A 115,343-nucleotide genomic window follows, 5' to 3' on the forward strand; every position below is an offset into this window, starting at 1 on the left:
CGCTCTTCAAAATAGATTTCAAGCTGGGAGTGGATCTGCCCCCAGTCCTGCCTGTGTCCTGTCCATTTCTTAGTGATATCCATAGTCGCAAGATACAGCATTTTTAAAAGGCTGTCATCCGACGGGAAAACGGTCTTGCTTTTGGTTACTTTCCGCAGCTGACGGTTGAATCCTTCAATCGCATTGGTGGTATAAATCAGGCGCCTTACTGCCTCCGGGTACTTGAAATAAGTGGATAATGTAGCCCAGTTGTCATGCCATGATTTATAAATCTTTGGATACTTGGAATCCCATTTATCTTTGAATAATTCTAATTCATTTAATGCTGTTTCTTCCGTTGGCGCAGCATATACAAGCTTCAGATCAGCCATCAGCTTTTTGATGTCTTTGTAGGAAACAAACTTCGTTGAATTACGGATCTGATGAATAATACACTGCTGGATTTCTGTTTTTGGATAAACAGCTTCAATTGCCTGTGGAAATCCATTTAGTCCATCCACACATGCTATCAGGATATCTTCAACTCCGCGGTTCTTTAGTCCATTCATGATGGAGAGCCAGAACTTGGCGCTTTCGTTTTCTCCAACATACATACCAAGAACGTCCTTTTTTCCGTTCATATCGATGCCAAGAGCAATGTAGACTGCACGTTTTACAATGCGTCCTTCACTTCGGACATGATAGTGGATAGCATCCATAAATACGACGGCGTACACTTCTTCCAATGGACGTTCCTGCCATTCTTTTACGATTGGCAGGATTTTATCTGTAATACGACTGATAGTGCTGTCAGAAATATCAATATCATACAGTTCCCGCATATGAGACTCAATATCACCGGTAGTCATTCCTTTGGCATACATGGAAAGGATTTTTTCTTCCATGTCCTGAGTCACAGCATTCTGATACTTTTTGATCAACTGAGGCTCATACTCACCATTACGATCTCTTGGAATAGCTACATCCATATCTCCATAGCTTGTGTGCATAGTTTTACGGGAATGTCCATTTCGGCTGTTATCCGTTTCTTTGTTTCGATAATCATACTTGGAATAGCCTAATTCTTCATCCAGTTCTTCATCCAAAGCACCTTCCAGAAGAACAGACATCATGTCACGCATGATGCTGTTTACATCGGTGCCGTCTTTGATGCTGATATCATTATTTTTCAGATAATCACGCATCATTTCTCTCATTGCTGCTTTTTGTGGGCTGTCTTGTCTTCTTGCCATAAAAATAACCTCCAAACTGAGTAATTTTATCTTACATCAGTTTGGAGGTTTACACAAACTTTGGGATGCTCCCTGAAATTCACTCCCTGGTACTTCTATCGTAAATTATTTTTGAAAAGAAATAATCTTAAACAAGCACAGCTTTTTTATCCGTTTCAATAATAGCAATTACATCGTCTACACTTGTGCCTGTATATGTGGCAATCTGTTCTGCCGTAAGCCCATTCTTGTGCATATTAAGAATAATTCTAGCTTCGCCCTCAGCAATGCCATCTTCTCTGATCCCCTGACTTAAATTGCACATAATGTTCACATCCCTTCTAAAATTTTCCTCAACAGGAATATTGTATTCATCACCGATGATTGTCAGCTTTTCATTTATCGTCAGTTCTTTGGATAATAATGCCCCTAACAGACGGTGCAGCTCATACATTTCATCGTGTTCCGGAAGCTCTTTTGTAAGACCTAGCATGACGATATTTAACAGGTCGAGATTTCCTTTCCAGTGATAAGTATCTATAATATCATCTTTGGTGAGGTGGATATGGCTCATGCTGTTTTTGTCCATATTCATACATACCCAGATCGAATAGACACGGCGTATGTCATTATAGTTTGAATTTTCAAAATCCCGCCCTTTTTGTGAGGATATCATCCTGCTGACATAAAAGATTGCCCGGTTTAAAATATCATATTCCGTCGGTTCTGATTTCTGTGCTTCCACATTTACGATTATCTGCGATAATTCGCCTTTTATGCCACTTTTTGATGGCATACGGACATAAAAGATAATGTCAAATCGTATCAGTCCCTCGTTGATTTCTGCGTTTTCCCCATTCAGACCGATTAAGCGTTCTCCGCTGTTTTCGGTGACAGTATTGGTAAGTCCCGGCTCAACCGGAACGGTACTAATACAAGGCTCGCCCTCGATCAGCGGAACAATGTCTTTTGGGTTCATTCCCATAAATTCAGGGACTGTTTTTACTAAGATATGTGCCAGTATGTGTTTCTGTCCCAGTAAACGCTTGGCACTGGCATCATATTGGGCATCTTTATCCGTTGATGCTATTGCATTTTTTAATTCTGTGTTCACAGGTTTCCTCCTTTTTGTAGGATATAGTCATCTACAAGGAGTATCTGACCACATCCTCATTATAACTTATTTTTAAGGTTAAAACAACTTGGAAATCTTTCTGTTGCAGGGCAAACGCATATAGGTTTCCTCCTTGATTTTTGAACATACAAGATTTAAAATGAAAAATGTACCTTGAAAACATTAAAAAGTAATAGAAAAGAGGTAATATTATGGATAATCAAAATAAAGTTCTGGAGTATGCTAACAAATTAGAGCATATTCTTCGTCATTATCTTGAATGTGACTATACTGAATTTGGCGTGAAAGCAAATGATAATTTAACTCGCTATGATTGGCAAAGTCCTATAAATTTTGCTTTAGGTTATCGTTATGCTTCGTCAAATAAAGACCCCAAAGTGAAAGCAGATATTGATTATTTTTTAGGTAATGTGCTTGAAGGGCAAAGTATTGGCGATGTAGTGGAAAAATATGAATACTATGGTTATGACTCCCCAGAAGCCGCATTTGAGTATATTGACAAAGCCATTGAAAAGTTAAGAAAAATACTGTTTTCGTAACATTAAAAGTATTTTTGGCGGTTTTATTGTTTTTTGGGTGAATTAGTTTTTGGCAACTTCTTGATACAGTACCCGATACAAGGGGCTGTCCTTTTGTGGTAGGGGCAGGAAGCGCAAGCCAGGGAATGGGGAACGGGAGGCTTGTGCTCATGCCGCCCGTTCCCCGGTTTTTGTATCATCATTTTGGTTCTATGTCAAGAAAAAATGAAAAATTACAATTCATGTTTTTTCTCTTTTTTTATCTGATCCGTATCGTGTTCCACCTGCACGTCCCGTCCGAGATACCGATTAAGATTTTCCTGTTTCCGCTTCAAATCCCGCACCTCTTTTTCACAGCTCTTGTAGGTTGCGGTCAGTTCTTTTTTCCGTGTTTCCAATGCCTGATACTCGGCTCGCAGCTTATTCACATTCAATCCTTTTAGCTTGATGCCTGCCTGTTCAAGCACCCGTCTTGCACCGCCATAGAGGATGATCTGGCTCTCGTATCTGCGGAAATAAGCGTCCGGGTTCTTGGCTTTCTTGTAAGCAATATGATAGGAGCGGTTGTCCTTGTACTGCTCGGCATATTTGATGATTTCCGCAAGGTCTTTCATGCGGTGTTCCAGTTCCACAACGCTCTGTTTGGCAGACTTGCCCGCTTCCGTTTTTACAGTAATCTTATGCTCCAGATCGGAGAGAGAACCAGCTTCATTATAGCTTTGTGCGGCGATTTTCAGATTCTCAATTGCCGCCCACTGTTGCAGTCCGGGACTGTTCTGGAATTTCTCGTCCGAGGTGTCAATGAGCCTGCGGGTGGAGTAGTCCTTTTTCGGGATAACTACTTTTCGTTCCCGCTTCTTTTCAATGAGTTCCCGGATACGTTCCTTTGTGTATTCTTTCCCTAAAGACCTAGTACTGCCACGAACAAAACGCTCCTTGTCCAGAGGTCGGAAAGAGATATATTTCACAGCTTCTTCTCCAAAAGTTTCCCCTTTGATTTCATATCCTTTGGCTCTCATTAAAAGCAGAAATTCTTCATAAGTGGAAGCCGCCTTGATACAGAAATTGATGTCCCGTCTGAGTTGCGTTTTCCAGGTCGAACCATTCTGATCAGACTGCCATTCCTTGTATTTTTTGCCACGTTCACCGCCGGGAATGATGACAGAAAGATTGTGTTCTTTGCACAGCTCATCACTCAGGTGGCGGATGCGGTGGTAGGTCTGTGTGCAGTCATGGTATTTGTTATATTCAATGTTGTCAGCCGCACAAAAGATGATATGGTTGTGTATATGCACCTTATCAATATGCGTGGTGACAACATACGAATATTTTCCCTCTAAAACCTTGTCTGCAAACTCTTTTCCGATGTGGTGCGCTTCCTCATAACCGACTTCGCCCGGAGCAAAAGCCTGTATCAGATGGTAGGCTTTGTTGGGACTGTTTTCCCTGCAATGGTCAAGCGTATATTTAAAGTCAATTGCCGCAGTTTCGGGCGCACACGCATAAGACGAAACATAGATTTGTTCATCGGTTTTGTCCGGGTTACAGATATATTCTATGGCTTTATCAACGGTTGCTTTGATAGCATGGATTTTTGTGTACGCCATACCTCGTTCATCAACTCCTTCACTTCGTCCATATCTTCCTGATAGATATGCCCGGTGCTGTTTATACGCTTCGCAATCTGGTTTAAACTGGAGCTGATACGTCCCAGTTCCGTATTGTAATTTCGCAGGTAACTGTAATCCACATCATAGACATATCCGTACAAAATGAGCTTGCGTAAAAAAGCGGATTTGCTTTTCATGCCGGACAGCTTAAACTTTCTGTCAAGGATATATTGTTCTTCGTCATTGAGATAAAATTGCACCGGATTGGTGCGGTTTCGCTTTGCCATTTCTGCCACTTCCTTTCTGATTTTGGGTACAAAAAAACTGCTGTAAAATGTTCGATTTTTACAACAGTTCGTTTCAAGTTTTATTCAATTTTGAGCGTAACCACCCAAGCAGATTATAGCAAAAGTGGCAGAAAAGGTCAAGGTATTCCGGTGGAAAACCGGAGAAAAATAAAAGAGGGTTAGGGATACTTCCCTATGGAAATTCAACTGCACAGACGATAGGAAAGTGCGGGAAATTTCGCCTGTGTCATGACACAGGCAGTGCTTGCTAAGGTTGTTTTTGGCACTCCAGGAGGGTGTGCCGGATGCTTTGTTATTTTGAAAATATAAGGGAATAAAAATATGTTTACAGATTACTGCTCACTTTCAAATACACTTTATAGTGGGATAGTAAGCTCTGTTTTGAAACCGCCATAATATTCACTGTGATCTATTATAACAGTTCCACTATGACCATCCATAATCTGCTTCACAATCAGCAGTCCTAAACCATGTCGTTGTTCGGTAGTGTTTGTATCACAGACCATATAATGCGGTGTGTGATTGAGCTTTTCTATTTGTTCATCGGAAACTCCGATACCGTTATCTTCAACACAGATGATACATTTGTTATTATATGTGGAAACTGATACATAAATCGCACATCCGTTTTCGTTATGAGTTATGCTGTTCTGAATAAGATTTGAGATTGCCCGTTTTAATAAATCCTTATCTGCGTTAATGTTGCAAACGGTCAGTTTATCATCAGTTTTCCATTTAATTGGAAATCTATCATCAATATCCATATTCATAAAATCTACAACGACTTGACGAACAACGGCAACAGCATTTTCCTCTTTTTTCATAATTGGTTGCATATTATATTCGAGCTTTGAAGCAAGATTAAGGTCGTTAATCAAATTCTTCATTCGCTCACTTTGCTTTACAATTACAGTAGCTTTTTTACGCTCTGTTTCCGAAAGACTTGGGGAATTTCCTAATTGTCCAGCATATCCCATAACCATTGACAGTGGTGTCCGAATATCGTGGGAAACACCCGCTATCCAATTTGCTCTTGCAGTTTCCTTTTTTCTTAACTGCTTTTTTTGCTCCTGCAAAATATCGGAGGTGTGATTGATATTAACGGATATTTCTGAAAGCACACCTGTTTCTGGAATGTGGACATTCTCTCCAATGGATAAACCTTGTATTCCCTTTGTAATCGGCTTAACTGATTTTAAGAGCTTCATATTAGCTATTAAATAAATTGCAAGGATAAGCATGATATTGATAAATAACACATTTAGAACAATTTGCGGAAAATTTGAAAGTAGGCTGTAATCCCAACTTGGTTGTGTATGTTTCCAAAAGCTGTCTTTTGGAAATCCGAGGACGACAACACCGTATTCATTTTCACCTGTGTAGGTTGGATAACCGTCAAGATATCCCACACTCAAATTAGCTATATCGGACAAAGTATAATCATTCGGAATAGTAGAAGGAACATTTTCGGTTTTCCATGTGACTTTCAATGTATTATTATCAACCAAAATCGCCCATGCTCCACAATCTGTCAATTTAGCAGACATATTTTCTGATAAAACATAATTTCCACCTGTGGACGATTGTAACGCTTTTCCTGTTTCTCTGGCTATATTGTAGGGAGACGCATCTTTATCGGGAATGTAGCTTGCCATAAGTACAACAAACGCAATAAAATTTATTAACACTATAAGTATAGAACTTAGCAGCAAAATACCTACAAAACGCCGTATAAGTTTTGGTACGCTTTTCATGTTACTTGTCCTCCACAATCAACTTGTAGCCTAATCCCCTGATTGTTACCAACGAAACAGGCTGTGAGGGATTTAGTTCTATTTTTTCTCTGATACGGCGTATATGCGCCATTAAAGAATTTTCATATCCAAAAGGATTATCGCCCCATGCAGCTTCACATAATGCGTCAATCGTTATAATACGTCCGGCATTTCTGTACAGGGCAGAAAGTAGATCATGCTCCTTTGCTGTCAGAGGAATATGTTCGTTATTTTTTATTACTTCGGCACATGAAAAATCAATCTGACTGTTTTTCAGTTTCACAATAGGGTTTTCACTCTTATAGCTTCTTCTTAAGATTGCCATGATTCGAAACAATAGTTCTTTTGGAAGAAATGGCTTTACTATGTAATCATCAGCACCTAACCCAAACCCCTTAAATTTATCATCATCTTCACCGCGGGCAGTAAGAAACAAAATAGGATAATCACCATATCGTTTTAACTGCTCCATTAAATCAAATCCATTCCCGTCTGGAAGCATAACGTCAAGAATTGCTAATTCTGGACGGAATTTTTGGGATGCTGCTATGGCATCTTTCATACTCTTGGCAGTCGTTATATTATGAAATCCGTATTCATTTAGGATTGATAAGACCATATCTAAAAGTTCTTGCTCATCATCAACGAGTAGTAAATGCTTGTTCAACAAGTAATCATCATTATTCATGGTGAAACCTCCTTTCACATTTACATTATACCATACTAAAAATGAATTTTTGAGTGTCCTGCAAAATGTAAGGTAGATGTAAGGTGGAGAGAATGTTGCCGCAAGGTTGGCGCAGTATCATAAACTCATGAAAGGAGATGTTGCTATGAACTATATTATTACAACAGAACAGTTGACAAAAAAATACAAATCTTTTGTCGCTGTTAATGATGTTTCACTTCATATTCGGAAAGGAAGTATTTACGGCTTTCTTGGTCCGAATGGAGCAGGAAAATCAACCACTATGAAAATGCTTTTAGGACTGACTGCTCCCACGAAAGGAGACTTTACAATTGACGGGAAACAATTTCCAGCTGACCGCATTTCCATTTTGAAAGAAATAGGCTCATTTATTGAGTCACCATCTTTCTATGCAAATCTGACAGGTAAGGAAAACCTCGATATTATCCGTCGCATTTTAGGACTACCCCAAAGTGCAGTTGAAGACGCATTGGAATTGGTTGGTCTTTCAGAGTTTGGTGATCGTCTTGCAAAGAAATATTCACTTGGCATGAAGCAGCGGTTAGGGCTTGCCGGGGCGTTGATTGGTAGACCGCCTATTTTGATTTTGGATGAGCCGACAAATGGACTTGATCCGTCCGGCATACACGAAATCCGAAATTTGATTGAGTCCCTACCTGACCTTTACGATTGTACAGTACTTATTTCTTCTCATATGCTATCTGAAATCGAGCTGATGGCAGATGACATTGGGATACTCAATCATGGGCGGTTGTTATTTGAGGGCAGTTTGGATGAACTACGGCAGTATGCCTTACAATCTGGTTTTGCTACTGATAATTTGGAAGATATGTTTCTGTCTATGATTGAGAAAGACAATACAAGCAGGAAGCAGAGGGCAAAACTATGAGAACACTTGTAATCGAACTTCGGAAAAGCAAAAGGACAGGCGTTATCCCTCTGATGATTGCAGTGGGTATCGCGGGTGCAGCCTATGCTTTTATAAATTTCATTGTCCGAAAGGACACATTATTAAATTTGCCTTTAGCGCCTATGGATGTTCTTCTTACGCAGCTTTACGGCATGATTATGGTCTTAAATATGTTCGGTCTCATAGTCGCAACATGTATTATTTATAACATGGAATTTAAGGGAAGTGCAGTAAAAAAGATGTATATGCTGCCTATGAACGTTCCTACCATGTACCTGTGCAAATTTCTGATTTTAACAGTTCTGTTGTTGATTGCTGTTTGCTTTCAAAATTTGGCACTTGCAAAAATCGGTGTGACAGATTTACCGCAAGGCACGTTTGAAGCCCATACCCTGATATCTTTTGCGGGTTATTCATTTCTTACGTCAATGCCTGTATTGTCCTTTATGCTTTTGGTATCGTCGCGATTTGAAAATATGTGGGTGCCACTTGGAATTGGAGTAGCGGGATTTTTAAGTGGTATGGCATTGGCTTCGTCAAATATTACGCTTTTTATGATACATCCTTTTGTGGTTATGTTAAAACCTGCTGTTGCTATGAGCGCACAGCCAAATATTGCGGTTGTAATTGTATCCTTGATTGAAACAATCCTGTTTCTATGTGCGGGATTGTGGGCAGCTAAAAATCTACGCTATGAATAAGGAGGTGTATAGAAATGAGCTTTTGGGAACTGCTTAAAATTGAATTTATAAAAGTAAAGCGTAGTAAGATCATTCCATTGATTTTTATTGCCCCGCTGCTTGTAGTTGCGTCTGGCGTGGCAAATCTTCATAGTTACTTTACCCCGGAATATACAAACGCATGGGCGGCTATGTTTATTCAAAGTGCATTGGTCTATTCGTATTATCTGCTTCCGTTTAGCATGATTGTCATTTGCGTGATGATTGCAGGACGGGAAACAGGAAATAATGGGATAATGAAGATGCTGGCACTACCTGTTAGCAGATATGCGCTTTCTGCTGCAAAATTTTGTGTGTTGTTATTTTATCTGTTTATGGAAATGGTTGTATTTCTTGCAGTATTTGTTATAGCAGGATTGCTTGCAACCAGTGGCACAGGGATTACAGAAACACTTCCGATTATGTATCTATTGAAATGGTGTTGTGGGCTGTTTTTGACTATGCTTCCGAGCGTAACGACTATGTGGGCGATTACTGTACTTTTCGATAAGCCACTGTTATCCGTTGGATTAAATATGTTCCTTGTTATTCCCGGTGTGTTAGTAGCAAATACTCCGCTTTGGATAGCATATCCTTATTGTTACAGTGGCTATTTGGTTTCTTGTTCTTTGCATGATTTTACGACAATAGGCATAGGCAATGGATTTCAGTTATTTCCATTTTTGCCATGTGCCATTGTGATTTTTGTATTTGCATTTTGGGTAGCAATAACACGCTTTGGAAAAAAGGAAATGAGGTGACAAACTATTATGAATCAAAAGAAATTTCAAAAATTGAGTGTGGTAGCATTGATTATAAGCCTTCTGCCATTGGTAACATTTATCCCTGTTTTGCTCCATATTACATTGACAGATGGTGTACGTTCTGCATGGGTGGGGGTCAATATCTTTTGTATTTTTGTAGGATTGATAATTTCGGTTATTTGTGTCAAAAATCGTGATAGCAGAAATGTAATAAATATTATTTCGACAACCATTAGTAGTTTTTGGGTGTTGCTCATGGGAGGTATTGTTGCCCTTGCCTTGTTTATCGGATTTGTTCAATAGGAATGGTATTATGCTTTCGATAAGAAAATTATTTGCAGCTATATTTATAACTTTAATTGTATTGTCCTGCGTAGCCTGTTCTGGACTTGATATTTTATCGGACAATATCAAAGGAGGCGCAGATAGGTTGGTGGAAGCATTCAGATTAAGATAGGGTAGAGGAGGGGAAGTATGAAGAGATTATTGCTTGTAGATGATGATACAGCTTTTTAAAGATACTATCGTCCTTGTTGCAACGGGATTTTCAAGTGTACGAAGCTACGGGGGTGGAAGAAGCATTGAAAACACTTGATGTTGTCCTGATTCATGCAATTTGTTCCGATTTCAATATGAAGGATGGAACAGGGATTGAATTGCTTGAAAGACTATATCATGAAAAAAATGGAATACCGTTCCTTCTTATGTCGGGTGATGATGATCGCAGACTTGTTGAAACCGTAGAACGGTATGGGGCTACATTTTGTTGTAAAACAGATTTTGAACTCTTGAAAAAAATAAAAAAATTATAATTTTACGATAAAATGATAGTTATATAAATACCAGATTTTTATTTAGAGAAATTAAGGGTATTAACAGTTCTTATTTTAAGTATGATGGGAGGTGATTTCTTTGGGAAGGTGTTGATTTTATCGTTTAAGGATGATGAAGAACATATTATCAATCGCATTTTATCCTGTATGAATAAAGAGGTAGAGATTTTGCATCACGGAAATGTTCAAAGCGGACAACTTTATTTCGATGGACTTTGTGTTGATGAACAGAAGAGAATTGTAGTTCGTGAAAATAATGAGATTGAATTGACCTATACGGAATTTGAAATATTGCTTTTATTGGCACAGAATATGGGTAAAGTATTTAGCAAAGAACAAATATATGATAGTGTTTGGAAAGAACCTTATTTTGGCGATCATAATATTGTCATGAGCCACATCCGTAACTTACGAGGAAAGATAGAGGATAATCCAAGTAAGCCGATTTACATCCAGACAGTATGGGGAGTTGGGTATCGTTTTAACAAAAATTTAAGCAGTGGTCTGTGATGATGATACAGATCACTGCTTATTTTTCGTTTTTGATGCCCAAAAGATATTCACATGATACATGAAAAAATTCTGCCAGAGCAACAACTTCATAATCTGGAACAAAGCGGGTTCCTTGTTCGATGCGAAGCACCGTAAGGTCGCTGAATTCATATCCGGCAAGTTGGAGCTGTTCAGCAAGGGCTTTTTGTGACATATGTTTTTCAGTGCGTAATTCCTTTACACGCTGACCAATCAGATTTTTTGAATTGCTTTCTTTATTCCAGTAAATCTTCATTCAAATACCAACTTTCTAAAGATGAAGTGCTATGTGATTGATTTTACGGAATATTTTTGATAATATACTTCTAAAGATGAGGTATAGAAAAATAAAATTGTTGAAAATGGTTGGGGATTGATAATACTGACTGCAAAATGCAATACTTATTGATAGGGAAAGGTGGATACGAGAATGAACGAAGTATTTGAAACAATAGCAGAGGTATTTGAGGAGCTTCGGAGTGAAGCCGGGGAGCGTGAATATTCTGTTCAGACGAAAGAATCGGAAAAGGCAGATAAGGAGTTAAAAAAGGTAAACCGGGAATACGAGAAGCTATTGACAGAGGTTTCGGCAGAACACCAACAGTTCTTGGAGGACTATATGGATATTGTGGATCATGCTCATTTTGAAGAACAGCAGAGAGCGTATTATCAGGGTATGATTGATGTGATACAGATATTTGATGGATTGGGAATTTTAAAGGAAAGAAGTAAGGTAAAAGAATTGCTTACTTCTATGAAAAGATAAGATAACAGGGTGGAAGGCTATGGAGAGCTGACCGCCCTGTTTTTATCCAGAATAATATAGAAATAATCAAGAAAAAATCGAAATCTTTCTGCTATTCTGTTTCATGGGTTTTATATGTACGAAGATAGGCTTCTACCAGTGCAAGAATGGTGGTTATCTGATCGCTTGTACATTCTGAAAGATAGACCAGCAGTCTTTGGTAATCCAGATTATCAGTTGGAGCTGCCGGATAAAAGAACGGATCAGCAGAGATGTGTAAAGCACGAATGAGCTGACCAAGTTTTTCGAGGCTTGGAACATTACCATGATTTTCGATCTCTTTGATATATCTTGATGAAACACCGGATTTTTCGGATAACTCATCATAAGTCAGCTTCTGGTCTAATCTGGCTTTCTTCAGGCGAAAACCCATGTCTTTATCAATTTTCTTAGATTTAGCCATATCATGCACCTCCGTATATAGTGTATAGTTCACCATTTAAAAAGAAAATGAACTAATAACGCACTATATCAGAGGGGTATAATACACTTGAATAAAATGAGAAACTTTGGATATTGCATATAAAAAAACGCAGTATTCAAAGGTTTTTTCTCATGTTTTTTATCCTTTGAATGTGTTTGGGAGAGCTATGTATTCTGAAACATTGAAAGGATATTTTTGTATCTGGGGAATATCGTCTTGCACATTACGTGGAAGGACAGGTAAATAGGTCGCATTTTAAGTAATGCGGCAAATTCTACAATTGAAAGTGCATTATATACACTCGTAGAATGTGGAGAAAATTTAATATCAGCTATAAACAGCGTCCTGTGGGTATGTGCCCATAAGGGCGTTTTTTATATACAGAAAAATTTTTCTAAAAATTTTTCAATCCACCCGAACATCTTACTGGTTTCATTTGGGAGATACACCGGAAGGGAAAAAGGGCAAAAGTCTTAGCATTCGGAACGGGAGGAGGTGAACTCGTATGGGGCAACCTTCTTCTAAGGATGAAATGACTATCCGGCACCAATTTGACCGGTTATGCCAGATGGCATTAAAAGGCGAAGCTGTAAATTATTACAAACACATGGACTATCGCAGGAAACACGAAGTTACATTCTCTGAACTGTCGGAAAAGGAGTTGAGCAAGTTATTTACTATGGATGAGTATGGAACAGAATATCATCATTTTGAAGTGCATGGCTATGACATTGAAGTAAAAAATACCCTGATTGTTGAAGCTTTGAAGGAACTTACAGAAAGAAAAAGGAATGTCATTTTACTTTCATATTTTATGGAAATGAGCGATGCGGATATTGCAAGAGAAATGAATTTGGTTCGCAGTACCATTCATGAACACAGGACACGCTCACTTGAAATTTTGAAGAAGATCATGGAAGGAATAGCAGATGAAAAAGATGTATAAAAGCAGAAATGAGGAAAATTTGTTGCCTTTCCATATTATAAAGGCAGCATCAGAGGGCGATGTAAGTGCCATCAATGCAGTGTTAAAGCACTATGAGGGATACATAATCAAATTGTCTACCAGAAAGTTATATGACGAAAGTGGACAGGTGCATTACTGCATTGATGAAACTCTGCGTCGCAGATTGGAAACCAAGCTGATTACAAAAATATTGGCGTTTGAAGTTGCATAGCATCCAATCAGAAAATTCCCTTTCTATTTATTGATTGGAAATGATGCAGCGTTGTACCTTGACAACTGAATATTTTTGCATACAGGACGTGAGGATATGCCGAGCCACTAGTATAAATGTTTTTAATTAACTCGACTCAATAAGCATTCCATGATATAATCTTCATATAATTGTATAGGGAGGTCATATTCATGGGCAGAAAAGTAAACACAATAACACTAACAGAGGAGCAGCGTTCGTATCTTGAATTACAAACTCGTGCTAGAACAATACAGGCACAAACCGTGTGTAGAGCAAGAATACTGTTGTTACGTGCTGATGGTGTTTCTATTAATGATATTGCTGATAAAGTAGGCATCAATAGATGCAGTGTAATGTTGTGCTTGAATAAATTCAAAGAGGGCGGTGTCGAAAACGCCTTGTTTGATGCTCCCGGTCGTGGTCGTAATGCTGAAATAACCGATGACGAAAAGACGTGGATTATAAATATCGCATGTCAGAAGCCGGTTAATCTTGGCTATTCAGCAGAAGTATGGACACGTGCCCTTCTCACAAAACATATCAATAAGTTTGCAGAAAATGCAGGTTATACAAGGTTATCAACTATAAGTCAGTCAAAGGTTCGCACAATACTTGAAGAGGCAGATATTAAGCCTAACAAAATAACTTATTACTGTGAAAATCGTGATCCGGATTTTGACCAAAAGATGCACAATGTCCTTCTGGTATATAAACAGCTATCATTACAGTTCGATAAAAAAGGACAACTTCTTCCATTTTGTGAAGATGATCAGGTGGTGCATGTACTCTCTTATGATGAGAAACCTGGAATCCAGGCAATTGCCACCACATCAGAAGATATCCAGTCGGATAATAATCATAAGACCATAAGCCGAGATTATGAGTACAGGCGTCTTGGAACCATTTCACTGCTTGCCGGAATAGATTTGCAAACAGGTGAGGCGATTCCACTCGTTAAAGAGTCCCATAACAGTAAGGACTATATCGAATTTCTTAAAAAACTTGATAACAAGTATCCAAAATCAGATAAGATTCGTCTGGTGTTGGATAACCTTAAAGTTCATTCTTCTGAGGAAACCAGAAAATACCTCGCAACCGTACCAGGAAGATTTGAATTTGTATTTACTCCAAAGCACGGTTCATGGTTGAATCTTGTTGAGGGCTTCTTCAGTAAACTTACTCGCCAGATGCTCAAGGGCATTCGTGTAAAAACTAAGGATGAACTTGTGCAGCGTATATATAAATACTTTGATGAAGTAAATGAAGAATCTGTTATATATCATTGGAAGTACAAACTTGAAGAAATTGATCCAAATGAAGAAGTGGTGGTTGATACGTTGCCAGTCAAAAAGTCGAGTTAATTACTGACAGCTATACTAGGTAGGTTCGCAAAGATGTACCTGCCCTTTTTCGGGTGAACGTGAAGAAGTGTTAAACATTACATTGAAGCAAAGGTATGGAGCGAGAAAAATCTGACAAAATGTGTGGCAGTAACACAGGGCGATGAAGCATATCTGTAATAATGATACTTCCGGATTGTAAAAAGATTTGTAGTCCGGTCAATTTGAATGACGGTGCAAGACCGATGTGGGCAGAGTAATGATCTGCCACCTGTATTGCATTTTTATCTGCCTATGAGAGCCTGCAAGGGGATTGTGGGTTGTCATTGGCAGATAAGATGCGTAGTGAAAGAAAGGACAGAACGATGAAATACAATTATAATGAAAAGAAGCGATTTGTAAGGTATAAAAATGGTGCAAAACTTTACGATGTATGCCAGTCTACTTTTGAAAAATGGGCAAAGGAAGCCGGAGCGGTATGCAAGGTAGGAAAAGCAGTTATCGTTGATTGTGAGGTGCTTGACAGATATTTAGAAACTTTTAGACTTCCAGCAGAATAAGTAGAGAGAAATGTATCTTAAATTTTATGATTGAAATTGATTGTATTACAAAAAGTAGTTGATATATTGTATTACGAAAAGTATAATAGTGGTAGATGAAGAAAGGAGAATACCTATGGCTAAGATGGGACGTCCAAAGTTGGATGTAATCAAAGACAAGATTGTTACGATTAGAATGTCCGACGAAGAATACCAGCGGCTTAGGGATTATTCTGAAAAGCATCAACAGACTATAACGGAAACAATTAAAGAAGGAGTTGACTTATTGTATAAAACTCGTAATTAAGGTACAGTTCTCTTCTTTCTGAAAAGAAAGGAGCAGACGTATGGCAAAATCACGAAAAGACAGTAAGGGGCGAGTGTTGCGAAAGGGGGAGACTGTTCGCAGTAATGGTATGTATCAGTACGCTTACAATGACAAGTTTGGAAAGCGACAGTACATATATGCAAAAGATTTAGTGACACTTCGGCAGAAGGAAGAAGAAATAATAAGAGATAGATTGGATGGAATTGACAGTCACACAGCTAAGAACCAGTGCTTGAATGAGATATTTGACAAGTACATGGATACAAGAAAAGATTTAGCTGCCCGTACCTATGCAGGATATATGTATCAGTATAATGCTTATGTGCGTCCCACTATAGGCAGACGTAAGATAAAGGATATTAAGTATTCGGATATCTTATACTTCTATAAAGTTTTAATGGAAGAACACAATTTGAGCTATGGAACGATTGAACATTTGCAGCGAGAAATACATCCAGCGTTTGAAATGGCGGTAAGGGACTGCATTATAAGAAACAATCCAACTCACAAAGTCTTAGGACAGCTTAAGAAACAGACCGGAGCAAAAAGAGGTGTGAGAAATGCACTTACACCAGAACAGCAGCAAGCATTTTTGCAGTTTATGGACGGTCATCCAATTTATGACCATTGGAAGCCGATATTCACATTTTTCATCGGAACAGGAGTCAGAGTTGGAGAATTAAGCGGTCTTAGATGGAAAGATGTTGATTTTGAAAATGGATATATTACAATAGACCATGCAGTTATTTATTTTGCAGGGAAGTTGAATAAAACCAACAAAAGAATTTATGTTTCCACACCAAAGACAGAAGCGGGCATTCGCAAAATTCCAATGGTAAGTGAAGTGCGAAAAGCACTTGATGAGGTTAAGCAGTACCAGTATGATAATGGTATTTTCTGTAAGTCCGACATTGATGGCTATACAGATTTTATATTCCTAAATTGTTTTGGAACTGTCTATCTGCAACAGGATTTAGACAGATCGTTGAGCAGAATAATTGATGCATACAACGATTGTGAGTTGCATGAAGCAGCTCTTAACAAAAGAGAAGCATTGCTTTTACCACATTTTACCTGTCACAGTCTCAGACACACATTTTGTGCTAGGTTTTGTGAGCATGAAACGAATCTGAAGGTTATTCAGTCAGTTATGGGACACGTTGACATTGGTACAACAATGAACATTTATGCAGAGGTTTCAGAAGCTAGAAAAAAGCAGTCAATGGAAGCTCTTGCAGAGAATTTGAAATTATTTTAGACAGAATGTATGGAAGAGTCCTTTAGGGCGCTTTAGTACATCAAAATAAGGGTTAGTACATCAATTGTACATCAATTTGATAAGAATTATACCTGATAATACGTTGTTAGGAATACTTTCCAGAAAGCAAAAATTCCAATAATACTGCGTAATATAGAATAATACGCAATATGGGATTGCTTATGGAGGAAAAACAGACCATCGTGGCGTGCGGAGCCGGAGCTTCCACAAAACGTGTCTGGACAGAACCAAATCCGGATGGCACACATCGGATCGAAAGATGCGAGAATGTCAAGGATGTCGGGCAGTATATCGAGAGAATTGATGAGATGATTGAGCGGAAGCAGAAACTTTTTGCAGAAGAATAAAAGGGTTTTTCTTCCTGAAATAGTACATCAAATGAGGGTTAGTACATCAAAAGTACATCAAAAAATTGGTCAGTGAACGACCATATAAACGCAAATTGAGACATGGAGAAGCGGTAAGAATGATTATAAATGGTGAATGTGGAGCGTTTTCTATGAAACTGCTTCAATGCTTTCTGGCTGCTGCTATGCGAAAAGAGTGGGTGCAGAAAGTAGAAACGGATACGGAAGCGTAATAGGATGCAACCTGGGTAATGGGAAAACAGAGAAATAGTATCTTATCATTTTTTTATGAAATTGGATGAGATTCTGCCTATATAATATGATTCTACCATTAAGGGGTGTACTTTTTGGGACAAAATAGATACTATAATTCTGAAAGGGGGAAGTATTTATGGACCTTGTGAAAATCGGAAGCTATATTGCAGAAAAAAGAAAAAAACTTGGTATGACTCAAAAACAGCTTGCTGAGAAACTGGGTAAGAGTGATAAGTCAGTTTCCAAATGGGAACGTGGTGTTTGAGTTATAATAGGACCAAGTTAGATGAAACCCAGTAAAATCAAGGGGTTATGCCTAATTTAGTCCTTATTTTTATACCAATTTAGCGGTAGATAAGGAAGCGCTGTTATATCAAAACCGAAAATCCAAGTCAGTATCACAGATGTCCGCAATCAGTCTGAGAGTGAATTTGTGTGCTTAGATTAGGTACAATTTTATATCAAAACATTTAGTGAGGACTAAATTAGCATTTGAGATGGAATATTCCATCAGCTGGTTTGGTCCTCTTTTTATTTGAGAGGAGTGGTCGAATGGGCAAGGTGTTAATTTGGTTCGTAATCATTATTAGTACAGTGGTTCTCTACTGTCTTATGAAAGTTAAGGCAGAGAGTGATGAACTGTATGAGGAATTAATGAAAAAACATTTTTATGGCAGGTCTGATGATATTCCTGCATCTGACAAAACCGAGCACTTGAAAGGGTGTGGGTAATTATATGAAATTTTGCAAAACAATAATGCAGACAATACAGAAAAGGAGTGAAAGGAACATGAATAACAAGTTAGAAGTAATCGGCATTGATCATGGCTGGTCAATGATGAAAACAATCTCTCAGGTATTTGTCACAGGAGTTAAGGAGATTACAACAACTCCGGCACTTTTCGGCGATGTACTTGAGTATGAAGGAAAGTTGACGAAGAAAACAAGGTGTACATTATCTATCAGATCACGGAGATACAGAGTGACTTGGGATTCTCTAAGAAAAAAGCAATGGATTATCTCACAGAATTGGAGAAAATCGGACTGATTGAAAAGAAAAAGAGAGGCTTTGGATTGCCGAACATTATATATGTTAAGAGCTTTATGGCACATCAGAGTAGTCAAAGAAGTAATGAAATGGGAACTTCACAGGAAAAAGATGTGGTACATAGAAGTATCGAAATGGGAACTCCTGAGGTGATGAATAAGCACCTCAGAGGTGCCGAAACAGATACCTCAGAAGTGCCCAAAAACGGACTGCAAGAGGTTCCCAAAACGGTACCGCTATATAATAAGACTTATATGAATTATAATAATCAGAGTAATATCACATCGAATCATATCAAATCAGATGGCGATAGGATTCGATGTGATCAAAAAGAACAGACAATCAATGCTTATGCTGAACTGGTAAAGAAAAATATTGATTTTGATGTTTTACTGCATACATATAGCAGAGAGCAGGATCTGGTAGAAGAAATATATCAGTTGATTCTGGAGACCGTTCAAACTGAAAAGGATATGATACGGATCGCCGGCGAATATTATCCGGCAGGCTTTGTGAAGGGAAAATTACTGAAACTGAATTATTCGCATATCGAGTATGTGCTGGAGTGCATGGATAAAAATACTACGAAAGTCAGAAACATAAAACAATATTTGCTGGCTGCTTTATTTAATGCACCATCAACGATTGGAAGTTATTATAAAGCAGCGGTAAATCACGACATGCCACAGTACGCAAACTGAAGGAGGTACTTATGATTGTTTTAAGAATGGCAGGAAAAATTTTATTGTTACCGGTGTGGTTATTATTAGCCACTGCCCATTTACTGGTAAAGATCGTAGTTGAAATCTACTGCATCGGCAAAGGGATTGTCAATCTCATTCTGGGTTTTATGCTGATTGGAACACTGCTCTGGTACAGACAATGGGAGCGGTTTGCTTTACTTGCAGTTGCCAGTGGTATCTTGCTGTTCTTTCTGTGGATCGGAGTGTTTATGGAAGTTATACTGGAATCAGCACAACACAAAATTGGAAAATGGATTATTAAGTGAGGAAACTATTATGGAAAAAGAATATATTCAGCTACCAGCATTAAAAAGAGATCTGGATCCAGATGTTGTAAAGGTTTTATGGGCGTTTATTCAATTACCTGAGGAATACCAAGCACGCTATCAGGAGCAATATGAATTGTTAAATCAGAGGAAAGAAGAAGCAGACAGGCAATTACAGGAGAATATCGAAAAGATTGATGCAGACGCAATTCATTTATATGAAGAAACCATGCGGAGCATGATTCGTGATATTGTTCAGCAATCCTGTAACTTAGCTTGTTGGGTTCGTTATCATAAATATGATTTGGAAGAATCTCTGGAGGAGATGATAGACCAGCAGCCACATGCTGCAAAATATATTATTGCAATGAATATACTTATGGATGACGCAGAGGGAAGCGAAAGTCCATTTGAGGGAAACAGTTTTATGACATCATAATTAAGGAAATCACAATCAATAGTGGAGCTGTCGGTAAATAACGTTTTTTACATATTTCCCGACAGCCCCATTCTTTTTCTTCTGTCTTTATATGCCAGAAACAGAATCGTCAGAAACGTAACTGTCTCCGCTGCAAGAAGAGAGATCCAGATTCCATTTAATCCGAATAATTTCGCAAGTATAACTGCGCAGATAACAATAGCAACAATTCCTCTCAGGAATGATCCCACAATCGCGATTTTCGGTTCATCTACTGCTGAGAAATATGCCACCAGTACAACATTGATTCCTGCAACTATAAATCCAAGGAAATACAGACGCAGTCCTGTATGTGCATAATTCAATAACTGAACATTGTTTTCACTGTTGAAAATGCTGATTAGCGGGTCAGTTGCTGTCCAGATGATCAATTGGATCAATGCTTCTACTGCAAGACATACGAGCAGGCTCCATTTCAGAAGTTTTTTTACCTGAGTAGGCTGACCTTTTCCGTAGCTTTCACTGATCAGAGGCTGTGCTCCCTGGGCCAGACCGTTGAAGATTGCAAATGCCACGATAGAAAGGTTTGCCACAACTCCATAGGCTGCTACACCTACATTTCCTGCAATTCCCAGGATCAGGAAGTTAAATACAATAGCGATCACACCGGAAGACAGTTCACCGACGAATGCGGAAACTCCTAGCTGACAGCAGGAAATCAGGTGTCTGAATGACGGTTTTTTCCAATGGAATCCTACATGGTTTCTGCTGCTTCTGTAGTGTATGGTACAGACGCTCATTGTTACGATCGGACAGATTGCAGTAGCCAGTCCGGCTCCGGAAAATCCCAGACCGACTGGGAACATGAATATATAATCAAATATAATGTTAAAGATACTTCCACTGATGGAACCGATCATTGCAATAGAAGGCGCCCCATCGTTTCTGGCAAATGCAGTAAATGTATAATTTGACATGAAGAATGGTGTTGCGATCAGAATAATTCTCACATAGTTTCGTCCAAGTCCGATCAGTCCGGCATCTGCACCCAGCAAAGCCAATGCTTTGTCCGGAATAAAAATTCCGATCAGCATAAATGGAACAGCAACCAGTATGCTCCAGGTTACTGACTGTACGAAATAATGTTCTGTATTTTCTCCTTTTGCCCTGCTTATGGCATACCTGGTAGCGGAACCAATCCCGATCATAGCCCCAATCGCATAGATCAGTCCATAAACCGGCAGGATCAAATTGAGAACTGCCAGTCCGTCAGCACCGGAATATACAGATATAAGGAAAGTATCTGCCAGAACATAAACGGAAATCCCGATCATTCCGGCAACACTCTGGGTTACATATTTAGTGAATCTTTTCAGCATAATTCATGTCTCCTTCCGTAAAGACTTGCCTTCTATTATATATCTGTATTTTAAAAAATAGCAATCAAAAACTCCTCTCAGGCGCTATGCATAATAATTTCAACAACATGCTGCTTATAGCAGGTATTGATAAATTTATATCATTCTGATGATATATTATATTTCATTTTTCACGTTAATGATGTAAAATTATCAATGTAAATATCAGGGCATATTCGAATAATCATTTCTAAACTTTTTCAAATATGCTCCGGAAAGGAACTTTTATACTAATGAAAACCAAGATTCAGGATATGACCTCCGGTTCACCGGGACGGTTGATCATTCTTTTTGCAATTCCCCTGATGCTGGGAAATATCTGTCAGCAGCTTTATACAATGGTGGATACCATGATTGTTGGTCAGGTTGCAGGTGTGGAGGCTCTTGCCGCACTGGGTGCTGTTGACTTTCTGATGTGGGTTGTCACAGGAATATCCACAGGACTCACTCAGGGATTTTCTATTCAACTCTCCCAGTATTATGGGGCAAAGGATTTCGAAAATCTGCGTAAATCTCTGGCTCACAGTTACCGGCTGACCGCATTCATCGCAGCCGGAGTATTGATTCTCAGCCAGTCATTTGCTTCGCTGGTATTAACAGGGCTGCATACACCTTCCAATATTATCGGAATGTCTCTGTTATATCTGCGCATCATTTTCTGTGGAATCCCCGCCACAGCAGCCTATAATATGTTTGCTTCTGCTCTAAGGGCTATGGGAAACAGTAAAACACCGCTGACCGCAATGATCATCGCATCTGTGCTGAATGTCTCACTGGACATCCTTTTTGTGGCAGGCTTCGGATGGGGTGTGGCAGGAGCAGCAATCGCAACTGTGATTGCACAGAGCTTCTCCGCTGTTTACTGTTTCCTGATTTTACGCAGAATTGATATCGTTCATCTGACCAGAGCAGATTTTATGCCTGCCTCCGGCATGAATGCCCGCCTGATGAAGCTTGGTATTCCTGTTGTATTTCAGAATATCATCATCGGTGTGGGCGGTCTGGTAGTCCAGTATGTGATCAATGGCTATGGTTTCCTTTTTGTAGCAGGATTTACAGCTACAAACAAGCTTTATGGTCTGCTGGAAATGGCTGCTATTTCCTATGGATATGCCATCGTTACCTATGTGGGTCAGAATCTGGGAGCCGGAAAGATTGACAGGATCAGAAAAGGCGTACGCAGCAGTATGCTGCTTTCCCTGCTTACCTCACTGATCATTTCTGCTGCCATGTTTTTATTTGGAAAAAATATTCTCTCACTTTTCATCTCAGGTGAACCGCAGCAGACACAGCAGGTATTGGCAATTGCTTTTAAATACCTTTCTATTATGGCTGCCATGCTCTGGGTTTTGTACTTCCTGTACGTGTACAGATCTGTACTTCAGGGGATGGGAGATACCTTAATGCCTATGGTAAGTGGTATGGCTGAATTTGTCATGCGTATCAGTGCTGCACTGATCCTTCCCCATTTTATCGGACAGGACGGTATTTTCTTTGCAGAGATTGCAGCATGGAGCGGAGCCACTGTGATCTTATGCATCAGCTATTATGTACGGATGCATAAATATCATTAAAACAAAACAGGGAGCTGTCGGTAAATAACGTTTTTTAGAGCTGACAGCACCAAACAAAAATATCCTGACAGTTACAGAGCTTTCTGGCTCTGCAACTTGTTCAGGATATTTTTATTTTGATAAATACTTTCTGTTTTTGGCCGCAAAAAATCCTTGTTTGGATTTTTTCAGCCGCATTTTTTTCTAGGCAGTTTTTCCTTCAAATTTTCTCAGTTTTTCGTATAAAAACGATGATATTTATTTATATTTCTTCCAATAGCATACAGCATGAATTCTTTATATACCTTATCTGCCGAACGGTAATTAAAACGCCGGAAGTTCTCATTTTCCTTGATATCTCCAAAATGTCCTTCCGTCTGAATGGAACGTGTCTGGCGTTTCAGGATCCCGCGTTCACTCTGGATATTGGCATGCGATCTTTCTTTCAGTTTCTCCCATTGTTCATTGATCTTCATGACTTTGTTCTTTTCGGCATCTTTTTCCGCATCATACTTATACAGACAACGCGCTTTATGTTCACATCCGCTGCAGTCTGCACAACCATATACCTCAAAGGTCTGTGTATATCCATCCTGCTCTTTGCTCTCTATCCTGAGATGCCGCAGTTCACGTCCGTCATGGCAGATATAGAACTGTTCATCTTCAAAGATCCCTGTCCTCATGTTGTAATATTTACTGATATCTTCTGAATAAGCGCGTGTTTTTCGCTTTTCATGATCCTGCAGTTTTATATAACTGGATATTTCATTCCGTTTTAAATAAAGCAGATTTTTTTCACTACAGTACCCGCTGTCCGCAGTTACTTCTTCCAGAATACTCCCGAAAGCATTCTTATGTTTTTCAAGGACCGGGATCAGGGTATTATAATCGGTGCGGTCGCTGCTTACATATCCATGTACGATATAATAATTCTCTACCGCGATCTGAACATTATATGCTGGCTTTAACTGTCCGTTCAGCATGTGATCTTCTTTCATACGCATAAAAGTCGCTTCCAGATCTGTTTTGGAATAACTGTTTCTGTCTTTTCCCATGATCTCAAAGCATTCTTTATATTCCATCAGTCGTTTTCCGCATTGTTCCAGTTCCTCATGCAGCTGTTGAAGTGCAGGTTTTCTTTTTCCTTTTCCGTAAACGAATTCGATTCCCTCGTTGTCTGCGATCATCGTGAGATTGTTCTGGAGTTTCCGTATTTCAAGCGGTGAACAGTTATCGATCTCTATAATACGGTTATTTGAAAGCTTTTTATGTTTTACAAGCTTTCGTTTCCAAAAGTGGGGAGGGTCCCGCTTTTGAGGCGAATGCCCGGCAGTGTATATACACTGCCTGTCCCTGCTATTCTTAGCTCTCAGGCATTAAATACAAAAATAATTCGGTAAGTTCATTCTCTTGCTGAACTAAGTTTTTAAAGTATACGTATGTTTGTGAAATGATAGATATCAAGAAAAAAGGATAAATTAAACTTGGCATAATTGTTTTATTGAAGGAGGGCCATTACAATGGCATTTTCATATATTGATATATTTGCTGGTGCAGGTGGCCTTTCAGAGGGCTTTCAAAGAAATGGCTATATACCAGTAGGTCAATTCATCCTAGCTATGGATACCTGGTTTGAAAAACTGATGGAGAAATAATCTAGGAAAATAGTTTAAAGTTTACATGTTATGATCATGTATGAAGTTGGAACAAAATAAAAGAATTGTGCTATAATATTGTTCAAGAAAAAAACTCATTGACATATTTCAATCTATTTAGGAGGATAAACGATCATGTGTACAGCAGCAACTTATAAAACAAAAGATTTTTACTTTGGACGAACCCTCGATTATGAATTCTCTTATGGTGATCAGATAGTAATTACACCACGTAATTATGCGTTTAATTTTCGCCATGTTGGCGATATGAAAAATCATTATGCAATTATTGGAATGGCTCATGTTGCAGAAGATTATCCTTTGTATTATGATGCTATGAATGAAAAAGGAGTGGCAATGGCAGGACTGAATTTTGTCGGAAATGCTGTTTATGCCGCGATTAAGCCAGATGTGGAAAATATTGCACAGTTTGAATTTATTCCGTGGATTTTAAGTCAGTGTTCTTCTTTAGTTGAAGTTCGCGAGCTTCTTGAACGAATTAATATTGTTAATACTCCTTTCAGCGAGCAATTACCATTAGCACAATTACACTGGATCATTTCTGATGAGAATGAGTCAATTACGGTAGAATCTATGTCAGATGGTTTGCATATTTATGACAATCCAGTAGGAGTGCTTACGAATAATCCGCCATTTCCACAGCAGATGTTTCAACTAAATAATTATATGTATTTATCTCCTAAACAGCTCAGAAATACTTTCTGCGAAAATTTGGCTCTTGATGCATATAGTAGAGGTATGGGAGGATTAGGTCTTCCGGGAGATCTCTCATCTTCCTCTCGCTTTGTACGTGTAGCTTTTACAAAGGTAAATGCAATTTCAGGTGAATCAGAGGAAGAAAGCGTTAGCCAATTCTTCCACATTCTCGGATCTGTGGATCAGCAACGAGGATGTTGCGAAGTAGCGGATGGAAAATATGAAATCACATTGTATACGTCGTGTTGTAATGTTACAAAAGGTATTTATTATTACAATACTTATGAAAACCATCAGATCAGTGCAGTAGATATGCATGTAGAAAATCTGGATAGTGATAAAATGATTTGTTATCCAGTAATTCAAGGAGAACGAATCAACTATCAAAATAAATAATGTTTTGAAATCAGGGATGAGGTAGAAAGGAAAGTTTCATGACAAAAGATGAAGTAAAAAAACTCAGGATGGCTAGTCCGGAATCACTACAGTTTTTAAATAATGCTACAAAATTTTATAATTTAATGATGATGTATCGTTGTGCTATTCGGGAGATACAAACTAAACTTGAGGTTTTGGATGATGAATTTTCAGTTGAGAACAATCGAAATCCTATTTCTTTTATAAAAACAAGAATTAAGCAGCCCAATAGTATTTACGATAAACTGCAGAAGATGGGATATGAATTTACAACAGAAAATATACAGACATATCTCAATGATGTAGCAGGCGTTCGAATAGTTTGTGCGTTTATTGACGATATTTATATGATATCAGATTTGATTACCCAACAGGATGATATTAAAGTTATTGAAATAAAAGATTATATAAAAAATCCAAAATCGAATGGTTATCGAAGCTATCATATGATTGTTGAAATACCAGTATTTTTTGCTAAGGGTAAAACACCTATGCGTGTAGAATTACAGATTCGAACCAATGGTATGGATTTCTGGGCAACATTGGAACATCAACTTCGCTATAAAAAAGGAATTGAAGAAATGCCTGGCTATGATGAGATAAGTGAAGAATTACTTCATTCTGCAAGAGCTATCATTGAAGCAGATAATGAAATGCAGAGAATAAAAGACAAAATTGGTATGTTCCACGAAATTTAGGGAGAAAACTGAGCAAATAGGAAGGTGGAATATATATGAAACAAGATACTTTAGAGGGCAAAGCAAAAACAAAAAATGGGGTAAAACGGCTGTGTTTTTCCATAATCTGCATTCTTCTGGAAGTGATTTTTATTATTACTATCGTAACACGCTTGAATGAATATGCAGAAATCATAAATTTATTTACAAGGATTTTGAGTGGGATCTTGGTTTTGGGATTGTACGCATCAAATAAGACATCCTCTATGAAAATGCCTTGGGTCATCTTAATTCTAATTTTCCCAATTATGGGTGTAGGCCTGTATTTGTTGATTGGTTTGAATGGTGGCACACATAAAATGCGTGAGCGATATGCAGAAATTGATAGCAAATTGTTACCAATGCTTCCGGACAGTCAGGAGTGTTTGAGCAGAATAAAAGAAACAATTCCGAAAGCAGGAAATATAGCAAGTTACATACAAAGAAATTCGCAGTATCCAATCTATCAGAATACGGATATTGTGTATTTTGATGAAGCAGTGAAAGGATTAGAGGCACAGCTTAAGGATTTGGAGAAAGCACAGAAGTTTATCTTTATGGAATATCATGCGATAGAAGACGCTGAAGCATGGCATAAGATTCAAGATGTTCTGGAAGAGCGAGTAAAAGCAGGTGTGGAAGTTAGAGTATTCTACGATGATATGGGTTCTATAGGCTTTATTAACACAGATTTTGTGAAAAAGATGGAGGCAATAGGAATTCATTGCCGTGTATTCAATCCGTTTATGCCAGGTTTAAATCTGTTTTTGAACAATCGTGATCATAGAAAAATAACAGTTATTGATGGAAAAGTCGGATTTACAGGTGGATATAATCTAGCAAACGAATATTTTAATTACACACACCCGTATGGACAGTGGAAAGATACAGGTATTCGTTTAGAAGGAGATGCTGTTCAGTCGCTTACGGTGACATTTTTGGAAATGTGGAATGCAGTAAGTGATAAGGATGCTAATGATTCTGATTTTAGTAAATACCTTTTCCAATATGATTATGCGGCACAGCAAACTGGGTTTGTTCAACCTTATGCAGACAGCCCTATGGATAATGAGCAAGTAGGAGAAGAAGTTTATATCAGTATGATAAATAAAGCTGAAAAATATTGTTGGTTTATGACTCCATATCTAATCATAACAGATGAAATGACGCATGCGTTATGTCTGGCTGCTAAGCGAGGGGTAGACGTAAGAATTATCACACCTGGTATCCCTGATAAAAAATTCATTTATAATATAACTCGTTCTTTTTATCATGGATTAGTTAAACATGGTGTTCGTGTTTATGAGTGGACTCCTGGTTTCTGTCATGCAAAAATGAGTGTGGCAGATGACTGTATGGCAACTTGTGGAACAATTAATCTGGATTATCGAAGTTTATATCACCATTTTGAAAACGGCTGTTTTATGGCAGATTGTCAGGCAGTTGTGGAAATAAAAAATGATCTGATAAGAACGATGGGAGAATGTCGTGATGTGACAGACCAATATCAAACCGGACGAAGTGCATATTTGCGACTGGGACAATTATTTATGAGATTATTTGCTGGATTGCTATAAGAATCTGATGAAACGACCTTTCAAAAAACAGTTGATTTAGAAGTTAACTGTTTTTGAAAGGCCGTTTTTGCTATATCTAACAGTCTGTTGTACAAAGAAGATTTTGCATGGATGAAAAAACAAACCTTGTTGAGGTTAAATTGAGTTTTCCATTGTATTGTATTGCTAATGAATAAGAATAAGAAAAAGAAAAAGAACAGACAATGCTGAATGCTCTGGAAACAAGAATATCTGAGTATAGTATGTAAGTTCGTAACAGAATGAAAGGAGCGATTCAAATGAGCAATTTGGAAAATTATATGAAACAGCAAGCAATTTTTTGTGAACAAAATGATAGCATTAGTAAGAATCTGTATTCAGAGTATGGTGTAAAAAGAGGCTTACGAGATGAAAAAGGCCAAGGTGTGTTGACGGGGCTTACAAATATTTCTGATATAAAAGCTTTTGAATATCGTGATGGAGTAAAGAGTCCATGTGATGGCGAGTTATCTTATCGTGGTTATAATATAAAAGATTTAGTAACAGGAAGTAAAGGAAAAAGGTTTGTCTTTGAAGAAGGAGCATATCTTCTTTTATTCGGAGAATTGCCAACTGATACACAGTTAATGGAATTTCAGGGAGGACTATCTGATTGTATGGAACTACCGACTAACTTTACCAGAGATGTCATTATGAAAGCACCTACATCAGATATTATGGGTTCTATGACTCGAAGTATTCTTACATTGGGCTCTTACGATAAGGAGAAAGAAAGTCTTGAAATTCCGAATGTGCTAAGGCAGAGTATGCAGTTGATCGCGGCATTTCCTATGTTAGCAGTATATGCATACCATGCTTATTGTCATTATGAAAAAAACGAAAGTATGTATATTCATAGACCTGAAAAAGATTTATCTATTGCTGAAAATTTCCTGCGCCTATTAAGACCAGATACAAAATTCACAGAACTGGAAGCAAGAGTACTGGATATAGCATTATTGTTACATATGGAACATGGTGGTGGTAACAATTCTACATTCACTACACGGGTAGTAACATCTTCAGGTTCAGATACTTATTCTGTTATTTCAGCAGCAATGTCATCCTTAAAAGGAAAAAAACATGGCGGTGCAAATCTGATGGTAATGAATATGATGGATGATATTAAAAGTCATGTGAAAGATTATGAAGACGAAGAGGAAATTGCATCATATCTGAGTAAGATTTTGAAGAAAGAGGCGTTTGATCAGAAAGGACTTATTTATGGAATGGGACATGCTGTATATTCTATTTCAGATCCGAGAGAAAGGGTGTTCAAAGGCTTTGTAGAACAACTCGCAAGGGATAAAGGACGTGAGAAAGATATGACCCTTTATAACAATATTGAGAAGATTGCACCTAAGTTGATTGCAAAGCAGCGTCAGATATTCAAAGGAGTAAGTCCTAATATAGATTTCTATAGTGGTTTTGTGTATGACATGTTGAATATTCCAAGAGAATTGTACACGCCATTATTTGCGATAGCAAGAATTGCTGGTTGGAGTGCACATCGCCTGGAAGAATTGATAACTACAGATAAGATCATTCGCCCGGCATATAAGAGTCTAGTCAGCAAAAAAGAATATATAGAAAGAGAGGAACGATAATATGGGAGCAGGAACCAGTGCAGAGGAGTTTTTTTTAAAGAGCATCAATGTTGAAAGTATATTTGAATTTGTCGAAAGAACAGATTATTTGTTCCTTTATAGTATAAAGGAATGTGTTGAAAAATCAGACTGTCATGAAGGAGTATATCTTTCAGAAGTGGCAGAATACATGAAATTATCGATTCCAGAAACATCTAAGATGGTAAAAAGTCTTGAAAATAAAGGATATATTATCTGGAAATTAGATGAAAAAAAAGAAAGAACGTACCTTGTTTTGACGAACAAGGCAATTGAATTAAGTAATTGTCAGAAAGAAAAAATGATAGAAGCTTATGAAAAAATCATATCGAATATACAAGAAGATGACCTGGAAGTTACACGGTGTACATTGAGAAAAATCCGACAGCTTATGGAAGAAATAAAATAGTGATTAATACAACGGAGTAAGAAAAGCTCCTTCATATATTAGAATAAAAATATGACTGTTTCTTTAAAAAGAAGCCTGTCATATTTTTTTATGAAAAATAAATTTTGTTGAGGTTAAATTGAGATTGACTTTGTATTGTATCAGTATGAAATAAAAAGGAATCAGGTAATGTACAATGAAAAAGTATAAAATATGTAAAATCCTTCTTGTTATACTGGCAATTTTTTTATGTATGGCTTTTTATGAATTGCTCGGAATCTGCGTTGCATATAAAAAGCAGCCGGAAGTGTCCAATACAACCAAAAAAGAAACAAAAAATGGGTCATGGAACGAATGCAGTGAAAATACAGAACGGGCAGTAATCATAGAAAAGAATCCAGAAGCGCTTTTACAAAGAGTGCGTTTGATCAAGAATGCAAAAAAGGAAATTATTCTTTCTACTTTTGCATTTCAATCCGATGAAAGTGGAAAATTGATTTTAGGAGCACTGCATGATGCGGCAGACAGAGGTGTACATATTCGTCTGTTAGTAGATGGAATGGAGAGCTGGATTGATATGGAAGGAAATCCGTATTTCTATGGATTATCTTCCCATGAGAATGTTGAAATTAAACTGTATAATAAGGCCAATCCGTTGAAACCATGGAAGATGATGGGTAGAATGCATGATAAATATTTGATTGCAGATGGAAAGAGATATATTCTTGGGGGAAGAAATACATACAATTATTTCCTGGGTGATTTTCCGGGACATAAGAACTATGACAGAGACGTGTTAGTGGTTTGCGATGAACCTGAGAAAGAAAATTCAGTTAACCAGTTGTTAGAGTATTTTGAAACGATATGGGAACAAGAAGACAGTGGTTATTTTCATGACAATAAAAAACTGGCAAATAGAAAATCTGTAAAGAACGCAGTTTTAGAGCTGCAGAACGGCTATCAGAAATATTTTGAAGAGAATAAGGAAAGAATCTGCGATACCGATTACACGGACGAAACTTTTGAGACAGAAAAGATTGCATTAGTGTCAAATCCTATTCGCACAGGTTCCAAAGAACCAGTAGTGTGGTATCAGTTGGGAGAATTGATGAAAAATGCAAAAAATCGTGTGAAGATCCACACGCCATATATTATCTGTAATGATATGATGTATAATACATGGGAGGAGATTGCAGAGAACGTTTCAGATTTTTCTATCATGACAAATTCAGTTGCGAATAATGGGAACCCATTTGGGGCTGCCGATTATGCGAAAAACAGAAACAGAATCTTAAGTACAGGAATTAATATCTGGGAATATGAAGGCGGTTATTCATACCACGGAAAAAGTATTCTGATTGACGATGATCTGTCTGTAATCGGTTCCTTTAATATGGACATGAGAAGTGCATATCTGGATACGGAACAGATGCTTGTAATTCGCAGTAAAGATATTAATAAACAGTTGGAAGAGGGCATGATGGAATATGAAAGAGTGTCCCGCCAGGTATTGGAAGATGGAACCTATCGTGATCCATATCATGTAGAGCCAATCGAATTAACAAAGAAACGTCAGAGAAAAATATTTTTGGTACAGCATCTGCTTGGATGGGCAAGGTATCTGTTTTAATAAGGAGGAAGGAAAACGTGTTTCAAATATTGATTGTAGAAGATGATAAAGAATTAAGCCAGCTATTCCAAAAAGTGCTTGAGAAGAATGGATATCAGGTCAAAAGTGCATCGGATGGAGCACAGGCATTAGAAGTATTGGATAAGGAATATATTGATCTGATCATTTCTGATATTATGATGCCGGTTATGGATGGCTATGAACTGGTGTCAGAACTTCGTTCAGCAGGATATCAGATACCAGTGCTTATGATCACTGCGAAAGGTTCCTTTGATGATATGCGCCAGGGATTTCTTTCGGGAAGTGACGATTATATGGTAAAACCGGTAAATGTGAATGAAATGGTTTTAAGAGTCGGAGCACTGCTTCGCCGTGCACAGATACTGAATGAACACAAAATTGTGATCGGTTCAACAGAGTTTGATTATGATGCAATGACGGTTACAACTGATAAGGAAAGTCTTGTTTTGCCTAAAAAAGAATTCCTGCTTTTATATAAGCTTGCAGCTTCGCCAGGCAGAACATTTACAAAACAACAGTTGATGGATGAAGTATGGGGATACGAGACGGAGGCAGACCCACATACGATAGAGGTACATATAGGAAGAATCAGAGATCGTTTTAAAGATAACCCTGATTTTGAAATCGTAACAATGCGTGGAATTGGATACAAGGTGGTGAAAAAATAATGGAACAAAAGAAAGAAAAAGGATTGCGGATCCGATCCTGTCTGACTGGTGCAATCTGGCTGGCACTTGTATTTTCAACAGTCATATCTGCTTTATTATTTGCTTTTTTGAATCATTTTTTTAATCTGCCGGGCAGCATACCTGTGCTTGGCTGGCTTTTGATTTTCAATACATTGATTGCAGGGCTGATCACTTCCTTTATTAATGCAAAGTTACTGGAACCAATTACCAGACTTAGTAAAGCAATGAAGGAAGTTTCTCGGGGAGATTTTGAACAGCATTTGGAAACGAACAGCCGTATAGCAGAAGTTGGAGAATCTTATCAAAGTTTTAACGTTATGACAAAAGAGCTTCGTGCAACAGAGGTGCTGCAGATGGATTTTGTATCTAATGTTTCTCATGAGTTTAAGACCCCGATTAATGCCATTGAAGGGTATACAATGCTTCTTCAGGGAGAAGAACTGTCTCAGGAGCAAGAGGAATATGTAGAAAAAATCCTGTTTAATACCCAAAGGCTTTCCGGATTGGTTGGAAATATTTTGCTGTTATCCAAGTTAGAGAATCAGAACATACCAATGAAAAAAACAGAATATCGTCTGGATGAACAGATCCGTCAGGCATTTCTTTCCCTGGAGACAAAATGGACAGAAAAAGAAATTGGTTTCCAGGTAGAGATGGAGGAAGTTAAATATACTGGGAATGAAGGACTTTTTATGCATATATGGATAAATCTTTTAGATAATGCGATTAAGTTCAGTCCTGCAAAGGGGACAATTATGATGTTTCTGAAGCAGGAAAAGGATTCTGTAATGTTTACTCTGGAAGATGAAGGACCGGGAATAGAGGATGATGTGAAAACCAGAATATTTGATAAATTTTATCAGGCAGACGGTTCTCACAAAGCAGAAGGAAATGGTCTCGGCCTTGCACTTGTGAAACGGATCGTAGATAGTGCTGGCGGGACAATCAAGGCAGAAAACAGGGAATATGGTGGATGCAGATTTGTTGTAGAGCTTCCAATACAGAAAGATGAGGCCATATAAGTTTAAGAAAAACAGATAGAGGAGGAATTACATGACATTTTATCAGGAATTGCAGTTAAATCAGGCAGGTTCTAAAAATCTGTTGAAAAAGAGTGAAACAGTGAAAGAAAAATCATATCATATACTGGTATATTTGGTAAAGATAGCTGTTACAATGGCATTTTGTTTTTTATTTGTTACTATTTTCAGTATCTTATTTGGAAATGAGAACAGCATTGTAGGTGTAGTAGTTTTATTATGCCTTATGGTATTTCGGAATGCGGATCTGGGGATCCATACCGGACAATCTACGATGCTTTTGGCTTTGTTCTTTGTAATTATGGCTGTATGTCCGCATTTAGCAAATCAGTTTTCACCGGTATTGGGAATGCTGTTAAATATTGCGGCACTGGCTGTGTTGATTCTGTTCGGATGCCATAATCCATTCATGTTTAATCAATCTACATTGGTTCTTGGGTATCTACTGCTATATGGTTATGATGTTACGGGAAAAAGCTATCAGATGCGATTAGTCGGAATGGCTTTAGGTGCAGCACTTACCTGCTTCGTATTTTATCGAAATCATAAAAACAGAACTTATAAAAGAAATCTGAAAGATCTGATACAAGAATTTGATATCACTTCTTCCAGAACAAAATGGCAGATATGTCAGATTTTATGCGTACCGATCGTTCTTTGCATTGCAGAACTTTGTAATATGCCACGTGCAATGTGGGCTGGTATTGCGGCCATGTCCGCGATTTTGCCGTTTATGGAAGATATGCACTACAGAGTCCGTAAAAGGATTGTCGGAAATATTGCAGGTGTTATATGTTTTACAGTATTATATTTTCTGCTTCCTTCGTCAATCTATGCATATATAGGAATTCTTGGTGGAATCGGTGTAGGATTTTCAGCACAATATGGCTGGCAGGCAGTATTTAACACATTTGGTGCTTTAGCCATTGCTGCAGAGACTTATGGACTACAAGGAGCGGTTAGTCTTAGAGTGATTCAAAATGTTTTTGGTGTTGTGTTTGCTTTAGCATTTTGTGTTATATTTTATTGGTTTATGTCTAAAAAAAAGGAAAGTGATGTGACCGTACATGCAGAGTGAAGTGAATCAGGAAGAAAATTTGAATAGAATTATTACGGTTCCTAATCTTCTTTCTTTTTTTCGGCTTTGTCTGATTCCGGTAATTATATGGAGTTATTGTGTAAAGAAAAATCCTCTGTTAGCTGGTGAAATCTTATTACTGTCTGGTCTTACGGATCTTGCTGATGGATATATCGCAAGAAGATTCCATAGGATTAGTAATTTAGGAAAAATACTTGATCCGGTGGCTGATAAGCTGACACAGGCAGCGATGTTAATCTGTCTGTTTACTCGTTTTCCGCATATGCTTCTTTTAATCGTAATAATGGCAGGTAAGGAGCTGTATATGGTAGTCAGTGGATGTCTTGTGATACGAAAGACAGGAAAAGTACATGGTGCAGACTGGCATGGAAAGATAGTAACCTTTTTATTATATGGAACTGCAGCGGTGCATATTATATGGTTCCAAATTACACCGATGGTATCAGATCTGTTGATTAGTTTGTGCGCTATAATGATGGTCATATCGGTCGCTCTGTATATTATCCAGAATACCAGGACTCTTAAGGGAGAGACTGTATAAGCAATTTTATATTGCAATGACTAGAAAATATTTAGGAGAAGATAGATATAAACAGTAAGTCAAACACACAAACTATGGAGTCTTTAGTCGGTTTAATAAAATTTTAGATAGAAAATAAATCATTCAATGTCATTTAGATAAGGTTTTTTATGACAAAAAGACAGATTGCTTATCTGCCTTATAATGCAGTATAATGGTAACGAGATTTATGCAACCCGATACATGAAATCCCTATTTCTCTTTGGACGGAGGTGGATAGGATATTTTCGATTGTACTTGACAGGTGTCAGATACTTTTGTATGAGAAGCATGGACTCTGTTTCGTTACCATCGTGTTTGAGATATGCCCTGCATATGTTTACTGCATTTGAAACGGATTTACTCTGCATCTGGAGCATAAACTGAATATACTCGCGGAAAGAAAGTTTGCGGTTCCTAGTAAAATCACTTTCCGGATTACGGCAGAACATGGAGTGAATTTCATCGAGTTCTGTGATGCAGTTGTCGAGTGTGGATTTTAAATTAGATAAGAAAAAATCAGCCATAATGAGCCTCCTTGAAATATGTTTATAATCAAGGCTTGCGCAACATATATTGGCTTACTTGTCAACTGTTTTTTGTAATATTTTTAAAGTTTTTAGGTATAAAAACAGTGGCTTTCTATGACAGAAAACCACTAAAATGATGCTTAACTGAATGGCATTGCTTTATCACCACTTTGAAAATGGTTGTTTTATGGCGGATAGTCAGACAGTTTTGGATATAAGAGATGATCTGGGAGCAACCATGAATGAATGCAGGGAAGTGACCGAAAAGTACCGCACAGGACGGAGTGCATATTTACGGCTCGGACAGTTGTTTATGCGATTGTTTGCAGGACTATTATAGCAGAAAGAAGAGGTGTTCGATATGTGTACAGCAGCAACTTACAAAACAAAAGATTTTTATATGGGCAGAACGCTTGATTATGAATTTTCCTATGGGGAACAGATCACGATAACGCCAAGAAATTACGAATTTGATTTCCGGTTTGCCGGGAAGATAAAAAGCCATTATGCTTTGATCGGAATGGCATTTGTTGCAGGAGGTTATCCGCTTTATTATGATGCTGTTAATGAAAAAGGCCTTGGAATGGCAGGTCTTAATTTTGTCGGCAATGCGGCATATGAAGAGGCTTTGCCGGAAGATGAAACAGAAGTCAGCCAGGTGGCACAGTTCGAGTTCATCCCATGGATCCTTACACAGTGTGCTACTGTAGCCGAGGCGAGAGAGAAGTTGGCAGCAATGAGACTGACAGGCACAGCATTCAGTGAACAGCTGCCGACAGCACAGCTTCACTGGATCATTGCAGACAAAGACTCCTGTATCGTTGTTGAGTCTATGAAGGATGGGCTGCATGTATATGATAATCCGGTAGGAGTGCTTACCAATAATCCACCATTCCCGGGTCAGATGTTTGCACTGAATAATTATGCCGGAGTATCCAGAAAACAGCCGGAGAGTACTTTTGCAGGAGTATTACAGCTTGATGCATATAGCAGAGGAATGGGGGGAATGGGAATACCTGGAGATCTTTCCAGCCAGTCAAGATTTGTGAAAGTTGCCTTTACAAAATTAAATTCGATCTCCGGTGAAGAAGAGGATGAGAGTGTAAGCCAGTTCTTCCATATCTTAGGATCCGTAGATCAGCAGCGTGGATGCTGTGAGGTGACAGAAGGCAAATATGAGATCACGATATACACGTCCTGTTGTAATACAGCAAAAGGTATTTATTATTATACGACTTATGATAATCATCAGATCACAGCGGTTGACATGCATGCGGAAAATCTGGATTCAGATCAGCTGATCTGTTATCCGCTTCTGTCCAAGGGCGAAGTCAGATGGCAGAATAAATAATACGAAAATGCACGGAGAAAGCATAACGCAGAACAACAGGAGGAAAGACCATGAAAGAAGTTAAAACACCGAAAAAACCACTGGCATATTATTATGGGATTGTGTTAATAGTGCTGATCGTATTTAATCTGGTTGTCACACCAATCCTTATGGAGCATCAGGTGAAGGAAACGGATTATGGCACTTTTATGAGCATGATCGAGAAGAAGAATATTGGTGAAGTAGAAGTTAATGACAATCAGATCATCTTTACAGATAAAGATCAAAAAAATATTTATAAAACAGGTCTGATGAACGATCCAAACCTGACGGACAGGCTATATGAATGTGGAGCAGTATTCGCAAAAGATATCGATAAGCAGATGTCACCGATCATCAGCTTCCTGCTGACCGGGGTTTTGCCATTGATCCTTTTTATCGCACTGGGAAATTATATGGCGAAGAAACTGATGGAGCATGCCGGAGGAAAAAATTCGATGGCTTTTGGAATGGGAAAAAGCAATGCGAAGATTTATGTGCAATCCAGTGAGGGAATCCGTTTTTCAGACGTTGCAGGAGAAGATGAGGCGAAAGAAAACCTTTCAGAGATTGTTGATTATCTTCACAATCCGAAGAAGTATACCGATGTAGGTGCGTCTATGCCAAAAGGTGTCCTTCTTGTAGGACCTCCGGGAACCGGCAAAACAATGCTTGCAAAAGCAGTGGCGGGTGAATCAAATGTACCATTTTTCTCAATGTCCGGATCAGAATTTGTTGAGATGTTTGTCGGTATGGGAGCTTCCAAAGTTCGAGATCTTTTCGGACAGGCAAAGGAAAAGGCACCATGTATCGTGTTTATTGATGAAATTGATGCCATTGGTAAAAAGCGTGACGGACAAATGGGCGGAAATGATGAGAGGGAGCAGACCTTAAACCAGCTTCTTACAGAGATGGACGGATTTGAAGGAAATAATGGTGTCATCATTCTTGCTGCAACGAACCGTCCGGAGTCGTTAGATCCGGCACTTACACGTCCGGGACGTTTTGACAGACGTGTGCCGGTTGAACTGCCGGATCTTGCAGGCCGTGAAGCAATTTTAAAGGTTCATGCAAAGAAGATAAAAGCATCTGATGATGTTGACCTGCATACGATTGCACGTATGGCATCGGGGGCATCCGGTGCGGAGCTTGCCAATATTATAAATGAAGCAGCATTACGTGCTGTCCGTAGTGGAAGGACCGTTGTAAATGAATCTGATCTCGAAGAAAGTATAGAAGTGGTTATTGCAGGATATCAGAAGAAGAATGCGGTTCTTTCAGATCAAGAGAAGAAGGTTGTTGCATATCATGAGATAGGACACGCTCTGGTAGCTGCATTACAGAGTCATTCAGCTCCGGTCCAGAAGATTACGATCATCCCGCGTACCTCAGGTGCACTCGGCTACACTATGCAGGTTGAGCAGGGTGATAAATATCTGATGACGAAAAAAGAACTTGAGAATAAGATTGCTACATTTACAGGCGGACGTGCGGCAGAGGAGATCGTATTTGGTGAGATCACGACTGGAGCCTCCAATGATATCGAACAGGCAACAAAAATTGCAAGAGCGATGATCACCCGCTACGGCATGACAGATGAATTCGACATGGTGGCAATGGAAAACGTGACCAACCAGTATCTTGGCGGCGATACGTCTCTTTCCTGTTCTGCAGATACACAGAAGGAAATTGATGAAAAAGTCGTGCAGCTCGTAAAAGCAGAGCATGAAAAAGCAAGAAAAATCCTTGCTGAAAACAGGGAAAAACTGGACGAACTGGCTATGTACCTGTATGAGAAGGAAACAATTACAGGTGACGAATTTATGGATATTTTAGACAGAAAATAATGTAGTTAATTAGATAATCAATGTCATTTAGATAAGAAAAATAGTTAGTAGTTCTGAAAAATGGAATTATTTTATATAAAGGAGCGGACAAATTCTCATTGAACAAAATCGCTGCGCGATGGCCTGCCAAGGCTGTGGCGCAGTTTTTCTTTTCCTAAATAAAAAAGCAGTGGAAACCAAGTCCTAATAGTAGTATTGTTAAGTCACCACAACCAACAATCAAACAGGATCGACATTACCACTGCCTATGAAAAGATTAACACCTAACCGTTCTTTTAGCAAGCGGTTTTATTATTCCAATGCACCTCCATGTAAGCAGTGATACCCGAAATTACTGACTTTACATGGAGGAATTATTATGTACGAAAAATATTTATTACAGCTTGAGGAAGCCGGAAAAATCCGTAACCTTAAAGAGCGTTCCATTAACTGCTACAAAAACTATGTTTCTTATTTCCTTAATTACATGGAAAAGCACACGGAAGAGTTTACCTGTCAGGATGTCAGGGACTTTCTTCTTGCCAAGAAGGACGATGGTCTGAAAGCGACCACCCTCAACCTTTATAATTCAGCCATCCGTTTTTTCTATCGGAATGTACTTCACGTTCTGTGGGATGATATCACTGTTCCACGCATGATAATAGAGCACAAACTCCCAACCGTACTTTCTACTGATGAAATTGACCGGCTTCTTGATGCTACGGATGACCTGAAATATAAAGCCATGTTCGCCACAATGTATTCTTCCGGAATGCGTGTCTCGGAAGTGATTCATCTTCATTATGATGATATTTCCCGCACAAACATGCAGATTCATGTCCGGGATACCAAGAACCGGATGGACCGTTATACCATTCTGTCTGAAAGAAACCTTGCACTTCTTACGGAATACTGGTTCCGGAAAGGCAGACCAAAGGGCATTCTGTTTCCGAATCAGTTTACAGGGCAGTATCTTACCGTAAGTACACTGGAACAGGTTATCCGACGTTCTGCATCGGCTGCCGGGTTATCCGGTGTTACTCCTCACTGCCTCCGTCACAGCTTTGCCACCCACCTTATGGAGCAGGGAGTGGAACAGCGGAATATTCAGGTATTGCTTGGACACCGCGATCCGAAATTCACAGAAGTTTATCTTCATGTCAGCAACAAATCCCTTATGGGCATCCGCAGTCCTTTTGACAGAAAGGATGGTACAGCCAATGGATAAGCCCACAGTACAGGATATTTTTCATCGTTTTTATCCGGCATACCTTGATCAATATTCACCTTCCCCTGTACAGGCAAAGGTTGCACATAACATCATGAACTGCAAGACCGGTGCCTATGGTGCAAATGTATGTGTATGTGAGGATTGTGGCTTCGTACAGATTCATTACAATTCCTGCCGTAACCGTTGCTGCCCCATGTGTCAGGCTGTTCCGAAAGAAATGTGGATGGATGCACGCAGAGAGGATATCCTTGATGCTCCTTATTTCCATCTGGTTTTTACGGTTCCTGATATTTTAAACCCTGTCATTTACAGCAACCAGAGACTTCTTTATGATGCCTTATACCATGCAGCTTCTTCCACAATCAGCGAACTGACTGCGCCGACCCAAAACATCTCGGCGCAAAGGTGGGATACATCTGCATTTTACATACATGGGGTTCTGAAATGAACTTTCATCCCCACATTCATGCCATCCTGCTGGGTGGAGGACTGGCTTCCAACAACCAGTGGAAGGACAATGGTGAAAATTTCTTTCTTCCCATCTGGGTCATCTCCAAAGTGTTCCGCGGAAAATATCTGGAGGAACTAAAGAGGCTGTGGGAAGAGGATAAGCTGGTATTTCATGGTACTGCAGAAAAATTTCGTAACCATTATACGTTCAAGGAGCTTTTAGATTCCTGTTATGGTATGGACTGGATTCCTCATTGTAAAAAGACATTCAATGGTGCTCAAACAGTAATGAAATACCTTGGTAAGTATACTCATCGCATTGCCGTCAGCAATCATCGCACCGTCCGTATGGATGATGATACAGTTACATTCTTAGTAAAGGATTACCGTAATGAGGGACAGTGGAAGGAACTGACCATTTCGGGTGTAGAGTTTGTCCGGCGGTTTCTCATGCATGTACCACCAAGGCGTTTTGTCCGCATCAGGCACTACGGACTGCTATGTTCCCGTACTAAAAGCCAGAAGCTCACCCTTTGCAGAAATTTACTTGGATGTAAGAAGTATCTTTCAAAGCTTCGTGACATGGAAATGCCTGAAATATTGGAACATCTTTATGGCATCAAAGTTTGTGGGTGTAAGGCATGTGGTGGGCATCTCGGAAAGCCACAGATGAGAATGCCACTGCGCTGCTAAAGAGCAACATCTAATACTTTCAAAAGCCTCAGTTTCTGAGGTTTTATCGTCATGCCCATTTGCCTGTTTTTTATAAAATGTTGTAGCTTTCATACCGAGAATCATATATAATCATGGACAGGAACAAAGAATTGAAAGTCCATAGGTTGCGGCTACCCGGACGCTCACTTTGTTCAATTAGGTCAAATCGAAAATGGTGTAAACGAAGGGGCAGTTCTCTGCAATGTCAAAACTGCTTTTTCGTTTACCCCATCATCGATTGTAACCTAAAGAATTTGTTTGGGCAATTTGCATGGGCAGTAAATATTCCACTGATCATTGCCCTGATTTTCACACCGACATTAGTTGGTAAGTGGAAAGGTATGTATAAACTGAACTTAAGAGGTTATGTCTTAGCAGTCATCGGTAGAGCACTTGTTGTTGTTGCCGGATATATGGGCAGTATTCCGCTGATGATGGCATTTACAGCTCTTGCAGCCTTAGGTCAGGGACCATGGCAGGGAGATATGAATGCAGTTATCGCATCTTGCTCTGAATACACTTATCTTACGCAGGGAAAGAGAATTGACGGAACGATGTACTCTTGTACTTCTCTTGGTGTAAAAATCGGTGGAGGTATTGGAACCGCTGTTGTTGGATGGATGCTTGAGTTCAGTGGATATGTCGGAACAAATGCAACTCAGCCACAGTCTGCACTTGATATGATGCAGTTCATGTATCTTTGGCTTCCGTTAATCTTTGATGTATTGATTATGTTTGTACTTTCAAGAATGAATGTAGAAGATGCAAATAAAAAACTGAAAGCAGAAAAAGGAATTGCTGCAGATGAAGTAACAGATGCATCAGACATAAATTAGAATTGACAGGAGAAAGCGTTGTCTGGTCGTTGCTCGATGAGACAGTGCTTTTTTTCTATAAATAGTCCTTTTAGTATTTATACATGGTAAGGATGCTCAAAATATTCAGTGTAGAATACTAAAAGGTCATTCAGATATTTTTTTAGGTTGCTCATTTGCAATTCCTCCTTTCCTTATTTACAAGTTGATTATAAGATAGGTGTAAAAGGATTGCTTGCCAAATCGAAAGAAGATATAGACAAATGTTGCAAAGGGGAGTATTTCATGCAGTTAAAATATGTTGACACAAAAGAGGAGATTATAGCAATAAATAGGAAGTCAAAACATATTGAACCACATCTTCATAATGCACTGGAGATCGTTTGTGTAACAAGTGGATCATTAGAACTTGGTGTCGGACAGGAACTATACCATATGGAAAAAGGAGATATAGGCTTTGTATTTCCAGATGTTATTCATCACTATCAGGTACTGACACCCGGTGTAAATAAAGCGACTTATCTGATTGCATCGCCATTTGCGATAGCCAAATTTGCAGATATCATGCAATCCATGGCTCCTGGATACCCAATCATCAAAGCGGAAAAGGTTGAACCGGAGGTATATAGGGTTATAAATGCAATTTTAGAGACAGAACAGTCGGATATTACTGTTACACAGGCATATCTTCAAATTGTGTTGGCACGCTGCATAGGAAAATTAAATTTGGTAGAAAAGAGCAGTGTGGGGAGCAACGATCTTATTTACCAGACAGTTTCCTATATATCAGCAAATTTCAAGAAGAAGTTTTCGTTGGAAGAGATGGCAAAAGACCTGGGCGTGAGCAAATATGTTTTATCCAGACTCTTTTCCAAGACATTCCATAGAAACTTTAATCAATATCTTAACGATGCAAGGCTGAACTATGCATGCCATCGTTTGGAAAATACGAGTGATTCTATTACAAATATTTGTCTGGATAGTGGATTTGAAAGTCAGAGAACGTTTAACCGAGTATTTAAAGAAAGATATAAAATATCACCAAGTGATTATCGAAGTACTTGTGTGAAAGAGATGTTGTCATAAAAGGTTCTGTTGATCGAAATATTTACTTTGATTTTACAGTGCCATGTATTTGATTTCTTCACAGACTCCTTAAATCCTATAATTTCAAGCGTTTGCAAGTGCATTTGTATAGGATACTTGTTCCTGATATTCCACTTGATGGAGAAACATTAGAATATTGATTGATACAAAACTGCACTCAGGGATATTGTGGGTGCAGTTTTGTATCAAAATTATTAATTACGATACAGTTTCTGATATGCAGTAGGTAATATCTGAAATATATCTCGGAAAGCCGATGTAAATTTACTTTGGCTTTTATATCCCACAGCGGCGGCAATTTCCGAAATAGATTTATCTTCCTGCAACAGCATATTCGATGCCAACTTCATACGGTATTCTTTCATGTAAGAAGCGATGGGCATTCCATAGACTGCTTTGAAAACGGATTTCAAAGTAGTGGTGTTCATCAGGTACTGTTTTGACAACTCTTCAATTTTGGTAACTTTTTTGAAAAAATTTGGATTAGACAACCAGTTAGGGGCTAACCCTGTAACTTAACGAAATGACATTGAAGTAACATAAAAATAAGATTTTTTGTACTGTACACAGGACAGTTCTTGACGTATACAACTGTGAAACGTATAATAGGCAAAGGATATTAGGCATAAGATGGAGGAAATTTTATGGCATTAAGTAAAAAGCCGGTCAACGGCATGAAAGATATTTTACCGGAGGAGATGCAGATCCGGGATTATGTGCAGCAAGTCATCAAAGAGACTTACCGCAGTTTCGGTTTTACACCGATTGAGACACCTTGCATGGAAAATATTGCAAACCTGAGCAATAAGCAGGGTGGAGAAAATGAAAAACTGATTTTTAAGGTAATGAAGCGCGGCGAAAAGTTGAAAGTCGCTGAAGCAAAAGAAGAAGCGGATTTAGTTGATTTTGGTATGCGTTATGATCTGACCGTTCCGTTGGTTCGTTTTTATTCAAATAATGCAAATGATCTTCCGTCTCCGTTTAAGGCAATCCAGATGGGAAATGTCTGGAGAGCTGACCGTCCGCAGCGTGGACGCTACCGTCAGTTTATGCAGTGTGATATCGATATCATTGGAGAGCCGACGAATCTTGCAGAGATCGAGCTGATCTTAGCAACCACAACCACGATCGGTAAACTCGGATTTAAGAATTTTGAGATCCGCATCAATGAGCGCCGTATCTTAAAAGCGATGGCGGCATACAGTGGATTTGCAGAGGAAGATTTTGATACCGTATTTATTATTTTAGATAAAATGGACAAGATCGGACTTGACGGTGTGGCAGAGGAACTTGAAAAAGAGGGTTATGCAAAAGAGTCCATCGAGAAATATCTTGCACTTTTTAAAGGTGTTGAGGAAGCAGATAATGGTATCAAATACCTTGCAAAGACACTGGAGGGATATTTAGATCCTGAGGTTGAGAGCAATCTTTTAGAGATCATTGATACCGTGGAGGGTGCAAAAGCAGCTTCCTTTAAAATGGTATTTGATCCGACTTTGGTGCGTGGCATGAGCTACTATACCGGAACCATTTTTGAGATTTCCATGCCGGAGCTTGGTGCAGCCTGCGGCGGCGGTGGACGTTACGATAAGATGGTTGGCAAATTTACCGGACAGGATGTACCGGCATGTGGATTTTCCATCGGATTTGAGCGTATCATCCTTCTTCTGATGGAGAGCGGATTTACCGTGCCGACCCAGCGCCCGAAAGTTGCGTACCTGATTGAAAAGGGATGCCCGGCAGAGAAACTTGGCGAGATCATCGGAAAAGCACAGGAAGAACGTGCTGCAGGCAAACAGGTGCTTGTTGTCCGTATGAATAAGAATAAAAAATTCCAGAAGGAAAAATTAGATGCCGAGGGATATAAAGAGATCATTGAGTTTTTCAATAAATAAAGTTCATTGACAGAGTGAATGATCTCTTTGAGATCATTGAGTTTTTCAATAAATAAAGTTCATTGACAGAGTGAATGATCTCTTTGAGATCATTGAGTTTTTTAATAAGTAAAAAGGAAAGAGGATTGCAGTAATGGCAGAATCAATGAAAGGCTTACACAGAAGCCATAGATGTACCGAGGTTTCAAATCAGAACATCGGTGAGACTGTAACCGTTATGGGATGGGTACAGAAGAGAAGAAATTTAGGAAGTCTGATCTTTATCGATTTAAGAGACCGTTCCGGTATCTTGCAGCTCGTATTTAACGAGGAGAGCGTTGGTAAAGAGGGATATGAGAAAGCAGAGCGTTTAAGAAGTGAGTTTGTGATCGCTGTAACCGGAAAAGTGGAAAAACGTTCCGCAGCGGTGAACGAGGCGTTAAAGACCGGTGATATCGAAGTGATCGCAACGGATATCCGTATTTTATCTGAGGCAGAGACACCTCCATTCCAGATCGAGGAGAACAGCCAGACAAAAGACGAAGTCCGTTTAAAATACCGTTACTTAGACCTGCGCAGACCGGATATCCAGAAAAACCTGATGCTCCGCAGTAAAGTAGCCTATCTGATGCGTGACTTTATGGCAAAAGAGGGATTTCTTGAGATCGAGACTCCGATGTTATGTAAGTCAACACCGGAAGGTGCAAGAGATTATTTAGTACCAAGCCGTGTTCATCCGGGACATTTTTATGCGCTGCCGCAGTCACCGCAGCTTTACAAACAGCTTTTAATGTGCTCTGGCTATGACCGTTATTTCCAGATCGCAAGATGCTTCCGTGATGAGGATCTGCGTGCAGACCGTCAGCCTGAATTTACACAGGCAGATATGGAGCTTGCATTCGTAGATGTAGAGGATGTACTTGATGTCAATGAGAGACTGCTCAAATATATCTTTAAAGAAGCAATCGGTGTGGATGTGACACTTCCACTGCCAAGAATGCCATGGCAGGAAGCAATGGATCGTTTCGGTTCTGACAAACCGGATACACGTTTCGGCATGGAGCTTTGTGATGTATCCAAAGTCGTAGAGGGATGCGGATTTTCCGTATTTACCGGTGCACTTGAAAATGGCGGTTCTGTCCGTGGTATCAATGCAAAAGGACAGGCTGGCATGCCACGTAAAAAGATTGATAAACTGGTTGAATTTGCAAAAGGTTACGGTGCAAAGGGACTTGCTTACCTTGCAGTGAACGAGGATGGCACCTATAAATCTTCCTTTGCAAAATTCATGACAGAGGATGAGTTAAAAGCACTTGTATCTGCAATGCAGGGAGAGCCGGGAGACTTATTATTATTTGCAGCAGACAAAAATAAGATCGTATGGAACGTGCTTGGAGCGCTTCGTCTTGAACTTGCGAAAGAATTAGATCTGCTTGATCCAAACCAGTACAACTTTTTATGGGTAACAGAGTTCCCGCTGTTAGAGTGGTCTGACGAGGAAAACCGTTTTATGGCAATGCACCATCCGTTTACCATGCCGATGGAAGAGGACTGGGACAAGATCGATTCTGATCCGGGCAGTGTGCGTGCAAAAGCATACGATATCGTATTAAACGGTACAGAGCTTGGCGGTGGTTCCGTGCGTATCCATCAGGATGATATTCAGGAGAAGATGTTTGAAGTGCTTGGATTCACCAAGGAACGTGCACATGAGCAGTTCGGATTCCTGTTAGATGCATTTAAGTATGGTGTTCCGCCACACGCAGGACTGGCTTACGGACTTGACCGTCTGGTCATGCACATGGTACACGCAGATTCTATCCGTGATGTCATTGCATTCCCGAAAGTAAAAGATGCATCCTGTTTGATGACACAGGCACCTGGTATCGTGGATAAAAAACAGTTGGAAGAACTGGGACTTGAAGTTGAAGAAGTGTCAGAAGAATAAGTAAAAATCTGGCAGGGCGTCGCATGGCGCCCTGTTTTTGCTTACTTATTGGAAAATATATTATGGGGGAAAATATGGGAGAGGAAGTTAAGAAAAATGAGTCATGGGATGCCAGATGGCTCACCATACCGGAGTTTGCTGATGCTGTGCCTCTTAATCTGTTTCATAAGGAACAGGTACAGCCGTCTGTTGAAGGCAGGAAAACGGCAGAATTTCAGAATGTCCATGTGTTTGTGCGCGGGTATTTTACTTTAGAGCGTGCACAGAAGATTTTCTGTAAGATCACAGCCGATGACCATTATAAGGCATATCTGGATGGAGCTTTTATGGGGGAAGGACCTGCCGCGGCATATCATACGAAGTATTATTACAATGTTTTGGAACTGGGGACACTTGCTGCCGGGGAGCATGTGCTGGCACTCCATCTGTATTATCAGGGACTTGTGAACCGTGTGTGGAACAGCGGGGATCTGCGTTTTGCCTTTGCGGCGGAGCTGTGGGATGAAAAGGGAAAGGAGATACCGGTTTCTTTTTGCTTTTTGAAAACGGACTGTTATGAGGGAGAGACAGTCGGATACGAGACACAGTTTTTAGAAAATTTTGACAGCCGGAAATACCCGTATGGGTGGAAAAATACCGGGTTTGATGCGGACGGCTGGGAGAAACCCGTTCCGGCGGTGTGGGCAGATTACACGCTGACGAAGCAGCCGACGGAGATGCTCTCTTACATGGAATATCAGTTGGGGACTATAAAGCTGTACGCTGGTAATGAGCATCCACTAGAACCGACAAAGCTGCACTCTGATGCCGTACAGCCATTGGAACCGGCAAAGCTAGAGCACAAGTGTGCAGATCATAACGGTCACATACATCAGATCACACCGTCCGTGATAAGACAAGATCCTGATGGTTCGATGCTTCTGGATGCGGGCGAGGAGATCACAGGCATGATCCTGCTCACTGCGGAGGGGAAAGACGGCGATCAGGTGAAGTTGTTTTATGGGGAGGAACTGGATGAAACGGGCAGTGTGCGCTATGACATGCGGTGCAACTGCTGTTACAGAGAAATCTGGACGCTGGCGGATGGCAGATGTGAGTTTGATCCGTATGATTACAAGGGATTCCGGTATGTTAAGATCGTGCCGGACGGGGGCGTTAAACTGTCAGATATCCGTTTCCTGGTAAGGCATTATCCGATGGGTGAGTCACTGTGTGAGTTAAAGACAGAGGAGAAAACATTGGAAAATATTTTTCGAATCTGTAAAAATACGGTGCGGCTTGGAACACAGGAGAATTATGTGGACTGCCCGACAAGGGAAAAAGGTCAGTACTTAGGGGATGCGATTGTGACGGCGCACGCGCAGATACTTTTGACTGGAAAGACGGATATGCTGTTGAAATGCATCGATCAGTTCGCACAGACAGCGAGAGTCTGTCCGGGACTGCTTGCGGTTGCGCCGGGCGGCCTGATGCAGGAGATCGCAGATTTTTCACTGTTGTATTCGCAGCTCCTTTTGCTGTATTATCGTTTTACCGGGGAGAAAGAGACGGTGGACCGTTATTATGGAATCGCAGATGGGATTTTAAAACATTTTTCGCAGTATGCGAGGGAGGATGGTCTGTTAGAGCAGGTCGCTGACAAATGGAATCTTGTGGACTGGCCGGAAAATCTGCGGGATGGATATGATTTTCCACTGACGAGACCTGTGGTGGCGCCAGGCTGCCATAATGTGATCAATGCACTCTACATCGGGGCGATGGAGACACAGAATACGCTGGCAGAGATCTGTGGAAGGGAAATGCAGTATCAGACGAAAGAAATTAAAAAAGCATACCGGAACGCTTTTTACCGAGAAAAGACAGGAATTTTAGCGGACAGCGAGACGAGCAGCCACGCGGCACTGCATTCGAATGTTTATGCGATGTACTTTCATTTACTTCCCAAAGCGGATGAACAGAAAATACTGACATTTATGGAACAGAAGGGATTTTCCTGCGGCGTGATGCTGAGTTATTTTGTACTGCGTGTGTTTGCAGAACGCGGACAGTACGATACGGTGTATGAGCTGCTGGTTAATGAGGGGGAACACGGATGGGTCAACATGTTGCGCGAGGGTGCAACGACCTGTTTTGAGGCATGGGGGAAAGACCAGAAATGGAATACCAGCCTGTGCCACCCCTGGGCATCTGCACCGGTCCCGATTTTGATCGAGGAGATCGCGGGGGTACATATCGATGCGGCAGAGAAGGATGGATATTACTGGACACCGCACATCCCGGAGAAAATCAGGGAGTTTCGGCTCTGTGTACCGGTGAAAGGGAAAAAAATCATTGTTGAAAAGAAAATGGGGGAAGAATATGCAGTTATCAGAGAAGACAAAGAATAATTTAAAAGGCGTTATGCCGATTACAAAAGAGGAGCGCGAGGATGCGCTGGCATCTGCCTGCATGCAGGTAAAGCGTGTTCTGCCGGAATTTACGACAAAATTTCAGAATGCATACAGTGAAAATGGATTTTACCGTCCAATCGACAACGTGGAGTGGACGACGGGATTCTGGACGGGGGAGATCTGGCTTGCCTATGAATATGGCGGGGGGGACGTTCTGTTAAAGGCGGCAGAGATCCAGATGCAGGATTTCCTGCACCGGATCGAGCAGAAGATCTGTGTGGATCATCATGATATGGGATTTTTGTATACACCATCCTGTGTCGCAGGTTATAAGCTGACCGGTTCCGGGACGGGAAAAAGAGCGGCGCTCCTTGCGGCAGACCAGTTAAAGAGCCGTTTTCAGGAAAAGGGAGAATTTATCCAGGCGTGGGGCGCTATGGGAGAGCCGGAAAATTACAGGCTGATCATAGACTGTCTGCTCAACGTACCGCTGCTTTACTGGGCGTCACAGGAAACGGGAGATGAGAGTTACCGTCAGATCGCTGACCGGCATGTACATACCACACTTGAAAATGTGATCCGCCCGGACTTTTCGACCTGGCATACATTTTTCTTTGATCCGGTAACTGGAAATCCGGATCACGGGGCAACCTGTCAGGGCTACCGGGACGGTTCTGCCTGGGCGAGAGGCCAGGCGTGGGGAATTTACGGAACGGCACTCGCATACCGCTATACAAAAAGAGAGGAATACAAATATATTTTCCGTGGTGTCAGTAAATATTATATAGAGCATCTGCCGAAAGATCTCGTACCGTACTGGGATCTGGAGTTTTCGGATGGTGATGCACAGCCGAGGGATTCTTCCTCCGCCTCCATTGCAGCGTGCGGAATGCTTGAGATGGCAAAATACTTATATGATGAGGAGGCGGCATTTTACCGGGATCTTGCGGAAAAATTTATTGGTTCTGTATACCGGAACTATGCGGTAAAAGATTTTGAAAAATCCAACGGGATCGTACTGCACAGCACATATTCGAACCGTTCGCCGTATAATACCTGCAATCCGTGCGGTGTGGATGAGTGCAATAGCTGGGGCGATTATTTTTACATGGAGGCGCTGACGAGGCTGCAGAAAGACTGGCAGATCTACTGGTAAAGGGGAAGAGATGGAATTTTACAGGATAAATGCGCAGATGCTCCCGAAGGTAAATTTTGTGGATGAGACAGAGATAAGACCGCCTTATGTCCACCGGAAACGCAGGGCGGGAGAACAGATCTTATATTTTATCCGGCACGGGGAGATGCATCTGCTTGAGGACGGAAAGCCTCTGATCTTAAAGCCGGGGGATGTCTGTCTGCTGGATAAGGATCGCACGCATGAGGGAACAAAGGCGACGACCTGCAATTATTATTATGTACATTTCATGCATGGGGAGATGGAACTGGTCGATGCAAAAGAAGAGGAAGTCGCCAGGCAGCAGTTTGAACGCCGGAGAAAGGCGATGGCAAAGGAGCCGTGTGAGCCTTATGGAAGTTATGATGAGAGCAAGATCTGGCTGCCGAAATACTGGCATATCAAAAAAGTCACCGACCAGATCCACATTGATGAGCTGATCAAGCAGGCGATCGCGGAGGATTACAGCACGTTTGAGAATCATAAGATCCTCTGTGCCTGCCGGATACAGGAGGCGTTGATCGAGATCGCGCGCTGTTTTGCGACAGCGGAACGCGAAAGGACTGCAGGCGGGTTCCCGGAAAGCTATTATAAAGTCCAGAAAATACAGGAATGGCTGAATGCGTCTTATGCGGCAGACATTTCGGGGGAGCGGTTAGAGGAGGAGTTTGACGGCAATTTTGATTACATGAACCGCATCTTTAAGCGCGTGACAGGACAGACCATTTTCCAGTATCTGACGGCAGTCCGCATGGAACATGCCAAGCGTCTGATCGCGCAGACGACGATGCATACCGGGATGATCGGCCAGAAGGTCGGCTACCCGGATGAATATTATTTCAGCAAAGTGTTTAAGCGCAATGTCGGGATGTCACCGCGCGCCTACGCAGATTCCCTGTCAAAAAATAAATCATGAAAAGTCGCTAAAAGACAAAATATGTCACTATTCTCCATTGTATCATATCTCTGTTTTTTACTATGATGTGTTTAAAAGAAAACATAGACCGTAGTAAAAAATGGAGGTATTTTTTATGATTATGAATAAAACAGAACTGTTATTAAATGAGGGATGGAAGTTTCATTTTGGAGAATGTGAGGAGGCATGGTATCAGGGATATGACGATCGTGCATTTGAGCGTGTCATGCTGCCGCATGACTGGGCAGTGGCTTATCCGTTTTCAAAACAATATTCCAGCGGCACCGGATATCTCACGGGCGGGATCGGCTGGTACCGGCTGCATTTTTATCTGCCAGAGGAATATCAGGGGAAATCGATCCGTCTGGTATTTGACAGTGTGTATAAAAACAGCCAGGTGTGGGTCAACAGTTATTATCAGGGAAAACACCCGTATGGTTACACCGGATTTTCCTATGATATCTCTGGGATCGCACATTTTGGGGAGCAGGAAAATGTGGTCAGTGTGAAAGTGACGCACACGGACATTGCGGATTCGAGATGGTACACGGGAAGCGGGATCACGCGGAAAGTCACTCTTGTGGTGGAAGAACAGGTGCATCCGGCAGAATATGGCGTGACGTTTGTGACAGAGAAACTTGTGGCCGATGGTAAAGGACTTACAGCAGTGCAGGCGGCAGTCAGTATCCGCCACGAGATGTGCAACCAGACGAAGGAGCAGAAAACATGTGTGGTCTGCACAAAACTGTCTGATCCGCAGGGAACACCTGTGGCAGAGTGGAAAGAACAGGTACAGATCCCGGCAGGAAATACGGTATCCTGCAGCATGCATGGCACCATCCGTGATCCGAAGTGCTGGTCGCCGGAGCACCCGGATCTCTATGGGATGGAAACCTGGTATGAGACAACGGATGAGGATGGAAAGAAAATATCTTATCTTGCAGACACACAGAAGGTCGGGATCCGTGTGGCAGAATTTGACGCGGACCGGGGATTTTTCTTAAACGGTGTGCCGATGAAGATCAAAGGTGTCTGTGTGCATCATGACGCCGGCTGTCTCGGCGCCGCGGTGACAAAGGAAGTATGGCACAGACGGCTTGCAAAATTAAAGGGATGTGGCTGTAATGCGATCCGGTGCAGCCACAACCCGCATATGCCGGAACTGTATGAGCTGTGCGATACGATGGGATTTCTTGTGATGGATGAGGCGTTTGACGAGTGGGAAAATGCAAAAAACAAATGGTCCACGGGACACAATGTTTATCCGCCAAAACACCAGGGCTATTTTGAAGATTTCCCGGAATGGCACGAAAAGGATCTGCGCGCCATGGTAAGGCGTGACCGCAATCATCCGTCCATCATTTTGTGGAGCATCGGAAATGAAATCGACTATCCGAACGATCCGTACTGTCATCCGAGTTTTATGGAGATGACTGGAAATAACGACGCGAATAAACCGGCGGCAGAACGGCAGTATGATCCGGCAAAACCGGACATGCGAAGACTGCTTCCGATCGCCGAAGAACTTTCCCGTATTGTAAAGAGTGAAGATAAGAGCCGTCCGGTCACCATGGCGCTTGCCTACCCGGAGCTGTCTGCAAAACTTGGCATATTAGAGCATCTGGATGTGGCAGGCTACAACTATAAGGAGCAGTATTACGAAGCCGACCACAGAGATTTCCCACACATCCCGTTTTTAGGGAGTGAAAACGGACACAGCTATGAGGCATGGGATGCGGTAAAATCAAACGACTATATCAGCGGACAGTTTTTGTGGACAGGGATCGATTATTTAGGGGAGGCACATGGCTGGCCGATTCATGGATCGGGAGCCGGAATTTTGGACTGCGCCGGATTTGAAAAGGCAAGATATTACCGCAGAAAATCGTTGTGGTGTGAAGAACCTCAGCTTTACCTTGCCACAAGACTGTGGAGTGAGGAGTCTGCCGAGTGGATTCCGTGTCAGGAAAACTGGAATTATAAAGCCGGAGAAAAAGTCATTGTGATGTGTTACTCAAATCTGCCGGAGACAGCTGTTTTTATCAATGGAAAAGAGGCTGGCAGACAGATCGGCTACAACGACGACGGTGCATATCGTTTTGAGGTACTCTGGGAGGCAGGGATCCTTGAGGCAAGCGGTTATGATGAAAACGGAAATATCATAGAACAGGAGAGACTGCTTACCACGCAGAACGCTGCTGGCATCAAAGCAGAGGTCTATCAGCCGGAGGAGATTCCTTTCCAAGAGACACAGAAAAACGGATATCTCTATCAGATCGCGCTCACACTTGTGGATCAAAACGGACAGAAGGTTGTCTGGGATGATAAAAAACTGCGTATGGCTGTGAGCGGGGCAGGCATGTTAGCAGGGATCGAGAACGGGGATCTGTCGGATGTGACTCCATATGCGGAAAATGCGAGAAAGACAAAGGACGGAAGGCTCATGATCTATGTGAGAAGAATAAAAAAGGGAAAGATCCGTGTAGAAATTTCAGAGACAGACAGCATAGCACAAAAGAACTGCATAGCAGAAAAAGGAGGAATGCATCTTGAAGTGGAAATGGATTGATGCAGACTGCACCAGCGTTACCACGGCAGAGGGAACGCTGACGCTGAAGGGACTGTTTATCCCGTTGTTTATTGAACAGCTTTTGATGAATATGACCGGTACGGTCAATACGCTGATGCTTGGGCACTATGCGGATGATGCGGTCGCAGCAGTCGGTGCGGCAAACCAGGTGATCGGATTTTTGTACACGTTTTATGCGGTATTCAGCGGTGGCGCATCGGTTGTTATCAGCCACAGACTGGGGGCGGGAGATGAAAAAAGAGCGTCCGATGCAGCGTTTACCTCCATTGTGTGCGGAGGCGCGATCAGCCTGATCTTAGGAACGATACTGGCATTTTTTGCAGGTGCAGTCATGCGTCCGATGCAGTTGGAAACATCGGTGTATGAGATGGCGGTGATATATTTTCGCATCTGCATCGGGTTTTCCGTGCTGCAGGGCATTATTTCCGCCATCTCCGCGGTACTGCGCAGCTATGGAAAACCGAAACTTGCAGTGACAGTATCTTTGTTTATGAATATCGTGAATGCAGTGTTAAATTACGTTGTGATTTTCCAGCCGGTGAAAATTGTGCCGGAGGGCGTGGAAGGTATCGCAATGGCAAACGTGGCAAGTCATGGGACGGCGCTTTTGCTTGGCGTCTGGTTTCTGTTCCATTGCGGACTGCATCTTGATTTTGCCTCGAAAAATTTAAAGACATTATCCTGCGTGGGTGGAATCTTAAAGATCGGGCTGCCGGGAGGAATCAGTTCCCTGTCGTATTCCTTTTCACAGATCGTGTCAACTTCGATCCTGGCGGTGCTTGGAACAGCGGCGCTCACCGCAAAGATCTATGTTTCATCCATCGTGTTTTATGTCTATGTGACCGGAATGTCACTCGGGCTTTCCACCGCGATCCTGATGGGATGGATGACGGGTGCAAAGGAGTATGAAAAGGCATACCGGCTGAACCAGCAGGTGTTAAAAATCGCGGTCAGCTTAAATATCGTGCTTTCGGTTCTGATCTTTCTCTGCCATAGACCGTTGATGCATTTATTTACGCAGAGTGAGGAGATCATCGGGATGACGGGTGTGATCTTTTTTATCGATATTTTCGTGGAGATCGGGCGCGCGTTCAACCATGTTGAGGACAATTCACTCCGGGGAGCGGGGGATGTGTTCTTCCCGATGGTCATCGCCGTGATCTCCTGCTGGGGCGTCAGCATTTTGTTTGCATATCTGCTTGGGATACGCCTTGGGATGGGACTGGCAGGATGCTGGATCGCGTTCATGCTCGATGAGATGTTCCGCGGAAGTATCTTTTTTATCCGTTTCCGCTCACGAAAATGGACGAAAAAAAGAATCTGACCCTATATTGACAAACCTGCAAAATCCCGATAAAATTAACTTGAAAACGTTTTCAAATATGACTTTTAAGGGGGATGGCCGATGGGCAGTGAGTTAAATATTTATAAAATTGCACAGGAAGCGGGAGTTTCACCGGCAACAGTGTCGAGAGTCATGACAAAAAATGCGAGGGTGAGCGAGGAAAAGAGAGCGCGTGTGGAAGCAGTGATCCGCAAATATGATTACAGGCCAAACGCGCTTGCGCAGGGACTGATCAAGACGAAAACGAACGTCATCGGTGTGCTTGCTGCAGATCTGGTCAATCCTTATTATTCATCCATGGTGGAAAACTGTGAGAAGGAGATCATTGCGCGCGGGTATGTGCCGATGATCTGCGGAACATTAAGCAATCCGGATCTCGAGGTGGAATATATCCAGAAAATGTTTGACATGCGTATGGATGCGATCATCATTATCGGGGGAAAATCAGACAGCCTTGTCACGGAGCCGGAATACGCAGATCTGATCAACCGTGTCGCTGAATCCATCCCGGTCATCACAACAGGAAAGGTGGAGGGCGGTGAGTGCTGCCAGGTCACGATCGACGAGGCGGAGGGCATGAACCAGAGCATGGAATGTCTGATCGGTTTAGGACATAGAAGAATCGCACTGATCGGCGGAGTCGAGGAGATGAAATCCACTTACGATAAGCGCATCCGCTACCGAAGTCTGCTGCGAAAGAACGGTCTGACCTACCGTGAGCGCTATGTGATCAATTCCAATTATTCGATTGAGGGCGGTTATCAGGGGTTCGAGGCACTCTTTCAGGGAAATAAGACACTTCCCACGGCGGTGATCGCGATCAACGACTACAGTGCAGTGGGTGTGATGCGTTCCATCAAAGAGCATGGACTTAGGATCCCGGAGGATATTTCCCTCATCAGTTTTGATAATACGTTTATCGTAGATACCGTCATACCAAGGCTGAGCAGTATTTCCTATGATTATGAAGCATTTGGAAAGCTTTTGGTTGACACCGCATTAGATAAGATTGCCGGAAAAGAAGTGCCGGAGGTACAGAAAGTGACACCGACTCTGATCATCAGAGAATCCGTAGCGGAGTTAAAACGGTAAAATCCGTTAGAATGACGGAAAAATAAAATAAATGTGAAATAAATATGTACAAAAAGTAAAATAACCTGTTGACAACTCATAATATGTATTGTAATATAACAATATGAAAAGGGTTTCAAATTAAAAAGCACTATAAAATACACAACTGGTGTAAAAGCCGGCTGCATGGATGGGGTTTACACAGCAAAGGTGTAAGATAAGTGCGGGAAACATGCAAAAAAGAAGATATAAAGGCGTTTCTGACACTTAAGATCAAAAAATATTACACCTTATGGAAGATGGCAGACAGTTTTGTGAAAAATATAAGTGCTTTGTTTTTACAAGGTTTTGAAACCGGTTTCAAGAAAACATTGGAGAGGGGAAAATATATGAAAAAGGAGAACGGTGTTGCAAAACAGGTTGGCAAAAAACTAAACTTCTGGCAGAAACTCTGGAAGTACCGTGTACTGACACTGATGTGTGTCCCGGCAATGATTTTTTTCTTTGCATTTAACTATATGCCATTGCCAGGAATCTATGTTGCGTTTGTTAAATACAATTACCGCGATGGTATTTTTGGAAGCAAATTTGTAGGGTTACAGAATTTTGAGTTCCTCTGGGAATCAGGAAAAATTTTATCACTGACGAAAAATACAATTTTATATAATCTGGCATTTATCCTTCTTGGAAATTTACTTGCGGTCGTGGTAGCGATCCTTTTAAATGAAATGAGATGTAAATGGTTCAAGAAAGTATCACAGACGATGATGTTTCTTCCATATTTCATTTCACAGGTATTGGTCGGAGTGCTGGTATTCAACCTGTTAAACTATGATACCGGATTTGTAAATGAAATCCTCACCAAACTTGGAATTGAAAAATGGGGACCTTACAGCGATCCGCATGTATGGCCGGTACTGCTGGTTATCATTTATCTGTGGCAGCAGACAGGTTACAACTCCGTTGTATATTTCGCATCCATCTGCGGAATTGACGCAGAGATGATAGAGGCATCCAAGGTCGATGGAGCAAATGCATTTCAGAGGATCCGTTACATATTGCTCCCGAGTTTAAAACCTACCGTGATCATCCTGTTACTGTTTGCATTGGGCGGCATCGTAAAAGGTAATTTCGGATTGTTCTACAATATCATTGGTACGAACTCCTTATTATATGACACGACAGATATTATTGAGACGTTTGTTTACAGGGCTACGATGACAGATTTTAACTTCTCGACAGCGTCGGCAGTCGGTCTGTATCAGTCAGTCGTTGGTTTTGTGATCGTTATGGTCGTGAACTATATTGTTAAGAAAATTGAACCGGATTATTCCCTGTTTTAATATCTATGGAGGTCGACTATGAAGAAAAATAACAGCAATAAAGTAAAACTTGGAGCTTCTGATAAGATTGTACGGGGATTTGGATATGTAGTGATCACGATCTATGCAGTTGCGTGTGTATTCCCGTTCCTTTTGATCCTTGGCAGCTCGTTTACGGCAGAAGAAGTGATCCGTGCAGAAGGTGTACAGCTGATTCCGAAACAGTTTACACTGGCGGCTTATGAGATGGTCTGCAAGAGCGGTGGTATCTGGAAATCTTATCTGCTCACGATCATCCTGACGGTGGTCGGTACAGCGATCGGACTGACGATCATAGCAATGACAGGCTACGCATTACAGAGAAAAGATTTCCCGTTCCGCAACGGAATTTCTTTCTACATATATTTTACAAGCCTGTTTTCCGCAGGACTTGCACCGTACTATCTTCTGATGACACAGACTTACCACTTAAAGGACAGCTATTTTGCAGTTTTATTACCGCTTATGATGTCACCGTGGCTGATCATCATGATGAAAAACTTTGTGAAGGCGATCCCGCATGAGATCACAGAGTCCGGCAAGATCGACGGCGCGGGGGATATGAAGATCTTTGTTTCACTGATCCTTCCGATGTTAAAACCGGCACTTGCGACGATCGGATTATTCCTTGCACTGGGATACTGGAATGAATGGTATCAGTCATCACTTTTCTTAAGCTCGAAAGTGGATGTAAAACCGTTACAGTATACATTATATGAAGTTGTAAATAAAATGGATCAGCTCAAAAACTCCGTTGCAGGACAGTATGTATCGTTAGCAGATATCCCGACCGAGGGAATCAAGATGGCAAATGCGATCCTTGCAACCGGACCGATCATTTTCCTGTATCCATTCGTTCAGAAATATTTCATCAGCGGTATTACCGTTGGAGCCGTAAAAGGCTGATCGATACGATTATCACTCTGCATGGGGCAGAGTCATAATAAAAGCAGATTTGTCTTAGGGAAAGACAGATCTGCTGCAAAAATAAATCATATGGAGGGTATGGTATGAAGAAAAGATTTAAGAGACTTGGGGCAATGTTACTCGCAGGTACAATGTTACTTGGCGCCACAGCCTGTGGCGGAGGAAGCAATTCTTCCACAACAGGAAATGCAGCAAAATCGGAAAACAGTGCATCCACTACGGAAGCAGGGGGAACGACAAGTAGTGGTGACATTGACACATCCGAACATGTAGTGATCACTTATATGGTGACCGGTGATAAACCGGATGGACAGAAAGCAGAGCGTCTTGATGAGATGTTAGAAAAACTGAATGCGATCCTGACCGAAAAAGTAAATGCAGAACTTGAGATTTATTACATCGGATGGACCGATTATCTCTCCAACTACAACCTGACACTGGCACAGATGGATGGTTCTGTCGACCTTGTCGGAACTGCATCTGACTGGCTCGATGCCTGGCCAAACGCAAAGAACGGAGCATTCTTAGAGCTTTCCGAGGATATGTTAAAGACCTACGCACCAAAGACATGGGAGAGCGTAAGCCAGGATCACTGGGATCTGTGTAAATATAACGGCTCGATCTATCTGATCCCGGAGGATAATTACGCACAGTGGACCAATCATGGATTTATCTATCGTCTTGACTGGGCAAAAGAAGCAGGACTGACAGATGGTGTCAAGAGCTGGGAAGATCTTACAACTTACTTTAAATATGTAAAAGAAACTTATCCGGATATCATTCCATGGGATTCTGACGGTACACAGTATGCTCAGATGGCAAACGGCTGGATCACCTCCCACAGCAATTTTGTTGCAATCGACGGTATCTGCTCAGGCGCATTATGGGGCGGTACAAAAGATGACCTTTACACGATCACAACACCTGCATACACAGACACAGATATGATGGTCGAGTATGCAAAATTAATGAAAGAATGGGATAACATCGGCGTATGGAAGACAGACGTATTGAACAATACCGCTTCCTCAAACCGTGATGATTACCGTATCGGTCGTGTTGCAGCAGAGCAGCACCACACACAGACCTGGACAGATCTGTGCAGTGCAACTCCGGCAAATACCATTTACCAGGATGACCCGGATGCAGAGTCAGGCTTCTTCTACTTCGGAGAAGAGACCGGAAACGTGGTAGCACTTTCCATCACACACGGTGCAATGGCAGTTTCCGCAGCAAGCAAGAACCCGGAAAGAGCACTGATGGTATATGATTTATTAAGAAATGACGAAGAATGCTACAGATTACTCTGCTATGGTATTGAAGGCGTATCTTACGAGATCAACGATGAGGGACTCCGCACAACTCCGGAGGGATACAACTCAGACACAGACAACATCAACGGTATGACCAACTGGTGGTGGGGACGTAACGACGATCTTGAAATCAGGGACGCTACAAGAAACTGGGATGCAATTGACAAACTTTACAGCGAGTATGATTCCTTAAAGATCGATTATCCGTATGGACAGTTTGTACCGGAAGTTGATGATATCCAGTCTAAGATCGATAACATCAACGAAGTATATACCAACTATACAAAACAGATCTCTTATGGTAAATATCAGGGAACTGCAGAGGAGATCGTTGCAGAGATGCAGGCAGCATTAAAACAGGCTGGTATTGAAGAAGTAACCGCAGCACTGCAGGAACAGTTTGATGCATTATACAAATAGGTATACAATAAAGGCATGATGTGCCGCTATTGAACAGAAGGTGTTGATTCTAAGAAATAGGGGATCAACACCTTTTGTTATAGGAAGGAACTGATACAAAAGGAACATTTTGGAAAAAGAGGAGAGATGACATGGGAAATTTTGAGATTAAAGACAATTTTTATCTGGATGGGAAACCGTTTCAGATCATATCGGGCGCAATTCATTATTTCAGAATCGTTCCGGAGTACTGGAAGGACAGACTTGAAAAATTAAAGGCAATGGGATGCAATACGGTGGAGACGTATATCCCGTGGAACATGCATGAACCGAAAAAAGGGGAATTCCACTTTGAGGGCATGCTTGACATAGAACGTTTTATAAAAACTGCGCAGGATTTAGGGTTATATGTGATCTTAAGACCGTCGCCGTACATTTGTGCGGAGTGGGAATTTGGCGGACTGCCGGCATGGCTGTTAGCGGAAGATGGAATGAAACTGCGCGTTTCCTATCCGCCGTTTTTAAAACATGTGCAGGATTACTATGATGTATTATTGAAAAAAATCGTGCCGTATCAGATCAATTACGGCGGACCGGTCATTTTGATGCAGGTCGAAAATGAATACGGATATTATGCAAACGACAGGGAATATCTGCTTGCAATGAAAGATAAAATGCAAAAAGGCGGTGTCGTTGTCCCGCTTGTCACTTCGGACGGACCGTTTGAAGAAAACTTAAACGGAGGTCATTTAGAAGGCGCGCTGCCGACCGGAAATTTTGGATCTAAGACAGAGGAGCGTTTTGAAGTCCTGAAAAAATATACGGACGGCGGGCCATTAATGTGCACGGAGTTCTGGGTAGGCTGGTTCGATCACTGGGGAAATGGCGGTCATATGACAGGCAATCTGGAGGAGAGCGTCAAGGACCTCGACAAAATGTTAGAACTCGGTCATGTCAATATTTATATGTTTGAGGGCGGTACGAATTTTGGATTTATGAATGGCTCGAACTACTATGATGAGCTGACCCCGGATGTGACATCGTATGACTATGATGCGCTATTGACGGAAGATGGACAGATCACGGAAAAATACTGCAGATACCGCGACGTCATTGCAAAATACAGAGAGATACCGGAAGTCACATTTACGACTGAGATCAAAAGGAAGGCATATGGAACACTGCAGGCAAAAGAAAAGGTAAGCCTGTTTTCGGTGCTGGATGACCTCAGTGCTCCGGTGGGGAGCAGTTTTCCGCAGAGCATGGAAAAACTGGGGCAGAATTACGGCTATATTTTATATCATTCCACATTAGATACGGAGGAGAAACTCGAAAAACTCCGCCTGTGGGAGGCAAACGACCGTGCCAATATTTTTGTGGATCAAAAACCGGTCACAACACTTTACGATCTGGAACTTTTAAAAGAAAAAGAGCTGGATGTCACGTTTGAAAGGGGAGCAGATTTTGATATCCTGATGGAAAATATGGGGCGTGTCAATTTCGGACCGCGCATGGAACACCAGAGAAAAGGCATTGGTCAGTGTGTGCAGGTCAACGGACATATGCACAACCACTGGAAACAGTACACGCTGCCGCTCGACAATATCGAAAAAGTTGACTTTTCCAAAGAATACAAAGAAGGGCTGCCGGGATTTTATCGTTTTACGGTGGATATCGACGAGACAGCAGATACATTCCTGGATTTTGAGGGATGGGGAAAGGGCTGTGTCTTTGTAAACGGATTTAATATCGGAAGATTCTGGGAGATCGGACCGCAGAAAAGACTCTATATCCCGGCACCACTGCTGAAAAAGGGCGAAAACGAGATCATCGTATTTGAGACGGAGGGAAAGACCCGCGATACGATCGTGTTGAAGGATGAGCCGGATATTGGCTGAGTGTCCACGAAAATAAAAATCAAGTAATATGAATGGAGCAGGGTATGGCAGGATATTTATTTGTACACTTTACCGGGGAACAGAAGGACGGCGAGCAGATCTATTTTTCCGTGAGCCGGGACGGACTGCACTGGACGGATCTAAACGATGGAAAACCGGTACTGTATTCGCATATCGGCGAGTGCGGCGTGCGCGATCCGTTTCCGGTAAAAAATCCGCTGAATGGACGTTATTATCTGATCGCAACCGATCTTCGAATCGAAAAGGGTGAGGGCTGGCAGGCAGCGCAGGAGCGCGGCAGCAGGGATATCATCATCTGGGAATCAGAAGACCTCGTGCACTGGGAAAAGGAGCGCGCCCATACAGTCGGCATCCGTGAGGCTGGCTGTGTCTGGGCGCCGGAGGCTGTGTTTGACGAGGAAAAACAGGCATTTTTAGTCTTTTTTGCATCCAAAGTAAAATGTGATGGGGAAGAGACTGCAAAACACCGCATCTATGCCGCTTATACAAAGGATTTTGTCACATTTTCGGATACATTTTTGTATATGGAACGTGAGCGGGATGTGATCGATACCACGATTTTAAGGAGTAACGGAAAATATTACCGGATCTCAAAGGATGAGACCGACAGCAGGCTGATCTTAGAGGAGTCAGACAGTCTCCGCGGGGATTTTAAGCGGATCTCCTGCCCGGTTTTTGAAAAATTAAAAGGCGTGGAAGGCCCGGAGGGCTATCTTTTGCCGGAGGGCAGGAGCTGGTGTGTGATCGCAGACCAGTTTGCCGAGGGAAAAGGGTATCTGCCGATGATCACGGAAGATCTGTCATCGGGTGATTTCACGATTTTGGAAAAAGAAAAATATGATCTTGGCAGGACGAAAAAAAGACACGGCGGGGTGTTGGAATTAAGTGACGCAGAGTATGAGAGATTAATTAAGGCAGAAATGGAGGGGTAACATGTTATATCCACAGGAAAATAAGATTCGTGGGATCATTGATTTAAACGGAGTGTGGGATTTTGCACTTGGGACAACGGAGGAACCGGGGGATGCGGTGACATTGCCGGAGCAGATGGAGCCAATCGCAGTTCCGGCATCTTACAATGATCAGAAAGATGATATTGCTTACCGGAATCATTACGGTTATGCGTATTACCGGAGAAATATTACAGTGCCTTCTTATTACAAGGGACAGAGACTGGTGCTTCGCTTTGACGCAGTAACACATTTTGCAAAAATTTATCTGAATGGGGTATTGCTCACACAGCATAAAGGAGGATTTCTTCCATTTGAAGTGGATATCACTGACAAATTATGTGCAGGGGAGAGTGCAGAACTGGTCGTTGCTGTGGATAACCGCATTAATCACAGCACACTTCCGGTTGGAAATGAGGAGGGAACCTCATTTATGGGAGCAGACAATGCAGGAGTGCCGGGAGTTGAAGCTGCAAAACGCTGGAGAAAACCACAGAATCTTCCTAATTTTGATTTCTTTAATTATGCAGGGATCAACCGTCCGGTCAGAATTTATACGACACCGAAGGCGTATATCAAAGATGTAACGCTTGTGACAGATATCCGTGGAACAGATGGCATTGTGAATTATCAGGTTAAGACTTCAGATACAGATGGACAGGAAGTTGTACTGCAGATCTTAGATGCCAATGGAAATGAAGTGGCACAGGCAAAAGGCACTTCCGGGGAGATCGTGATACCGGATGCAAAACTGTGGGAGCCATATCCGGGAACACCGTATCTGTATACGGCAGCAGTCACGTTCGGTGATGATTATTATGAGGAGCCGTTTGGCGTGCGTACGGTGCGCGTGGAGGGGACTTCGTTTCTGATCAATGGAAAACCGTTTTATTTCAAAGGGTTTGGAAAACATGAGGATTCGGCATTTCATGGACGGGGTATGGATGTCTGTCTGGATGTTAAAGATGTCAATTTGATTCACTGGCTGCATGCAAATTCTTTCCGTACCAGCCATTATCCATATGCGGAAGAAATGTACCGCCTGTGCGACCGTGAAGGAATCGTGATCATTGACGAGGTTCCGGCAGTCGGGATCGGTGCCGGAGCAGGAATCAATCCTTATGAGACATTTCCTATTCGTGAACACCATGAACAGGTCATTAAGGACATGATCGCGCGTGACAAAAACCATCCATGCGTTGTCATGTGGTCACTTGGAAATGAACCTGATACGGAGAATTTCCCGGAGTCAGCATACGAGTATTGGCATTCACTCTATGAGCTGGCGCATGAGACAGACCCGTCTGACCGTCCAGTTACTTTAGTCTGCTGTCAGAACAACTATGAAAAAGATATTGTCACAAGAAGCATGGATGTTGTCTGCATTAACCGTTACTATGGATGGTACAACCTGTCCGGAGATCTTGACGCTGCCTGCTATGGATTAAATCTTGAACTCGACTTCTGGGAATCCCAGAATAAACCGGTCATGATCACCGAGTACGGCGCTGATGCCGTAGCCGGTATCCATGAGTGTGTGCCAGAGATGTTCTCGGAGGAATTTCAGGTGGAATTTTATAAGAGACAAAATGCACAGTTCGATAAGAGGAAGTTCTTTATCGGGGAGCATGTCTGGAACTTTGCTGATTTTGCGACCGTGCAGGGATGCATGAGAGTTGATGGTAATAAAAAGGGACTGTTTACGAGAGAGCGCAGACCGAAAATGGCGGCGCATTACTTTAAAGAGAGATGGGGAGAGATACCTAATTTTGAGTATAAGGGCTAGGTGGTAAAGCACAAAGCGGGAGCCACAAACTAAAGGAGAAATCATGTCAAAAAATATTCGTGAAATCAACATCAACCAGATAAAGATCCACGACCCATTCTGGTCTGCCATGCAGCACCGCATGACAGACACCGTCATTCCGTTTCAGGAGAAAGTATTAAATGATGAAGTGCCAGGCGTGGAAAAAAGCCATGCCATTGAAAATTTTCGTATTGCCGCAGGTTTAAGCGAAGGAGAATTTTACGGTATGGTCTTTCAGGACAGTGACGTCGCAAAATGGTTAGAGGGTGTCGCCTATTCGCTTGCGGTAAAGCCGGACAATGAGTTGGAAGCGCGTGCGGATGAGATCATTGACATCATCGAAAAGGCACAGCAGCCGGATGGCTATCTTGATACCTTTTTTATTGTAAAAGAACCGGAACACCGCTGGCAGAATTTGCAGGAGTGCCATGAACTGTACTGTGCCGGACATATGATGGAGGCTGGTGTCGCATACTATCAGACAACCGGAAAAGAAAAACTGCTTCATGTGGTGGAGCGTCTTGCTGACCATATCATTTCCAGATTTGGAGAGGACAAAGAGCCGGGAATACCGGGACATCAGGAAGTGGAGATCGGACTGATGAAACTATACCGTGCAACCGGAAAAGAAAAATACAAAAAGATGGCACGGTATTTTCTGGAAGAACGAGGAAAAAATCCGGATTATTTTTATGAGGAAAAGAAAAAAAGAGGCTGGCAGCATTGGGGACAGTATAGCTTAGAACCGTTAGATCAGAGATACACGCAGACGCACGCTACGATTTATGAGCAGAAAGAGGCAGTCGGACACAGTGTCCGTGCTGTTTATATGTATACGGCAATGGCTGACCTTGCCGGGGAAGATAAAGATGAGAGACTTTATGAGGCATGCCAGACTTTATGGGATAATATCGTAAAGAAAAGAATGTATATCACCGGCGGCATCGGTTCTACGGTTGAAGGCGAGGCTTTTACGATTGATTATGACCTGCCAAACGATATGGCATATGCGGAGACCTGCGCATCGATAGGAATGATCTTTTTTGCAAAGAGAATGTTGGAAATAAAACCCCTTGGAATTTATGCCGATATCATGGAACGGGAATTTTACAATGGAACCATCAGCGGTATCCAGTTGGATGGAAAACAGTTTTTCTATGTGAATCCGCTTGAGGTAAATCCGGGAACATCCGGCACGATCTTTGGTTATAAACATGTATTGCCGACCCGTCCGGGCTGGTATGCATGTGCATGCTGTCCGCCGAACCTGGTACGTCTTGTAACTTCACTGGGAACTTATGCATGGAGTGAGAGTGAAACGACGCTCTATTCACATCTGTTTCTGGGACAGACCGCGGATTTTGATAAAGCGGTGATTACGGTAGAAAGCAGTTATCCGTGGGAAGGAAAGGTATCCTATCAGGTAAAAGCAAAAAAAGAAAAGGCGTTTGAACTTGCAATTCATATCCCATCCCATATTCGTCCGGACACACTTGCTGTGACAGTAAACGGAGAAAAAACAGATGCCGTGTCTTTTATGAAAAATGGTTATCTTTATCTGAAGAGAAACTGGGGAGAAAATGATGTGGTTACACTTACATTTGATCTTCCGGTACGAAAAATTTATGCAAATACGAATGTGCGTGAAGATGAGGGCTGTGTCGCGTTGATGAGGGGACCGGTCGTTTACTGCTTTGAAGGTGCAGACAATGGTGAGTGCATTCAGGCACTTCGTATACCAAGAGAGATCAAAGCTGAGACGGAACTTTGCAAAGAAGGTGTATTAGCGGGAAATGTGCTGATCCATCTGCCGGGATACCGGATGGAGAGCAGTGATGCGCTTTACTCCGAGGAACGCCCAAAGCGGACAGACGTAATGCTGACCGCAATTCCTTATTATGTATGGGCGAACCGGGGAGAAAATCAGATGCGCGTCTGGATGCCGGAAGAATAAATCTTTTGGCTTATCAGAGACTTATTTTACAGCATCAAAGACAAAGATCAGTTTTCTACATGAAATACCAGACATCCGTGTGCTGGCGGGGTGACAGAGATCGCACTGCCGGATACGGATGTTTTTTCTTTGCTCCAGAGTTCTGTCAGACTGGCATTTTCATGGATGCATAATTCATCACCGACACGGAGAGTTTCAATCTCACAATGGATTGTCTGTGTTTCATCTGAGAGATTAAAGAAAGCAATAAAATGTTCGCCTGTAACTGCATTATGTGCGCACCAGATGGCTTTTTCATCGTCAAGACATATCTGGTGAGGTTTACAGTCCGGTGTCAGCATGGAAAGTATATCGCGGTTGGTCAAAAGTGCAAGCGTGGCATCGTCTAATTTTGTCAGTTCACAGCCAAGCATTAAAGGAGAGCCGAAAAGACACCAGAGTGTTAACATGGTATGCTGTTCATCCGGTGTAAAATTAGTGTACCATTCGTGTCCGAAGCCTTTTCCAAGCCAGCCGAGCGGCAGCATATCACAGTCCGGATAGCATCCCTTTGAAACATGGTTCTGCCAGAGTTCACAGCGGTGGAACATATCTTTTAACAGATCCCATTTATCCCAGAAATCATCAGTGATACGCCACATGTTTGCGTAAGTTTCATAATGCCATGCATGTTCGATCAGTGCAGGACCCGGAGACAGGGATAAAACGATAGGTCTTCCACAGCGTGTGATCGCCTTATGCAGCATTTCTATCTCGTGGCGTGCAGAATATGGGTTTGCCGGATAAATATTGGTGTTGCAGATATCATCACATTTGATAAAATCGACACCCCAGGAAGCGTAAAGTTCCATCAGGGAATTATAGTAAGCCTGTCCTGCCGCTGTGTCACGTACTCCATACATATCCGGGTTCCATCCGCAGATGGAGGAAGGATTGGCAACCATATCAGCAGTCACATTGCTGCCTTTGATCTTACTGTGATTATGTGCGGCAGTTCTGGGAATTCCTCGCATGATGTGGATTCCAAACTTTAAACCGAGACTGTGGATATAGTCTGCAAGATGGGTAAATCCGGTGCCGTCAGCGGAAGATGGAAATCGATCCGGATCAGGCTGTAATCTGGAAAATTCGTCCATCGCGACGTCTGCAAACGGAATGTACTGGAACTGATCACGCATGGAACCGGCACCGATCGCATACCATTCGATGTCGACAACGATATATTCCCAACCAAAATCTTTTAAATGTGCAGCCATATAGTCTGCATTTGCTTTTACGGCATCTTCTGTTACCGTAGTGTCATAGTAATCATAGCTGTTCCACCCCATAGGCGGCAGCGGTGCAAAATTATTTTTGTTCATAAATACCCTCCAAAAGTGATCTCATAAGCCGATTATACTATATAGAAATTACAATACAATACGCATTGCATTTCTTTTCACATTTTTTTATAATGAAAATAATGTTGGAACCGTTATTTGATTCTGACATTATTAAAATCAGAATGACAAAAGACATATCACGATAATAAGAAAAATAAGAGGAATAATCATGTCCGAAAAGAAAAAAGTAAAGATAAACGGTTTTGTTTTTACGGATGAAGCGGAAGCAGAGCAGGCGAAAAAGGAAGCACATGGGATTCATTATGTGGAAGAACGCGCAGATATGCATCATCCGGAAACGGTGCTTGAAATCTACAATAAAATGGTAAAGCAGGAGTTGTTTGAGACAGCCGTTGGTTATACTTATCTAAAAGAACTTCAGGAATACCTGATCCAGAATCCTGCAATCAATAATGCGGATATCCTTCCAATCTATGTGACACATCCGATGTTAGAGGAGAGCCTCAAAAAGAAATTAAGGATTTCTGCAAAACATCAGTCAGATGAAAAGAAAAAACAGGGAAAAGCAGATGGGTACCGCAAAAAGTATGAGATTACATTATTTATATCTGTGATTCTTGCAATCAGTATAATCGGCATGTTTATCATTGCATCGACGAGTGACAGCCCTACAATTTTAAATTATGAGAATAAACTGATCGATAAATATGCGGAATGGGAGCAGGAACTTGATGAGCGGGAAGCTGCCTTGAATGAACGTGAACAGATGGTGGAAGAACCATAGAAGATATCACATTTATTTCATAATTATCTGTTAAATTGTAATGTGAAAAATAGCAGGAATGGAGCATTAAGTATGGAAAAGATAAAGATATTGGTTGTGGATGATGAGAGCAGAATGAGAAAGCTGGTCCGTGACTTTTTAGTCAGGGAAGATTATGAGGTATTAGAGGCAGGAGACGGTGAGGCAGCACTGGATATTTTTTATCAGGAAAAAAATATTGCACTGATCATATTGGATGTGATGATGCCAAAAATGAATGGCTGGGACGTATGCAGGGAAATCAGGGAAACGTCAAAAGTGCCGATCATCATGCTGACAGCAAAGGGTGATGAAGAGGACGAGCTCACCGGATTTGAACTTGGTGTTGATGAATATATCTCGAAACCGTTTTCTCCGAAGATTCTTGTTGCACGTGTCGGTGCGATCTTAAGAAGAAGTGGAAAAGCACCTGAGGAGGGAAAACTTCTTTCCATCGGAGGAATCGTGATCGATCAGACAGCACATACGGTCACAGTGGATGGAAAACAGATTGAACTGAGTTTCAAGGAATTTGAACTGCTTACTTATTTTATGGAAAATGAGGGCATTGCACTCTCCAGAGAGAAAATTCTCAATCATGTCTGGAATTACGATTACTTTGGAGATGCAAGAACCATCGATACACACGTTAAAAAACTGCGTGCCAAGATCGGAGAAAAAGGTGACTATATCAAAACCATCTGGGGTATGGGGTACAAATTTGAAGCAGAAGAAAATGGCAGTGATAAATGATGAAAAAATTGATGAAAGATCGGAAAAGAAAATATTTTGGTTCACTGACACATCAGTTGATACTGATCAGTATCTGTCTGGTTACAGGAACACTTCTTTTATGCTGGTTTATTAATACCGTTTTTTTGGAGCCGTATTATGTGGTCAATAAACAAAATACACTGCTGTCCGGATTTGAGACGATCAATGAAGCGAGTGAGAACGGATCACTGGATGACAGCTCTTTTGATGTGACATTTGATAATCTCTGTGCAAATGGAAATATCACTGTCATGATCATAAGCTCTGACCGGACCATTGTACGGTCGTCCGTGAATGATACACAGAAAATGATGTTGGAATTTATGAACATTATTTTTGGGGAGAAGCAGAATGAAGTGACGGTATTGATGCAGTCAGACAATTATATTATCCAGAAACAGACAGATGCCAGATTGGATTCAGAGTTTCTGGTGCTTTACGGGACACTTTCCAATGGGAATCTGATCCTGATGCGGACAGCACTTGAGAGTATCCGTGAGAGTGTCAGTCTCTCTAATACATTTTTAGCATGGGTAGGTGTCATTGCTGCGATCATCAGTGCGGTCGTCATTGTTTTCGTTTCGAGAGGCATAACAACGCCGCTTTTACGTCTGACGGATATATCGAAGCGGATGACGGAACTTGATTTTGAAGCAAAATATCAGCCTGGGAGCAGATATCACAATGAAGTGGACGAGCTTGGCGAATACATGAATGTCATGTCAACTACGTTAGAGCACACGATTTCTGAACTAAAGAGTGCAAACAATCAATTACAGATTGATATCGATAAAAAAACACAGATCGATGAAATGCGGAAAGAATTTTTATCAAATGTTTCACACGAGTTAAAAACACCGCTTGCACTGATACAGGGATACGCAGAAGGACTGAAAGAATGTATTAATGATGATGCGGAGAGCAGGGACTTTTATTGTGAAGTCATCATGGACGAAGCAGACAAGATGAATAAAATGGTCAAAAAACTGCTGACTTTAAACCAGCTTGAATTTGGTAATGAGGTCATTACCATGGAAAGGTTTGATCTGACGGAACTGATACAGGGAGTGATCAATGCGTCTGCGATCCTTTTAAATCAGAATGAGATCACATTAAACTTTTCGCAGCAGGAACCGTTATTTGCCTGGGCGGATGAATTTAAGGTGGAAGAAGTAGTGACCAACTATTTAAGCAATGCGATTCATCATGCAGAGGGTGAAAAAAGAATTGATATCCGCTGTGTAAAGAAAGATGATAAAGTCCGCGTCAGTGTTTTCAACACCGGAAAGCCGATACCGGAAGAAGATGTGGATAATATCTGGATCAAATTTTATAAGGTGGATAAAGCAAGAACCAGAGAATACGGCGGCAGCGGTATAGGTCTTTCTATTGTTCAGGCGATCATGGATTCATTCCATCAGAAGTGTGGTGTGATCAATCACGAAGACGGAGTAGAATTCTGGTTTGAATTAGAGACAAATAATGGAAATTTTTTCAGTTGATAAATGATACCAAAAATGCTAACATATGGATAGAGTATATTCTATTATTTACAGATATCATGAGAGGAATACCATGAAAAGAACAGGAATGAGATTAACGGCAGTGGCAGCAGTAACAACATTGCTGCTTGGAGGATGTGGAGAACAGCCATACAGTTTAACAGAAGATGAAGAAGGCGTGATTGTGGATTATTCGGCACACGCTGTGGCGAAGTTTAATACGAGCCAGCCGGAAGGTCTTGCAAATGTGAGTCATGATGAGCAGGAGACGGAATCTACGGATGAACCACAGGAGACAGAAACAGAGAACAGAATTACACTGGATGCATCCGGTAATGCGTCTGCAGGTGAACAGATTGCAGAAGATGGAACAGAGCAGGCTGCAGCAGAGTCTTCCACTCTTGATGAACTGTTTGGCGAAGAAAACCTGACCATAGCATATGCCGGAGCCGAGATTGCGGCGGATTATATGGAAGGCGGATACTATTCGCTGGATGCAGAGAAAGGAAAAGTATTTGTTATTGTCAGTATTGATATTACAAATTCCGGAACAGATGAAATAGCGATCGACAATTTTGCAAAGACACCGAAGTTTTCTGTCATGGTCAATGGTCAGGAAAAAGCAGATGAGGAAAATACCATACTTCCATCTGATTTTGCATTGTATCAGGAAACAATTCCGGCTGGTGCGACAGAAAATACCGTGTTGCTGTTTCAGGTACCGGACAGCGTGACAAGTATTGAAAGTCTGGATCTGTATGTAAATATCAGTGAAACAAATTATCAAATTACTTTGTAATGATATTAGTAATGTGTTATAATGACATTAATATTTATGCAATGGCAAAAGCAATGAATTGCGTAGCAAATGATACGCGGGAGGAGAGACAGGAATGGATACAAATATACTTTTAGAGTCAGGAACGAATGAGCTGGAAGTCCTGGAATTTACATTAGGAAATAATCATTATGGAATCAATGTTGCAAAGATCAGAGAGATATTGACGTATCAGCCGGTAACACCGGTACCAAATTCTCATCCAAGTGTGGAAGGTATTTTCATGCCACGTGATACAATGATTACCGTTGTTAATCTGAAAAGATGTCTGGGGATGGCAGAGAGTGGAGATGGCAAGGGACTTTTTATCATCACAAACTTCAACAAATTAAATATTGCGTTTCATGTAGATGCTGTAATTGGCATTCACCGTGTATCATGGGAGTCTATTATCAAGCCGGATTCGACGATCAATACAGAGGATAACAGTGCATCCACAGGAGTGATCAAGATGGATGACAAGCTGATCATCATCCTTGACTTTGAGAAAATCGTATCTGATATCAGTCCGGAGACAGGTCTTAAGGTATCAGATGTTGATAATATGGCAAGCCGTGAGCGCTGTGATTCACCGATCCTGATCGCTGAGGATTCGCCACTTCTTAGCCGTCTGATCACAGACTGTCTGAAGAAGGCAGGATACACCAATCTGATCGTGACAATGAATGGCCAGGAGGCATGGGATAAGCTGACCGAATTTGAAAAGGCGGGTAATGTACGTGATAAGGTTCATTGTATTATCACTGATATCGAGATGCCGATGATGGATGGACACAGACTGACCAAACTTGTTAAGACGAACGATAATATGAAGAAGATACCGCTTATTATTTTCTCATCTTTAGTTAATGAAGAAATGAGAATTAAAGGTAAACAGTTAGGGGCAGATGCCCAGTTGACAAAACCTGAAATCGGCAATCTTGTAGAGGCTATTGATAATTTAATTGATAAAAGCATTGATTAGGTTGAAGCGAAGAAGGGGATGTGATATATTGTCACATCCCCAAATTAAGTTATAGGCTTGACGGAGGTGTCGGATGAGCGGGACAGAGGATTATCTGGATGGACTGTTAAATTCCTTATCAGAAAAAGATATGGATGCAGAGAAAGAAACCGGGAGTAAAACGATGCGGACAGAGGATGATATTATGAATGAGATGGAAAATGATTTACTTTCCAAAGAGGCGGAAGATAATTTTTTAGAACAATTTGAAAAGGAATTGGCAAATGAGAAGTCTGCACCAGAAGCGGAAACAAAAGATGATTTCTTTAACAGTTTAGATCAGATTGTAGATGGAACAGGTCAGAATAATAAAGAAGATGATTTCATGATGGATACGCTTGGAGATATTCCAGGAATTGATGATATCATGAAAAAGGAAGAACCTGCACAGACATCAGAACCGCAGACGGATGAAAAAGAAGAAAGCGGGCAGCAGGAGAATACGAAAGCACCGGAGAATCTAGGCGGACTGGGTGATCTAGACGGACTTGGAGATTTTGGAATATCGGATGATATATCGGAGGAAAGCGCTGACGTGACAGAAGGTGCACAGATGACGGATTACACAGACAAAGGCGAAAGTGATGCTTTAGGCATGGAGGATGCAGCCAGTGATGGACTAGACGATTTTGGAGATCTTGGTGAAGCGGATATATTTGGAGATGATGGAGCAGGAGAAAGTGAAAATACTTCGGACAGCATGTCAGATGTCATGCCAAATGACAGGGAAGACAAGCCGAAAAAAGAAAGTTTCCTGAAAAAATTATCACGTATTCTTTTTGGGGAAGATGATGAGGATGAGGAAGGTGATCCTGCATCGTCCGGAAAAGAAGTGATAACAGAAGAAAATGCAGGCGACATTGATCTGTCAGATCCGAATATGCAGATATTACAGGAACTTGGAGATATTCCAGGTATATCGGACGCGCCGAAGGAAGAAGAAAAATCAGATCCGGAAGAAGATAAAAAGAAGAAAAAAGAAAAAAAGAAAAAAGAGAAGAAGCCAAAGAAAGAGAAGAAACCGAAAAAGCCAAAGAAAGAAAAGAAACCGAAGCCACCAAAGGAGCCGGATCTGACACCTCCACTCCCGAAGGTACCGGTAATTCTGATCTTTGTGATGGTATTTTCATTCCTTGTTCTTGTAGTATTAGCAACTAATTTAGTGGGTTATTCCAGCAGTTTTTCAAATGCGGAAGATGCATATGCAAAGGGCAATTATGAGCAGGCATTTCAGGATGTATCTGGTCTTGAGGTAAAGGAGAAAGATCAGGATACATACAGAAAATACCGTATTCTTGCATACACGGCAGGGCAGTACAGAGCATATCAGAATCTGATGAATCAGAAAATTTATGATATGGCGTTAGATTCGCTGATCAGTACGATCGGAAGATGTGATGAATACAGCAGTGATGCCAAAGAACTTGGATGTGACAGAGAGATTTCAGACATACAGGCAAAAGCAGAGGAGGCATTGGAAGCATTTAAGATCGATGCCCAAAGAGCACTTGAAGTGTATGGCATGAAAGACCGGACTGCATATTCAAAAGAGATTTACCGGATACTGGATGATGCAGGACTTAGTGAGGAATAAAAATGATAGCGATCATAGACTATGATGCAGGTAATTTAAAGAGCGTACAGAAAGTACTTGATTTTTTACATCAGGATTGCGTGGTAACAAGGGATTTTCATGAGATCCGTCAGGCAGACAAGGTAATATTACCGGGGGTTGGTTCTTTCGGCGAGGCGATGGATCAGTTAAAAAAATATGAGCTGGACAAAGTAATTCGTGAAGTGGCAGAAGAGAAAAAGCCATTTCTTGGAATCTGTCTTGGACTGCAGCTTTTATTTGAAGGCAGTGAGGAAAGCAGCGGAGTGGAAGGACTGCATTTGTTAGACGGACAGATCTTACGGATACCGGATACAGAAGGATTAAAAATACCGCATATCGGATGGAATTCACTGGATTTTCAGAATAATGGAAGATTATTTGCAGGGCTGCCGGAACATCCGTATGTTTATTTTGTTCATTCTTATTATCTGAAAGCAAAGGATGATATGATCGTAAAGGCAACTACGGAATATGGCACACATATTCACGCTTCTGTGGAACAGGACAATATCTTTGCATGTCAGTTCCACCCGGAAAAAAGCAGTACAGTCGGACTTAAGATACTAGAAAATTTTGCCGGGATTTAAGACGGGAGGATAAAAATGTTTACAAAGCGAATTATTCCGTGTCTGGATGTGAATAACGGACGTGTGGTAAAGGGTGTTAATTTCGTAAATTTAAGAGATGCCGGAGATCCGGTGGAGATAGCAGCAGCTTATGATAAAGCAGGCGCAGATGAACTGGTATTTCTTGATATTACTGCAACTTCAGATGCAAGGGAGACAGTTGTGGATATGGTGCGCAAGGTGGCAGAAAAGGTATTTATACCATTTACTGTCGGCGGGGGTATCCGTACTGTGGATGATTTTAAAGCCTTACTCCGCGAGGGAGCCGATAAGATATCCATCAATTCATCTGCGATCAACCGCCCGGAACTTATCAGTGAGGCTGCAGATAAGTTTGGCAGTCAGTGTGTGGTTGTGGCGATCGATGCCAGAAAAAGAGCTGATGGTTCGGGATGGAATATCTATAAAAATGGCGGACGTATCGATGTTGGCATTGATGCAGTAGAGTGGGCAATGAAAGCAGACAGACTCGGTGCGGGGGAAATTCTTCTGACGAGCATGGATTGTGATGGAACAAAGGCAGGTTATGATCTTGAACTGACGCGCACCATTGCGGAAAATGTATCCATTCCTGTAATTGCTTCCGGTGGAGCGGGTACGAAAGAACATTTTTATGATGCATTGACGGAAGGAAAAGCAGATGCAGCACTTGCAGCGTCTTTATTCCATTATAAAGAACTTGAAATCCGCGATCTGAAAGATTATCTGGCAGAGCGTGGTGTTTCTGTAAGAAGATAAAAATAAAGAAAAGAGAATTTATCATGGCAATGATCACAAATGACTGGCTTCCGGCAATTCAGGGAGAGTTTAAAAAGCCATATTACAGGGAATTATTTCAATTTGTAAAAGAAGAATACAGCAGGGCGGTCATTTATCCGCCGGCAGATGATATCTTCAATGCGCTGCATTTTACACCGCTTAGTGAAGTAAAAGTATTGATCTTAGGACAAGATCCGTATCACAATGAGAATCAGGCACATGGTCTGAGCTTTTCAGTACTGCCATCACAGAAGGAGATTCCACCATCATTGCAGAATATTTATAAAGAACTGCAGGATGATTTAGGCTGTTATATACCGAACAACGGATATTTAAAAAAATGGGCGGATCAGGGAGTGCTTCTTTTGAATACGGTGCTGACGGTTCGCGCGCATCAGGCTAATTCCCATCAGGGAAGAGGATGGGAGCAGTTTACCGATGCGATCATTCAGGCTGTCAATGCCCAGGATCGTCCGATCGTATATATGCTGTGGGGCAGACCCGCACAGAGCAAGATCCCGATGCTCACAAATCCGAAGCATCTGATCTTAAAGGCACCGCATCCGAGTCCGCTTTCAGCATACAGAGGATTCTTTGGATGCAGACATTTCAGCCAGGCAAATGATTTCTTAAAAGCAAATGGGATCACGCCGATCGACTGGCAGATTGAGAATATCTGATTCGATGTCTGGTACATCGATTTTTAAATAACCAGAATGTCCGTATAGCGTACATTCTGGTTATTTTCTCTATAAATGAGGAGTGCCCAGACACCTTTTGGCGCCCGGGCTATTATGAAAAAAATTTATCAAGTATATTATAACAAGTTGTCTAAGTATTTTTTAACTATATTTAGTATATCAATCATATATGAACAAAGTATGAATAATAAATTAACAATTTTTTTAGTAATTTAAAACAAAAAAACAGGAAAAAATACAAAAAAATTGGTGAGGTTACCCATACGCACGAAATGGTTATTTTGAATGTGTAAAATACTTGAAAATGTAAAGAAAACAGCCTAAAATGACGATATAAGAAACAACAGGGAAGTTTTTGGTAATCTATTGTATTATTTCAAAGGAGTGAGATATATGGCAACGATTTCCGGTTATAATTCATATTCAATGGGAGTTTTGTTCTCCGGATTAAATACCACGTCATCTAAGAATTCATTATTTTCCAGCAGTATGTCAGGAAGTGATATACTTGGAATTAATTACAGTGACTGGGCAACAATCAAATCCGGCAGCTATTTTAAACTGTTAGATGCCTACTATGGAAAAGGCGGGCAGGTCAGCGGCTCTGGTGATACAACATCTTCTTCAACATCAACATCCAAAGATGACACTAAGACACTTGCAGCAATCGAGAGTGATGCGAAGAATGTGGAAAAATCCGTTGCAGCACTTCAGGAGACGGGAGATAAATCCTTATTTAAAGAAGTGACAAAGACAGATAAGGATGGAAATAAGACAACCGGATATGATACGGATGCGATTTATAAAGCTGTGAAAGACTTTACAGACAGCTATAACAGCCTGCTTGATGAAGTCGGCGATTCGAATACAAAAAGTATTTTAAGAGCTGGTGCAAGCATGGTAAGTGTGACAGAGGCAAACCGCAGGTCACTTTCCGATATCGGTATTTCCATTGGAGCAGATAATAAACTTACGATCGATGAAGAGAAGTTTAAGAAAGCTGACATGGGCAAAGTTAAGACAATGTTTGCAGATAACAGTTATTATGGAACAGAAGTAAAACGTCAGGCATCACGTGCAGAATCTTATGCAAAGAGTGAGGCAGCAAAGGCGAATACTTATCAGAAATCAGGTTCTTATACTTATAATTACAGAACAGGTGAGCTTTATAATTCTAAGATCTGATCGCAGAATGGGATGATGAAATTACATTACTGTTATAAAATGTGAAAAGCAGACGGTAATGATTATATTGGTTTGGCATGGACGGAAAGAAAGCTGGTCTGTGCAGAAACGGCTATTTATGAGAAACTCAGATTGGGTTTCTCATAAATTTTGCAAAAAAATAATAAGCGTGCCGGAAAAAAATATTGCACAATGGTGCGATGTATGGTCAAATAATAGGTAGTGTGCAGGAATAAGGATTATATGTAAAATTTGAGATAGATGAAATGGAGAATAAAATGGCAGCAAAGAAAGTAGTAGTCGGCATGTCCGGTGGTGTGGATTCCTCCGTGGCAGCGTACCTTTTAAAAGAACAGGGATATGACGTCATTGGTGTGACCATGCAGATCTGGCAGGATGAGGATGAGTTTGTGCAGGAGGAGAGTGGCGGATGCTGTGGCCTTTCTGCGGTAGATGATGCGAGAAGAGTGGCAGACCGTCTGGGAATCCCGTATTATGTCATGAATTTTAAACAGGAATTTAAGAAAAATGTTATGGATTATTTTACCGCGGAATATTTAAAGGGCAGAACGCCGAATCCGTGTATTGCCTGCAACCGTTATGTAAAATGGGAAGCACTGTTAAACAGGAGTCTTGCAATTGGTGCAGATTACATTGCAACCGGACATTATGCGAGAATTGAACAGCTTTCTAATGGAAGATATGCGATCAGAAATTCTGTAACGGCGGCAAAAGATCAGACCTACGCACTTTATAATCTGACGCAGGAGCAGCTATCACATACACTGATGCCGGTTGGTGTCTATCATAAAGATGAGATCCGTAAGATCGCCGAGAATATCGGTCTTATGGTTGCACATAAAAAAGACAGCCAGGAAATCTGCTTTGTCTCTGACAACGACTATGCCGGTTTTATTGACAGGGAATGCAAAGGTCAGGTACCGCCTCAGGGAAATTTTGTCCTGACAGACGGAACTGTGGTTGGAAAACATAAAGGAATCACACATTACACGATCGGACAGAGAAAAGGACTCGGAATCGCATTTGGGCATCCGGTTTTTGTCACAGAGATACGTCCGGAGACGAATGAAGTTGTACTTGGCGAGAATAAAGATGTGTTTACTTATGAACTGGATGCGGATCATATTAATTTTATGTCAATTCCGGATATTAAAGATGAGATGCTTTTAAAAGCCAAAATACGTTATTCCCACAGTGGAAGTATGTGCAAGGTAACAAGAACAGGGGAGGATACGATACACTGTGAATTTTTAGAGCCGGTGCGTGCGGTAACTCCGGGTCAGGCAGTTGTATTGTATGATGGAGAATATGTTGCCGGGGGTGGTACCATCCTTTAGAAAAGTATAAACAACAGAGAACTGCTGAAGTGATCCGATGAATAGACGGCAGATCACAGAAATACAAATGACATGGAAAAGAAAGGAACTGGCAGAGATGACAAGAGAAGCGTTTAGAGAGCTGGTAAAAAATGGTCCGGTACTGCTTGATGGTGCGACAGGAACGAATTTACAGAAAGCAGGAATGCCGGTCGGAGTATGTCCGGAGCAGTGGATTCTGGAAAATTCAGAAGTACTGGTTAATCTGCAGAAACAGTATGTGGAGGCAGGAACAGATATTTTATTTGCTCCGACTTTTACCGCGAGCAGGATCAAGTTAAAAGAATACGGTTTAGAAGATCATTTAGAGGAGATGAACCGTAAGCTGGTCGCATTGTCAAAAGAAGCTGCAAAAGGTACGGATGCGCTGGTTGCCGGAGATCTTACCATGACAGGAGAACAGCTTTACCCGTTAGGAGATCTGATGTTTGAAGACCTGGTGAATGTTTATAAAGAACAGGCAAAGATCATCGCAGATGCAGGGGCTGACCTTTTTGTAGTTGAGACGATGATGAGCCTGCAGGAATGCCGTGCGGCGGTACTTGCGATCCGGGAAGTGTGTGATCTGCCGATTATGGTTTCACTGACCTACAATGAAGACGGAAGAACACTCTACGGAACTGATCCGGTTACAGCGGTTGTTGTGATGCAGAGTCTTGGTGCGGATGCGGTCGGGATGAACTGTTCAACCGGACCGGAAGCTATGTTAGAACCGATCGCAAAAATGGCAGAGTACGCAACGATACCGCTTCTTGCGAAACCGAATGCCGGCATGCCGGAGTTGATCGATGGTCAGACCGTTTTTAATGTAGAACCGGAAGAATTTGCCGAAGTCGGGAAAAAGTTAGTCGAAGAGGGAGCAGCCATCATTGGAGGATGCTGTGGAACAACACCGGAACATATCCGTGCTTTAAAGCAGGCAGTAAAGGATATTCCGGTCAAAGCACCGCTTCAGACAAAGAGAAGAATGCTGACTTCAGAACGCAAATCAGTGGAGATCACACTCGATGGACGTTTTATGGTCATTGGAGAGCGCATTAACCCGACCGGAAAGAAAAAGCTGCAGGCTGAGTTAAAAGAAGGTTCTTTAAATCTTGTCCGCACGATGGCATTAGAGCAGGAAGAAAACGGAGCGTCGATCCTTGATATCAATATGGGTATGAATGGTATTGATGAGAAAGAAATGATGCTGCGTACCATATATGAGGTAACTTCAACGGTGGACTGCCCGCTTTGTATTGATTCCAGCCACGTAGATATTATTGAGGCTGCACTTCGTATTTATCCGGGACGTGCACTTATCAACTCAATATCACTGGAAAAAGAAAAGTTTGAAAAACTCCTTCCAATTGCAAAGAAATATGGTGCAATGTTTATCCTGCTTCCTCTCTCAGATGAGGGGCTGCCGAAAGATTCTGCAGAGAAACATGGAATTATCCGCACAATCATGGATGAGGCAGTCAGAATTGGTATGGCAAAAGAAGATATCATTGTGGACGGACTGGTTGCCACGATCGGGGCAAATCCAAATGCCGCATTAGAATGTTTTGAGACTTTTTCTTATTGCAAAAATGAACTGGAACTTCCAACGGCGTGTGGACTTTCCAATATTTCATTTGGACTGCCTGAGCGTACTTATGTCAATACGGCATTTCTTACGATGGCGATCGCAAACGGACTTACGATGGCGATCGCAAATCCGTCTCAGGAACTTCTGATGAATGCTGCGTTTGCATCTGATATGCTTTTAAATAAGAAGGAAAGTGATATCCGTTATATTGAAAGGATGAACTTTTTATCAGAAAAATATGCCGGCATGGAACGGGTGATGGTTCAAAAGACTCCGACAGGTGCATCTGCGAGTGGTGAGACCAAAAAGGAGAGTGCAGGAAGCGGCGTATTTCAGGCAGTTTTAAAGGGAAATAAAGAGCATGTGTTAGATGAAGTAAAAAAGATGTTAGATGACGGTGCAAAACCGGATGAAATTATCAATGAACATCTGATCGCTGCGATCAATGAAGTGGGAGAGCTATTTGATAAAAAGAAATATTTTCTGCCACAGCTTATTTCTTCTGCCAATACGATGAAACTTGCAATCGAATATTTAGAGCCGATGTTAGAGCGCAGCAATACTGAGGCAATGGCAACGATCGTTGTAGCAACTGTTGAGGGGGATATTCATGATATCGGCAAGAATCTGGTGGTTCTGATGCTGAAAAATTACGGGTATCATGTGATCGACCTTGGCAAGGATGTTCCGGCAGATGTGATCGTGGATACTGCAATGAAAGAGCGCGCAAAGGTAATAGGCCTTTCTGCACTGATGACGACCACGATGATGCGGATGAAAGATGTTGTGGAACTTGCAAAAGAGAAAGGATGCACGGCGAAGATCGTGATCGGAGGAGCGGCGATCACAGAGAGCTTTTCAGATGAGATCGGAGCGGATGGATATTCCAAAGATGCAGCGGAATGTGTGAAACTGGTGGAACGGTTACTGGCATAATCTGGTTGTTTTGTTGTTAAAGAATGTTTTTTTGAAATTTTTTGAAAAAATATGAAAAAAAGTGTTGACATTTTTATTTTGAAATAGTATACTTTAGAAGTCGGTTGCGGAAAGCGACCGACACGGACGGGATCTTAGCTCAGCTGGGAGAGCATCTGCCTTACAAGCAGAGGGTCATAGGTTCGAGCCCTATAGGTCCCATTACATCAGAACTTCTGATGACAATTTAATATGGCGGAATAGCTCAGTTGGCTAGAGCATACGGTTCATACCCGTAGTGTCGAGAGTTCGAATCTCCCTTCCGCTACTTCAAGACCTCAGACATTCTGAGGTCTTTTGTTGTATATCGGTATTTTTTTCTGTATAATAAGATCGGGATGCCGGTATTTAAGAAAAAGTGATATTGAAGAGATATTATCAGAGACAGAAGCAAGAGGATTTACACCATGTTCGAAGTGTAATCCACCACAGTAAAAATTTTATGAAAGGGATAGAAAAAAATGCGTGTAGGAATGGGATATGATGTTCACAAATTAGTTGCGGGAAGAGACCTGATTATTGGCGGGGTAAAGATTCCGCATACATTAGGGCTTTTGGGACACTCGGATGCAGATGTTTTACTTCATGCTATTATGGATGCTCTGCTTGGTGCAGCAGCTCTTGGTGATATTGGAAAACATTTTCCGGACACTGATCCGAAATATGAAGGAATTTCAAGTATTAAATTACTTGAACATGTGGCAGAACTGATTGCAGAAAAAGGTTATATCGTGGAAAATATTGATGCGACGATCATTGCACAGAAGCCGAAGATGCGTCCGCATATTGAACAGATGGAGAAAAATATTGCAGAAGCACTTAAGATATCAGAAGACCAGATCAATGTGAAGGCAACAACAGAAGAAGGACTGGGATTTACCGGAACAGAACAGGGAATTTCTGCGCAGGCAGTCTGTGCATTGACAACGATCTATGAGAACAGCGTCAGTGTGGTTGATTCTGCCGGAGGCTGTGCGGGATGTCCGGGACGTGCCTGTGGGAGATAAAAGACAGCATTATTTTTATTGGGATTGCATATGATGGCAGATGTGTTATCATATGCAATCTCGTTTTAGTTATTGTTAGAAGATTGCAGGCGTTGGATCATAAGATCGATCAATCCGGCAAAAAAGATGGCATCTTCTTTGGAAAGAGCTTTTTGCTTATAAAAGACAGGAGTATTTTCCTGACTATTCAGTTTTTGTTTTAAAATTTCCAGATCATGGGAAATATCATTGTGATTTTCATCATTTGTATCCATACATTCACTTCCGAAAAGTAAATAGTTGACCGGGACATGAAAGTAATCCGCGATTTGCATTAAGCGGGAAGCTGGGAAAGAACCTTTTCGCAACTGACTAATATATCCATTTGAAAAACCCAGTTCTTTTTCAAGACGGGAGACAGGAATTTTATATTCTTTACATAGTTCTTTGACACGATCCACACTATTCATAGAGTACCTCCTTGTATTTTTAGAGAATAGACTAAAAACAGCATTGACAAATTAGAGATTACTCTATATAATGACCTTATGATTTAGAGAAAAGCCTAAATAGAGTAGACTCAATATGATAACGACGATTCATATTTTAGATGATGCTCTAAAAAGTGTCAATGTTTTTCTCTAAATCAGTAAAGAGAGGTCATATACGGATGTTAGAGAAAGTAAAAAAAATACCGAAGTCAGCTATATTATATTTGGTATTGGCGATTTTTATGATATTAGCTGTGTCTATGAAGGTAAATTATTACATTGATGAGATTTATACCTATGGATTATCGAACTACAATGGAAATGGAATTGATATGGAAATTGAGTATGATAAGACATATACGCCAGGAACGTCAGTGTATGATGATTATATGAAAGTACAGAACGGACAGCGTTTTGATTATGTGAATGTATGGAGAAATCAGACAAATGATGTTCATCCGCCTTTATATTATGCCTTGATACATACGATTTGTTCCGTTTTCCCGAATAAATTTTCGAAATGGTTTGCTGCCGGCATCAATATCATTTTTGTTCTGCTGACACTATATATGGTAAGAAAAATAATAAATCTGTTTACGGATGATAAGTTTATTTTGTGGAGCATATCACTTTCATTTGTGACGCTCAGCGGAATTATTATGACGGCAACTTACTTCAGAATGTATTGCATGGCAACGTTCTGGGTAACTCTGCTGACCTGTCTGTTTCTGAAACAGGTTGATGAAAAACAGACCAGAAAATTTTATCTGCTGACAGGTCTGACAACGATAGCAGGTGCACTTACGCATTATTATGTGATCGTATATGCATTCTTTCTGTCCGTTGTTTATGGGATTTATCTGCTAAAAAAGAAACGGTATGCAGAGACAGCGTGGTTCTGTCTGACAATGGGATGTGCAGGTGGTATTTCAATTGCGGTTTTCCCGGCGATGATCAAACATATTTTCTTTGGATATCGCGGAACGGAGGCGATTGACAATTTTAAAAAGAGTGATAATTACTGGGATAATCTGAAGGCGTTTTTCCAGATCGTGAACAGTCAGCTGTTTGGAAATATACTGGCATATATTTTGATTGCTTTGTTTGTATTGGCGTGTGTTGGTATGTTACAGAAATATACGGATGTTCTGACAGAAAGTAAAATGACAAAGCTGTCATTACCGTTAGATTATAAGGTTAAGATCCGTTATATTCTGATTTTTGCGCCGTGTGTCTGCTATTTTATGATCGTATCGAAAATAACCTTTGTAAATGCAGACCGGTATATGTGGCCGATTTATGCGATCGCATTTACGGCTGTGATGTGTCTGACCTGCGCGATTTGGAGACAGGTATTGAAAGACGGAGCGTTTATCGTGGTAACGGCAATGATGATCGCGGTGATCGCCTGGGGAAGTTTTTCATCCTGCGGATGGCAGTATCTTTTTCAAGAAAGTCAGAATTTACTTGCGGAGGCATATGCACACAATCAGTATGACTGTATTTGTGTGTTGGAGGGAGAAAGTTACTGGCTGTACCCGGAATTTGCAGAGTATTCTAATTATAAAAGCATTACATTTGTTACCGCAGATGAGATTGAACAGGGACAGATCTCAAATTGGGCAGATCATAACGATGGAATTGTGATATCTTATATCAATTATCCGGGAGACCGGGATGAGAATCTGAATAAGTTAAAAGAAATGTATGGTTATACGGGATATGAGTATCTTGGAACATATGGCATGGATAATACCTATTTCCTGCACAGATAAAAATACATAAAAAAATATAAAATTTATTGACACGATCATAAAAATAAGATATGATAAACCATATTTTGGCGAATTGAAATGAGACTCAGATATATTTTTTGTAAGGACATCAGGGGATATTCAAAACAAGGATATATACTGGGTCTTTTTATGTACAAAAGAAGGGAAAATGAGTATATGAAAAAAAGGACGATACGTTTCTGTTGTGGAGTTATGGCTGCGGGCCTGCTGATCTGTGGCATACCGTCTGGGGGAGCAGAGGGAGTAACCCAAAATCATTTGCTGTGGAATGTGGCTGCGGCGGCTGAGACAGCAGTTACAGTGTCGAATGAGAATGAGTTTCTGTCGGCACTTGCACAAAAGCAGAAGAATATTGTTGTAACTGGAAGCTTTTCCGTCAGAGGTCAGGCAGAAGCGAGTGGACAGATGATGCCTGTTGAGATACCGGACGGGACAGTGATTACTGGAAATAATACAGGAAGTATTACGTTCAGCGGACCAATCCAGATCATGGGAGACGGTGTTGTGATCCGGGATATCCAGATTGGTTTTATCTCTACCAATAGTATGAATTCTGTGCCGCATCGTGAGATTTTTCTTGCAGGGCACAGCCTTACACTGGATAATGTAAAAACATATTTGCCGGGAGGAGGGGACGCCAGCCTGGGTGGTTTTGGCGGCACAGAAAAAGAACTTCTTCCAACCATCTATGCAGGAGGATATCACAGTAATACAGCGGTGGGGACGAAAGCGTCACTCACAGTTGTAAATGCAAACAGTGATACAATGTTCCAGAATATCTATATGGGACATAAAGCGTCAGCAGGTGAGAGGACTGCCTATACGGGGAGTGTGGAGTTAAATCTGGACGCAGATGCAAAAGTGCGGGATATTATTTCGGCAGAGGACACAACATCTGCAACACTTACGCTTTCAGGTAAACAAAATGGATATGACGAGATCAGTCTTGTGGAGATCAGGGGAAATGCAAATACAGTATTGACCGTAAACAACTGTGCTGTGTCAGGTGTCATTACAACAGGGATTAAAGATATTGTTTTAGATGCAGGAGGAAGACTGCAGCCGAAAGATGAAACAGCGCAGTTAAACAATATTACATTGAAAAACGGTGGTTGTCTGGATCTTACAAAAATAATAGATGCTCAGGTAAAGGGCAATTTCACAAGTGGTGGCAGTGCGGCAAAGGGAAAGCTTGTTCTTGATCAAAATGGATACGTTCAGATTAATGGACAGGTAAGCGGTGTTACACAGTTCCAGGTGGGAAGTCATGCTATATCTGGTAATCTTTTAAATGAGCATACCTATATCATAGCAGAGAATGGAACAGCAGGAAATTTTGTGTTATCAGATAAAGATATCAATAACAACTACAGCCTGATCTGCAAAAATGGGATGTGGACAGCGTATCGCAATTATGTACCGGAGGAACGTGAACTTGATAGTATCGAGATAAAATCCTGCCCGAAAAATGTTTACACCGGTAATATTCCGACAGACATTACAGATAAAACCGATGATGCACCATATCTGGATGTGATATGGAAGGATCAGTATGGAGAAGATTACACGTTTGATGAAGTTGCAAATGAATATGATGGCTATGGATTTTATAATGATATGATACTGATCCGTTCTGATTACTGGAATAGTGATGATGAAGACATTCAACAAAAAAAGGACTGGGAAAACCCAATCCGTCTGGATGTGGATAAAAATGAGTCAGACCGCTATTATCTGATTGCATATGGTGAAGTGAAAACAGGAAAATACACCTTATTATTATGTTCGGATCCGTTTGATGATCCGAATACTGTGGCAGATGTAAAAGCACTGAAAGATACCGTGTTGGCAGAAAAGGAAATAATATTCACAGATGAACCAGATGTATCGCATCAGCATGTGGCGGGCGAGCCGGTAAAAGAAAACGAGATAGCTGCGACCTGTACCCAAAAAGGAAGCTACGATAAGGTAGTTTATTGTAAGGATAAAGGCTGCGGGGAAGAACTTTCCCGTGAGAATATTATGGTTTCAGCATTAGGGCATAAAAAGGGAGACACTGTCATCGAAAATCGTGTGGAAGCAAAAGTGGGTGTGGAAGGAAGCTATGAAAAAGTAATGTATTGCACCACATGTCATGAGGAGTTAAGCAGAGAAAAAATAGTGATTCCAGCCCTGAAAGAGCCGGATACAGAAGAGCCGGGAACAGAGACACCGGCACCGGAACCGGATACAGAAAAGCCGGGAACAGAGACACCGGAACCGGATACAGAGAAGCCGGCACACAAACACAGTTATGTACTGCAGAAGACCGTAGAGGCGACCTGTGAAAAAGAAGGCGAAAAAGTTTATTCCTGTACCTGCGGGGAAAGCTACAAAGAGAAGATCGCAAAGAAATCCCACACACCGGAGAAGAAGCTGACGCCGGCAAAGCCGGGCAGTAATGGGAAAAATGTGACTGTGTGCAGTGTATGCAAAACAGTGCTGCAGCAGGAGACAATTAACGCACCTAAGAAGTTAAAACTGTCAAAAGAGCGTTATGTGTACGATGGAAAAGCGAAAAAGCCTGCCATAAAAGTGACAGATAATAAAGGAAAAGTGATTTCAAGCGGTTCTTATAAGGTGTCATATCAGAACAATAAGAATACCGGAAAAGCGACTGTAACAGTTAAATTCCGTGGAAATTATACCGGAGCACTGAAAAAGACGTTTGAGATCTGCCCGAAGGGAACATCCCTCACAGATGTAAAAGCCGCAAAAAAATCATTTACACTAAAATGGAAAAAACAGGCATCACAGACAAGCGGATATGAAATCGCATATGCAACGGATGCATCATTTTCCAAAAAGAACACAAAAACGACAGTAGTCAAAGGTAATAAGACTACATCGAAAGGAATAAAAGGTCTAAAGCCGGGGAAAAAGTATTATATAAAAATACGGACGTACAAAGAAATAAAATCAGGAACCAAAAAGGTAAAGATTTATTCAGACTGGTCAAATAAAAAATCAGTTAAAACAAAAAAATAGATACGCAGAATAAAAAGCGGTCAGATGATAAATAAAGTCATCTGACCGTTGTTTTTATGAGATATCATCATGTGTCTGATATTTTTTGATGCGTCTTTTGATACTTTCAACATCAATCGGATCAAAAATAAGATCGCTGATCACATTGGATAATATGGCATTCCGAACCTGTGTCAGGTTACTTTCCTGACAGATGGCAATAACAGGGACTGACTGTGCCCAGGATTCATGACTTAATTCTTCCCATATTTTCTGACCGTCATCTTCGCTTTCGGATACATCTATGTAAACGGCAGGAACGTGGTTGTTTTTATCCATAACCGCATAATGTATCTCAGCAAGGGAAGATATTTTTACAAGCCTGTCCGGATAAGAATGAGCGAACTTCAACGTGGATGCGACATTCCTGGACTGTGTATATAATAAAATATTTTTCAGCGTGGCATCGGATACTGGCGAAGAAACCCCATATTCGGAAAAACATTGTTTCCCGGATTTTTTTGAGTTGCTGAGTGCAGTATCTGCTTTCTGAAAAAGTGTGGTATAAGACGTTTCGTATGGATCTGTGAAAGCAATACCGATGCTGATCGTAACATTTTCAGGGATTGACAGTCCTTCCTTGTCGGAAATGGCATTTAAAAGCTCCTGTGCTTTTTCGTAGATTGCCTCTTTGGTTGTTATATTTCGCACAAAAACAACAAATTCATCTCCGCCGATGCGTCCAACAATATCAGAACCTGAAAAATGGGATGCAAGAATACCGGCTACCACAGATATTGTGTGATCCCCCATTTTGTGGCCACAGATATCGTTAACTGCTTTGAAATTGTCGATATCAATGGCGAATAATGCATGCAGACCTTCGGGACTTGATAAAAGTATATGGGAAATTGTGTGCTCAGCTGTGGTTTTATTCAGAAGATGTGTCATCTCATCAACTTCTGATCTGATCCGTAATTCTTCCCGCTTTTGTAAAATATTATTCAGTCTGCGGTTGGTTTTCAAAATGTTACCAATACGCAGGCGTGCGATGGCGGGTTCAGCAGGTTTACTGATAAAGTCGCTTGCACCTAATTCGAATGCTTTTGTCTGGACTTCAGGGGTATCGGTGGTTGTGAGAACTACAACCGGGATTTTCTTAAATTCCGGCATTCCCTGTCTGTGTTTTAGAACATCAAAACCATCCATGCCGGACATGACCAGATCTAAAAGGACAAGATCGATCATGTCCTGTTTTTCTTCGATCATTTTCAGACATTCCTCGCCGGAGGATACTTCAAGAATATTGAAGTTTGAAGAAAATATTTCATTTAAAACTGCACGCTGTAAGCGTGAATCATCTACAATCAACAGAGTTTCTCTTTGCTGTTCCATAATAAAATCCTTCGTATAAATTGTAAATTATCCCCAGAATAACCAGATACTATTTATAATGTAACACGGAAAAGGATCGTATGCAATGAGAAAAAGGGAAGAGAACAAATAAAAAAGTTGACAAATCGGAAGCAAGTGCATAAACTAGAGTAAGTAAATAAACTTACCAGTATAAATACGATAAGGGCGTTGAACGGGAAGAGTAAGAAACCAGAGTGCTGACAGAGAGAAACTGCCATCGGCTGCAAGCAGTTTTCAGAAAGAGATTTCCGAAGTGCCTCCGTGAGCCTGTCCGGGGAAAGGGCTTTGTCTGCCAATACAGTATCCGGATACGGGTTACACACGTTAAGTGTATTGAGTGAGGATCATAAGATCCTTAAATTAGAGTGGAACCACGGATCATTTCGTCTCTTAGAGATGAAATGATCTTTTTTTTGATTCAGGAAAGGGGATGCCGGTTTTGGGAATCATCAGTCATATTAAGGAAGAATTTACAGTGATAAAGGAGCGGGACCCGGCGATCAAATCGCCGATGGAGGTATTGCTTTATCCGAGTTTTCGGGTTATGTTGAGCTACAGACGTGCGCATAAGCTGTATTTAAAAGGACATTTCTTCTGGGCGAGATATATTTCACAGCGGGCAGCGAGAAAAACAGGAATTGAGATACATCCGGGAGCAACGATCGGGAAAGGATTTTTTATTGATCACGGCAGTGGTGTGATCATTGGAGAGACGGCGATCGTTGGGGACAATGTTACTCTGTATCAGGGTGTGACACTAGGCGGTACCGGAAAAGAGACCGGAAAACGTCATCCGACGATCGGGGATAACGTTATGATCAGTGCGGGTGCAAAGATCATCGGTTCCTTCACCGTTGGAGAAAATTCCAAGATCGGAGCGGGAAGTGTGGTCATAGAGGAAGTGCCGCCAAACTGTACCGTAGTTGGTGTTCCGGGAAGAATCGTAAAACGTGACAATGTGAAGATGCCGCGCAGTGATATGGATCAATGCCATCTGCCGGATCCGGTCAAAGAGGATATTACCGTACTGCAGAGGGAAAATGCAGAACTGGTCAACCGTGTGCTTGATTTAGAGCAGGCAGTCCGGATTTTAAGTGCTGATGCACAAAAAACAAAATAAAATTGTATTTTGCTCCGCAAAACAAGGAGTAAAATCCTCTGCTCATCAGAGGATTCGCATTTTGCTTCGCAAAACAAGGAGGATTATTTAAATGGAAAATAAATTTCAATTTTACAACACACTGACAAGAAAAGTAGAAACGGTAATCCCGCATGAGGATGGAAAGATCGGCATGTATACCTGTGGACCGACCGTATACCATTTTGCACATATCGGCAACCTCAGAAGTTACATCATGGAGGATATATTGGAAAAATCACTCCGTTATGTCGGCTATGATGTCAAGCGCGTCATGAATATCACGGATGTCGGACATTTATCTTCTGATGCAGATACCGGCGAAGATAAGATGTTAAAAGGTGCAAAAAGAGAGCACAAGACAGTCATGGAGATCGCAAAATATTATACGGACGCTTTCTTTAGTGACTGCAAAAAATTAAACATCAAGACACCGGACGTTGTGGAGCCGGCAACGAACTGTATCCCGGAGTTCATCCATATGATCGAGGTGCTGCTTGAGAAAGGCTATGCCTATGTAGCAGGCGGAAATGTTTATTTTGACACTTCAAAATTAGACGATTATTATGTATTTTCTTCCCAGAGTGAGAAAGAACTGTTAGTCGGTGTCCGCGATGATGTGGAAGAAGATGTGAATAAGAAAAATAAAAATGATTTTGTACTCTGGTTTACAAAATCAAAATTCGAGGATCAGGCACTCAAATGGGATAGTCCATGGGGTGTTGGATATCCGGGATGGCATATTGAATGTTCCTGTATCAGCATGAAACATCTGGGCGAGTATGTAGATATCCACTGCGGAGGTGTAGACAATATTTTCCCGCACCATACCAATGAGATCGCGCAGTCCGAGAGTTACCTTGGTCATACATGGTGTAAATACTGGTTCCATGTACAGCATTTGAATGACAAATCCGGAAAAATGAGTAAGTCCAAAGGGGATTTTCTTACGGTATCCTTGCTGCAGGAAAAAGGTTATGATCCGATCGTATACCGTATGTTCTGTTTACAGTCCCACTACAGAAAACCGTTAGAGTTTTCTTATGAAGTGTTAGACAACATGGCTGCAGCTTATAAAAAACTGACCAAACGAATCGCAGAATTAAAGGATGAGGGAGCGGTACAGCAGGATAAATTTGATGCTTATAAGGCAAAATTTGAGAATGCGATCAGCAATGATTTGAATACATCAATGGCGATCACGATCATTTACGATCTGCTCAAAGATGATATGAATGATAAAACAAAACTTGCGTTGATCAATGATTTTGACAAAGTATTATCCTTAAATCTGACAACGGCACAGACAGATGCAAAAGAGGAGATCGATGCAGAGTTAGAAAACTATGTACTTGCAAAGATTGAGGAACGTAAGGAAGCAAAGAAAGCAAAAGATTTTGCAAAAGCAGATGCAATCCGCGATGAACTGCTTGAAAAGGGCATTGTACTGAAAGATACCAGAGAAGGTGTGATCTGGCACAAAGCGTGAGAGAGGGGAAATGCCGATGCAGAAAGGAATAGATTCCTATATTAAAGAACAGTTTGGGATCAGTGAAGTAGATATCCGGACATATTCACCTCTTACGTTAGCATATATCGGAGATGGGATATTTGACCTGGTGATCCGTTCGGTTGTTGTCGGAAAAGGAAACACGAGAGCAGGAGAGCTTCATAAGAGGACAAGCCAGATTGTAAAAGCACACACACAGGCGGAGATGATCGAGAAATTACTGCCGGTTCTGACGGAGGAAGAAACGGAAGTGTACCGCCGCGGAAGAAATGCAAAATCGCCGACAATGGCAAAAAATGCGACAATGTCAGACTACCGGAAAGCAACCGGATTTGAGGCACTGATGGGATATCTGTATTTAAAAGATGAGTTTGAACGTCTGGTGGAACTGGTAAAGACAGGTGTGGACGAACTTGCACTGAAAATGTAAAAGGAGAGAGTAATGGGCTACGAAGAGCTGAAAATAGAGGGACGGAATGCGGTGCTTGAGGCATTCCGTTCCGGAAAAACGATTGATAAATTATTTGTGTTAGACGGCTGTCAGGACGGTCCGGTACGCACAATCGTAAGAGAGGCAAAAAAACACGACACGATCGTACATTTTGTGGAAAAGGAACGCTTAGACCAGCTTTCTGAGACAAAAAAACACCAGGGTGTGATCGCTGTTGCTGCTGCATATGAATATGCAGAGGTGGAAGATATGTTAAAACTGGCAGAAGAAAAGGGTGAGCCGCCGTTCTTATTTATTCTGGATAATATTGAGGACCCACATAATCTTGGTGCGATCATCCGTACCGCAAATCTTGCGGGGGCACATGGTGTTATTATTCCAAAACGCCGTGCAGTTGGTCTGACAGCTACCGTGGCAAAGACATCTGCCGGAGCGATCAACTATACCCCGGTTGCAAAGGTAACAAATCTGGCTGCAACGATGAAAGAGTTAAAGGACAAAGGAATGTGGTTTGTCTGCGCAGATATGGATGGAACCTGTATGTATGATCTCGATCTGAAAGGACCGATCGGTCTTGTGATCGGCAGTGAAGGCGAAGGTGTTGGCAGACTTGTGCGTGAAAACTGCGATTTTGTTGCGTCCATCCCAATGAAGGGGGATATTGATTCTTTGAACGCATCAGTAGCAGCAGGTGTACTTGCATATGAGATCGTGCGGCAGCGTATGCGCTAAATTTGCAGCGGGAGTCTTGGGAGGAACATGTTAGAGTCATATCAGGATTTGACAGACGAACAGTTGATCGCGGTATTAAAAGACAGCGGTGATACGGACGGAAAGATCATGGATTATATTCTGGATAAATATAAACCGCTGGTCCGCAAAAAGGCAAATGCAGTATTTTTAATCGGTGGGGAGACGGATGATCTGATCCAGGAGGGAATGATCGGTCTGTTTAAGGCAATCAGAGATTTTGATAACACGAAAGAAGCGTCTTTTTTTCATTTTGCGGAATTATGTATCACAAGACAGTTATATAAGGCAGTTGAGGCGTCAAACCGCAAGAAGCATGCACCACTTAATTCTTATGTTTCTTTCTATTCAGAAAACGGCGAAAACGGATATCCGCTGGCGGAAACACTTACGATGGATGGAATCGGCAATCCGGAGCAGATGATGATCGATCAGGAGAATGTAGAGCAGTTCTGGAAAAGGCTCCGGACACATTTAAGCAGGATGGAACGGGAAGTATTAGACCAGTACCTTGCGGGACTTCATTATCAGCAGATTGCAGAAAAGATGGGAAAGACGCCAAAATCCATTGATAATGCGCTTTCGCGTATTAAGGCAAAAATCCGTGAGATGAATCCTGAAATGGGGAAGATGTAAAAGATTTATCTGCTTTTTTGTGGATTGTCACGAAAAATAATTGTGCATGTTGCATAAAAAATAAAAGAGAAAATTGTAACATTTGTGAACACTTATTGAGAAAATCATGCTATTATAATGACTGTAAAAACCCCCCAATACATTATATATAGTTTTTGCTATACCCCATAGTAAAAATACCTTCTCCTAAAAAGACAGCATCGGCTGTCTTTTTTGTTGTACAAATATTGACAACTATCATAGATTCCGCTAGACTGAATGAGTCGGTAAAATATAATAGAAAACAACGCAGAGGGACTGCATGTCCGGGATAGTGCCTGGAGAGATTGCAGTTGAGAAGGTTAAAACCTGACTCTTTGAACCTGTCAGTTAATACTGTCGTAGGGAGCGTATTGGGAAGATGTTATCTCCTGTCGCACTTGCGGCAGGAGATTTTTTAAATCATTCATAGAAAAATTCTCATCGCCAGCAGTCTTTCATGCGAAAAGGAGAAAATGTATGGAACAGTATACAACACAGATGGATGCAGCAAGAAAAGGCATTGTGACAAAAGAATTAGAGATCGTGGCAAAAAAGGAGCGTATGACAGTAGAGGAACTGATGCCGCTTGTAGCAGAGGGAAAAGTTGCAATCTGCGCAAACAAACATCACACATGTATTGATCCGGAGGGCGTGGGGTCCATGCTCCGCACAAAGATCAATGTCAATCTTGGTGTGTCAAGGGACTGCAAAGATTATGATGTGGAGATGGAGAAAGTTATGGCGGCAGTCAATATGGGCGCACATGCTATTATGGATTTATCCTCTCATGGAAATACAATTCCGTTCCGCAGAAAACTGACAGCAGAATGTCCGGCTATGATCGGTACCGTGCCGATCTATGATTCCGTGATCCATTATCAGAGAGACCTTGCGACACTGACTGCAAAAGATTTTATTGATGTGGTACGTCTGCATGCGGAGGACGGCGTGGATTTTGTGACACTGCACTGTGGAATCACAAGAAAGACGATCGAGCAGATCCGGAAACATAAACGTAAAATGAATATTGTTTCCCGCGGAGGTTCTCTTGTATTTGCGTGGATGTGTATGACTGGAGAAGAAAATCCGTTTTATGAATATTACGATGAGATCCTTGAGATCTGCCGTGAGCATGATGTGACCATTTCACTTGGAGATGCCTGCCGTCCCGGATGTCTTGCGGATGCATCTGATGTATGCCAGATCGAAGAACTGGTAAGACTTGGAGAACTGACAAAACGTGCATGGGAGAAAGATGTACAGGTTATGGTCGAAGGACCGGGGCATATGCCGATGGATCAGATCGCAGCCAATATGAAGATCCAGCAGACGATCTGTATGGGTGCACCTTTTTATGTGTTAGGACCACTTGTTACGGATATTGCACCGGGATATGATCATATCACATCCGCGATCGGAGGGGCGATCGCAGCGCAGAACGGAGCAGCATTCTTATGTTATGTCACACCGGCAGAACACCTGGCACTGCCAAACGTGGAGGATGTAAAACAGGGGATCATTGCATCGAAGATCGCAGCACATGCAGCAGACATTGCAAAGGGTGTCCGTGGAGCAAGGGAGATCGATGATAAGATGGCAGATGCAAGACGTGTATTAGACTGGGATGCACAGTGGGAATGTGCAATAGATCCGGAAACAGCTAAAGCAATTTGGAACAGCAGAAAACCGGAACACGAGGATACCTGTTCCATGTGTGGAAAATTCTGTGCAGTACGCAGCATGAATAAAGCACTTGCGGGAGAATATATTGATATTCTGTAAAAAAGAGTAGAGGCATGATTCCGTCTTATGTTATAATAAATGTGTTTCGATCAGCCGGTGATCAGATGAAAAGAATATATTTGGTTGACAGTGAGAATGTAGGAGATATATGGGTACCGTTACTGGTAGCATCACAGCCTGATGAGGAAGTGATCGTATTTTATACGCAGAAAAGTCCGCATATGAATTACGAAAATGTGAGGTTATTAAAGGAGACGGAGAAAGAAGCAGAGTTTATAAAATGTTTTGAGGGAAGCAATGCACTTGATTTCCAGCTTGTTACACAGCTTGGGTATATGTTGTGTGAGAATCAGGAAAAATGTTATGTGATCGTTTCAAATGATACCGGATTTGATGCAGCAGTCCGCTATTGGAAACAGCGTAATATGCCGGTACAGCGTATCAGCGGAAAAGAATTAAGCCGCAGATTACAGCAGAAGACAAAAACAGCAGAGTTTTTGGAAAATTCCACAGAAGCTGCGACGGAGCAGACAGCAGAGTTTCTGAAACACGAGACAGAAGCTGCGACGGGGCAGACCGCAGAATTTCTGAAACACAAGACAGAAGCTGCGACAGGGCAGACGGCAGAGTTTCTGAAACACGAGACAGAAACTGCGACAGGGCAGACAGCTGAGTCTATGAAAAACGAAACGGTAACTGCGGAAGAACAGGTACAGACGGAAAAATATGCGGAATCAGAAGAAATGTCTGAACCAGAAGAGATTCAGATGGAAATACCGGATGAAATTATGAGACCGGATGAAACAACAGATGGGAATCAGCAGGATGAAGAAGTGTCAGATGCAGATCCAGAGAAGAATATAATGGTGAAAACACCAGAGATTTCAAAGGAACAGGATGAGGTTATCCGCAGCCTGCTTACCTGCATCAGCAAAGATCGTCTTGCAGATTTTCACAATGCACTGGTATTGTTCTTTGGGGAAGAGATTGGAAAAGAACTTTACCAGGAAGCAAAGAACAGTTCTGCATATGCGATCTGCCGTGAGAATCAGAATGCGATCAGTGAGGAAGAGAAGTTTGATGTTTATTGTCAGACAGTATTTGCCTACAGTGATCCAAAACTGGACTGTCCGGAAGATTTTTCCTCGTTTTTGTATAAGGCAAATGCGAAGAGAAAGAATCTCAATTCATTAAGAGCTGCATTGCAGGGACATTATGGCAAAGATAAGGGAATGAAATATTATTCTCTTTTTAAGTCACACATCAAGATTATGAATCGGATGTAAAAAAGGAGAGGCTGATTGAAACAAAACGGGAAGAACATAACGGATGTGGTGACAAAACACCATCTGGCCAGAAGACCCGAAGAACACAATCCCGGTGAGACATGGAATGTTGATCTGGGATTGTGTAAATTTTTTGAAAAATTACAAAAATTTCCTGCATTTTATGCTTGACAAGCGTACAATCCTATTGTATAATAATACAGGTGTTGAAAAACACAATGCTGCTGTGGCTCAGTCGGTAGAGCGTCGCATTGGTAGTGCGGAGGTCACGGGTCCGATTCCCGTCAGCAGCTTTTTTTGTGCCCAAAAAGATCATAAACAGCAGATTGTATACTTTGAAGGAAGATTTTTTATCACGGATAAAAGGAACAGAGCGGCAGACGGTCGCTCTGTTTTTTTAATAAAAATACAAAATTTAGTTCTTTTTGATCTGTTTATCTGTATTACCAGCAATAAAATGATCAATGAGAAGATTGATCGTATGCTGCTGTGTTTCAATGATTTTTCGGAAAGTTTCATTCTCTTTTGTCAGACGGTTGATTTCAGATTCACTATTCATTTTCATCTTCCTTTTTGCGCCACTCAAATCGATACAGGTATTGTATATATTTTCATGTTAAAAAAAATTATTTGAAATGTCAAGACAATAAAGACGTCTGTGGGAAAGATTATTGCTTTATTAACATAAAGCGTCAAAATAACTATTTGATTCGACAGAACATGCAAAAAATAAAGGCTGGGAAATAGTGTTGCAATACTGGAAACTTATGAATTTATGAATTTTTTACGAATAGATGTTATTTGCTGGAGGAATGTGCTAAAATATCATTCGGCTAATTATCTAAAGGGAAGATACACCCTTGAAATGAGGTTTGACATGAATGCTAGCAGAAAAAGAAAAAATACGAAACCAAAAGGTTTCTGGGAAAAATTAAAAGAGCAGAGAAATGAGAAAATAGCAGCCAGGAACAAAAAGTCGGATAAGAAGAATGATATTTTAAAAAAGGCAGGAAGCAGTATCATATCGTTGCTGCTTGTCATATTGCCGCCTGCGGCATGTTTTTATCTTATGGAGTGTTATTCACACAATCCGTTTATGGTCGTGCGTCCGTGGGCTCAGTTTTTTAATATTGTGCTGTTTTTACTGGTAACGATTGTACTGTTTTTGCTGACAGGAAAATTAAAAACAGCACACCGGATCGTTTATGGTGTGGCGATGATCTATGGTATTGCAAACAGTTATGTAGTGCGTTTCCGTACAAATCCGATTGTGCCGTGGGATATTTTTTCATGGAAAACGGCGGCGAGTGTGGCGGATAATTATAATTTTATGCCGGATACGCGTATGGTCGTGGTAACACTGGTGTTTCTTGTGGCAATCGCATTATTTCATTTTATAAAGGTAAAAGTAACACGTTTTGTATTCTGGAAACGGCTTATTCCGGCAGCACTTGTGGCTGTGGTGCTTTCACTGTTTGCGGGAACCTTACAGCAGGAGAGTTTTCAGAACAGCCACAGACTTTATAATAAGCTGTTTACACCGGTCTACATGACAGATGTGGATGGAATGGCAGTCACATTTGTGATGAATCTTGCATATATGTCGATCGATAAACCGGAGCATTACAGTGACTCGGAGGCACAGGCAGTGCTTGATTCCTACGGAGCAGGAGGTGCAATGTCGGAGGATACTGATCCGGCAGCAAAAGATGATACGCAAAAGGATGAAGAACTTCCAAATATCATTGTGATGATGAATGAGTCGTTTTCCGATCTGTCGGTTCTGGGTGATTTTGAGACAAATGAGGATTACATGCCGTTTATTCACAGCTTGGAACAGGGAGCAGAAAATACGGTTACCGGAATGTTAAACGTATCTGTATGTGGCGGAAATACGGCAAATACCGAGTTTGAATTTCTGACCGGCAATACCATGGCATTTCTTCCACAGGGAAGTATTCCGTACCAGCAGTATATCAATGGGGATTTAAAGGCACTTCCGGATTATCTGAAAACATTAGGATATCAGACGATTGCAACACATCCATACAATGCAGGCGGATGGGAACGTGATACGGTTTATCCGATGTTAGGTTTTAACGAAAGTGTATTTAAAGATGAGTATGTGAATCCACAGTATGTGAGACAGTATATCAGTGATGAGAGCTGTGTGGATAAGATTATCGAATTTTATGAAAATAAAGAAACAGATAAACCATTGTTTGTTTTTAATGTGACAATGCAGAATCACGGTGGATATCAGGATCAGTATGGCAATTTTACCCCGGATATCTCAGTGAAAGATTCCACTAATTTTTCGCTGCAGCAGTATTTATCGCTGGTAAAACTTTCTGATTCAGCGTTGGAGTCTTTAATCTCTTATTTTAAAGATGCAGATGAAAAAACAGTGATCGTTTTCTTCGGGGATCACCAGCCGAGTGATGCCGTTGCATCTACGGTTCTTGCAAAAAATGGAATGTCCTGGAATCACCTGACAGAGGAACAGCAGAAACTGCGTTATCAGGTTCCTTATGTGGTATGGGCAAATTATGATATTGATGAGGAAACGGGTGCAGATACGAGTGCAAATTATCTTGCAGCAGAAGTGTTAGAGCGTGCAGGTGTTCCACTGGACGAATACCGTTCCTATCTGATGCATTTAAAGACAGAATATCCGGTCATTTCTGCCGTGCGTACGGTAAAAGCAGATGGCAGTGAAGTGCGGGGTTCCGATGAAAAAGATGAGATGGATATTTACCGGAAACTGCAGTATTATGAGTTGTTTGATCATGGAACTGTCAATTAGAAAATGATAAAAAGAGAGGTTTTGTTTTGAAAAGAGAAAAGAAACTACAAAATCAATTGTGGGAAGAAAGAATGCCGCTTTTTGCTTCATTCTTTCTGCCATTTTTTATTCTGGTTGTGATATGTATCCTTCATGACGTTTATCCGTTTGGAGAGCAGTGTATTTTACACATTGATATGTACCATCAGTACTGTCCTTTTTTCACGGAGCTGATGGATAAGATCAAACATGGCGGCAGTCTGTTTTACTCATGGAATGTCGGACTGGGGGCAGATTTCATCTCTCTGTATGCCTATTATCTGGCAAGCCCCCTGAACTGGCTGCTGCTGTTATGTCCGCAAAATCATGTGATCGAATTTATGACCTTGCTTGTGATCTTGAAAATTTCATTTGCGGGACTGTTTTTTGGTTATTATTTAAAAGAGCACTTTGAAAAAAATCATATTGCGGTCAGTATTTTTGCGACAGCCTATGCATTGTGCGGATTCTCCGCAGCCTATGCATGGGATATCATGTGGTTAGACTGTATGATGTTAGCGCCGCTTGTTGTTCTTGGGCTCGAAAAACTGATCAAAGAGAAAAAGGTACTGCTTTATTATATCTCGCTGTCTTTATGCATTATCAGTAATTATTACATTGCGATCATGGTATGCATTTTTCAGGTGATCTGGTTTTTGATCACATGGCTTGAAAATAAGGAAACAGGGATCGGTGCCTGGATTCGTTTTGCAGTTTATTCTCTTCTGGCAGGTGGAACGGGTGCAGTTCTGATCATTCCTGAGGCGATCACACTTGGTGCGAGTGGGTCACAGAATATTTCGTTCCCGGATACGATGGAATGGTATTTTAACATTATTGCGGAGCTGGGAAGACATTCTGTGATGGCAGAGCCCTATACAGGAAAAGACCACTGGCCGAATATTTACTGTGGCGTATTTGTGCTTCTTTTGTTTGTACTGTATCTTTTCAACCGTGAGATCTCCTGGAAAAAGAAGCTTTCACGCGGACTTCTGGCAGCATTTTTTGTCATCAGTTTTTCGAATAATATACTTGATTTCATCTGGCATGGCATGCACTTTCCGGATTCCCTGCCGGGCAGACAGACCTTTTTATATGCATTTCTGATGCTTGCGGTATCCTACGAGGCATTTTTGCATTTCAAAGGAACGAGATTTTTAGATGTGATCGCAGCGGGAGTGGCATCAGTTGGTCTGATGGCAGTTTCCTGTCATTTTTCCGATGGGACAATCTTAGGGGAGAGTGCGGCAACGGCAACTTATGTTTTTCTGGGAAGTTATATTGTGGTACTGCTGATCTATTTTTATGCGGAAGAATGTATCCGGGAAGATGAGGTAAAAAAGATCGGAAGGATCAAAAGGGCAACCAGGGAAGAACTGAAGAAGATCATGCTTGTCTGTGGCTGCGTAGCGATGCTGTTAGAATTATTCTTTAATTACAATGTGACCGGACTTGAGACAACAAGCAGGACTGCTTATGTAAAGGCGGTGGATGATTATCATGCGGTACTTGCAGAGGCAAAAGATCAGGCACAGAAGGAAGGCGTATTATTTTACCGGACAGAGGAATTAGAGCGTAAAACGAAAAATGATGCCGCATTGTATGGATATCGTTCTGCAACACAGTTTTCGTCACTGATGAATTTAGATGTCAGTCATTTTTACCAGGCAGTCGGAATGGAGGGCGGTAAGAATTTTTACTGCGTGAATGGGGCAACACCGCTTTTATCTGCGATGTTATCCCTGCGCTATGTGATCGCAGATAATGCGCTTGAGGCAAACCCGATCCGTTCTTTTGTGGCAGGAAGCGGAAACACTTATCTCTATGAAAATAAATACGTGCTCCCGCTTGGCTTTATGATGGATGAGAATGTGATCGAAGCGTGGGATTATTCTGATTTAGACGAGATCACAGCGCAGAATAAACTTGCAGAACTTCTCGGTGCAGATGAGACGATGCTGACAGAGATCCCATCGGAATCAGTGGTCGGAGAATCAACGATCGATGTGCAGGAAGATGCATATATTTTTGCTACCTATGATTCGACGACCGTGGACAGCCTGACAGAAGAGATCAGTGACGGCAGGACAAAATCTTTCACGAAAGTTTCACATGGTTATACGCTTGATCTTGGATACTGCACGGCAGGTACGGAAGTAAAGATCAAAAACAGCAGCGAGGAGAGGGTGAACATTACTGCATATGCCTTAAATCTCGATGCAGTAGATACTGCTTATCAGACATTAAATGAGCAGACGATGGAGATGACGTCATTTTCCGATACGAAGATCACCGGAACGATCGATGTGAAAAAAGAAGGACGGCTGATCTTTTCAGTGGCGGATGATGCAGGATGGAAATTGTATGTTGATGGAGAAGAAACCAAGCCGGAAGTTTTTGGAGAGGCATTTATCAGTACTTATCTTGAAAAAGGAACACACACGATCGAACTGCGTTACCGGACACCTGGATTTATGGTAGGAGCCGGGATCTCATTTGTCTGTGTTATGATCGTTATCCTGACCGCATGCCTGACCGCACGGATAAAAAGGCACCATTGAAATTAAAGCGGTTCTGTGAGATACTATAGCTTGGAGGAGTTTGAGAAAGGTAGTGATTTATATGAGTAAAAAAGAGATAGAAATTTATAATGAAAATGCCGATGATATCAAAATCCGCCCATATGAGCATCATGCAAAATATTATGAGACGGATCAGATGGGGATCATCCATCATTCAAATTATATCAAATGGATGGAAGAGGCGAGGATGGATTTAATGGATCAGATCGGACTCAGTTACAAACAGATGGAGGAGATGGAGATCATAAGTCCTGTGCTCTCCGTATCCTGTGAGTATCACAGCATGGTACATTTTGATGATACCGTCGTAATCGAGACAAAGATCACCCGTTATAATGGTATCAAGATGGATTTGGAATACCGGATGACAGACAAAGAGACCGGAGAACTGCGGACAACCGGAAAGAGTTCCCACTGCTTTTTGAACCGTTCCGGAAGACCGATCTCATTAAAACGATCTTATCCGGAGATCGATACGAAGTTTTTTGAGTATACGGATGCGTGATGGAAGAAACAGCCATCATGTAATAGACAGATTTTGGAAAATATATAAGAAAGAGGAAAGTAAGAAATGATACAGGAAAGATTAAAGGCACTGCGTGCAGAGATGGAGAAAAGAGGGATCACTGTATATGTTGTGCCGACGGCTGATTTCCATGAATCAGAATATGTAGGAGACCATTTTAAGGCAAGAAAGTTTATTACCGGATTTACCGGTTCTGCAGGAACTGCCGTTATCACAGCAGAGGAGGCAGGGCTCTGGACGGATGGACGTTACTTTGTACAGGCGGAAAACCAGCTTAAGGGCAGCACAGTTACACTCTACCGCATGGGCGAAGAGGGCGTGCCGACCGTAGATGAATTTGTAAAAGATAAATTAAACGAAGGTGGATGTCTCGGATTTGACGGACGTGTTGTAAACGGTACCTGGGGAGGTAAACTTGAAAAAATTGCTTCTGCAAAAAATGCCTCCATGCATGTGACAGAAGATCTGATCGACCTGATCTGGGAAGACCGCCCTGCATTGTCAAAACAGCCTTTATTTATTTTAGAAGAAAAATATTCCGGAAAAAGCACCGCGGATAAAATTGCAGATCTAAGGAAAGCTATGAAGGAGAATGGTGCAAATGTCCATATTTTAACTTCTCTTTATGATATCGCATGGCTTTTAAATATCCGTGGCAATGATATTGATTATGTGCCGGTCGTATTGTCATATCTGGCGCTGACAGAAACAGAATGTATCTGGTTTTTGCAGGAGGATGTAGTGGATGATAAGATCCGTGCTTATCTGGATGAAAACCATATCATTACAAAACCATATAATGCGGTCTACGATTATGTACCGGAAATCCCGGCAGACGCAGTCGTGCTGATGAACCGCGGCATGGTTAATTACCGTATCGTAAACAGTCTTGATAAAGCAATCAAAGTTGTGGATAAACCGAACCCGACCGAGCTTATGAAAGCAGTAAAAAATAAGACGGAGGTGGATAACACCAGAGCTGCACATGTAAAAGACGGTGTTGCATTTACGAAGTTCATGTACTGGCTCAAGACAAATATCGGCAAGATCCCTATGACAGAGATCTCGGCTTCTGACTATCTTGAAGCGCGAAGAAGAGAGCAGGAGAATTTTATTGAGTTGAGTTTTGATACGATCTGTGCTTATGGTGCAAATGCTGCGATGATGCATTATGCTGCAACACCGGAATCAGATACGGAATTAAAACCGGAAGGATTCTTACTGGTGGATTCCGGTGGACATTACTTTGAGGGAACCACGGATATCACAAGAACCATGGCACTTGGACCGATCACAGATGAGATGCGTCTGCATTTCACAACCGTATGCAGATCGAATATGAATCTTGCACATGCGAAGTTCTTATATGGATGTACCGGATTAAACCTTGATATTTTGTCCCGTGGTCCTCTCTGGGAGATGGGCATTGATTATAAATGCGGTACCGGACATGGCGTTGGGTATGTGTTAAACGTACATGAGGGACCGAATGGTTTCCGCTGGAGGGTTGTGCCGGAGCGTCATGACAATGGTGTTTTAGAAGAAGGAATGATCACGACAGATGAGCCGGGCGTATATTTAGAGGGCAGATACGGCATCCGTACGGAAAATGAACTTGTATGCCGTAAGGCTGAGAAAAATGAGTATGGTCAGTTCATGGAATTTGAAAATATTACCTATGCGCCGATCGATCTTGATGCGATCGATCCGGATCTTTTAAGCGCACGTGAGAAAAAGATGTTAAATGATTATCATAAGATGGTATATGATACCATTTCCCCGTATATGACACCGGAGGAAAATGAGTGGCTGAAACGCTACACAAGAGCAATCTAAAAGACAGAGAATGGAGAGAACAATGGGCGGAAAGCTGGTATTGATTGACGGACACAGTATTTTGAACAGGGCATTTTTCGGAATCCCGGATCTGACGAATTCGGAGGGACTTCATACGAATGCAGTCTATGGATTTTTGAATATTATGTTCAAGATTTTAGAGGAGGAGCAGCCGGATTATCTGACGGTTGCATTTGATGTGTCAGAGCCGACTTTCCGCCATAAAATGTTCGCCGAATACAAAGGCACGAGAAAGCCGATGGCACAGGAACTGAGAGAACAGGTTCCGCTCATAAAAGAAATGTTAAAGGCGATGGGAGTCACCACGATCGAAAAAGGCGGTTACGAGGCAGATGACCTGCTTGGAACCATTGCAAAACAGAGCGAACAGAAAGGTCTTACCGTTTCCGTGGTTTCCGGCGACCGTGATCTTTTACAGCTTGCAACGGATCATATAAAGATCCGTATCCCAAAAACAAAGCGCACCGGTACAGAGATTGAAGATTATAATGCCACAGAGGTAAAAGAAAAGTATCAGGTAACACCGATCGAATTTATAGATGTCAAGGCACTGATGGGTGATACAGCGGACAATATTCCGGGTGTGCCTGGGATCGGTGAAAAGACGGCAACTGCGATCATTGCGCAATACGGAAGCATTGAAAATGCCTATGCGCATGTGGATGAATTAAAGCCGCCGCGTGCAAGCAAAAATTTAAAAGAATACTATGATCTTGCACAGATGAGCAAGACTCTTGCAACGATCGAAATTCACGCAGACATTGACTATGATCTTGCCGGTGCTAAGATAAACGGCATTTCCACTCTGTATACCGAGGAGGCATATCTTCTCTGCAAACGGCTGGAGTTTAAGAATCTTTTGAACCGGTTTGAGGTGGAAACACCGAAGAATCAGGCGGCAGAACATTTTAAACTTGTCGAAGATGAAAAAGAAGCAGAAAAAGTATTTGCAAAACTGCGCGGCAGAAATTGTGGATTTTATATTGTATCAGGCAGCGATGAACGCTGTCTTGGAGCTGCAGTTTCAATTGGGGAGAAAGAAACCTTTTTTATAAAAGCTGGAGAGAATCTTTCTGCAAAGCAGATCCTTTCCATGTTTACTGCAAGCGAGGCTGCATCCTATGCGACACTTGATTTAAAACCACAGCTTGCAGCACTTGGTTTACTGGAACGTCAGGAAAATGGTAATATTGCTTTATCAGATCTTTTTGACGGAGTGATCGCAGCCTATCTTCTGAATCCGTTAAAAAATGAATATCCATATGAAGATATTGCAAAAGACTATCTGGGACAGATGGTGCCGTCTAAGGCGGATCTTCTTGGAAAACAGACCATAGAGCAGGCAATGAAAAATGCGCCGGAAGCATTCCTAAGTTATGTATGCTACATGGCATATGTGGCGCAGGCATCAAAGAAGACACTCGAAGATGATCTGAAAGAAGAGGGCATGGATCAGCTATTTTCCGAGATTGAGATGCCACTTGTATTTACTCTTGCAGATATGGAAAATGAGGGAATCATTGCATGCAGGGATGCGCTGATGGAGTATGGAGATAAACTTGCAGTGCGTATCACAGAACTGGAAAAACAGATTTATGAGGAGGCTGGGGAAGAATTTAATATCAATTCCCCAAAACAGCTTGGAGTAATTTTATTCGAGAAACTTTCCATGCCATATGGGAAGAAAACCAAGACCGGATACTCAACGGCAGCAGATGTGTTAGAACGGCTTGCACCGGAATACCCGATCGTTTCCGATATTTTAGAATACCGTCAGCTTACCAAGTTAAAGTCCACCTATGCGGACGGACTGGTAAACTATATCGCAGAAGATGGCAGAATCCATACCAGTTTTAATCAGACGATCACAGCTACCGGACGTTTGAGCAGTACGGAGCCGAATCTTCAGAATATTCCTATGCGGATCGAACTGGGAAGACTGATCCGTAAGGCGTTTGTGCCAAAAGAAGGATTTGAGTTTATGGATGCCGATTATTCGCAGATCGAACTTCGCGTTTTAGCGCACATGTCAGGGGACGAAAAGCTGATCGAGGCATACCGGGAAGCACAGGATATTCACAGAATTACCGCATCCCAGGTATTTCACATTCCGTTCGACGAAGTGACGGATTTGCAGCGCCGCAATGCCAAGGCAGTAAATTTTGGAATCGTATACGGAATCAGTTCATTTGGACTGAGTCAGGATTTAAGCATCAGTAAGAAAGAGGCAGCAGAGTATATAGAGCGTTACTTTGAAACTTATCCGAAGATCAAGACATTTTTAGATGGACTTGTGACGGAGGCAAAAGAAAAAGGTTATGTGACGACTATGTTTGGAAGAAGGCGTCCGGTACCGGAACTTTCGAGCAGCAATTTTATGCAGCGTTCGTTTGGTGAACGTGTTGCCATGAACTCTCCGATTCAGGGAACGGCGGCAGACATTATCAAGATCGCAATGATACGTGTGCATGACAGACTGTTAAAAGAAAATTTAAGATCGCGTCTGATCTTAACAGTGCATGATGAACTGTTGGTGGAGACAGCGGTTGAGGAGGAAGATGCAGTCAAAAAGATTCTTGAAGAAGAAATGCATGGAGCAGCAGACCTTGCGGTAACGCTTGAGATTGATGCACATGTGGGAAAAAACTGGTATGAAGCAAAATAAAATATTTCAGTTTCGGGGAGCACAGAACAGATGAAATTTATAGGAATTACCGGCGGTGTCGGTGCGGGAAAATCAGAAATACTTCATTATCTTGAAACAAAAGACGGCGTAAAAGTCATGCTGGCGGATGAGATCGCACACGAACTGATGCTTCCGGGAACAGATTGTTATCAGAAATTAAAAGACAGATTCCGGAATGAAGATATCTGGTCAGAGGATGGTTCGTTTGACCGGAAAAAGTTAGCAGCAGTTATTTTTTCCGATGAGGGAAAAAGAGAAACTTTAAATGGAATCGTGCATCCTGCAGTCAAGAGATACATCAGAACTGTTGCAGAAGCAGAGCGGGAAAAGGGAGAACTTAAGATTCTTGTTTTAGAGGCGGCACTTTTGATTGAAGAACATTATGATGAAATTTGTGACGAACTTTGGTATATTTATACCAGAGAGGATATAAGAAAAGAACGCCTTATGAGATCGCGCGGATATTCCATGCAGAAAGTACAGCAGATTTTTGACAGTCAGTTAGAGGAATCTGTTTACCGGAAGTATTGTAAAGTGGTGATCGATAATAACGGAACGGTGGAAGAAGCAAGAAAGCAGATTGATTTGGCAATCACAAATATGGAGAACGAGTAGGAGATACTGCAGATGAGTGACGGAAAAGACATGGAACAGTCATTGGTGTTCGGACTTGACATTGGTACAAGAAATGTAGTTGGAACTGTAGGTTACCGTACAGAGGATCAGTTTATCGTAACTGCACAGTATATCATGCAGCATGATACAAGAGCGATGTTAGATGGACAGATCCATGATATCGGACGTGTATCAGGGACGATAAGAAAAGTAAAAGAACAGTTGGAAAAACAGATCGGAAAAACCCTGACGGAAGTATGTATTGCTGCCGCAGGACGTGTGCTTAAGACGGTTACAACAAGTATCAGTTACGATTATCCGGAGGAAAGCGTAGTCACCGGAGAAGATATACATACACTTGATCTGCTTGGAATTGAAAAGGCACAGAAAATTTTACAGGAGATGAATGATACCAATTACAAATTTTATTGTGTCGGATATTCAGTGGTCAGATATTTTTTGAATGATGAGCCATTTTCAAACATTGAATCACATAAAGCAGACCGTATCGGCGAAGATATTATCGTAACATTTCTGCCGGAGGATGTAGTGGACGGACTTTATGCGGCGGTAAATCAGGCAGGACTTGAAGTAGCAAATCTGACATTGGAGCCTATAGCTGCTATTAATGTTGCAATCCCTGAAAGCTATCGTCTGCTTAATATCGCACTGGTCGATATTGGAGCGGGAACATCCGATATTTCCATTACGAAAGACGGAAGCATCATTGCATACGGTATGATTCCTCTTGCAGGAGATGAACTGACAGAACTGATCGTGCAGAATTATCTGGTTGATTTTAAAACTGCCGAATATATCAAATTGCAGAGCACAACAGAGGATGAGATCACCTATAAAGATATCATGCTGATCGAGCATACGATTCCGGCAAAAGAGGTATGGGAGCTGACTAAACCCGTAGTGGATGAGATGACAACCGCAGTAGCTGCCAAGATCAAAGAATTGAATGGTGATCAGACGGTCAGTGCAGCGTTTATCGTTGGTGGCGGTGGTAAGATCCATGGTTACACAAAAATGCTTGCAGAGAAATTAGATCTTCCGGACGTGCGTGTGGCACTGCGTGGCGAAGAGGTACTGCAGGAAGTTGTTTTTGAACAGCAGGATATCAAGAAAGATCCGCTGCTTGTAACACCGATCGGAATCTGCCTTAATTATTATGAGCAGAGAAATGGATTTATCATGGTGCGTTTCAATGGTGAGCGGCTTAAATTATATGATAATGAGGGATTAACGATCGTGGATGCCGCATTGCAGGCAGGTTTCCCAAACGAGGATCTTTTCCCAAAGAGGGGATCGGAACTTAACTTTTTTGTAAACGGTGCAAAACGTATCATCCGCGGAGAACAGGGCGAGTCGGCAGCAGTTTATATGAATGACCGGCCGACAAACCTGAATGCCGCCTTAGAGCCTAACTGTGAGATCATAATTGAGCCGTCCACAGCGGGAAAGCCGGCATCCTGCACGTTAGATCAGTTAGAGGAATATACTTCTGATTACGTGGCATTTGTAGTCAATGGAAATGTGATAAGATGTCCGAAGTTCTTAGAGGTCAACGGTAATTTAGAGCTGCCTTCCTATCAGATCAAAGAGGGAGACCAGGTGGAGACCAGAAGTTTCTACACAGTAGGACAGCTTGCAGAATTTATGGATGTGGAAGTGAATGTTGAGCATGTGATCTTAGTAAATAATCGTCGTGCAACACTCGATTCCCTGATCTATGAAAACTTCACGATCGAGTGGACCGTGCGTTCTTATGGTAAACCATCATTCCAGCCGTTAGAGCAGAAAGAAGTAAAGACACCGACTGTCGGGGAATACAAAGAAGAAGAGATACCGGATATTGTAGAGCCAAAGACAGAGGCACAGGATAGCGCAGATGCAGCAGTTTCGCATGATGACAGCAGTGCAAAGGAGAGTACAGCGGGGACAGATGATGCTGCCGCACCAGATGGAGATCAGGTAAATGCAGACAGCACAGAGGGAACAGACGATGTTACTGCATCAGAAGAAAATACGGCAGGATCAGACAGCATGGCTGCGTCAGATGAAGGCACAGTGAATGCCGGGAATGCAGCTGCGGCAACAGATGAGAACACGGTGAATGCAGAAGCGTCCCAGTCAGATTCAGTGTCAGACGCTGCAGCAGAAGATACAGCTGAAAATGTAACAGAACAGACAGAAGTACAGAGTGTACAGAACACGGATGAAAAACCGGAAGATGGCAACGCGGTATTAGTATATATCAATGGTCAGCCGGTAAAACTTACCGGAAAACCACAGTATATATTTGTAGATATTTTTGATTTTTACGAATTTGATCTCACAGCTTCAAACGGCAGGGCAATCATTACCAATTTGAATGGTGAGAATGCATCGTATTCTGCAGTATTAAAGGCCGGAGATACGATCGAACTTAGATGGAAAGAGAATTAAAGCAATGGAATTATGCAGTATAGCAAGCGGCAGCAGCGGAAACTGTATCTGTGTCGGATCTGATGACTGTCATGTACTTATCGATGCGGGAATCAGTGGAAAACGGATTGAAAACGGACTCAATTCAATTGATCTGAAAACGGAAGAAATGAAAGGCGTTCTCGTAACACATGAACATATCGATCATATATCTGGACTGGGCGTCATTGCCAGGCGTTACGGGCTTCCGATCTATGCCACGGAAGGTACGATAGATGCAATTTTGAATACAAAGTCTGTCGGAAAAATAGATGAATCTTTATTTCATGCAATAACGCCGGAACAGCCCTTTGAAATCGGGGATCTTTTGATCGAACCGATCTCAATCTCACATGATGCGGCAGATCCGGTCGCCTACAAAATAAAAAATGAGGAAAAAACAGCTGCGGTAGTAACTGATCTTGGCACTTATGATGAAAATATCATTCATAAAATAAAAAATCTGGATGTACTTTTATTAGAGGCAAATCATGATGTACATATGCTGCAGGTCGGCAGTTATCCTTATCAGTTAAAACAGAGGATTCTTGGGGAAAAGGGACATCTTTCTAATGAACTCTCTGGTCAGCTTTTAGGAGAAGTGCTTCATGATCATTTCAATACGGTTATTTTAGGCCATCTCAGCAAGGAAAATAATTATGCAGAGCTTGCATATGAGACAGTCCGGCTGGAGGTAACAATGGGAGAGAACCCTTATAAAGGTGATGATTTTCCAATGTATGTGGCAAAACGGGATGAGCCGTCAGAGCGTATCGTTTTTTAAAAAATAATATTTCTAATGACATTTAGTAGAAAAATTTATAAATTCCAACACATTTAACAGTGGAAATTATAAATCACATATGATATGATTATCCATAATATTTGCACTGATTTAGTAAAGCAGAAAAGTGAGGAGAGCAGAGATGGAGAACACAGCAGACAAGACAATTATTACAGTAGTGGGTAAGGATACCGTTGGTATCATTGCAAAAGTATGTACTTATCTTTCCGAAAATGGTGTGAATGTACTTGATATTTCACAGACGATCGTTTCCGGATATTTCAATATGATGATGATCGTTGACATGAACAGATCCACCAGATCATTTGTGGATTGTCAGAAAGATCTTGACGGGATTGGTGAACAGATCGGTGTATCCATCAAGTGCCAGAAAGCTGAGATTTTTGAAAAAATGCATCGTATTTAGAGAGGAAAGCAGCAATGATTAATATATTTGAAGTAAACGAGACCAACAACATGGTGGAACACGAAAATCTTGATGTCCGCACCATTACGATCGGTATCAGCCTGCTTTCATGCATTGATTCTGATCTGAAAAAATTAAATGAAAATATTTATAACCGTATCACATCCGTTGCAAAAGATCTTGCAAAAGTTGCAGGGGAGATCGAGGCGGAATATGGTATACCGATTGTCAATAAGCGTATTTCTGTTACTCCGATCGCACTGATCGGTGGAGCAGCCTGCAAGACACCGGAAGATTTTGCGACGATCGCAGATACCATGGATCGTGCAGCGGAAGCAATCGGTGCTGATCTGATCGGCGGATATTCTGCACTGGTGTCAAAAGGCATGACAAAAGCGGATGAGATGCTGATACGTTCCATCCCGATGGCACTCTGCCGGACGAATCGTGTCTGCAGTTCCGTAAACCTTGCTTCCACAAAGACTGGTATCAATATGGATGCAGTGCGTCTGATGGGAGAGATTTTACTGGAAGTTGCTGAGCGTTCAAAAGACCGTGATTCTGTGGACTGCATGAAACTGGTCGTATTCTGCAATGCACCGGATGACAATCCATTTATGGCAGGAGCTTTTCATGGTGTGACAGAGGCGGACGCAGTGATTAATGTCGGAGTCAGCGGACCGGGTGTTGTAAAGACAGCACTTGAAAAGGTACGTGGCGAGAATTTTGAAGTACTCTGTGAAACGATCAAAAAGACAGCGTTTAAGGTAACAAGAGTCGGACAGTTGGTTGCGCAGGAGGCATCCAGACGTCTCTCGATTCCGTTTGGTATCATTGACCTTTCCCTTGCACCAACTCCGGCAATCGGTGATTCCGTTGCAGATATTCTCTGTGAGATCGGTCTGGAATATGCCGGTGCACCTGGTACAACCGCGGCACTTGCCATGTTAAATGATCAGGTTAAAAAGGGTGGTGTCATGGCATCGTCTTATGTCGGCGGCTTAAGTGGTGCTTTTATCCCTGTCAGTGAGGATCAGGGAATGATCGATTCCGTACAGGCAGGTGCGATCACTCTGGAAAAATTAGAGGCAATGACCTGTGTCTGCTCAGTAGGACTTGATATGATTGCCATTCCAGGTGATACAAAGGCAACTACGATCTCCGGTATGATCGCAGATGAGATGGCTCTTGGTATGGTAAACCAGAAAACAACAGCGGCACGTCTGATCCCGGTAATCGGCAAAGGTGTTGGCGATACGGTAGAGTTCGGTGGTCTGTTTGGTTATGCGCCGATCATGCCGGTTAATAAATATTCCTGTGATGACTTTATCAACCGTACCGGAAGAATCCCGGCACCGATCCACAGCTTTAAAAACTGATCTAAAAAAAATGAATGGGATCGTTCACAGGCGTGAGAAAAGTAAATAAGATTAAATTGCGATCAGGATTGTAATATAGAGCCTGCTCTGCGTCAGGGATTAGCATACGATGCAAAAATACCTGTCCGGGGCAGGATTTTTTGATTCATGGGAAATTGTATCCTGTGAATGAAAAAGAGGTGGAAGTATAAAAGTATGAAAATAATTTTTATAAAAAATGCGGTAGAAACGTTAGGATATTTCTCGGAACAGTTAGCAGCAGCATTTCAGGAGCTGGGTTATGATACTTATTTTGTGGATTACGATGATTTGGTAAATACAGTGGATGGTATCAGCCGGTTTGTAAAAGCCGGGGAAACATGGCTTTGTACGTTCAACTTTATAGGACTTTCCGGGGAAGAGATTTTTATTGAGGAAAACGGACGTTATATCTGGGAAAATCATGGGATAGCATGCATCAATATTCTGGTGGATCATCCGTTATATTATCATTCGAAACTGGCAGGACCTCCGGTGTCTGATATGCGGATCTTTTGTATTGACAGGGATCATGTGATATATATGAAGCGGTTTTATCCGGCATTGCAGGTGGATTTTCTGCCATTGGCGGGAAACTGCATTAAAAAGCAGAACGGAAAAAAATGGGAACTTAAAAATATACCGTATCAGAATCGGAAATATGATATTGTTTTTACCGGAAACTATACGTCGGTGGAACACCTTTACCGGGAAATCGACAGACAGGGCGTAGAGTACCGGACGTTTTATTATGAGATCATGGAAGATATGAAAGTGCATCCTGCGGTATCGGTCGATCAGATGTTAGAGACACATATCAGAAGGGATTTAGGAGAAGTGCCGGAAGAGGAGCTTCGTGCAGCGTTTGCGGGAATGGTTTTTATTGATATATGTATGCGGAGTTATTTTCGGGGGGAGATCATAAAATGCCTTGCAGAGCATAAAATCCCAGTGCATGTATTTGGAGCAAACTGGGAGAAACTTGACTGCGAAAATCAGGATTACATTATAAAAAATGGCAGGGAGGTGGATTCTGTGACCTGCGCAGAGGCGATAGCGGATGCTAAGATTTCGTTGAACATCATGCCCTGGTTTAAAGACGGAGCACATGACCGGGTATTTACAGCGATGTTACAGCATACACTTTCACTGACTGATGACAGCAGGTATCTAAAGGAAAATTTTACAGATAAAAAAGATCTGGTTTATTATTCGCTGGAAAAAAGAGAAGAACTGCCGGAGCTTGTAAATGAGCTTTTGCAAAAACCGGACGCGTGTATGGAAATTGCAGAAAGAGGATACGGGAAAGCTGTCCGGGAACATACATGGAGACAGCGGGCGAATGAAATAATATTTCATATAATATATTAATATAACTTATAAAATTAAGTAAATAAATTCATGACGCTAATAATTGTAAAAACAGGATCAAAATGATAAGATAAATAAAAAGAGCAAAACAGCGCAAGAATTGGAGGATATCATGGAGAAAATGTCATTAAAGAATGAACTTTCAGGCAATTCCTATCCTGGAAGAGGAATCATTATCGGAAAATCTGCAGACGGAAAACACGCTATTACAGCTTATTTTATTATGGGCAGAAGCGAGAACAGCCGTAACCGTGTGTTTGTTGAGGATGGCGAGGGTATCCGTACACAGGCGTTTGATCCTTCTAAACTGACAGATCCGAGCCTGATCATCTATGCGCCTGTCCGTGTGCTTGGCAATAAAACGAT

Annotated in this window: 99 protein-coding genes, 3 tRNA genes, 6 pseudogenes, 1 riboswitch and 1 other annotated feature (1 of these 110 running past the window's edge); of the genes and pseudogenes, 92 read left to right on the forward strand and 16 right to left on the reverse strand. The window is 41.5% G+C overall.

The features are described 5' to 3' along the window. Both DW650_RS07980 and DW650_RS07985 read right to left on the reverse strand, forming a co-directional pair. Positions 1–1,196, reverse strand: a 1,196-nt coding sequence (locus tag DW650_RS07980) for an IS256 family transposase (RefSeq protein WP_199654232.1), incomplete at its 3' end; no start/stop codon positions are given. A gap of 163 nt (positions 1,197–1,359) precedes the next feature. Beyond that, positions 1,360–2,325 carry a hypothetical protein gene (locus DW650_RS07985; RefSeq protein WP_118209574.1) on the reverse strand — a complete coding sequence of 322 codons (966 nt, stop codon included), beginning with the start codon at positions 2,323–2,325 and terminating at the stop codon, positions 1,360–1,362. 212 nt (positions 2,326–2,537) lie between these two features. On the opposite strand from DW650_RS07985, the gene DW650_RS07990 reads away from it, so the two are divergent. Further along, positions 2,538–2,885, forward strand: coding sequence for a hypothetical protein (locus DW650_RS07990; RefSeq protein WP_118209575.1), 348 nt, complete (start codon positions 2,538–2,540; stop codon positions 2,883–2,885). Positions 2,886–3,097: 212 nt separating this feature from the next. Here the strand turns inward: DW650_RS07990 and DW650_RS07995 are convergent, their stop codons facing one another. From DW650_RS07995 to DW650_RS08010, 4 genes are all read right to left on the reverse strand, one after another. Further along, positions 3,098–4,471, reverse strand: a complete 1,374-nt coding sequence (locus tag DW650_RS07995) for a relaxase/mobilization nuclease domain-containing protein (protein ID WP_118209576.1) — start codon at positions 4,469–4,471, stop codon at positions 3,098–3,100. Beyond that, the gene (locus DW650_RS08000; protein WP_118209577.1) at positions 4,420–4,761 is read right to left on the reverse strand and encodes a MobC family plasmid mobilization relaxosome protein; all 342 of its coding nucleotides are present in this window, start codon (positions 4,759–4,761) and stop codon (positions 4,420–4,422) included. Before DW650_RS08000 ends, DW650_RS07995 begins: the two co-directional genes overlap by 52 nt. A gap of 377 nt (positions 4,762–5,138) precedes the next feature. Next, on the reverse strand, positions 5,139–6,536 hold the full coding sequence (locus DW650_RS08005) for a sensor histidine kinase (RefSeq protein WP_118209578.1): 1,398 nt from the start codon (positions 6,534–6,536) through the stop codon (positions 5,139–5,141). Between the two features lies 1 nt (position 6,537). After that, on the reverse strand, positions 6,538–7,245 hold the full coding sequence (locus DW650_RS08010) for a response regulator transcription factor (protein WP_118209579.1): 708 nt from the start codon (positions 7,243–7,245) through the stop codon (positions 6,538–6,540). A gap of 145 nt (positions 7,246–7,390) precedes the next feature. On the opposite strand from DW650_RS08010, the gene DW650_RS08015 reads away from it, so the two are divergent. The 6 genes from DW650_RS08015 to DW650_RS08040 all read left to right on the forward strand — a co-directional run bounded on the left by DW650_RS08015 (position 7,391) and on the right by DW650_RS08040 (position 11,002). Continuing rightward, positions 7,391–8,155 (forward strand): ABC transporter ATP-binding protein, encoded by a 765-nt coding sequence (locus DW650_RS08015; RefSeq protein ID WP_118209580.1) that lies wholly within the window; start codon positions 7,391–7,393, stop codon positions 8,153–8,155. Next, complete coding sequence (locus DW650_RS08020; protein WP_118209581.1) at positions 8,152–8,877, forward strand: ABC transporter permease; 726 nt, start codon at positions 8,152–8,154, stop codon at positions 8,875–8,877. The genes DW650_RS08015 and DW650_RS08020 overlap by 4 nt, the downstream gene beginning before the upstream one ends. Before the next feature lie 14 nt (positions 8,878–8,891). Further along, on the forward strand, positions 8,892–9,656 hold the full coding sequence (locus tag DW650_RS08025) for an ABC transporter permease (protein ID WP_118209582.1): 765 nt from the start codon (positions 8,892–8,894) through the stop codon (positions 9,654–9,656). Between the two features lie 9 nt (positions 9,657–9,665). Next, complete coding sequence (locus tag DW650_RS08030) at positions 9,666–9,962, forward strand: hypothetical protein (protein WP_118209583.1); 297 nt, start codon at positions 9,666–9,668, stop codon at positions 9,960–9,962. Positions 9,963–10,210: 248 nt separating this feature from the next. Next, on the forward strand, positions 10,211–10,471 hold the full coding sequence (locus DW650_RS08035) for a response regulator (RefSeq protein ID WP_243102895.1): 261 nt from the start codon (positions 10,211–10,213) through the stop codon (positions 10,469–10,471). Between the two features lie 81 nt (positions 10,472–10,552). Next, entirely contained in the window at positions 10,553–11,002 is a 450-nt protein-coding gene (locus tag DW650_RS08040; RefSeq protein ID WP_243102896.1) for a winged helix-turn-helix domain-containing protein, read from the forward strand. Positions 11,003–11,021: 19 nt separating this feature from the next. Here DW650_RS08040 and DW650_RS08045 read toward each other — a convergent pair whose 3' ends face one another. Beyond that, the gene (locus DW650_RS08045; RefSeq protein ID WP_118209584.1) at positions 11,022–11,279 is read right to left on the reverse strand and encodes a helix-turn-helix domain-containing protein; all 258 of its coding nucleotides are present in this window, start codon (positions 11,277–11,279) and stop codon (positions 11,022–11,024) included. Positions 11,280–11,453: 174 nt separating this feature from the next. Between DW650_RS08045 and DW650_RS08050 the strand changes: the two genes are divergently transcribed. Further along, complete coding sequence (locus DW650_RS08050) at positions 11,454–11,789, forward strand: hypothetical protein (protein ID WP_118209585.1); 336 nt, start codon at positions 11,454–11,456, stop codon at positions 11,787–11,789. A gap of 91 nt (positions 11,790–11,880) precedes the next feature. Here the strand turns inward: DW650_RS08050 and DW650_RS08055 are convergent, their stop codons facing one another. Then, positions 11,881–12,231 carry a helix-turn-helix domain-containing protein gene (locus tag DW650_RS08055; protein ID WP_199654222.1) on the reverse strand — a complete coding sequence of 117 codons (351 nt, stop codon included), beginning with the start codon at positions 12,229–12,231 and terminating at the stop codon, positions 11,881–11,883. Positions 12,232–12,757: 526 nt separating this feature from the next. Here DW650_RS08055 and DW650_RS08060 point away from each other — a divergent pair. The 13 genes and pseudogenes from DW650_RS08060 (at position 12,758) to DW650_RS08125 (ending at position 20,035) form a co-directional block, all read left to right on the forward strand. Continuing rightward, positions 12,758–13,198, forward strand: coding sequence for a sigma-70 family RNA polymerase sigma factor (locus DW650_RS08060; protein WP_118209586.1), 441 nt, complete (start codon positions 12,758–12,760; stop codon positions 13,196–13,198). Continuing rightward, positions 13,182–13,430, forward strand: coding sequence for a helix-turn-helix domain-containing protein (locus tag DW650_RS08065; protein ID WP_002593582.1), 249 nt, complete (start codon positions 13,182–13,184; stop codon positions 13,428–13,430). Before DW650_RS08060 ends, DW650_RS08065 begins: the two co-directional genes overlap by 17 nt. Positions 13,431–13,621: 191 nt before the next feature. Then, positions 13,622–14,812: an IS630 family transposase gene (locus DW650_RS08070; protein ID WP_118209587.1), complete on the forward strand. Its 1,191-nt coding sequence runs from the start codon at positions 13,622–13,624 to the stop codon at positions 14,810–14,812. A gap of 317 nt (positions 14,813–15,129) precedes the next feature. Next, on the forward strand, positions 15,130–15,351 hold the full coding sequence (locus DW650_RS08075; RefSeq protein WP_243102897.1) for a DUF6462 family protein: 222 nt from the start codon (positions 15,130–15,132) through the stop codon (positions 15,349–15,351). A gap of 115 nt (positions 15,352–15,466) precedes the next feature. Beyond that, positions 15,467–15,637, forward strand: a complete 171-nt coding sequence (locus tag DW650_RS08080) for a CopG family transcriptional regulator (RefSeq protein WP_118209588.1) — start codon at positions 15,467–15,469, stop codon at positions 15,635–15,637. A gap of 40 nt (positions 15,638–15,677) precedes the next feature. Continuing rightward, a complete protein-coding gene (locus tag DW650_RS08085; protein ID WP_118209589.1) occupies positions 15,678–16,916 on the forward strand; it encodes a site-specific integrase in 1,239 nt (412 codons plus the stop codon). A gap of 176 nt (positions 16,917–17,092) precedes the next feature. Next, positions 17,093–17,284, forward strand: a pseudogene (locus DW650_RS08090) (coproporphyrinogen dehydrogenase HemZ); the annotation flags it as partial. Positions 17,285–17,675: 391 nt separating this feature from the next. Beyond that, positions 17,676–17,801, forward strand: a pseudogene (locus DW650_RS08100) (helix-turn-helix domain-containing protein); the annotation flags it as partial. 290 nt (positions 17,802–18,091) lie between these two features. After that, positions 18,092–18,271, forward strand: a complete 180-nt coding sequence (locus tag DW650_RS08105) for a hypothetical protein (RefSeq protein WP_055238209.1) — start codon at positions 18,092–18,094, stop codon at positions 18,269–18,271. Positions 18,272–18,329: 58 nt separating this feature from the next. Then, positions 18,330–18,479: pseudogene (locus DW650_RS20610) on the forward strand (ParM/StbA family protein); the annotation flags it as partial. Positions 18,480–18,487: 8 nt separating this feature from the next. Then, positions 18,488–19,288, forward strand: a complete 801-nt coding sequence (locus DW650_RS08115) for a DUF6017 domain-containing protein (RefSeq protein WP_199654224.1) — start codon at positions 18,488–18,490, stop codon at positions 19,286–19,288. A gap of 11 nt (positions 19,289–19,299) precedes the next feature. Continuing rightward, a complete protein-coding gene (locus DW650_RS08120; protein WP_055066640.1) occupies positions 19,300–19,596 on the forward strand; it encodes a hypothetical protein in 297 nt (98 codons plus the stop codon). A 10-nt stretch (positions 19,597–19,606) separates the two neighbouring features. Beyond that, the gene (locus tag DW650_RS08125) at positions 19,607–20,035 is read left to right on the forward strand and encodes a hypothetical protein (protein ID WP_117919844.1); all 429 of its coding nucleotides are present in this window, start codon (positions 19,607–19,609) and stop codon (positions 20,033–20,035) included. Positions 20,036–20,082: 47 nt separating this feature from the next. On the opposite strand, the gene DW650_RS08130 is transcribed toward DW650_RS08125, so the two are convergent. Beyond that, on the reverse strand, positions 20,083–21,393 hold the full coding sequence (locus DW650_RS08130; protein WP_117919842.1) for an MATE family efflux transporter: 1,311 nt from the start codon (positions 21,391–21,393) through the stop codon (positions 20,083–20,085). 272 nt (positions 21,394–21,665) lie between these two features. Here DW650_RS08130 and DW650_RS08135 point away from each other — a divergent pair, with 272 nt between their 5' ends. Then, positions 21,666–23,006 (forward strand): MATE family efflux transporter, encoded by a 1,341-nt coding sequence (locus DW650_RS08135; RefSeq protein ID WP_117919840.1) that lies wholly within the window; start codon positions 21,666–21,668, stop codon positions 23,004–23,006. 183 nt (positions 23,007–23,189) lie between these two features. On the opposite strand, the pseudogene DW650_RS08140 reads toward DW650_RS08135, so the two are convergent. Next, positions 23,190–24,274, reverse strand: a pseudogene (locus tag DW650_RS08140) (transposase); the annotation flags it as partial. Positions 24,275–24,505: 231 nt separating this feature from the next. On the opposite strand from DW650_RS08140, the gene DW650_RS19725 reads away from it, so the two are divergent. The 11 genes from DW650_RS19725 to DW650_RS08195 all read left to right on the forward strand — a co-directional run bounded on the left by DW650_RS19725 (position 24,506) and on the right by DW650_RS08195 (position 35,118). Then, positions 24,506–24,640: a DNA cytosine methyltransferase gene (locus DW650_RS19725; protein ID WP_117594046.1), complete on the forward strand. Its 135-nt coding sequence runs from the start codon at positions 24,506–24,508 to the stop codon at positions 24,638–24,640. 135 nt (positions 24,641–24,775) lie between these two features. After that, a complete protein-coding gene (gene bsh / locus DW650_RS08150; protein ID WP_118209591.1) occupies positions 24,776–25,753 on the forward strand; it encodes a choloylglycine hydrolase in 978 nt (325 codons plus the stop codon). 38 nt (positions 25,754–25,791) lie between these two features. After that, the gene (locus DW650_RS08155) at positions 25,792–26,472 is read left to right on the forward strand and encodes a GTP pyrophosphokinase (RefSeq protein ID WP_117525961.1); all 681 of its coding nucleotides are present in this window, start codon (positions 25,792–25,794) and stop codon (positions 26,470–26,472) included. Between the two features lie 35 nt (positions 26,473–26,507). After that, entirely contained in the window at positions 26,508–28,067 is a 1,560-nt protein-coding gene (gene cls, locus DW650_RS08160; RefSeq protein WP_118209592.1) for a cardiolipin synthase, read from the forward strand. A gap of 260 nt (positions 28,068–28,327) precedes the next feature. Further along, positions 28,328–29,692: a citrate/2-methylcitrate synthase gene (locus DW650_RS08165; protein ID WP_199654226.1), complete on the forward strand. Its 1,365-nt coding sequence runs from the start codon at positions 28,328–28,330 to the stop codon at positions 29,690–29,692. A gap of 1 nt (position 29,693) precedes the next feature. Further along, on the forward strand, positions 29,694–30,119 hold the full coding sequence (locus tag DW650_RS08170; protein WP_005360235.1) for a MarR family winged helix-turn-helix transcriptional regulator: 426 nt from the start codon (positions 29,694–29,696) through the stop codon (positions 30,117–30,119). 175 nt (positions 30,120–30,294) lie between these two features. Continuing rightward, complete coding sequence (locus tag DW650_RS08175) at positions 30,295–31,728, forward strand: phospholipase D family protein (RefSeq protein ID WP_118209594.1); 1,434 nt, start codon at positions 30,295–30,297, stop codon at positions 31,726–31,728. Next, positions 31,707–32,417: a response regulator transcription factor gene (locus DW650_RS08180; protein WP_118209595.1), complete on the forward strand. Its 711-nt coding sequence runs from the start codon at positions 31,707–31,709 to the stop codon at positions 32,415–32,417. Before DW650_RS08175 ends, DW650_RS08180 begins: the two co-directional genes overlap by 22 nt. Further along, the gene (locus DW650_RS08185) at positions 32,417–33,460 is read left to right on the forward strand and encodes a HAMP domain-containing sensor histidine kinase (RefSeq protein ID WP_118209596.1); all 1,044 of its coding nucleotides are present in this window, start codon (positions 32,417–32,419) and stop codon (positions 33,458–33,460) included. Before DW650_RS08180 ends, DW650_RS08185 begins: the two co-directional genes overlap by 1 nt. A 31-nt stretch (positions 33,461–33,491) precedes the next feature. Next, positions 33,492–34,556 carry an FUSC family protein gene (locus tag DW650_RS08190; RefSeq protein ID WP_118209597.1) on the forward strand — a complete coding sequence of 355 codons (1,065 nt, stop codon included), beginning with the start codon at positions 33,492–33,494 and terminating at the stop codon, positions 34,554–34,556. After that, positions 34,546–35,118, forward strand: coding sequence for a CDP-alcohol phosphatidyltransferase family protein (locus DW650_RS08195; protein ID WP_118209598.1), 573 nt, complete (start codon positions 34,546–34,548; stop codon positions 35,116–35,118). The genes DW650_RS08190 and DW650_RS08195 overlap by 11 nt, the downstream gene beginning before the upstream one ends. A 206-nt stretch (positions 35,119–35,324) precedes the next feature. On the opposite strand, the gene DW650_RS08200 is transcribed toward DW650_RS08195, so the two are convergent. Then, entirely contained in the window at positions 35,325–35,663 is a 339-nt protein-coding gene (locus tag DW650_RS08200) for a hypothetical protein (RefSeq protein WP_007887600.1), read from the reverse strand. 151 nt (positions 35,664–35,814) lie between these two features. Between DW650_RS08200 and DW650_RS08205 the strand changes: the two genes are divergently transcribed. The 7 genes and pseudogenes from DW650_RS08205 to DW650_RS08235 all read left to right on the forward strand — a co-directional run bounded on the left by DW650_RS08205 (position 35,815) and on the right by DW650_RS08235 (position 43,157). Next, a complete protein-coding gene (locus DW650_RS08205; protein WP_117482452.1) occupies positions 35,815–36,006 on the forward strand; it encodes a hypothetical protein in 192 nt (63 codons plus the stop codon). A gap of 21 nt (positions 36,007–36,027) precedes the next feature. Continuing rightward, positions 36,028–37,017 carry a choloylglycine hydrolase gene (gene bsh / locus DW650_RS08210; protein ID WP_118209599.1) on the forward strand — a complete coding sequence of 330 codons (990 nt, stop codon included), beginning with the start codon at positions 36,028–36,030 and terminating at the stop codon, positions 37,015–37,017. 50 nt (positions 37,018–37,067) lie between these two features. Then, complete coding sequence (gene ftsH, locus DW650_RS08215; protein WP_118209600.1) at positions 37,068–38,882, forward strand: ATP-dependent zinc metalloprotease FtsH; 1,815 nt, start codon at positions 37,068–37,070, stop codon at positions 38,880–38,882. A gap of 358 nt (positions 38,883–39,240) precedes the next feature. Then, positions 39,241–40,089: a tyrosine-type recombinase/integrase gene (locus DW650_RS08220; RefSeq protein ID WP_118209601.1), complete on the forward strand. Its 849-nt coding sequence runs from the start codon at positions 39,241–39,243 to the stop codon at positions 40,087–40,089. Then, a pseudogene (locus DW650_RS20615) lies at positions 40,082–41,235 on the forward strand (IS91 family transposase). The gene DW650_RS08220 and the pseudogene DW650_RS20615 overlap by 8 nt, the downstream one beginning before the upstream one ends. A 269-nt stretch (positions 41,236–41,504) precedes the next feature. Further along, positions 41,505–42,092, forward strand: a pseudogene (locus DW650_RS08230) (MFS transporter); the annotation flags it as partial. Between the two features lie 264 nt (positions 42,093–42,356). Further along, positions 42,357–43,157, forward strand: a complete 801-nt coding sequence (locus tag DW650_RS08235; RefSeq protein ID WP_118209602.1) for a helix-turn-helix domain-containing protein — start codon at positions 42,357–42,359, stop codon at positions 43,155–43,157. A 215-nt stretch (positions 43,158–43,372) separates the two neighbouring features. Here DW650_RS08235 and DW650_RS20620 read toward each other — a convergent pair whose 3' ends face one another. Continuing rightward, positions 43,373–43,669, reverse strand: coding sequence for a helix-turn-helix domain-containing protein (locus DW650_RS20620; protein ID WP_334294423.1), 297 nt, complete (start codon positions 43,667–43,669; stop codon positions 43,373–43,375). Positions 43,670–43,822: 153 nt separating this feature from the next. Here DW650_RS20620 and hisS point away from each other — a divergent pair, with 153 nt between their 5' ends. The 15 genes from hisS to DW650_RS08315 all read left to right on the forward strand — a co-directional run bounded on the left by hisS (position 43,823) and on the right by DW650_RS08315 (position 67,116). Then, complete coding sequence (gene hisS / locus DW650_RS08245; protein WP_118209604.1) at positions 43,823–45,073, forward strand: histidine--tRNA ligase; 1,251 nt, start codon at positions 43,823–43,825, stop codon at positions 45,071–45,073. A 133-nt stretch (positions 45,074–45,206) separates the two neighbouring features. Then, on the forward strand, positions 45,207–47,000 hold the full coding sequence (aspS, locus tag DW650_RS08250) for an aspartate--tRNA ligase (protein WP_117919821.1): 1,794 nt from the start codon (positions 45,207–45,209) through the stop codon (positions 46,998–47,000). Positions 47,001–47,074: 74 nt separating this feature from the next. Beyond that, positions 47,075–49,387 carry a family 78 glycoside hydrolase catalytic domain gene (locus DW650_RS08255; protein WP_243102899.1) on the forward strand — a complete coding sequence of 771 codons (2,313 nt, stop codon included), beginning with the start codon at positions 47,075–47,077 and terminating at the stop codon, positions 49,385–49,387. Continuing rightward, the gene (locus tag DW650_RS08260) at positions 49,359–50,546 is read left to right on the forward strand and encodes a glycoside hydrolase family 88 protein (protein WP_117919817.1); all 1,188 of its coding nucleotides are present in this window, start codon (positions 49,359–49,361) and stop codon (positions 50,544–50,546) included. The genes DW650_RS08255 and DW650_RS08260 overlap by 29 nt, the downstream gene beginning before the upstream one ends. Before the next feature lie 10 nt (positions 50,547–50,556). Further along, a complete protein-coding gene (locus DW650_RS08265) occupies positions 50,557–51,480 on the forward strand; it encodes a helix-turn-helix domain-containing protein (RefSeq protein ID WP_118209605.1) in 924 nt (307 codons plus the stop codon). Positions 51,481–51,595: 115 nt separating this feature from the next. Beyond that, positions 51,596–54,049, forward strand: a complete 2,454-nt coding sequence (locus tag DW650_RS08270) for a glycoside hydrolase family 2 TIM barrel-domain containing protein (RefSeq protein ID WP_243102900.1) — start codon at positions 51,596–51,598, stop codon at positions 54,047–54,049. Further along, positions 54,030–55,394: an MATE family efflux transporter gene (locus DW650_RS08275; protein ID WP_243102901.1), complete on the forward strand. Its 1,365-nt coding sequence runs from the start codon at positions 54,030–54,032 to the stop codon at positions 55,392–55,394. Before DW650_RS08270 ends, DW650_RS08275 begins: the two co-directional genes overlap by 20 nt. An 81-nt stretch (positions 55,395–55,475) precedes the next feature. Beyond that, entirely contained in the window at positions 55,476–56,507 is a 1,032-nt protein-coding gene (locus DW650_RS08280; RefSeq protein ID WP_117919812.1) for a LacI family DNA-binding transcriptional regulator, read from the forward strand. Between the two features lie 368 nt (positions 56,508–56,875). Further along, the gene (locus tag DW650_RS08285) at positions 56,876–57,829 is read left to right on the forward strand and encodes an ABC transporter permease (protein WP_117919899.1); all 954 of its coding nucleotides are present in this window, start codon (positions 56,876–56,878) and stop codon (positions 57,827–57,829) included. Positions 57,830–57,847: 18 nt separating this feature from the next. Continuing rightward, positions 57,848–58,753 carry a carbohydrate ABC transporter permease gene (locus tag DW650_RS08290; RefSeq protein ID WP_117919810.1) on the forward strand — a complete coding sequence of 302 codons (906 nt, stop codon included), beginning with the start codon at positions 57,848–57,850 and terminating at the stop codon, positions 58,751–58,753. 104 nt (positions 58,754–58,857) lie between these two features. Further along, on the forward strand, positions 58,858–60,507 hold the full coding sequence (locus DW650_RS08295; protein ID WP_117919808.1) for an ABC transporter substrate-binding protein: 1,650 nt from the start codon (positions 58,858–58,860) through the stop codon (positions 60,505–60,507). A gap of 131 nt (positions 60,508–60,638) precedes the next feature. Continuing rightward, a complete protein-coding gene (locus DW650_RS08300; protein WP_118209607.1) occupies positions 60,639–62,384 on the forward strand; it encodes a glycoside hydrolase family 35 protein in 1,746 nt (581 codons plus the stop codon). Between the two features lie 44 nt (positions 62,385–62,428). After that, complete coding sequence (locus DW650_RS08305; protein ID WP_243095736.1) at positions 62,429–63,337, forward strand: glycoside hydrolase family 43 protein; 909 nt, start codon at positions 62,429–62,431, stop codon at positions 63,335–63,337. A gap of 1 nt (position 63,338) precedes the next feature. Further along, positions 63,339–65,141 carry a beta-glucuronidase gene (gene uidA, locus DW650_RS08310; RefSeq protein WP_118209609.1) on the forward strand — a complete coding sequence of 601 codons (1,803 nt, stop codon included), beginning with the start codon at positions 63,339–63,341 and terminating at the stop codon, positions 65,139–65,141. A 43-nt stretch (positions 65,142–65,184) separates the two neighbouring features. Beyond that, positions 65,185–67,116 carry a glycoside hydrolase family 127 protein gene (locus tag DW650_RS08315; RefSeq protein ID WP_118209610.1) on the forward strand — a complete coding sequence of 644 codons (1,932 nt, stop codon included), beginning with the start codon at positions 65,185–65,187 and terminating at the stop codon, positions 67,114–67,116. A 47-nt stretch (positions 67,117–67,163) separates the two neighbouring features. Here the strand turns inward: DW650_RS08315 and DW650_RS08320 are convergent, their stop codons facing one another. Further along, positions 67,164–68,477: a glycoside hydrolase family 27 protein gene (locus tag DW650_RS08320; RefSeq protein ID WP_118209611.1), complete on the reverse strand. Its 1,314-nt coding sequence runs from the start codon at positions 68,475–68,477 to the stop codon at positions 67,164–67,166. A gap of 190 nt (positions 68,478–68,667) precedes the next feature. Between DW650_RS08320 and DW650_RS08325 the strand changes: the two genes are divergently transcribed. From DW650_RS08325 to ispF, 15 genes are all read left to right on the forward strand, one after another. Further along, the gene (locus tag DW650_RS08325) at positions 68,668–69,243 is read left to right on the forward strand and encodes a hypothetical protein (protein ID WP_118209612.1); all 576 of its coding nucleotides are present in this window, start codon (positions 68,668–68,670) and stop codon (positions 69,241–69,243) included. A 72-nt stretch (positions 69,244–69,315) separates the two neighbouring features. Continuing rightward, positions 69,316–70,014, forward strand: coding sequence for a response regulator transcription factor (locus DW650_RS08330; RefSeq protein WP_117919796.1), 699 nt, complete (start codon positions 69,316–69,318; stop codon positions 70,012–70,014). Next, a complete protein-coding gene (locus DW650_RS08335; RefSeq protein WP_442969829.1) occupies positions 70,014–71,537 on the forward strand; it encodes a sensor histidine kinase in 1,524 nt (507 codons plus the stop codon). The genes DW650_RS08330 and DW650_RS08335 overlap by 1 nt, the downstream gene beginning before the upstream one ends. A gap of 73 nt (positions 71,538–71,610) precedes the next feature. Beyond that, entirely contained in the window at positions 71,611–72,336 is a 726-nt protein-coding gene (locus DW650_RS08340) for a DUF4352 domain-containing protein (RefSeq protein WP_118209614.1), read from the forward strand. Positions 72,337–72,430: 94 nt separating this feature from the next. Continuing rightward, positions 72,431–73,339 carry a chemotaxis protein gene (locus DW650_RS08345; RefSeq protein WP_117919790.1) on the forward strand — a complete coding sequence of 303 codons (909 nt, stop codon included), beginning with the start codon at positions 72,431–72,433 and terminating at the stop codon, positions 73,337–73,339. Between the two features lie 73 nt (positions 73,340–73,412). After that, entirely contained in the window at positions 73,413–74,972 is a 1,560-nt protein-coding gene (locus tag DW650_RS08350; RefSeq protein WP_118209615.1) for a hypothetical protein, read from the forward strand. A 2-nt stretch (positions 74,973–74,974) separates the two neighbouring features. Continuing rightward, entirely contained in the window at positions 74,975–75,580 is a 606-nt protein-coding gene (hisH, locus tag DW650_RS08355) for an imidazole glycerol phosphate synthase subunit HisH (RefSeq protein WP_118209616.1), read from the forward strand. Between the two features lie 15 nt (positions 75,581–75,595). Next, positions 75,596–76,357: an imidazole glycerol phosphate synthase subunit HisF gene (hisF, locus tag DW650_RS08360; RefSeq protein WP_118209617.1), complete on the forward strand. Its 762-nt coding sequence runs from the start codon at positions 75,596–75,598 to the stop codon at positions 76,355–76,357. Positions 76,358–76,380: 23 nt separating this feature from the next. Next, positions 76,381–77,058, forward strand: coding sequence for a uracil-DNA glycosylase (locus DW650_RS08365; protein WP_118209618.1), 678 nt, complete (start codon positions 76,381–76,383; stop codon positions 77,056–77,058). Between the two features lie 414 nt (positions 77,059–77,472). Next, entirely contained in the window at positions 77,473–78,264 is a 792-nt protein-coding gene (gene fliD, locus DW650_RS08370; protein WP_241070928.1) for a flagellar filament capping protein FliD, read from the forward strand. 266 nt (positions 78,265–78,530) lie between these two features. Further along, entirely contained in the window at positions 78,531–79,622 is a 1,092-nt protein-coding gene (gene mnmA / locus DW650_RS08375) for a tRNA 2-thiouridine(34) synthase MnmA (protein WP_279216569.1), read from the forward strand. Positions 79,623–79,719: 97 nt separating this feature from the next. Next, positions 79,720–82,167: a homocysteine S-methyltransferase family protein gene (locus DW650_RS08380; RefSeq protein WP_118209649.1), complete on the forward strand. Its 2,448-nt coding sequence runs from the start codon at positions 79,720–79,722 to the stop codon at positions 82,165–82,167. A gap of 128 nt (positions 82,168–82,295) precedes the next feature. Continuing rightward, positions 82,296–82,368: transfer RNA gene (locus DW650_RS08385), tRNA-Val, on the forward strand. A 32-nt stretch (positions 82,369–82,400) separates the two neighbouring features. Then, a tRNA-Met gene (locus DW650_RS08390) sits at positions 82,401–82,474 on the forward strand. Between the two features lie 193 nt (positions 82,475–82,667). Continuing rightward, entirely contained in the window at positions 82,668–83,213 is a 546-nt protein-coding gene (gene ispF, locus DW650_RS08400; protein WP_118209620.1) for a 2-C-methyl-D-erythritol 2,4-cyclodiphosphate synthase, read from the forward strand. Between the two features lie 65 nt (positions 83,214–83,278). On the opposite strand, the gene DW650_RS08405 is transcribed toward ispF, so the two are convergent. Continuing rightward, the gene (locus DW650_RS08405) at positions 83,279–83,662 is read right to left on the reverse strand and encodes a helix-turn-helix domain-containing protein (protein WP_118209621.1); all 384 of its coding nucleotides are present in this window, start codon (positions 83,660–83,662) and stop codon (positions 83,279–83,281) included. 200 nt (positions 83,663–83,862) lie between these two features. Between DW650_RS08405 and DW650_RS08410 the strand changes: the two genes are divergently transcribed. Then, a complete protein-coding gene (locus DW650_RS08410; protein ID WP_118209622.1) occupies positions 83,863–85,458 on the forward strand; it encodes a hypothetical protein in 1,596 nt (531 codons plus the stop codon). Between the two features lie 177 nt (positions 85,459–85,635). Then, positions 85,636–88,506 carry a fibronectin type III domain-containing protein gene (locus DW650_RS08415; RefSeq protein ID WP_243102902.1) on the forward strand — a complete coding sequence of 957 codons (2,871 nt, stop codon included), beginning with the start codon at positions 85,636–85,638 and terminating at the stop codon, positions 88,504–88,506. Between the two features lie 54 nt (positions 88,507–88,560). On the opposite strand, the gene DW650_RS08420 is transcribed toward DW650_RS08415, so the two are convergent. After that, positions 88,561–89,880, reverse strand: coding sequence for a GGDEF domain-containing response regulator (locus DW650_RS08420; protein WP_118209624.1), 1,320 nt, complete (start codon positions 89,878–89,880; stop codon positions 88,561–88,563). A 180-nt stretch (positions 89,881–90,060) separates the two neighbouring features. Then, positions 90,061–90,295, forward strand: a binding site (T-box leader). A 45-nt stretch (positions 90,296–90,340) separates the two neighbouring features. On the opposite strand from DW650_RS08420, the gene epsC reads away from it, so the two are divergent. From epsC to DW650_RS08460, 8 genes are all read left to right on the forward strand, one after another. Beyond that, the gene (epsC, locus tag DW650_RS08425; RefSeq protein WP_186898983.1) at positions 90,341–91,021 is read left to right on the forward strand and encodes a serine O-acetyltransferase EpsC; all 681 of its coding nucleotides are present in this window, start codon (positions 90,341–90,343) and stop codon (positions 91,019–91,021) included. A 91-nt stretch (positions 91,022–91,112) separates the two neighbouring features. Then, a complete protein-coding gene (gene cysS / locus DW650_RS08430) occupies positions 91,113–92,528 on the forward strand; it encodes a cysteine--tRNA ligase (protein ID WP_118209625.1) in 1,416 nt (471 codons plus the stop codon). 16 nt (positions 92,529–92,544) lie between these two features. Beyond that, positions 92,545–92,979: a Mini-ribonuclease 3 gene (locus DW650_RS08435; protein ID WP_118209650.1), complete on the forward strand. Its 435-nt coding sequence runs from the start codon at positions 92,545–92,547 to the stop codon at positions 92,977–92,979. A 12-nt stretch (positions 92,980–92,991) separates the two neighbouring features. After that, positions 92,992–93,732, forward strand: coding sequence for a 23S rRNA (guanosine(2251)-2'-O)-methyltransferase RlmB (rlmB, locus tag DW650_RS08440; RefSeq protein WP_118209626.1), 741 nt, complete (start codon positions 92,992–92,994; stop codon positions 93,730–93,732). A gap of 27 nt (positions 93,733–93,759) precedes the next feature. Further along, positions 93,760–94,386 (forward strand): sigma-70 family RNA polymerase sigma factor, encoded by a 627-nt coding sequence (locus tag DW650_RS08445; protein ID WP_118209627.1) that lies wholly within the window; start codon positions 93,760–93,762, stop codon positions 94,384–94,386. 280 nt (positions 94,387–94,666) lie between these two features. Then, positions 94,667–94,790, forward strand: a riboswitch (TPP riboswitch). A 94-nt stretch (positions 94,791–94,884) separates the two neighbouring features. Then, complete coding sequence (gene thiC, locus DW650_RS08450) at positions 94,885–96,189, forward strand: phosphomethylpyrimidine synthase ThiC (RefSeq protein ID WP_117919768.1); 1,305 nt, start codon at positions 94,885–94,887, stop codon at positions 96,187–96,189. Positions 96,190–96,254: 65 nt separating this feature from the next. Next, positions 96,255–97,436, forward strand: a complete 1,182-nt coding sequence (locus tag DW650_RS08455) for a PIN domain-containing protein (RefSeq protein WP_118209651.1) — start codon at positions 96,255–96,257, stop codon at positions 97,434–97,436. Between the two features lie 220 nt (positions 97,437–97,656). Next, a tRNA-Thr gene (locus DW650_RS08460) sits at positions 97,657–97,729 on the forward strand. 122 nt (positions 97,730–97,851) lie between these two features. Here the strand turns inward: DW650_RS08460 and DW650_RS08465 are convergent. Further along, positions 97,852–97,995 (reverse strand): adenylate kinase, encoded by a 144-nt coding sequence (locus DW650_RS08465; protein WP_158570861.1) that lies wholly within the window; start codon positions 97,993–97,995, stop codon positions 97,852–97,854. A gap of 216 nt (positions 97,996–98,211) precedes the next feature. Between DW650_RS08465 and DW650_RS08470 the strand changes: the two genes are divergently transcribed. The 12 genes from DW650_RS08470 to DW650_RS08525 all read left to right on the forward strand — a co-directional run. Then, positions 98,212–100,242 carry an LTA synthase family protein gene (locus DW650_RS08470; RefSeq protein ID WP_118209628.1) on the forward strand — a complete coding sequence of 677 codons (2,031 nt, stop codon included), beginning with the start codon at positions 98,212–98,214 and terminating at the stop codon, positions 100,240–100,242. Between the two features lie 26 nt (positions 100,243–100,268). Further along, positions 100,269–102,821 carry a YfhO family protein gene (locus tag DW650_RS08475; protein ID WP_243102904.1) on the forward strand — a complete coding sequence of 851 codons (2,553 nt, stop codon included), beginning with the start codon at positions 100,269–100,271 and terminating at the stop codon, positions 102,819–102,821. A gap of 61 nt (positions 102,822–102,882) precedes the next feature. Continuing rightward, positions 102,883–103,347 (forward strand): acyl-CoA thioesterase, encoded by a 465-nt coding sequence (locus DW650_RS08480; RefSeq protein WP_117919889.1) that lies wholly within the window; start codon positions 102,883–102,885, stop codon positions 103,345–103,347. Between the two features lie 66 nt (positions 103,348–103,413). Continuing rightward, on the forward strand, positions 103,414–105,204 hold the full coding sequence (locus DW650_RS08485; RefSeq protein ID WP_118209630.1) for an aminopeptidase P family protein: 1,791 nt from the start codon (positions 103,414–103,416) through the stop codon (positions 105,202–105,204). 22 nt (positions 105,205–105,226) lie between these two features. Then, entirely contained in the window at positions 105,227–107,890 is a 2,664-nt protein-coding gene (gene polA, locus DW650_RS08490; RefSeq protein ID WP_199654230.1) for a DNA polymerase I, read from the forward strand. Between the two features lie 30 nt (positions 107,891–107,920). Further along, entirely contained in the window at positions 107,921–108,526 is a 606-nt protein-coding gene (coaE, locus tag DW650_RS08495) for a dephospho-CoA kinase (protein ID WP_118209632.1), read from the forward strand. A 12-nt stretch (positions 108,527–108,538) separates the two neighbouring features. After that, positions 108,539–110,980 carry a cell division protein FtsA gene (gene pilM / locus DW650_RS08500; protein ID WP_118209633.1) on the forward strand — a complete coding sequence of 814 codons (2,442 nt, stop codon included), beginning with the start codon at positions 108,539–108,541 and terminating at the stop codon, positions 110,978–110,980. Positions 110,981–110,984: 4 nt separating this feature from the next. Further along, complete coding sequence (locus DW650_RS08505; protein WP_117919756.1) at positions 110,985–111,782, forward strand: MBL fold metallo-hydrolase; 798 nt, start codon at positions 110,985–110,987, stop codon at positions 111,780–111,782. A 142-nt stretch (positions 111,783–111,924) separates the two neighbouring features. Next, positions 111,925–112,209: an ACT domain-containing protein gene (locus tag DW650_RS08510; protein WP_117919754.1), complete on the forward strand. Its 285-nt coding sequence runs from the start codon at positions 111,925–111,927 to the stop codon at positions 112,207–112,209. A gap of 14 nt (positions 112,210–112,223) precedes the next feature. Next, positions 112,224–113,588, forward strand: a complete 1,365-nt coding sequence (locus DW650_RS08515; protein ID WP_117919752.1) for a PFL family protein — start codon at positions 112,224–112,226, stop codon at positions 113,586–113,588. Positions 113,589–113,783: 195 nt separating this feature from the next. Beyond that, complete coding sequence (locus tag DW650_RS08520; RefSeq protein WP_118209634.1) at positions 113,784–114,977, forward strand: glycosyltransferase family protein; 1,194 nt, start codon at positions 113,784–113,786, stop codon at positions 114,975–114,977. A 112-nt stretch (positions 114,978–115,089) separates the two neighbouring features. Beyond that, on the forward strand, positions 115,090–115,343 hold the 5' portion of the coding sequence (locus DW650_RS08525; protein WP_117919750.1) for an IMP cyclohydrolase. Its footprint extends 460 nt past the window's final position; the window shows 254 of its 714 coding nt (coding positions 1–254); the start codon lies at positions 115,090–115,092; the stop codon falls past the right edge of the window.

Source organism: Roseburia sp. AM23-20, assembly GCF_003470905.1.
GTDB classification, from domain to species: Bacteria; Bacillota; Clostridia; order Lachnospirales; family Lachnospiraceae; genus Roseburia; species Roseburia rectibacter.

Coding starts and splice junctions, on each gene's coding strand:
- DW650_RS07990 (WP_118209575.1), top strand. CDS start 2,538: ATGGATAATCAAAATAAAGTTCTGGAGTATGCTAACAAATTAGAGCAT.
- DW650_RS07995 (WP_118209576.1), bottom strand. CDS start 4,471: ATGGCGTACACAAAAATCCATGCTATCAAAGCAACCGTTGATAAAGCC.
- DW650_RS08000 (WP_118209577.1), bottom strand. CDS start 4,761: ATGGCAAAGCGAAACCGCACCAATCCGGTGCAATTTTATCTCAATGAC.
- DW650_RS08005 (WP_118209578.1), bottom strand. CDS start 6,536: ATGAAAAGCGTACCAAAACTTATACGGCGTTTTGTAGGTATTTTGCTG.
- DW650_RS08010 (WP_118209579.1), bottom strand. CDS start 7,245: ATGAATAATGATGATTACTTGTTGAACAAGCATTTACTACTCGTTGAT.
- DW650_RS08015 (WP_118209580.1), top strand. CDS start 7,391: ATGAACTATATTATTACAACAGAACAGTTGACAAAAAAATACAAATCT.
- DW650_RS08020 (WP_118209581.1), top strand. CDS start 8,152: ATGAGAACACTTGTAATCGAACTTCGGAAAAGCAAAAGGACAGGCGTT.
- DW650_RS08025 (WP_118209582.1), top strand. CDS start 8,892: ATGAGCTTTTGGGAACTGCTTAAAATTGAATTTATAAAAGTAAAGCGT.
- DW650_RS08030 (WP_118209583.1), top strand. CDS start 9,666: ATGAATCAAAAGAAATTTCAAAAATTGAGTGTGGTAGCATTGATTATA.
- DW650_RS08040 (WP_243102896.1), top strand. CDS start 10,553: ATGATGGGAGGTGATTTCTTTGGGAAGGTGTTGATTTTATCGTTTAAG.
- DW650_RS08045 (WP_118209584.1), bottom strand. CDS start 11,279: ATGAAGATTTACTGGAATAAAGAAAGCAATTCAAAAAATCTGATTGGT.
- DW650_RS08050 (WP_118209585.1), top strand. CDS start 11,454: ATGAACGAAGTATTTGAAACAATAGCAGAGGTATTTGAGGAGCTTCGG.
- DW650_RS08055 (WP_199654222.1), bottom strand. CDS start 12,231: ATGGCTAAATCTAAGAAAATTGATAAAGACATGGGTTTTCGCCTGAAG.
- DW650_RS08060 (WP_118209586.1), top strand. CDS start 12,758: ATGGGGCAACCTTCTTCTAAGGATGAAATGACTATCCGGCACCAATTT.
- DW650_RS08065 (WP_002593582.1), top strand. CDS start 13,182: ATGAAAAAGATGTATAAAAGCAGAAATGAGGAAAATTTGTTGCCTTTC.
- DW650_RS08070 (WP_118209587.1), top strand. CDS start 13,622: ATGGGCAGAAAAGTAAACACAATAACACTAACAGAGGAGCAGCGTTCG.
- DW650_RS08075 (WP_243102897.1), top strand. CDS start 15,130: ATGCGTAGTGAAAGAAAGGACAGAACGATGAAATACAATTATAATGAA.
- DW650_RS08080 (WP_118209588.1), top strand. CDS start 15,467: ATGGCTAAGATGGGACGTCCAAAGTTGGATGTAATCAAAGACAAGATT.
- DW650_RS08085 (WP_118209589.1), top strand. CDS start 15,678: ATGGCAAAATCACGAAAAGACAGTAAGGGGCGAGTGTTGCGAAAGGGG.
- DW650_RS08105 (WP_055238209.1), top strand. CDS start 18,092: ATGGGCAAGGTGTTAATTTGGTTCGTAATCATTATTAGTACAGTGGTT.
- DW650_RS08120 (WP_055066640.1), top strand. CDS start 19,300: ATGATTGTTTTAAGAATGGCAGGAAAAATTTTATTGTTACCGGTGTGG.
- DW650_RS08125 (WP_117919844.1), top strand. CDS start 19,607: ATGGAAAAAGAATATATTCAGCTACCAGCATTAAAAAGAGATCTGGAT.
- DW650_RS08130 (WP_117919842.1), bottom strand. CDS start 21,393: ATGCTGAAAAGATTCACTAAATATGTAACCCAGAGTGTTGCCGGAATG.
- DW650_RS08135 (WP_117919840.1), top strand. CDS start 21,666: ATGAAAACCAAGATTCAGGATATGACCTCCGGTTCACCGGGACGGTTG.
- DW650_RS19725 (WP_117594046.1), top strand. CDS start 24,506: ATGGCATTTTCATATATTGATATATTTGCTGGTGCAGGTGGCCTTTCA.
- bsh (WP_118209591.1), top strand. CDS start 24,776: ATGTGTACAGCAGCAACTTATAAAACAAAAGATTTTTACTTTGGACGA.
- DW650_RS08155 (WP_117525961.1), top strand. CDS start 25,792: ATGACAAAAGATGAAGTAAAAAAACTCAGGATGGCTAGTCCGGAATCA.
- cls (WP_118209592.1), top strand. CDS start 26,508: ATGAAACAAGATACTTTAGAGGGCAAAGCAAAAACAAAAAATGGGGTA.
- DW650_RS08165 (WP_199654226.1), top strand. CDS start 28,328: ATGAAAGGAGCGATTCAAATGAGCAATTTGGAAAATTATATGAAACAG.
- DW650_RS08170 (WP_005360235.1), top strand. CDS start 29,694: ATGGGAGCAGGAACCAGTGCAGAGGAGTTTTTTTTAAAGAGCATCAAT.
- DW650_RS08175 (WP_118209594.1), top strand. CDS start 30,295: ATGAAAAAGTATAAAATATGTAAAATCCTTCTTGTTATACTGGCAATT.
- DW650_RS08180 (WP_118209595.1), top strand. CDS start 31,707: ATGGGCAAGGTATCTGTTTTAATAAGGAGGAAGGAAAACGTGTTTCAA.
- DW650_RS08185 (WP_118209596.1), top strand. CDS start 32,417: ATGGAACAAAAGAAAGAAAAAGGATTGCGGATCCGATCCTGTCTGACT.
- DW650_RS08190 (WP_118209597.1), top strand. CDS start 33,492: ATGACATTTTATCAGGAATTGCAGTTAAATCAGGCAGGTTCTAAAAAT.
- DW650_RS08195 (WP_118209598.1), top strand. CDS start 34,546: ATGCAGAGTGAAGTGAATCAGGAAGAAAATTTGAATAGAATTATTACG.
- DW650_RS08200 (WP_007887600.1), bottom strand. CDS start 35,663: ATGGCTGATTTTTTCTTATCTAATTTAAAATCCACACTCGACAACTGC.
- DW650_RS08205 (WP_117482452.1), top strand. CDS start 35,815: ATGGCATTGCTTTATCACCACTTTGAAAATGGTTGTTTTATGGCGGAT.
- bsh (WP_118209599.1), top strand. CDS start 36,028: ATGTGTACAGCAGCAACTTACAAAACAAAAGATTTTTATATGGGCAGA.
- ftsH (WP_118209600.1), top strand. CDS start 37,068: ATGAAAGAAGTTAAAACACCGAAAAAACCACTGGCATATTATTATGGG.
- DW650_RS08220 (WP_118209601.1), top strand. CDS start 39,241: ATGTACGAAAAATATTTATTACAGCTTGAGGAAGCCGGAAAAATCCGT.
- DW650_RS08235 (WP_118209602.1), top strand. CDS start 42,357: ATGCAGTTAAAATATGTTGACACAAAAGAGGAGATTATAGCAATAAAT.
- hisS (WP_118209604.1), top strand. CDS start 43,823: ATGGCATTAAGTAAAAAGCCGGTCAACGGCATGAAAGATATTTTACCG.
- aspS (WP_117919821.1), top strand. CDS start 45,207: ATGGCAGAATCAATGAAAGGCTTACACAGAAGCCATAGATGTACCGAG.
- DW650_RS08255 (WP_243102899.1), top strand. CDS start 47,075: ATGGGAGAGGAAGTTAAGAAAAATGAGTCATGGGATGCCAGATGGCTC.
- DW650_RS08260 (WP_117919817.1), top strand. CDS start 49,359: ATGCAGTTATCAGAGAAGACAAAGAATAATTTAAAAGGCGTTATGCCG.
- DW650_RS08265 (WP_118209605.1), top strand. CDS start 50,557: ATGGAATTTTACAGGATAAATGCGCAGATGCTCCCGAAGGTAAATTTT.
- DW650_RS08270 (WP_243102900.1), top strand. CDS start 51,596: ATGATTATGAATAAAACAGAACTGTTATTAAATGAGGGATGGAAGTTT.
- DW650_RS08280 (WP_117919812.1), top strand. CDS start 55,476: ATGGGCAGTGAGTTAAATATTTATAAAATTGCACAGGAAGCGGGAGTT.
- DW650_RS08285 (WP_117919899.1), top strand. CDS start 56,876: ATGAAAAAGGAGAACGGTGTTGCAAAACAGGTTGGCAAAAAACTAAAC.
- DW650_RS08290 (WP_117919810.1), top strand. CDS start 57,848: ATGAAGAAAAATAACAGCAATAAAGTAAAACTTGGAGCTTCTGATAAG.
- DW650_RS08295 (WP_117919808.1), top strand. CDS start 58,858: ATGAAGAAAAGATTTAAGAGACTTGGGGCAATGTTACTCGCAGGTACA.
- DW650_RS08300 (WP_118209607.1), top strand. CDS start 60,639: ATGGGAAATTTTGAGATTAAAGACAATTTTTATCTGGATGGGAAACCG.
- DW650_RS08305 (WP_243095736.1), top strand. CDS start 62,429: ATGGCAGGATATTTATTTGTACACTTTACCGGGGAACAGAAGGACGGC.
- uidA (WP_118209609.1), top strand. CDS start 63,339: ATGTTATATCCACAGGAAAATAAGATTCGTGGGATCATTGATTTAAAC.
- DW650_RS08315 (WP_118209610.1), top strand. CDS start 65,185: ATGTCAAAAAATATTCGTGAAATCAACATCAACCAGATAAAGATCCAC.
- DW650_RS08320 (WP_118209611.1), bottom strand. CDS start 68,477: ATGAACAAAAATAATTTTGCACCGCTGCCGCCTATGGGGTGGAACAGC.
- DW650_RS08325 (WP_118209612.1), top strand. CDS start 68,668: ATGTCCGAAAAGAAAAAAGTAAAGATAAACGGTTTTGTTTTTACGGAT.
- DW650_RS08330 (WP_117919796.1), top strand. CDS start 69,316: ATGGAAAAGATAAAGATATTGGTTGTGGATGATGAGAGCAGAATGAGA.
- DW650_RS08335 (WP_442969829.1), top strand. CDS start 70,014: ATGAAAAAATTGATGAAAGATCGGAAAAGAAAATATTTTGGTTCACTG.
- DW650_RS08340 (WP_118209614.1), top strand. CDS start 71,611: ATGAAAAGAACAGGAATGAGATTAACGGCAGTGGCAGCAGTAACAACA.
- DW650_RS08345 (WP_117919790.1), top strand. CDS start 72,431: ATGGATACAAATATACTTTTAGAGTCAGGAACGAATGAGCTGGAAGTC.
- DW650_RS08350 (WP_118209615.1), top strand. CDS start 73,413: ATGAGCGGGACAGAGGATTATCTGGATGGACTGTTAAATTCCTTATCA.
- hisH (WP_118209616.1), top strand. CDS start 74,975: ATGATAGCGATCATAGACTATGATGCAGGTAATTTAAAGAGCGTACAG.
- hisF (WP_118209617.1), top strand. CDS start 75,596: ATGTTTACAAAGCGAATTATTCCGTGTCTGGATGTGAATAACGGACGT.
- DW650_RS08365 (WP_118209618.1), top strand. CDS start 76,381: ATGGCAATGATCACAAATGACTGGCTTCCGGCAATTCAGGGAGAGTTT.
- fliD (WP_241070928.1), top strand. CDS start 77,473: ATGGCAACGATTTCCGGTTATAATTCATATTCAATGGGAGTTTTGTTC.
- mnmA (WP_279216569.1), top strand. CDS start 78,531: ATGGAGAATAAAATGGCAGCAAAGAAAGTAGTAGTCGGCATGTCCGGT.
- DW650_RS08380 (WP_118209649.1), top strand. CDS start 79,720: ATGACAAGAGAAGCGTTTAGAGAGCTGGTAAAAAATGGTCCGGTACTG.
- ispF (WP_118209620.1), top strand. CDS start 82,668: ATGCGTGTAGGAATGGGATATGATGTTCACAAATTAGTTGCGGGAAGA.
- DW650_RS08405 (WP_118209621.1), bottom strand. CDS start 83,662: ATGAATAGTGTGGATCGTGTCAAAGAACTATGTAAAGAATATAAAATT.
- DW650_RS08410 (WP_118209622.1), top strand. CDS start 83,863: ATGTTAGAGAAAGTAAAAAAAATACCGAAGTCAGCTATATTATATTTG.
- DW650_RS08415 (WP_243102902.1), top strand. CDS start 85,636: ATGAAAAAAAGGACGATACGTTTCTGTTGTGGAGTTATGGCTGCGGGC.
- DW650_RS08420 (WP_118209624.1), bottom strand. CDS start 89,880: ATGGAACAGCAAAGAGAAACTCTGTTGATTGTAGATGATTCACGCTTA.
- cysS (WP_118209625.1), top strand. CDS start 91,113: ATGGAAAATAAATTTCAATTTTACAACACACTGACAAGAAAAGTAGAA.
- DW650_RS08435 (WP_118209650.1), top strand. CDS start 92,545: ATGCAGAAAGGAATAGATTCCTATATTAAAGAACAGTTTGGGATCAGT.
- rlmB (WP_118209626.1), top strand. CDS start 92,992: ATGGGCTACGAAGAGCTGAAAATAGAGGGACGGAATGCGGTGCTTGAG.
- DW650_RS08445 (WP_118209627.1), top strand. CDS start 93,760: ATGTTAGAGTCATATCAGGATTTGACAGACGAACAGTTGATCGCGGTA.
- thiC (WP_117919768.1), top strand. CDS start 94,885: ATGGAACAGTATACAACACAGATGGATGCAGCAAGAAAAGGCATTGTG.
- DW650_RS08455 (WP_118209651.1), top strand. CDS start 96,255: ATGAAAAGAATATATTTGGTTGACAGTGAGAATGTAGGAGATATATGG.
- DW650_RS08465 (WP_158570861.1), bottom strand. CDS start 97,995: ATGAATAGTGAATCTGAAATCAACCGTCTGACAAAAGAGAATGAAACT.
- DW650_RS08470 (WP_118209628.1), top strand. CDS start 98,212: ATGAATTTTTTACGAATAGATGTTATTTGCTGGAGGAATGTGCTAAAA.
- DW650_RS08480 (WP_117919889.1), top strand. CDS start 102,883: ATGAGTAAAAAAGAGATAGAAATTTATAATGAAAATGCCGATGATATC.
- DW650_RS08485 (WP_118209630.1), top strand. CDS start 103,414: ATGATACAGGAAAGATTAAAGGCACTGCGTGCAGAGATGGAGAAAAGA.
- polA (WP_199654230.1), top strand. CDS start 105,227: ATGGGCGGAAAGCTGGTATTGATTGACGGACACAGTATTTTGAACAGG.
- coaE (WP_118209632.1), top strand. CDS start 107,921: ATGAAATTTATAGGAATTACCGGCGGTGTCGGTGCGGGAAAATCAGAA.
- pilM (WP_118209633.1), top strand. CDS start 108,539: ATGAGTGACGGAAAAGACATGGAACAGTCATTGGTGTTCGGACTTGAC.
- DW650_RS08505 (WP_117919756.1), top strand. CDS start 110,985: ATGGAATTATGCAGTATAGCAAGCGGCAGCAGCGGAAACTGTATCTGT.
- DW650_RS08510 (WP_117919754.1), top strand. CDS start 111,925: ATGGAGAACACAGCAGACAAGACAATTATTACAGTAGTGGGTAAGGAT.
- DW650_RS08515 (WP_117919752.1), top strand. CDS start 112,224: ATGATTAATATATTTGAAGTAAACGAGACCAACAACATGGTGGAACAC.
- DW650_RS08520 (WP_118209634.1), top strand. CDS start 113,784: ATGAAAATAATTTTTATAAAAAATGCGGTAGAAACGTTAGGATATTTC.